A 115,343-nucleotide genomic window follows, 5' to 3' on the forward strand; every position below is an offset into this window, starting at 1 on the left:
ATTTCTAACACGCAGATTCGTTTCGGATTCAGTTTTCAGGAATCAATTTCCTGTGCGGATTTACATGGCTACCATTAATTTGGAGAGATACCCAAGTGGCTATAAGGGGACCCTCTGCTAAGGGGTTAGACTGCGTAAGCGGTGCGAGGGTTCGAATCCCTCTCTCTCCGCCATTATAAATCCAATACTTGTAGTGTGGCGGCGTAGCTCAGCTGGCTAGAGCGTACGGTTCATACCCGTGAGGTCGGGGGTTCGATCCCCTCTGCCGCTACCATACATACCCGGAGGCTTAGCTCAGCTGGGAGAGCATCTGCCTTACAAGCAGAGGGTCGGGGGTTCGAACCCCTCAGCCTCCACCATTTTTATGTTCGAATTGTATTGCCTTACACCGTGCCGGTGTAGCTCAACTGGTAGAGCAACTGACTTGTAATCAGTAGGTTGGGGGTTCAAGTCCTCTCGCCGGCACCATTTTTAAGAGCAAATTGTGGAACCGTGGTGTAGTTGGCCTAACATGCCTGCCTGTCACGCAGGAGATCGCGGGTTCGAATCCCGTCGGTTCCGCCATTTTCAATGGCATAAGGGATGAGAATTCCCTGGGTTTGTTGAAGCATAGGCATCGTAAGGAATACTTCGCAATCTCGTAACGGAGTGAAGAGTATCCCGCCCTGTTCCGCCATTTTTTTGTTTTTAGGTTTGTTTATGGCTCGGTAGCTCAGTCGGTAGAGCAAAGGACTGAAAATCCTTGTGTCGGGGGTTCGATTCCCTCCCGCGCCACCATCATGGAGGCTTAGCGAAGTGGCCAAACGCATCAGACTGTAAATCTGCTCACGTACGTGTTCGGTGGTTCGAATCCATCAGCCTCCATCCCTTTTTAGGAGCCATTAGCTCAGTTGGTAGAGCACCTGACTTTTAATCAGGGTGTCGAAGGTTCGAGTCCTTCATGGCTCATCTTAAGTCAAACGGTCATCACTTTAGGGTGGTGGCCTTTTTTGTATTTTGATTCATGATACAAGTATGCTCGTAAGCGCAAATTCCGCATTTTACAGCAAAATATGATAAAATAAGCGAAAAAAGCAAAAGTGGTGGAGAATGGTGATGATGGATAGTGAGGGTTTGCGTCAAAAATTGGAGCAACTTACCGGAAAGAGGACCGGAATCAAGCAGCTGGGGAGACAGCATTCCGCTTCACTTTTTGGCATAAGTACGGATAAGGATCAGGAACTGCCGGTCATTCATGAGGGTTATCTCTGGATTCCCCTATATGAGAATGATGGCCGTGTTACAGCAGTGTGGGTGGAGACAGAGGGGCTGTCGTCGCTGGAGCTGGAGCTGGTGAATTATGCCGGACGCAATTTTGCGGTAGCGCTGAAGGCAACCGGGTTCAAGGAAGAAGGGGAGATGGAGGCGCGGCAGCTTAGCGGCTGGCTGAATGCCCAACTGGAGCAGGAGAAGGACGATGCGGAGATCCCGGATGAAATCTCGCTGAAGGGCCGGCTGTTCGGAGATATGATTCCGTTCATGCTGGTAAGCGAGAATGTTCATAATCCGCAGATGACGTATCGCTCCTTAATGAAGCTGCTGCGCAGTTATTTCGAGAATGATGTATTGCTGGTTCCCCTGCAGGATAAGGAATGGTTAATTTTAGCCCGTAAGGAACTCCTCACAGGCGGAGATGATAAAGAGGATGAGGAAGAGAGTGCTGAGGATTTGCTGTCACAGACTTCTATGGGGCTGCATGAACTGATTGCCAGCGAGTGGGTTGGCGTCTTCCATCTGGCCGTCTCTCCAGCCATTATCCCGGTTAAAGGTCTGACAGGAGCAGTCGCCTTGCTGCGGGAGACCATTATTCTTGGCCGTATCTTCCAGGTAGGTGATTATATTCATCTGCCGTGGGAGCTGCACATGGAGCGGCTGGTTAACAGTATTCCGGATGACCGGCGGAGACAGCTGCTGGGCCAGATCGGTGATTACACGGCGGTACTGGCGGATAAGGAAATGCTGCTGACGCTGGAGAGTTTTTTTGAAATGGACTGCAATGTCAGTGAAACCGCCAAGAAGCTGTACATTCACCGCAACACGCTGCTCTACAGGCTGGACAAGATTAAACAGGAGACGGGGGCCGATGTCCGCAGCTTTGGGGATGCCGCTATTGTGAAGCTTGCCATGTTATTGTATAAAGTGACGAAAAGAAAATAGGTTTTTTGTGAACCTTGCAAATAGCCATGAGGCCGGCTCTGGGGTAAGATAAGTGTACAAGAAAGCGTTTGATTTTCTAATCCAATACTAGACTCGAGGGGGAAATACAATGGCAGGCGTACGTTTAGAGCATATTTTCAAAAAATACCCGGGTTCCGATAAAGCAACAGTAATCGATATCAATCTTGATATTAAAGATAAGGAATTCCTCGTACTGGTTGGTCCTTCCGGTTGCGGTAAATCCACAACCCTGCGTATGATCGCTGGTCTGGAAGAAATCTCTGAAGGTAAAATGTACATTGGTGACCGTGTAGTGAATGACGTTGCTCCTAAAGACCGTGATATCGCGATGGTATTCCAATCCTACGCCTTGTACCCGCACATGAGTGTATATCAGAACATGGCTTTCGGTCTGAAATTGCGCAAAGTGAAGAAAGAAGAAATCGACAAGAAAGTGCGCGAAGCAGCGAAAATCCTGGATATCGAGCACTTGCTGGAACGCAAACCTAAGGCACTGTCCGGTGGTCAACGTCAACGTGTCGCTCTCGGCCGCGCAATCGTCCGTGATCCACAAGTCTTCTTGATGGATGAGCCTCTTTCCAACTTGGATGCTAAACTTCGTGGTCAAATGCGTGCTGAAATCACTAAGCTGGTGAAACGCCTTGAAACTACTTGTATTTATGTAACGCATGACCAGACAGAAGCAATGACGATGGGTGACCGTATCGTAGTTATGTACGATGGTATCATCCAGCAGGCGGCTTCCCCTGAAGAACTGTACAATGAGCCTACGAACCTGTTCGTAGCCGGATTTATCGGTTCCCCTACCATGAACTTTATCAACGGTACTCTTTCCGAAGTGAACGGCGCTGTCCGTTTCCGTGCAGAGAACCTTGATGTTGAAGTTCCAGGCGGCAAAGCTACAATCCTGCGTAACAAAGGCTTCATCGGTAAAGATGTAATCATGGGCGTTCGTCCAGAAGACATTCATGAAGAGCCAGTGTTCCTGGAAGCTTCTCCTAACACAATCTTCACTTCGATGGTTGATGTTACGGAAAACCTTGGTCATGAAATGCTCCTCTACTTGAGCGGTCTTGGCAATAACACTGTAATTGCACGTGTAGATGGACGTTCCACTACCCGTGAAGGCAGTAAGCCTAGATTGGCCATCGACATGAACAAAGTCCACATCTTCGACAAAGAATCCGAACTTAACGTTCTGCTGGGATAAGATCTCTGCAGGGTGAACATAGTTTATAATGAAGAAAGCCGCCTGGTTAGGCGGCTTTTTCTTGTAATGATCATGGTGGAATGGAACGATAACCGCTGGGGTTAAGATTGCATTCACTGGCATAATCCATTAAGATAGCAGGAGAATTACCTGTAGCTGGAATGGATAAAGATGTAACCGGTATGCGGGGAAGCGGCATAAGCCGCGGGTGACGAAAGGACGGACACATATATGGCTAAGAAGGTAAAAGTATCGGAATTGGTGCAGCATTTTCAATTAGAGGTAGTATCCGGACATGAAGGTCTGAAAAGACCGATCACAGTGGATGATTTGAACCGTCCCGGGCTGGAAATGGCCGGTTATTTCGAATATTATCCGGAAGAACGTGTGCAGCTACTAGGCAAAACAGAGCTGGCTTTCTTCTCTATGCTCTCAGAGGAAGAACGGAAAAGCCGGGTACGCGGTATCTGTAACGACAATACCCCGTGTATCGTCATTACTCGTGCGTTGGATGTACCTCAGGAGCTTGTAGACATCAGTAACGAGAAGGGACTTCCTGTGCTCCGCAGCTCCATGGCGACCACGATTTTCTCAAGCAGACTGACCAGCTTCCTTGAGGGCAGACTGGCACCGACTGCAACAATTCACGGTGTTCTCTGTGATGTGTATGGGGTAGGGATGCTGATTACAGGCACCAGCGGCATTGGTAAAAGTGAAACCGCACTGGAACTCGTTAAACGCGGTCATCGCCTGATTGCCGATGATGCGGTAGAAATCCGCCAGACCTCGGATAATCAGCTTCATGGTACCGCACCGGAATTAATCCGTCACTTGCTGGAGATCCGCGGTGTCGGGATTATTAATGTTATGACGCTCTTTGGAGCAGGCGCTATCCGTAATCACAAGCGGATTACTCTGGTGGTCAGACTGGAAGCCTGGCAGCAGGACAAGCAGTATGACCGACTGGGACTGGATGAGGAGACGACACGGATTATTGATACCGATGTGCCGCTGGTTACCATCCCTGTCCGTCCGGGACGTAACCTCGCTGTCATTATCGAGGTGGCTGCGATGAATTACCGGCTCAAGCAAATGGGCTTTAATGCCGCGCTGCAATTTACGAATAAACTTACCGCCACCATCTCAGAAGATATGGATGATCTCGATTAGGAGTGTGAGAGCATGTTTTATTCACTAGCGATTGACCCGATTGTCTTCTCGATTGGATCACTGCCGGTTCACTGGTATGGCCTGATTCTGGGTCTTGGTGCGCTTACCGGGCTTTTCCTATGTATTCAAGAAGGCAAACGCTTCAACATTCCTCAGGAGTTCTTCATGGATATGTTGCTGTTGGGCTTGCCATCGGCTATTATTGGGGCGCGGCTATACTTCGTAGCCTTCAAGTGGGAAGACTATAAGGATAACCTGCTCGATATCTTCAAGGTCTGGAATGGCGGTATTGCGATTTATGGCGCCCTGATCGGCGCGATTATCTGCGGGATTATTTATTTCCGCTATAAAGGCTATCCGTTCTGGCGCATCGTGGATATCTGTGCTCCCGGACTGCTTGCAGGCCAGATGATCGGACGGTGGGGTAATTTCATCAACCAGGAAGCCTATGGCGGTGTGGTAGAGGAATCGTTCCTGCGGGATAAGCTGCATTTGCCGGACTTTATCGTTAATCAAATGTACATAGGGGATGCTTTTCACCATCCGACCTTCCTGTACGAATCACTCTGGAGTCTGCTGGGCATTCTGCTCCTCATGGTGCTGCGCCGCCAGAAGTTCGTCCGTGCCGGAGAAATCTTCATGTCCTACTTCATCTGGTACTCCATCGGCCGCTTCTTCATTGAAGCTCTGCGTACGGACAGTCTTGCCTTTGACGGCAGCAGCGGTGTGGCAGCCTTCATTAACGGGCTGTGGAGTCCAATGAAGTGGATGGGTTTCGAGCAAGGCTATCTTGACCCGGCTTACGGGAATATCCGTATCTCTCAGCTGCTCGCGCTGCTCATTATTGTGGCCGCCATTGCACTGATTATTGTACGGCGGGTAAGCGGACAGCCGAAGGCTCATTACCTGGACCCGATCATTAGCACCAAACCGGCAGCAGCGGATGCGGTAGTTCCAGAGAGTGCTGTGAATACGCCTCAGAAGCCTTCTCAGCCAGTTCAGCCGGTGGAAGATCCCTCTAAAGATAAGGAAACAAAGGAGTAATACAATCAATGATAGAATGCGTGTTATTTGATCTGGACGGAACGATTGTGAATACGAATGAGCTGATCATCAATTCGTTCATGCATGCGCTGAAGGAGAATAACCTGCCGGCGCTTACCCGGGAACAGATGATTCCGCATATGGGAACTACGCTGCATCACCAGCTAAGCGCGTTCTCGGGCCTGGAGGATATCGGCGTGCTGGAACGGTCCTACCGTTCTTACAACAATGCACATCATGACGAGTTGGTTCATGCTTTTCCCCATGTGAACGAGACGATGGAAGAACTGCTGCGCCGGGGAATCCGCATGGGGGTAGTAACCACGAAGATCCGGCCTTCCACACTCAGAACACTGGAGAAATTCGATCTGCTGAAATATATGGAGACGATTGTTACGGTGAATGATGTGACTCATCCGAAGCCGCATCCGGAGCCGGTGCTCACGGCAGTGGCCAATCTGGGTGTTGATCCAGCCAAGACACTGATGGTGGGGGATAGTGCTGTCGATATTCAGTCTGCCAAGGCAGCAGGTGTGCGTGTAGCAGGAGTGGCCTGGTCGCTTAAGGGTGAGGCTGTGCTGCGCACCTATGAACCGGATTACATCATCCAGGAGATGAAGGACTTGTACTCAATTGTGGAGCAGGAGACTATGCAGCCGTGAGAAAGATAACCCGTTATCCCGTGGAGGGGCATAATTCGCTCTGGCATATTTATCGCACGGTCAGCCCGTGGAAGGGTGTGCGCAACTTTATTTTTATCCAGATTGCCCGTTATTGCCCGATTTTGCCGCTCAAGAACTGGATTTACCGCCGGGTGCTCGGGATGAAGATAGGTAAGCATACTGCGTTTGGACTTATGGCGATGGTGGATGTATTTTTTCCGGAGAAGATCTCTATCGGGGAGAACACGGTTATCGGCTATAACACTACGATCCTGGCTCATGAGTATCTCATCAAGGAGTATCGGCTGGGTGAAGTTATGATCGGCGAGAATGTAATGATTGGGGCTAACACGACTATTCTCCCTGGGGTTACGATTGGGGATGGGGCTACGGTTGCGGCGGGATCGGTGGTTCACAAAGATGTTGCTGCCGGTTCGTTCGTCGGGGGGAATCCGCTCCGCGAGCTGCGTAAACAGGAGGAATCATAATGGCTCAAAAGGAAAGAATTCCACAGCTTGATATTTTTCGGGCAATCGCTATTTTTGCGGTGATCGCCATTCATGCCACTTCACGCACGTTGGCTGAGACACTGGGCACTTCCATGTTCCCTCCGTTTCTGTTTATTAACAAGTTCAGCCAGTTTGCGGTGCCTTCCTTTATATTCTTAAGCGGGTTCGTCCTGTTCTACAATTATATTGACCGTCCGCTGGGCGGGAAGGTACTGGCCAAATTCTACAGCCGCAGACTGATCTATATTATTGTGCCTTATCTTGTGTTTACGGTGCTGTATTTTGGACTGAAAATGACGGCCGGTCATACCTGGGGGATGCCTCTTCAGGAGATGGGCGGGAAGTTCTTCAAGTATCTATGGACGGGTACGGCGTATACACATCTCTACTATATCATCATCATTATCCAGTTCTATCTGCTGTTCCCGCTGATACTCTGGTGTCTGCAGAAAGTCCGGCATCTCGCGGCCTGGGCACCAGTAATCGGGCTTGCGTTACAGTGGGGCTTCGTGCTGCTTAACAAATATATGGTGAACCACGGGTATTGGAAGCTGTCCAAGGGTAGTCTGGCCATTACGTATTTCTCGTATTTCCTGTTAGGTGCGGCGATTGCGATCTACTACAGCTCCTTGAAAAAGTGGCTGGTTCCCTCCCGCGAAGGCTGGCGTTCCGGTAAAGGGACAAGCTGGGTGGTACTATGGCTCTTATGGGCGGCTGCCGGAGCTTACCATGTGGTCTTGTGGTATAACAACTATACGAAGAAAACAGTAATCAACAGTCTATGGTACGAAGGGTTCTCGAACCTGCATGCCTTGCTCTCTTGTCTGGTACTGTTCCAGCTGTCCTTCCTGCTGTACGGGGCAGGACGCAGCTTGCTGAGCAGACTGCTGCTCTCGGCCGGGGCGTGCTCCTTCGGTATCTATCTGCTCCATCCGCTGTTGCTGTTCATGTACCGGAAGCTGCCGTTCCACGGCGGATCGCTGGCCTATACGGCGGCAATAGCGGGCGGCTGGCTGGTGGCCCTCCTGGGCTCCTGGCTAGTGGTTGCGCTTGCCTTCCGTTATGTGAAGCCGGCCTGGATGGTGTTCGGCTCTGCACCGCAGAAGCCGGCAGCAGCGCCAAAGGCGACAGTGTAGACTTAGGCTTAGTTCATATATTGAAAGCGCCGGCTGGCCGCATCTGCGGCTGTCCGGCGCTTTGCTGTAATCAGGCGGTTCTGGAAAGCACGTTAGCCGGGCTGTTCCCCCGCCTGCTCGCGCTGGAAGTCGGCGATAGCCTGATACTGATCCTCCAGACTGCGAGATACCGAGATGAAGATGGGCAGCAGCTGTTTGTAGGCTTTGGCGTGGGCAGTAACCGGCTCATGCCGGTGAGTGGAGCCAATCATGCTGAAGACAGCATCCAAGGAATCGATCCGCCCGATGGCGTATAATCCCAGTACAACAGCGCCGAGGCAAGAGCTCTCGAAGCTCTCAGGGACGACTACCTCCTGATCGAAAATATCCGCCATCATCTGCCGCCAGAGCGCCGAACGGGCGAAGCCGCCGGTAGCCAGGATTCTAACGGGCTCGCCGATACATTCCTCCATGGCCAGCAATACGGTGTACATATTGAAGATGACACCTTCCAGCACCGCACGGATCATATGCTCCTTACGGTGATTCATGCTTAACCCGAAGAAGGAGCCGCGGGCATCAGGATTCCACAGCGGTGCGCGTTCTCCGGTCAGATACGGATGGAAGAGCAGTCCGTTGCTGCCGGGCGGCACCTGCTCGGCGATCCGGGTTAATACTTCGTAGGGATCAATGCCCAGGCGCTTCGCCGTCTCTACTTCAGAAGCGGCGAACTCATCACGCACCCAGCGGAAGAGCATCCCACCGTTATTCACGGGGCCGCCAATCACCCAATGCTTGTCTGTCAGGGCGTAGCAGAAGATCCGTCCTTTGGGGTCGGTCAGCGGATGGTCAACTACAGTACGGATGGCACCGCTTGTGCCTATCGTTGCAGCGATTACCCCCGGCTCCATTGCTCCTACGCCCAGGTTGGACAGAACGCCGTCACTGGCGCCTACTACAAACGGAGTGTCCGTGAGCAGACCGAGCTTTCCGGTAAGCTCCGGAAGCAGTCCCTGCAGGATATGGGTGGTCGGGATCGGACGGGATAGCCGCTCCGGAGTAACACCGGCAATCCGGAGCGCCTCCTCGTCCCAGTCGAGCTTCTCCAGATTGAACATGCCGGTGGCAGAGGCGATGGAATGGTCAATCACATATTCTCCGAACAACCGGAAGAAAATATATTCTTTGATGGAGATGAACTTGTAGGTCTGCCGGAACAGCTCGGGCTGCTCCTCGCCTAGCCACATCAGCTTGGTGATTGGAGACATAGGGTGTATAGGCGTTCCTGTCCGCAGGTAGAGCTCATGTCCATTCAATTCATCCTTCAACCGCCGGGCATAGCGGCTGCTCCGGTTATCAGCCCAGGTGATACAGGCGGTCAGTGGCTTACCCGCAGGATCTACAGCGATGACGCTATGCATAGCGGAGCTGAACGAGACCAGCAGAATGGATTCAGGTGTTGCAAGGCTCTCCTGCATGACCGCTGCTATGGTATGAATCACGGCTTCCAGAATCTGCTCCGGGTCTTGTTCTGCAACAGAGGGGGAGGGCTGATGCAGTGGATAGCCCTGATTGCTCTGAGCGACAATTGTTCCGTTCTTCTCAAAGAGGACAGCCTTCGTGCTGGTGGTTCCAATATCAACGCCAATCATATAGGATGTACTCAAGCCGTCAGTCCTTCTTTCTGCTTCTGAATTAGATACCGGGAATACTTCATGGAGGAAATAAAGTACAATCATATTAACTTATTATATTCGCCGCTTATCCCGGTGGCAAAAGGAACTCTGGAATTCAAGCGAATTGTTGACGCAAAAGGATGGTCCGTGATACGATATTGCCACTACTTTACTTTGCTACCACTTTACCATGATAAAGTATTTGATAATACCCTTTAACATATCCGATGAGGTGAACAATGAAGATGGCCAAACCAAAGGGATTTGAAAAGCCTGCCGGCGTAAGAGATTATCTCCCGCGTGCAGTAACGAAGCTGCGCAAGATCGAGAAGGATGTACTTCACTGTATGAGCCGCTGGGGCTACCGGCAGATGATTACACCTACTCTTGAATATTACGATACTGTCGGTGTAGCCAGCTCTACATCTGATCAGAAGCTGTATAAATTGCTGAATAACCGTGGGCAGGCGCTGGTGCTGCGTTCAGAAATGACGGCACCTGTAGCCCGTGTGGTCTCCTCTCTATTGAAGGATGAGCCGCTGCCGCTGCGTTTGTCCTACCATGCCAACGTCTTCCGGGCCATTGAAGAAGAGGCCGGGCGGGAGGCGGAATTCTTTCAGACCGGTGTAGAGCTTGTCGGTGATGATTCGCCGGAGGCTGACGCGGAGGTAGTCGCGCTGGCAATTGCTTCACTGCAGGCGGCGGGCGTAAAGTCTTTTAAAATAGCAATTGGACATGTGGGCTTCCTCGACGGTCTCTTCCAGGAGGCGGTATCCGGCTTGCCGCAGGCTCAGGAGGAGCTGAAGAGCCATCTGCTCAGCCGCGATTATGTAGCCTTCCGCGAGACGCTGCGGCGTCTTGAGCTATCCACTGCCCAGAAGCAGGAGCTGGACGGACTGCTGCGGCTGCGCGGCGGGAAGGAGATCTGCGGACAGGCGCTGGAGCTGAGCAACCATCCGGTGGCGCGCGCGTCGATCGAGCATCTGTGCAAGGTCTGGGAGGTGCTGGTTGCTTACGGTGTCTCCGAGCATGTGCTGATTGATCTGACGATGATCGGTGATTTCTCTTACTATACAGGCATGACCTTCGAGGGATATGCTTCCGAGCTGGGCTTCCCGGTATGCAGCGGCGGCCGGTATGACAACCTGCTGCAGCAATTCGGGCGTCCGATTCCCTCCACCGGCTTCTCCCTGAAGACCAACCGTATTCTGGATGGAGTCTCCGGGCTGCTGGAAGAGGAAGAACTGCCGATTCTGGTCCAGTACGATGCACTGCGGCGCCAGGAGGGTCTGGCCGAGGCTGCGAGGCTGCGCTCGGAAGGGCATGCTGTGGTTACACGGCTGGCAACAGGCCCGGAGGAGCTGAAGACCGTGAAGCGGCTGGATGCAGATACTATTCAGGCAGAGGGCGAGCTGTACGGTGAGATCTACACGTTCGTGTCGTTTGTCAGCGAGCATGGGTGAGCGGAGCTGCTGCAGGTGGTTTTGAAATGATGAGTACACACGAAACGGGGGCGGGTATTGATGGCACAGATTCTTAAGGTAGCCATGCCGAAAGGCCGGATTTACAATAAAGCGGCAGAGCTGTTCCGCCAGGCGGGACTGCCGATTCCTCCGGACGGAGAAGAGTCGCGCAAGCTGGTGATTTCATTGCCGGAGGCCGGAATGGAGTTCATTCTGGCCAAGCCGGTGGATGTGCCCACTTATGTAGAGTATGGAGTGGCGGATATCGGTATTGTCGGCAAGGATGTGCTGCTGGAGGAGAGCCGCGATGTGTACGAGCTGCTGGATCTCGGGATCGCCCGCTGCCGGATGTCGATTATCGGGCTTCCGAACTGGCAGCCGGGCATTCAGCAGCGGGTAGCTACCAAGTACCCGAACGTGGCTTCGCGGTATTTCCGTGAGCAAGGCCAGCAGGTGGAGGTTGTGAAGCTGAACGGCTCCATCGAGCTGGCACCGCTGATCGGGCTGGCTGACCGGATTGTGGATATGGTAGAGACCGGCCAGACGCTGAAGGATAACGGTCTGGTGGAGATGACGAGCATCTTCGAGATCACCAGCCGCCTGGTGGCGAACCGGGTAAGCTACCGGATGAAGAATGAGGAGATTCAACAGCTGTGCGACCGGCTGCAGGCTGTTATTGCAGAACCGGGGTTGCAGGTAAAATAATATAAGCAAAACTATAAGCTCAAGGGGGAAGCGGCGGTGAAGATCCAGTCCAGTAAGGAATTTAAACTGCAGCGTGAGGTGGAATACGGCACGCCGGAGCAGAACAAGGCCGTACGTGAAATCGTGGCCGATATCAAGCGGGAAGGCGACGCGGCGTTGCTCCGTTATACGGAGCGCTTCGACGGCGCTGTACTGACGCCAGCGCAGCTGCGCGTAACGCCGGAGGAGCTTGAGGCCGCCTACGGCCGGGTAGAGGAGTCCTTCGTGACGGCGATTCGCGCAGCAGCCGTGAATATCCGTGCGTTCCATGCGCGGCAGAAACGCAATTCCTGGATGGATCTGCAGCCGGACGGCACGATCCTCGGCCAGATCATCCGCCCGCTGAAGCGCGTGGGCGTCTATGTTCCCGGCGGCAAGGCGGCCTATCCGTCCTCGGTGCTGATGAACGTGATTCCGGCACAGATCGCCGGGGTGCCGGAGATCGTGATGGTGACGCCGCCTTCGACGGGCGGCTCTGAAGGTATTGATCCTTATATTCTCGTGGCCGCCGCTGAAGCGGGCGTACACGAGATCTACCGCGTAGGCGGCGCGCAGGCCATCGCCGCCCTCGCCTTCGGCACGGAATCGATCGTGCCGGTCGACAAGATCTGCGGGCCAGGGAACATCTACGTGGCCCTGGCCAAGCGCGAGGTCTACGGCGCTGTCGACATCGACAGCATCGCCGGACCGAGCGAGATCGTCGTGCTCGCCGACGATACCGCTGAGGCCGCCTACATCGCGGCCGACCTGCTCTCGCAGGCCGAGCACGACGAGATGGCGTCGGCGATCCTCGTGACGCCGTCGCAGCGTCTCGCGGAGGCGGTGGCTGCCGAGGTTGAGCGGCAGCTGAAGGCATTGCCGCGCGAGCAAATCGCGCGGGCCTCGGTCGAGAACTACGGCGCGATTATCGTCGTAGACTCGCTTGAGGAGGGCATCTCCGTAGTGAACCGGCTGGCGCCGGAGCATCTGGAGATTGTTGTGAACGACCCGATGGGGCTGACCGGCGCAATTGAGAACGCCGGAGCGATCTTCCTCGGGCCGTACAGCTCGGAGCCGGTCGGCGACTACTTCGCCGGACCGAACCATATTATACCGACGAATGGCACAGCGCGGTTCTCCTCGCCTGTAGATGTGGACGACTTCATCAAGAAGTCCAGCCTGATCTATTACAGCAAGGAAGCGCTGCTGCGCGACGGGGCGGCGATTATGGAGCTTGCCCGGCGTGAAGGGCTGGAAGGCCATGCACGCGCCATCGAAATCCGGCTTACGAACGAAGCGAAAGGTGGAGACACAAATGGAGAACAATAACAACGAACTGGCGCTGCGTAAGGCCGGACTTAGCCGTACAACCAATGAAACGGACATCAAGCTAACCTTTGCCGTGGACGGCAGCGGGGTCTCCGAACTGGAGACCGATGTGCCGTTCCTGAATCATATGCTGGATCTGTTCACGAAGCATGGACAGTTTGACCTCTCTGTACAGGCACGGGGAGATATCGAGATCGATGATCACCATACGGTGGAGGATATCGGTATCTGTCTCGGACAGGCTCTGCGTGAAGCACTTGGCGATAAAAAAGGCATCAAGCGGTACGCCAGTGTCTTCGTCCCTATGGATGAGGCGCTTGCCCAGGTAGTGATCGATATCAGTAACCGGCCGCATTTCGAATACCGGGCAGCGTATCCTTCCCAGCAGGTAGGCAGCTTCTCTACAGAGCTGGTACATGAATTCCTGTGGAAGTTCGCACTGGAGGCGAGAATTACGCTGCATGTCATCGTTCATTACGGCTCCAATACCCATCACATGATTGAAGCGATATTCAAGGCGCTGGGACGGGCACTGGATGAGGCGACCCTGGTAGATCCCCGGGTGAAGGGCGTGCCTTCAACGAAGGGAGTGCTGTAGGATGGCCGTTGCAATCGTCGATTACGGCATGGGCAACCTGCACAGTGTCAGCAAGGCCGTAGAGCGGCTGGGGTATACGAGTCTTGTAACCTCGGATGCCGCCGAGATCCTGGCGGCAGACAGTGTCATTCTGCCGGGAGTCGGTGCCTTTGGCGATGCGATGGAGCACTTACGGGAGAGCGGAATGGATGATGTCGTCCGGGCCGCAGCGTCAGCGGGCCAGCCGGTGCTGGGCATCTGCCTCGGAATGCAGCTGCTGCTGCGCAGCAGCGAGGAGCATGGCGAGCATAAGGGGCTGGGGCTTCTGCCCGGCGCAGTGGTGCGCTTCGCCCCCCGGGACGGCTACAAGGTGCCGCATATGGGCTGGAACAGGCTGAGCTTCCGCCAGCCGGAGAGTCCGCTGCTGGCCGGCCTGACGGAGGGGCATGTGTACTTCGTGCACTCCTATCATGCACTCGCGGCGGACAGCGATCTGCTGGCCGTCACAGACTATGGACATCCGGTAACGGCTATTGTGGGCCGCGGCAATGTCTACGGTATGCAGTTCCACCCGGAGAAGAGCGGGGAGCTTGGCGTCAAGCTGCTGGGTAATTTCCTGAGGCTCCAGGCACAGCAGGCTTAGCCTGCCTGAATCACTAATTTGCAATGAAAGCGGGGAGTATTCATGTCTTCTTTTATCCTATATCCGGCGATTGATATCCGGGACGGCAAGTGTGTCCGGCTGCAGCAGGGTGATTATGCCCAAGAGACGATCTATAACGACAGTCCGGTAGAGGTAGCTAAGTCATGGGAAGAGCAGGGCGGGCAGTATATCCATCTGGTGGATCTGGACGGAGCCAAAGCAGGCTGCCCCGTGAATGATGCCATCATTGGAACTATTGCTAAGCATGCGAATGTTCCTGTACAGGTCGGCGGAGGTCTCCGTACTCTTGCCGATGTCGAGAAGCTGCTGGGCCTTGGCGTTAGCCGGGTGATTATCGGAACGGCAGCCATTAATGATCAGGCTTTTACAGAAGCGGTTCTTGCCAAATACGGTGACAAAGTTGCCATCGGCATCGATGCCCGCAACGGCTATGTGGCTACGCACGGCTGGCTTAATACATCTGAGGTCCGCGCGGAAGATCTGGCCAGAGAGCTGGCCGCCAAAGGTGCCGAGACCTTCATCTATACCGATATCTCCCGTGACGGGATGATGCAGGGGCCGAACGTGGAAGGCATTCTCTCTATGGCTAAAGCAAGCGGCCGCAGCGTAATCGCTTCCGGCGGCGTGACCAGCCTTAATGATCTGCAGCGCCTGAACGTACATAGCGGCAGCGGAATCGGCGGGGCGATTGTGGGCAAGGCGCTGTATACCGGCAATATTAATCTGGGTGAAGCGCTGCAGACCCTGGGCCAATCCTCCGGATTGCGGTAAGTCTATACTAAGGAGGGGTCTTGGCATGTTGGCGAAACGGATTATTCCCTGTCTGGATGTGAAGGACGGGCGTGTGGTAAAAGGCGTGAATTTTGTGAATCTGCGCGATGCCGGAGATCCGGTGGAGCTTGCGGCGCTGTACGACCGCGAGGGAGCGGATGAGCTGGTATTCCTCGATATTTCCGCTTCTGTGGAAGGCAGGGCGACCATGATTGAAGTGGTGCGGCAGACGGCGGGTGAGATTGCTATTCCCTTCACGGTGGGCGGGGGCATCTCGACCCCTGATGATATGAAGCGGATTCTGCGTGCCGGAGCGGACAAGATCGGGATTAACACGGCCGCTGTAAATAACCCCAGGCTGATTCTGGAAGGAGCCCGTCACTTCGGCTCCCAGTGCATTGTAGTGGCGATGGATGCCAAATATAATGAGGCTTGGGGCGAATGGGAAGTGTATACGCACGGCGGACGTACGCCCACCGGTATCCGGGCCTTGAACTGGGCCAAGGAAGCGGAGCGGCTGGGGGCCGGCGAGATTCTGCTTACAAGTATGGACGCGGACGGGACCAAGGACGGCTTCGACCTGAAGCTGACGGCGGCAGTAAGTGACCTGCTGAGTATACCTGTGATTGCTTCCGGCGGGGCCGGGAGAATTGAGCATTTCTATGATGTATTTACGGAAGGCCGGGCAGATGCCGGACTTGCGGCAACCATTTTTCACTATAAAGAGATTGCTATTCATGATCTGAAGGCTGATCTGAAGCAAAGAGGAGTAGAGATCCGATGAGCGAGGACAAGAAGGATATCGCACTAAGCCAGCAGGAGGCAGTGTCCGGCATCCGCTGGAATGAATCCGGCCTGCTGCCTGCAGTCATTCAGGATGCGCGCACCCTGGAGGTATTAATGTTCGCCTATATGAATCCTGAGTCGCTGCAGCGCTCACTTGCGAGCGGCCAGACCTGGTTCTGGAGCCGTTCACGCAGCGAGCTGTGGCATAAGGGGGGGACGTCCGGCAATACGCAGGCGATCACCTCGATCCATTACGACTGTGACAGCGATACGCTGCTGGTGAAGGTAGTGCCGGAGGGTCCGGCCTGCCATACCGGGGAGAACAGCTGCTTCTTCCGCGAGATTCCGCTCGATTCACCGGCAACCGTAACTGACACTGCCGGGACTGCCGTGAACGCTGCTGAAGCAGAGAGCGGCCGGTTTGCGGTACTCGGGGAGCTGGAGCGTGTGATTGCCGAGCGTGAGGTGAACCGTCCTGAGGGGGCGTATACGACCTATCTGTTCGACAAGGGCGTGGACAAGATCCTGAAGAAGGTCGGTGAGGAAGCCTCCGAGACGATCATTGCCGCCAAAAACAAAGATAATGCCGAGCTGCGCCTGGAGGTCAGCGATCTGATCTATCACCTACTGGTGCTGCTGCAGGAGCGCAAGCTTCCGCTGGATGAGATTCTGGAAGAGCTGAGCGCCCGCCATGAACGCCCGCGGCGGGATTAGGAGGAACTTTCTGCATGCACATCGATTATCATACCCATCATGAACGCTGTGGACATGCGGTCGGAAAGCTGGAGGAGTATGTGCAGCGGGGCATCGCTCTGGGACTTGAGCAGCTTGGGCTGTCGGATCATCTGCCGCTGATCCATGTCGACCCGGACCACTACTATCCCGAGATGGCTATGCCTCTTGCGGAGCTTCCGCGATATGTGGAGGAATGCCTTACGCTGAAGGAGCGCTACCGGGGCACGATTGAGCTGCGGGTCGGGCTGGAGGCGGATTATATTGAGGGATATGAGGAGCAGATCCGCGAGCTTTTGGCACCCTATCCGTGGGATTATCTAATTGGCTCGGTGCATTTCCTGGGAGAATGGGATATTACCGACCACCGGCAGACCCATGGCTGGGAAGGCCAGGATGTCATGGCGGTATACCGCCGCTATTATGATGCTGTACAGAAGTCGGCGTTAACAGGATTATATGATATTATAGGACATATGGACGTCATCAAAAGGTTCGGTTACGGACCCCGGACGCCGGAGGACCTGGCGGAGGCTAAGAAGCTTGAGCTGGATACGCTGAAGGTCATTGCCCGCAGCGGCATCGCGATGGAGCTGAACGCTTCCGGGCTGTTCAAGCCGTGCGCCGAGATGTTCCCGGCAGAGCATGTGCTTGTTCAGGCGCTTGAGCTGGGCATTCCGCTCACGGTTGGCTCTGATGCGCATGATCCCATGAAGCTGGGAGACGGCTTAACAGAGGCCCGGGACATGCTCTGGCGCACCGGCTTCCGCGAACTGGCCGTCTTTGAAGGACGCCGCCGTACATCTGTTTCGTTCAACGTATAAATTTATAATCCCAGGAGGGTACTATGCATCATCAATTACGGATTTTTTCCGGTTCGTCGAATCCGAAGCTTGCCGCTGATATTGCGGAGCGCCTTGGTGCGCCGCTTGGCCAGATTAAGCTGACCCGTTTCAAAAGCGGCGAGATTTATGTGCATTATGAAGAGAGCATCCGGAACTGCGACGTATTTTTGGTGCAATCCCTGGCTCATCCGATTAACGAGCTGTTTGTAGAGCTGCTGGTCATGATTGATGCCGCCAAGCGCGCATCGGCCAGAACGGTGAACATTATCGTTCCCTATTACGGGTACGCCCGGCAGGAGCGTAAGTCCGCACCACGTGAGCCGATCTCGGCCAAAATGGTCGCCGATGTGCTGACCACCGCCGGTGCAACGCGCGTAATTACGATTGATCTGCATGCCGCAGCCATACAGGGATTCTTCAATATTCCGGTCGATCATCTGACGGCGCTTGATCTGATTAGCGGTTATCTGAAGGTGAAGGGGCTTACCGATCTGGTCGTGGTCTCCCCGGATGCGGGACGAGCGTCCATGGCGGAGAAGCTGGCCAGCCGGCTGGATTCGCCGTTCGCCATCATGATTAAGAAGCGTCCGGCGCATAATGAATCGGTGATTACGCATGTCATTGGTGATGTGGAAGGCAGGACGCCAATCATTATAGAGGATCTTATAGATACCGGAACCACGATCGTCAATGTGGTGGAGGGCCTGAAGGAGCGGGGCGCCCGGAACAGTATCGTCTGTGCTACGCACGGACTGTTCTCCGGGGATGCGCTTGAGCGGATGGATCATCCCAATATCGACGAGATTGTCATTACCGATTCGATTGCCCTGCCGGACGAGCATTCCAGCAGATTCGCAGTGCTCTCGGTAGCTCCCATGCTGGCTGAGGCCACGCGTATTATCATCGAGGGCGGTTCCATAGATAAGCTGTTCAGAGACGCGGGGATTTAACTCCCGCGTCTTTTTTTGAGCTTTTCCCTCCCGTTAGCTCTCTCTCTGAGACTTGAGAATCTCGTTGCCACATGTGGTATACTGTGTGAAGAAGACAGCCGAGACCATAAATGGAAACGAACAGGTAAGGCTAGGGAAGCTGAAACAAGGGAGGTGCCTTGCTTCCATGATAGAGAGAACTTCAGAGAATACCGCGGAGCACAGTAATGTCATTCCGGTCACTCTGGATGCCAATTTTTTCTTTGAAAGAGCCGTTCGGTCGCTGGACCGCTTTCAATATGATAAGGCATTAAGAAATTTTCGCAAAGCTGTTGAATATGAGCCGGATAATCCGGTGAATCATTGCAATATGGCGGGTATATTATCTGAGATGGGCAATTATACCGCATCTAACGAGATTCTTATCCATGTTCTGGAGAAAATCGACCCCGCTATGACAGAATGCCATTTCTACATGGCTAATAACTTCGCCAATATGGAAAGCTTTGAAGAGGCGGAGCGCTCGCTGGTCACTTACTTGGAAGAGGATGCTAACGGCGAGTTCATGACCGAATCCGAAGAGCTGATGGAGCTGCTGCAATATGAGCTGAACCGGCCTGCTCCGCTGGTGCGTATCCGCAGCCGTGAGGGAGTCGTAGAGCATGACCGGGCGCGGAGTCTGCTGGAGGAGGGGAAGTTCCCTCAGGCTGTAGAGCTGCTGGAGGAGATCACTGCGGGTACCCCGGATTTTTTGGCTGCGCATAATAATCTGGCACTAGCTCATTTCTATATGGGCCGGTTCGCCAAGGCGAAGGAATGTCTGAATGAGGTGCTGAAGCAAGACCCCGGCAATCTGCACGCTCTGTGCAATATGGCCATCTTCCTGCAGTATGCAGGAGATAAGGAACAGCTTGAAACGCTGCTCGGTATGCTTGAAGCAACGGTGCCGTTCCATCAGGAGCATGTATTCAAAATGGCTACAACCATGGGTATCCTGGGCCGGCACGCTGCCGCTTACAGCCATTTCCGCCGTCTGCTGAAGGACGAGGAGGTCGCCGGAGACGCCGGGCTGTATCATTACTGTGCCGCGGCGGCAAGCAATAGCGGAAAACATGATGAGGCGCTGCGCTGCTGGAGACAGGCAGCCAAGCTGGACCCTGCTTCCGCTGTCCCGGCGTTCTTCCTGTCCCAGCTCCAGCAGGCCCGGGCAGAAGGACACCCTATGCCTGCTGTCAGCTATAACTATCAGCTGCCCTTCCAGGAGCAGCTGAAGCAGTGGAAGGGCAATACAGGCAGATTCACTGAAGAAGTGCGGAATAATCCGCTGCTGCGCGCCTCGTTCTTCTGGGCGCTGCGCTACGGCGATTCCGCTACGAAGCTTCAGGTGACCGAGGCTCTCCGCTGGATTGAGGACGAGGAGATGTCCGAGGTACTGCGCGGAGTTCTGGAGCAGGAGCCGCTGCAGGAGGACCGCCTGCAGGAGGCGGCATTGTTCAGCCTTCAGCGGCTGATCGGGGAGAACCTGAATGAAGCCGGCGGCTCGCCCGGCGAAGAGCAGGAGCCTGCGGCTGCTCCCGGACCCAAGGGGATGCTGCCCGGAACCGGCGGCTTATCGCCGTCCACTACCCGTATTTGAAGCAATTGCTGTTGTAAGAACACCTACTTGTAAGGAGGCCAATGTAATGTACAAAACGATTGTAATCGGAACAGGCCCGGCCGGGCTGACAGCCGCGATTTATCTGGCGCGTGCGAACCTGAGCCCGCTGGTCATTGAAGGCTTGCAGCCGGGGGGACAACTGACAACGACGACAGAAGTGGAGAACTTTCCAGGCTTCCCTGAAGGGATTCTGGGTCCGGACCTGATGGACAATATGCGCAAGCAGGCGGAACGCTTCGGCGCTGAATTCAAGAATGGCTGGGTGGAGTCGGTGGACTTCTCACAGCGTCCGTTCAAGGTAACAGTGGACGGAATGGGTGTATTGGAAGCGGAGTCGGTTATTATTTCAACCGGGGCCTCTGCAAGATATCTGGGCATTCCGGGCGAGCAGGAGAATGTGGGACGCGGGGTCAGCACCTGTGCGACCTGTGACGGCTTCTTTTTCCGTAATAAAAAGATTGTCGTCGTCGGCGGCGGAGACTCCGCCATGGAGGAAGCCAGCTTCCTGACCCGCTTTGCATCCAGCGTAACGCTGGTTCACCGCCGTCCCGAGCTGCGGGCCTCGAAGATCATGCAGGACCGGGCGCGTGACAACAGCAAGGTAACCTGGGCCTTGAACCGCACACCGGTTGAAGTAACGGTAGGAGAGACCGGAGTGAAGGGCCTTACGGTGCTTAACAATGAGACAGGTCTGACAGAATTGGTGGAGGCAGACGGCGTGTTCGTAGCGATTGGACACACACCGAACACAGCCTTCTTGGGCGGGCAGATCAATACGGATGAGAATGGCTATATTGTGGTCAACCCGGGTACCACCGAGACCAACATCCCGGGTGTATTCGCCTGTGGCGATGTACAGGATACCCGTTACCGTCAAGCGATATCGGCAGCGGGAACCGGTTGTATGGCCGCTATGGATGCCGAGAAGTTCCTGGAAGGCACGATGGTGCACGACTGGAGCGAATCGCTAGACAAATAACGGGTTTACAAGAATTACCCATACAGGTAAAATGTATTTAATTAGATAAGATACCCACTAGGGGAGCCTGAATAGGCTGAGACGGGAAAATTGAATTTCCGGACCCTTGAACCTGATCTGGATCATACCAGCGTAGGAAAGTGGAGTCGGACCTTTTTTGAATACAGTCTTATTTGGCTGTTCCTTTAATAAAGCCGCTCCAGGTGGAGCGGCTTTTTGACTTGCAGGAATCTATAGATTCTTCAGCTCAATCTGCTGCGTGACCTCTTATCTGATGAGTGTACAGAGCGAAGAGGAGGAGATTGAAATGAAAGGAATGGGTAAAAACGAAGAGGTGGATCTTTCGGGATTCCCCGCAAGCCGTAAAGTGTATGTGGAGGGCTCACGCCCGGATATCCGGGTTCCGATGCGGGAGATCAGCCTCAGCAGAACCGAAGGCGTTGCCGGGGAAGAGGAAAATGCTCCGCTGCGTGTCTATGACACAAGCGGTATGTACACGGATGCCGCGGAGGAGATGGACATTCGGAGGGGGCTGCCGCCGCACCGTTCAAGCTGGATCGCGGAGCGTGGCGATTCGGAGGAGTACACCGGAAGAGCCGTCCGGCCGGAGGATAACGGAATCCGCAGAGAAGGGGCTGCCGCAGAAGCTTATCCAGGACTGTGCAGGAATCCGAGGCGGGCCTATGCAGGCGGCAATGTGACCCAGTTGCATTATGCAAGGCAAGGGATCATCACACCGGAAATGGAGTATATTGCGATCCGGGAGAATATCCGGCCGGAGTTCGTTAGGGATGAGGTGGCTGCGGGCCGTGCTATTATTCCGGCCAATATCAATCACCCGGAGAGTGAGCCGATGATTATCGGCCGTAACTTCCTGGTGAAGATCAATGCCAACATCGGAAATTCGGCGGTCACTTCTTCTATTGAAGAGGAGGTGGAGAAGATGCGGTGGGCGACCCGCTGGGGGGCTGATACCATCATGGATCTCTCCACCGGCTCTAAGATCCATACCACCCGGGAGTGGATTATCCGCAATTCTCCTGTGCCGGTCGGGACAGTGCCCATATACCAGGCGCTGGAGAAGGTGAACGGTATAGCTGAGGATTTAACCTGGGAGCTCTATCGCGACACGCTGATTGAGCAGGCGGAGCAGGGGGTGGATTACTTCACCATTCATGCCGGGGTGCTGCGGCGCTATATTCCGCTCACTGCCCGGAGAATGACAGGCATTGTATCCCGGGGCGGATCGATTATGGCTGCCTGGTGCCTGGCCCATCAGCAGGAGAACTTCCTGTACACACACTTCGAAGACATCTGTGAGATTATGAAGACGTATGATGTGGCCTTCTCGCTGGGGGATGGCCTGCGTCCCGGCTCTATCGCTGATGCCAATGACGAAGCTCAGTTCGCCGAGCTGGAGACGCTGGGAGAGCTGACGGCGCTTGCCTGGAAGCACGATGTTCAGGTTATGGTAGAAGGTCCGGGCCATGTGCCAATGCACAAGATCAAGGAGAATATGGACAAGCAGCTTGAGATTTGCCACGAAGCCCCTTTCTACACCCTCGGTCCGCTAACTACGGATATTGCACCCGGCTATGATCACATCACGTCGGCCATCGGGGCAGCGATAATCGGGGGGCTTGGAACGGCAATGCTGTGTTACGTTACACCTAAGGAGCATTTAGGCCTGCCTGACAAGAATGATGTGCGCGAAGGAGTCATTACCTACAAAATTGCTGCACATGCCGCAGACCTCGCCAAGGGACATCCGGGTGCGCAGGACCGGGACAACGCGCTGTCCAAGGCGCGGTTCGAGTTCCGCTGGCGCGACCAGTTTCATCTCTCCCTGGACCCGGAAAGGGCGCAGGCGTATCATGATGAGACCCTGCCTGCGGAGGGGGCAAAGCAGGCGCATTTCTGCTCGATGTGCGGCCCTAAATTCTGCAGCATGCGGATTTCGCATGATATCCGGAATTCCCATAGATGGAGCCAATCACTGTAACTTAGCTGCATGACCTAATCTATATGTAGGTACGTTGTTCATGGCCGAGAGGCCGTGATTACAGCGTAAACGTATTATTCTGAGGCTATCCCCACAAGCTGAATGGCTGGCGGGGATAGTCTTTTTGTAGTTAGTGATTACAATCACAATTCACCTCTGTACCCTATGCTAAGCTGGTGTTGAGAAGAATTCTCATTAGTGAGGTGTGCAAAAGGATGAGCAAAGCGTTGAAGCTGGATGAATCGGTCTTTGAGCTGGTAACCAGGCACCCGGAAATTGTTGAGATCATGGTGGAACTGGGTTTTCGTGATATTGCGAAGCCTGGAATGCTGCAGACTGCAGGACGATTTATGACCCTCTCCAAAGGAATGAAATTAAAGAAAATAGAGCTGGAAACCGTTCGGCTGGCCTTTCAGCAGCATGGTTTCGAGATTATAGAATAGAAGGAGAGATTGTGATGAGCGAACTGATTAATAACCGCGAGGTCGATATTCCGGAACAGACACGCCGCCAGGCTATGCTGAGAGAGATCATCAAGGAGCTGCATGCGGGCAAAAGCGTGGAGGAGGTTAAGGCGCGTTTTGAAGAAGCGGTAGGCGATGTTACGGTGGAGGAAATCTCCGCCATGGAGCACTCTCTGATGACCGAGGAAGGCATTCCGGTAGAGGAAGTACAGCGCCTCTGCTCCGTGCATACGGCAATCTTCAAGGGCTCGATTGAACAGATCCACCGTTCTTCTAAGCCTGAGGAGCAGCCCGGTCATCCCGTGCATACGTTCAAGCTGGAGAACCGGGAGATCGAACGTCTGGTCAACTTCCGGCTGGAGCTGCATGCGGATAAGTTCAAGAAGAACGCCAGCGATGAGATTATCTATAAGCTGCTGGAGGACCTGAGTCTGCTGCTGGATCTCGACAAGCACTACAGCCGCAAGGAGAATCTGCTTTTCCCTTACCTGGAGAAGTACGGCATATACGGTCCTACGAAGGTAATGTGGGGAGTGGATGACGGAATCCGCAATATGATCAAGGAAGCCAAGAAGGCGCTTAGCGCCTATAACGGAGACAGCGGGCAGATTACAGCCGCACTGGAGGAGATCATTAAGGAAGTCAATGAGATGATCTTCAAGGAAGAGAATATTCTGCTCCCGATGGCGCTTGATAAGCTGACTGAGGATGAGTGGGTCAAAATCGCCCGCGAAAGCGATGAAATCGGCTTCTGCCTGACTGCGCCCGACCAGGAATGGATACCGGAACGTGCAGCGGAGCCTGAGGGTGCTGATGTTCCGGCGGAAGAAGGGGAAGGCCTGTCCCCGCAGGGCTTCATCCGGTTCGAGACCGGGCTGCTGTCGCTACACCAGCTCGAGACGCTGATGAATCATCTGCCGGTGGATCTGACCTTTATCGACGAGAACGATGTCGTCCGCTACTTCTCGCATGGCAAGGAACGGATCTTCGCCCGGACGAAGGCCGTTATCGGCCGCACCGTACAGAACTGCCATCCGCCGCAAAGTGTGCATGTTGTTGAGAAGCTGCTGGCTGATTTCAAAGCCGGAGTGAAGGATGCCGAAGATTTCTGGATTAACATCAAGGATAAATTCATCTATATCCGTTATTTCGCCGTGCGGGATGCAGGAGGCCGTTATATGGGGACGCTGGAATTCACCCAGAATATCGCACCGATCCGTGCCCTTGAGGGCCAGAAGCGGATTTTGTCCGAATAGCATTAAGGTATCTGGCACCCTACAATAGAAGAGAATGAACGGACTTTCTTGCCTGCCTGGTGAGAAAGTCTTTTTGTTAACAAATAAGAACTGAAGTCCATTGCCCCGGGTGTATCGCCTTTCCTTGACCGCAGGGGAGGGTTCTATTATAGTGGGTACGTAGGATTAACTATTTTAGCATAGAAAAAGGTGGCTTGTAACATGTCTGAACATATCTACGTTGGCGTGGATTTAGGTGGTACCACGATTAAGGTTGGAATCTGTAATGCCGAGGGAAGCCTGCTGCACACTTACGAAGGTCCGACAGGGACTGCGGATGGCGTCGATGCTGTCATCGATAATATCGAGAAGTATGTACGCCAGATTGTGGAGGACTCTCCGTACTCCTGGGACCAGCTGGCTGGTGTCGGTGCGGGACTGGCCGGATTTACGAATATTCGTGAAGGTATCATCATCCTTGCGCCCAACATAGGATTTAGAGATGTGCCGATCCGCTCCATTCTGGAGGGTCGCCTGAACAAGCCAGTCAAAATAGACAATGATGCCAACGTGGCTGCACTGGGCGAAGCCTGGAGCGGTGCAGGGCGCGGCATAGAGAACTGTGTCTGCTATACGCTCGGTACGGGTGTCGGCGGCGGTATTATCATTAATGGTAAGGTGTATCAGGGATTTGCCGGTCTGGCCGGCGAGCTTGGACATATCTCCGTGGTGCCCGATCTGGAAGCGATCCAGTGCGGCTGCGGGAACATGGGCTGTTTGGAAACCGTTTCCTCAGCGACAGGCATTATCCGTATGGCGAACGATGCTGTAGCACGCGGGGACCGGACCTCCTTGTCCACCGTTGAAAAAATCGCTGCGAAGGAAGTATTCGATGCCGCCAAGGCAGGCGATGAAGCTGCGCTGCGGATTGTGAACCGGGCGGCCTTCTACCTGGGCAAATCAATGGCCTCCGTTGCAGCGGTCCTGAACCCTGAAGTATTCATCGTCGGCGGCGGAGTCTCCAAGGCAGGCGATATTCTGTTCGATGAAGTCCGCCGGGTATTCGCCAAGCTGGCGCCTGCCCCTCTGCAGACCGGTGTTACGATTGTACCTGCAGCGCTTGGCAATGACGCCGGTATTATTGGTGCGGCAGGCCTGCTGCTGCGTTCTTAAAAGACCGGAATTATTCATATACTAATCATAGGGAGGGATGCTGTAATGACCGACCTCGAGCAAACCCTGCCCGCCCATGCCACCCTGATTATCATTACAGGCATGTCGGGTGCGGGCAAGACGATTGCCGTGCAGAGCCTGGAGGATCTGGGGTTCTTCTGCGTGGATAATCTTCCGCCTGTACTAATCCCGAAATTCGCTGAGCTGATTGAGCAGTCCAAGGGTAAAATCGCCAAGGTGGCGCTGGTCATCGACCTTCGGGGGCGGGAATTCTTCACCGCCCTGTCGGAGTCTCTGGCCTACATCAAGGACGAGTCAACGATCGGGTGTGAGATCCTTTTCCTGGACGCCACAGATTCAGTGCTTGTACAGCGTTACAAGGAGAGCCGCAGGCATCATCCGCTTGCTCCGAAGGGCATGCCGCTGGACGGCATCCGCATGGAGCGCCAGATGCTGGAGGAGCTGAAGAATTCAGCTACCCTGTGTCTGGATACCAGCAGCATGAAGCCGGTTCAGCTCAAAGAAAAAATAGTGTCACGCTTCTCCCACCTCGGGAAAAGCACCCTCTCGGTTAACATTACTTCGTTTGGATTCAAGTATGGGATTCCGATTGATGCTGACCTGGTGTTCGACGTCCGCTTCCTGCCTAATCCGCACTATGTGGATCAGCTGCGGCCCAAGACAGGCCAAGACAACGAGGTGTACGACTACGTAATGAAATGGCCTGAAACGCAAGAATTCCTGACCAAGCTGCTGGATATGCTTCAATTCCTTATTCCGCAATACCGCAAGGAAGGCAAATCCCAGATTATTATCGGCATCGGCTGTACGGGCGGCAAACACCGTTCGGTAGCCATCGCCGAATACCTGGGCAAAATGCTGGGGGTTAGCGAGACGGAAGCGGTGGCAGTCAGCCATCGGGACTCCGAACGCGACCGGCATTGATGAGAGAAGGGATGAATAGTGGCTGAAGAACAAGGACAGCGTCCAAAGATCGTCGTGATGGGTGGCGGGACCGGACTCTCGGTGATGCTCCGGGGGCTGAAGGAGAAGCCGCTGGATATCACGGCGATCGTAACTGTCGCAGATGACGGGGGAAGCTCCGGGATTCTGCGCAGTGAGCTGCAGATGCCGCCGCCCGGGGATATCCGCAACGTACTTACGGCTATGGCTGACGTTGAGCCTCTGATGGCACAGATTATGAAGTACCGCTTCAGCAGCGGAGAAGGCTTAGCCGGGCATAGCCTGGGCAATCTGATTCTGGCTGCACTGACTGACATCTCCGGGGACTTCGTTACAGCAGTCCGGGAGCTTAGCCGGCTGTTCGCCGTTCGCGGCCGGGTGCTGCCTGCGGCCGGAGAGGCGGTAATCCTGCACGCCGAGATGGCGGATGGAACGCTGATTACCGGTGAATCCAAAATCCCGGAGGCGGGAGGCGTCATCAAGCGCGTATTTCTGGAGCCGGTGGATGTGGAGCCGCTGCCGGAGGCGCTGGAGGCTATCCGCAACGCAGATGCTATTCTGCTCGGTCCGGGCAGTCTGTATACCAGTATTCTGCCGAATCTGCTGGTGCCGAAGCTGGCAGAAGCCGTGGTAGCTTCCGAGGCCATTAAGATTTTTGTATGCAATGTAATGACCCAGCCGGGTGAGACGGATAATTACACGGTTAATGACCATCTACAGGCCGTATATGACCATATCGGGCTGCATCTGTTCGATTATGTGATCGTCAATGACGGGGAGATCCCGGAGCAGGTGCAGATCAAATACGCCGAGAAGGGTGCCCGTCCGGTACAGCTTGACCGTGAGGCCGTGGACGGCAACGGGTATAAGGTGATTGCTGACAAGCTGGTATTATTTAAAACCTATTTGCGGCATGATACAGATAAGCTCAGTCACCATATTTTCCAGCTGGTGAAGGATTGGATTGACAGAAAGAGTTAAATGAAAGAGGTGAGCCCCTTGTCTTTTGCGGCCCTTACCAAAAAAGAGCTGACGATGGTCGAGAGCCAGCCCTGCTGCGAGAAAGCGGAAATGTCAGCGCTGATCCGAATGAATGGTTCGGTGCAGCTTTCGAGCAAAAAGGTGGTTCTCGACATTTCGACGGAGAACGCCGCGATTGCAAGGCGGGTATATTCTTTGCTTAAGAAATATTACCAGGTCCATATCGAGCTACTCGTGCGTAAAAAAATGCGTTTGAAGAAGAATAACGTCTATATTGTAAGAATCCCGAACCAGGTCCAGGAGATCCTGAAGGATCTGCGGATTGTCTCTGAGGGCTTTATTTTCACGGACGGGATTGATGAGGAGATTGTTGGCAAGAACTGCTGCAAGCGTGCCTATCTGCGCGGGGCCTTCATGGCCGGCGGTTCGGTCAATAACCCGGAGGGCTCTTCGTACCACTTGGAAATCGCTTCCATGTATGAGGAGCACTGCAAGGCGCTCGTTGAGCTAGCTGGTGAATTTCACCTGAATGCCCGCTGCATAGAACGCAAAAAAGGCTTCATCCTATACATCAAGGAAGGCGAGAAGATCATCGAGTTCCTCAGTCTGATCGGCGCCCATCAGGCGCTGTTCAAATTCGAGGATGTGCGGATCATGCGCGATATGCGCAACTCGGTCAACCGGATTGTGAACTGCGAAACGGCCAATCTGAACAAGACGATCAGTGCGGCGGTACGCCAGATTGAGAACATCAAGCTGCTGCAGCGCGAGGTGGGTCTGGAAAGCTTGCCGGATAAGCTGCGGGAGGTGGCCGAGATCAGACTGGCGCACCCGGATATTAACCTCAAGGAAGTCGGGGATATGCTGGGCGGCACGGTCAGTAAATCGGGTGTGAACCACCGTTTGCGCAAAATTGATGAGCTGGCGGACAAGGTCCGCGGCGGCTGATTATTTTTTTTCTAGTGCGGTATGCGTTATAATGATATAATATTATAAAATTAATGTGAAATTTTTGGGCAGATCTCAAATAGGGGGTAAGCGTTTCATGACAAAGCACCCGGTAGTTGTTCGGTTGAAGACGGGGCTCCATGCTCGGCCGGCAGCATTGTTTGTGCAAGAAGCTAATAAGTTTTCGTCGGAGATTTTCGTGGAAAAAGACGATAAAAAAGTGAACGCCAAGAGTATCATGGGCATTATGAGCCTTGCGATCAGTTCCGGTACGGAGATTCATATCAGCGCAGACGGTGCAGATGCGGAACAGGCTGTAACCGCTTTGACCAGTCTGGTAAGCAAGGAAGAGCTCGAGAATCAATAAATGCTACATGGTCTAACCAAAAGCCCTTAGGGGCTTTTTTTCATATCAGCTTTAGAGGATAAGGAGAGGTATGCGGATGCAGATTCAAGACGGTGAAGTATCATTAGTTGAGCCTGCTGAGGCGCTCAGAGAGCCGTATTTAGCCTTTTATGAGGAGTGGAAGGCCAGCGGGGAGCCGTTTGTGCCCTGGGTAACAGAGATGGACCCGGCTGACTTTGGCGGTATGATTCAGACTCTTCACGGGTATGCTCGTGGTACAGATATACCGGACGGCTGGGTGAGCAGTTCAACCTTCTGGCTGGTGACCACGGACAAACGGGTAGTGGGGGCTGTGAACATCAGGCACCGGCTGACCGAAAGGTTGCTCCATTCTGGCGGGCATATCGGTTACGGCATCGTCCCTTCTGCACGCAGACAAGGCTATGCCAGTGAGCTATGAAGCAGGCTCTCCTGAAGGCCGCTGAACTGGGTATCGAGCAGGCACTCGTAGTCTGTGACTCCGTCAACACCGCATCGGAACGGACAATCCGCAGGAATGGCGGTATCGAGGATAGCGAATATATAGAGGAGGACGGAAATGTCATCCGCCGGTTCTGGATCGGGACGGGGAACAAATAAAAAATAAATATCGTACATCGCTCATGCAACTTTTACCATGCTGTCCCGTCTAGAGGGTAATAACACTTAAACGAATCGAAAGGGGATGGCAAGCATGAGAAAATGGGGTAAATCGATTGGATCAGTTCTGCTGGCAGCTAGCTTGATGATTGGAGGAATGGGGTTGAGCGGAGTGCTAAAGGGTCCTGAAAAGGCTTACGCCGACGAAGTACAGAAGAATGTGGTGAACGTGGTAGGCAAAGGCGAGCTGTCGATCAAACCGGATATCGCGTATCTCTCCATCGGCGTAACGACAACTGCCGAAACTGCGCAGGAAGCACAGAAAGGCACAGCCGCGAAGGTCTCCAAGCTGACCGCTTTGTTCAAGACCACTTGGGGCATTGCAGACAAAGACATTCAGAGCACCCAGTTCAACGTACAGCCTAACTACACTTACAGCGAGAAGGACGGCCAGAAGGTAAAAGGCTATAACGCCCAGCACACGCTAGAGGTCTCTTACCGGGATCTGACAAAGGTTGGACAATTGCTGGACGCTGCCTCTGCGGCTGGAGCGAACAACATCGGCAATGTGCGGTTTGCCATTGAAGATCCATCGGCCTTTGAAGCACAGGTAATCGAGAAGGCTATGCAGAATGCAGATGTCAAAGCAGCGGCTATTGCCAAAGCAGCCAAGCGCGGACTGGGTCAGGTAGTCACTGTCATTCAGAGCGATGACGGGAATCATCCGGTGGTCTACGCTGAAGCAGCCTCCATGCAAAAGATGTCCATGGATAACAATGCTGGCAGCTCCGTTGAGCCCGGGCAGGTTAAGGTCACTACCCAATTGAGTGTAACGTATGAACTGAAATAAACGTTTCGCAAGAGGCGCTTGCTCTGCTGTTATAAGCAGGGCAGGCGCTTTTTATAAAAATATAAGAATTTATATGTTTTACATGATAAATTATCCTTCTATTTCTCGCTGAAACGGTACCGTCCTTTAAAAGGACGGCAAAGCCGTTTCCACTTGTCATATAAATGTATATATATGCACATAGCCGCTATCGAAAGCTCTCAATTTGTTTAAATTGAGGTAACAGGATCTTTAGATAATCACGGCAAACCTTAAGAAACTGTAAAGCGGATTGTAACAACCCCCGCTCGCTCTTTTACTATAATAGGAACAGTGATACAGAGGAACACACATCATGACTAATCATACCACCAGGTGGAAGGGGAAATAACAATGAATTCGAACTCTAAGAAATACATCAGCAAATGGGGTGCAGGAATGCTCGCCGCAGGAATCCTGTTGGGAGGAACAGGAATAATCCATGCAGGCATCACTGAGGCCGCTCCGGCAGCCGCTCAGGTCAAAGCCAAATCCTCATCTGTAGTGCTGAAGGTTAACGGGAAAAGTACAGCCCAGACGGGCCTGCTCCAGGAAGGAAAGGTATGGGTGCCGGTAACCTTCCTGCGCGATGCGCTGGGGATGCCGCTCTCTTATGATAAAGCGGGGAAGACGTACACCATCGGGACAGGAACTGCTCAGACAAGGCTGACGATCAATGATTATGGCATTTCTGTTATGGTGAACAATTATTATGTCGGTGAAGGCAAGCAACTGAATAACCGGCTGTATGTTTCGTCTGAGCTGCTTAGCGATTACTTGGGCTACAAAGTAGACGGGGGCGCAGCAGCAGGACGGCTGAATGTTATGAAGAAAGTGCAGAATGCGGTAACCATCAAAACAGTGAGCTATGTGAAGGATCATAAGGATGCGCCTATCCGGCTGGATTATCCGCAGGTCAGCGGCCTGGCAAGTGCAGAAGCAGAGAAGGCAATCAATGATACGATTAAGCAGACCGTTCTGAACTATGCGAAGGATGCTGAAGATCAAATCTCCAAGCGGTCGAAGGATGACCGGCCGTATGAATTCGAAGGCGGTTATGTGGTCACGTATAACCAGGATGGCGTGCTCAGCCTAATCACCAATCAATACGGGTATACCGGCGGTGCCCATGGGATGACTTACCGCAATGCGTTCACCTTCTCGCTCAAAGACGGGAAACGTCTGTTGCTGGGCGATCTGTTCGGTGCCAACCCTAATTACAAGAAACAGCTCAATGCCAAGCTGGCCACCGAGATCAAAGCTAACGGAGGATATCTGGGCGGGTTCAATGGACTGAATACCGAGAAGTACTTCTATCTGAAAGATGGCAAAGCGGTGCTCTTCTTCCAGTTATACGAATACACGGCATATGCCGAGGGCTTCCCGGAATTCAACTTCAGCTTCAAGGAACTCCTGCCGGATGGAAGCAGTCCGTTCGCGGCGCTGAAATAATAAAATAATTATCCAGATGCCCTTGCATCTTCTCCGGGAGACGCAGGGGCATTCTTCATGTGCGCGGCCTAATCAGCCTGCCCTGCCGTTACCACTTCACCCGGATAGTCATAAGCTATAGAAGGCAAGCAGCTTATAACGGGGAGGGGAAGGTTATGGTCTATGCTTATACAGCGATCGGGGATTCACTTACAACCGGCTTCGGGGCGCTGCCCGGGAACGGCTTCGTCCCCGTCTACCGGCGGATGGCGGAAGGGAGGCTGGGTACACCAGTGGTGCCGGCGAATCTTGGCGTCAACGGTCTGACCACCGGGGGGCTGAAGCAACGGCTGAGGAGCTCGAATGTCTACCGGGCGGCGGTGAAGGATGCGCAGATCATTACGCTGTCCATTGGCGGCAACGACTTGATTAAGGCAGCCCGGGCAGCCGGGCCCCGGCCCGGTGAATTCCAGGGCTTACTGCAGCAGGCGCTTAGGGACTGCAAGCGTAACTACAGCGACATCATGGGTAGCCTGACACAGCTCAAAGCAGGTTCCCGCAGCCCCTACATCATCCGGATGGTAGGCCTGTATAATCCCTACCCACAGGTGAATGAAGCAACAGAGTGGGTGCGGGAGTTCAACCGCTATGCAGCAGGCTACAGCAGCAATAACGTAGGGTTTGCTTCGGTATACCATGAATTTGCCGGTAACGAGCGGGGGCTGCTGTTCCTGGACCATATTCACCCGAACGGCAGAGGCTACCGCGTAATTGCAGGCAAGCTGGATGCCCTTGGGTACGGGAGCTTAAGGTAGGCAGCAATGGCTGGGCATAAGAAAGAGGCTGTAACGGGACCGGACCGGTCTGTTACAGCCTCTTTGTGTATTCATTGGAGCAGGTACTTATACGCCTGTTGGCAGAGTCTTCTCAATTACCTTGTCCACGATACCGTATTCAGCAGCGTCTGCAGCGCTCATGAAGTAGTCGCGGTCAGTATCCTTCTCGATCTTCTCCAGCGGCTGGCCTGTACGCTCGGACAAGATGCGGTTCAGCTTCTCACGCAGCTTGATGATGCGGCGGGCGCGGATCTCAATATCCGAAGCCTGCCCCTGCGCACCGCCTAGCGGCTGGTGAATCATGATCTCGCTGTTCGGCAGGGCGAAGCGCTTGCCCTTGGCGCCGGCGTTCAGCAGGAACGCTCCCATGGAAGCGGCCATACCTACACAGATGGTGGACACATCCGGCTTAATGTATTGCATTGTATCGAAGATGGCCATACCCGCTGTGATGGAACCGCCTGGGCTGTTCACATACAGGTGAATATCCTTATCCGGGTCCTCGGCAGCCAGGAAGAGCATTTGTGCGATGATGGAATTGGCAACCACGTCATTAACCTCCGTTCCAAGGAAAATGATGCGGTCCTTCAGCAGGCGGGAATAGATGTCATAAGCGCGCTCACCGCGGTTGCTCTGTTCTACTACCATAGGAATATAACTCACGTGGAAAACCTCCTTGAAATTGGTGCTTCGAATGTGTTCATTTTTTACTGTTACCGTATTAACCACATGATAAACAAATTCAAACAAAAAGTCAAAGAAAGTCAAACTTACTTTCAAAAAAAAGAGCCCTCAAGCGGCTCATTGGTTAAATATAATATAATCGGAACTAAATTATGTACAAGCTTGAAAAAAATGGCGCGCCCGCCAAGAATCGAACTTGGATCTCAGGCTTCGGAGGCCTACGTCATATCCATTGGACCACGGGCGCAACAGAAATTATTATAATATACTTCTCGGATAAAAGCAATGCGTATTAGGCATCCTGCGCAAAAATAGTTTTCTCTGCCTCCATTAATAGAGCCGGAGATGCACCTCCTGCCAGCGGCCTTCCGGACAAGCCCATGTATAAGATGAAAGCGGGCTGAGAATTATAGTCTCGGAACACTTGCACTTGGCGTCAGTTTTGGGTAGAATATGGGTGGGACTTAAAAAGTTAACCCGGGACATTTTGAGACCACGAACAAGGGATAAGAGAAAGACGAAGTTGCAGGAGTGAAAGCATGCGTAATCTATTGGAAATCCAAAAGCAGCTTCTGCCTGATCTCATGGAAACCCTTAAGAGACGGTATACGATTCTACATCAGATCATGCTGTCCGATATTATTGGGCGCAGGACGTTAGCCGCATCGCTTGATATGACCGAGCGGGTGCTGCGCGCCGAGACGGATCTTCTGAAATCGCAGGGGCTCATTGAGATCGAGAGCGTCGGTATGCGCATTAGCGATGCCGGTCGCAGACTGCTTGACCTGCTGGAGCCGGTCGCCAAGAGCCTATTCGGCCTGGATGATCTGGAAGAGAAAATTCGTACAACGTACGGTCTCACCAAAGTAATTGTGGTACCTGGCGATTGTGAGACATCGCCGTTCACCAAGCGTGAGCTGGGGCGCGCAGGCTCCAAGGCACTGCTCAGCGTACTGCGGAGTGACGATACGATTGCCGTCACAGGCGGATCAACACTGGCCGAGATGGCCGATCAGCTGACCCCGCCGCTATCCCTTTCCTATAAGAACGCCTGGGTTGTTCCGGCGCGCGGAGGACTGGGAGAGAGCATGGAGATACAGGCCAACACCATTGCTTCAACCATGGCCAAACGGATTGGCGCCAATTACCGTCTGCTGCATGTGCCCGATCTGCTTAGCGGAGACGCATATGAGTCGCTTGCGCAGGACTCCAATATTGGAGAGATTGTACAAATTATCCGCAGATCGCGTATTATTGTACATGGAATAGGCGACGCCATTGAAATGACCCACCGCCGCAAGCTGGACTCCGGGACGATCTCAGAGATTCAGAGCGAGGGAGCCGTAGCCGAGTCCTTCGGATACTATTTCAATGAGAATGGCGAAGTGGTTCATACGATGCGGACCATGGGGCTGCGCCTGGAAGACATTATCCGTACAGAAGTCGTTATCGGTATTGCCGGCGGCAAACGCAAGGCGAAGGCCATTCATGCGATGCTGCGGTTCGGGCAAGAGGATATTCTCGTCATCGACGAGGCGGCGGCTGTTGAAATCGGCAAGGAAATCGACACACAGCTACAAAAGGCCCTATAGATTCCATTAAATGGGGCGCGCGCAAAGGGTTTATGCATTATACTTAACATTGTTGTCTTGACGAGCCTCACGGCTTGTCTTGAATAAATAAAACGAACTCTAGGAGGAACTATTCAATGAGTGTAAAAGTTGGTATTAACGGTTTTGGACGTATTGGACGCCTTGCATTCCGCCGTATTCAAAATGTAGAAGGTATCGAAGTGGTAGCAATCAATGACTTGACTGACGCTAAGATGCTTGCTCATTTGCTTAAATATGATACAACTCAAGGTAAATTCCAGGGAGACGTTGAAGTTCATGACGGATTCTTCAAAGTAAACGGTAAAGATGTTAAGGTTCTGGCGAACCGCAACCCTGAAGAACTTCCTTGGGGAGAGCTTGGCGTTGATATCGTTCTGGAATGTACTGGTTTCTTCACAACTAAAGAAGCCGCTGAGAAGCACCTTAAAGGCGGAGCTAAGAAAGTAGTTATTTCCGCTCCAGCTACAGGCGACATGAAAACTGTTGTGTACAACGTTAACGATGACATCCTTGACGGTTCCGAAACAGTAATCTCCGGCGCATCTTGCACAACGAACTGCCTGGCTCCAATGGCCAAAGTCCTGAACGACAAGTTCGGTATCATCGAAGGCCTGATGACTACGATCCACGCTTACACAGGTGACCAGAACACTCTTGATGCTCCACACGCAAAAGGCGACTTCAGACGCGCCCGCGCTGCTGCTGAGAACATCATCCCTAACACTACCGGTGCTGCTAAAGCCATCGGCCTGGTTATTCCAGAACTGAAGGGCAAACTTGACGGTGCAGCACAACGTGTGCCTGTAGCTACAGGTTCCCTGACTGAGCTGGTTACTGTTCTGGATAAGAGCGTAACTGTTGAAGAAATCAATGCAGCCATGAAGGAAGCTTCTGACCCAGAAACTTACGGCTACACTGAAGACGAAATCGTATCTTCCGACATCAAGGGTATGACTTTCGGTTCCCTGTTCGATGCAACTCAGACAAAAGTACTGACTGTTGGCGACAAACAGCTGGTTAAAACTGTTGCTTGGTATGACAATGAAATGTCCTACACTGCACAGCTGGTTCGTACTTTGGAGAAATTCGCTAAGCTTGCTAAATAAGACCGATTTCATATAAGAAGTACAATAGAGCGGAAACAAGGAAAGTCTGTTTCCGCTCTTTCTAAATGAACTGGATTCGCGTGAAATGGCTTTGTGAAGGAACCAATTTTGGGTGTGGAGGAAATGTTAATCATGAACAAAAAAAGTGTCCGTGATGTAGAAGTAAAAGGCAAACGCGTATTCGTGCGTGTAGATTTCAATGTGCCAGTGGAAGACGGCAAGATCACTGATGATACCCGTATCCGCGAAACCCTTCCAACAATTAAATACCTGATTGAGAACGGTGCAAAGGTCATTCTGGCCAGCCATATGGGCCGTCCTAAAGGCGAATTCGTCGATTCCATGCGGTTGACTTCCGCTGCAGTCCGTTTGTCTGAATTGCTCGGCAAACCGGTAGCCAAGGCTGATGAGGCCATTGGCGAAGCTGTAAAAGCAAAAATCGCTGAACTGAACGATGGCGATGTGCTTGTGCTTGAGAATGTCCGTTTCTACAAAGGCGAAGAGAAGAATGATCCTGAACTGGCTAAGCAGTTCGCTGAACTGGCTGACCTGTTCGTCAATGACGCATTCGGCGCAGCTCACCGTGCCCATGCTTCGACAGAAGGAATCGCTCACTTCCTGCCGGCAGTATCCGGTCTTCTGATGGAGAAGGAATTGTCCGTTCTCGGCAAGGCGCTTTCTAACCCGGAACGTCCTTTCACTGCCATCATCGGCGGTTCCAAGGTGAAAGACAAGATTGACGTTATCGACAACCTGCTGAATCTGGCTGACAATGTACTGATTGGCGGCGGCCTCTCCTACACGTTCACCAAGGCTCAAGGTTACGAAATCGGTAAATCCCTGGTAGACAACGACAAGATTGATGCAGCGCTTGGATTCATCGAGAAGGCCAAGAAGCTGGGCAAGAACTTCGTGCTTCCGGTTGACGTTGTAGTGGCTGACAAGTTCGGTGCAGATGCCAACACCAAGATTGTAGATGCAACCGAGATCCCTGCAGATTGGGAAGGTCTGGACATCGGTCCTAAGACCCGTGAAATCTATGCCGATATTATCAAAAACTCCAAGCTGGTTGTATGGAATGGACCGATGGGCGTATTTGAAATCGACATCTTCGCTGAAGGCACCAAGGCTGTGGCTCAGGCTTGTGCTACTACCGAAGGCTACACTGTTATTGGCGGCGGCGATTCCGCTGCGGCTGCTGAGAAATTCCACCTCGCAGACCAGATGGATCACATCTCCACTGGCGGCGGCGCATCGCTCGAGTTCATGGAAGGTAAGGCTCTTCCAGGTGTAGAAGCACTGAACGACAAGTAATACCGAAGAGGGAGGCAATACATCACTATGAGTAGAACACCTATTATTGCAGGCAACTGGAAAATGTTCAAAACCGTTCCGGAAGCCGAAGGCTTCATCGCTGAAATCAAAGGCCAGGCGGAAGTGGCAGGCGTAGAGACTGTAATCTGCGCGCCATTCACGAACCTGCCTGCACTGGTTGCAGCGGTACAAGGCACTACCATCAAAATTGGTGCACAGAACCTGCACTTCGAAGATAACGGCGCTTATACAGGTGAGATCAGCGGCGTAATGCTGAAGGATCTTGGTGTAGAGTACGTTATTATCGGCCACTCCGAACGCCGTGCTTATTTCGGTGAAACGGACGAAATCGTCAACAAGAAGATGCATGCGGCCTTCCGTCACGGCATTACTCCAATTGTCTGCGTAGGCGAAAAGCTGGAAGAGCGCGAAGCTGACCAGACTAAGGACGTATGCAAGGTGCAGACTGAAGCGGCATTTGCCGGTCTTAGCGCAGAGCAGGCAGCAAGCGTAGTTATCGCTTATGAGCCGATCTGGGCGATTGGTACAGGTAAATCCTCCACTTCCCAGGATGCTAACGAAGTTATTGCTTATATCCGTACCCTTGTTAAAGGCCTGTACGATGAAGCAACGGCTAATGCAGTCCGTATCCAATACGGCGGCAGTGTGAAGCCTGAGAATGTAACGGAGTACATGAGTCAAAGCGACATCGACGGCGCTCTCGTCGGCGGTGCCAGCCTGCAGCCTGCTTCCTTCGTTTCACTCGTTGAGGGGGCGAAGTAAGAATGTCAGCTCCAAGACCTGTAGCACTGATTATCATGGACGGCTTCGGACTGCGGAACACGGATGAAGGCAATGCTGTTGCCCAAGCCAACAAGCCGAATTACGACCGTTACCTGAAGCAATATCCGAATACTACGCTTACCGCTTGCGGTGAAGCTGTAGGTCTGCCGGAAGGCCAAATGGGTAACTCTGAAGTAGGGCACCTTAACATTGGTGCCGGCCGGATTGTATATCAAGACCTGACCCGTATCGACAAGTCGATCCGTGATGGAGAATTCTTCGATAACGAGACGCTGGTGGCTGCCGTAAGAAGCGCTAAGTCAACCGGCAAAAAGCTTCACCTCTATGCACTGGTGTCCGATGGCGGCGTACACAGCCACATTAATCACCTGTTCGCCATGCTCGATCTGGCCAAAAAAGAAGATCTGCATGAAGTCTATATTCATGCCTTCATGGATGGCCGTGACGTACCACCCGACAGTGGACAGAAGTTCATTCAGGATCTGGTCGCCAAGATTGAAGAGGTTGGCGTAGGTACGATTGCTACGGTATCCGGACGCTACTTCGCGATGGACCGTGACAAGCGCTGGGAACGTGTAGAGAAGGCTTACCGTGCAATGGTATATGGGGAAGGCCCTAAATATACCGATGCCCTTCAGGCCATCACTGCATCCTACCAGAATTCTGTGTTCGATGAATTCGTGGAGCCAAGTGTAATTGTGGACAGCCAAAACAACCCGGTAGCGACCGTGGAGAGCGGCGATTCCGTCATTTTCCTTAACTTCCGTCCTGACCGTGCGATTCAGCTGTCACAAGTGTTCACGAACTCGGATTTCCGCGGCTTCGACCGTGGTCCTAAGTTCCCGCAAGGCCTGCACTTCGTATGTCTGACTACCTTCAGTGAGACAGTTCAAGGCTTCGTGGCTTACTCCCCGAAGAATCTGGACAACACGCTCGGTGAAGTGCTGGTTCAGCAGAACAAGAAGCAGCTGCGTATTGCAGAGACCGAGAAGTATCCGCATGTGACCTTCTTCTTCAGCGGCGGACGCGATGAGGAGCTTCCGGGCGAGACCCGTATCCTGATCAACTCGCCGAAGGTGGCAACCTATGATATGAAGCCAGAGATGAGCGCTTACGAAGTGGCGGCGGCCTGCGTAGCGGAGATTGAGGCGGACAGACAGGATGCCATTATCCTGAACTTTGCTAACCCTGATATGGTAGGACACTCCGGCATGCTGGAGCCTACAATCAAGGCAGTCGAAGTAACGGACGAATGCGTAGGCAAGGTTGTGGATGCTGTAGTTGCCAAGGGCGGCGTTGCTATTATCATTGCCGACCACGGAAATGCTGATATGGTATTCGATGAGAACGGACGTCCGTTCACAGCCCATACCACCAACCCGGTACCGTTCATCGTTACCACTGAAGATGTAGTTCTGCGCGAAGCTGGTATTCTCGCAGATGTGGCACCGACAATCTTAGATCTGATGGGACTTCCGCAGCCTGCGGAAATGACCGGACAATCCATGATTGCCAGCCGCAAATAAGCAAGACATCTGTTTGTGTAAACCCAAAACCATTGTATAAAAGGAGATTAAACTTACATGACTATTATTTCTGATGTGTATGCACGCGAAGTCCTTGACTCCCGTGGTAACCCTACTGTAGAGGTTGACGTATATCTGGAGTCCGGCGCAAAAGGCCGCGCTATCGTTCCTTCCGGCGCTTCCACTGGCGCTCATGAAGCTGTAGAGCTTCGTGACGGCGACAAATCCCGTTACATGGGCAAAGGCGTTCTGAAAGCTGTTGAGAACGTAAACGAAATTATCGCTCCAGAAGTAATCGGTATGGACGCTCTTGACCAAGTGGGCATCGACAAGCTGATGATCACTCTGGACGGAACTCCTAACAAAGGCAAGCTGGGCGCTAACGCAATCCTGGCTGTATCCATGGCCGTAGCTCGCGCTGCTGCAACAGCTCTGGACATTCCTTTGTACGTATACCTGGGCGGATTCAACGCCAAGACTCTTCCAGTACCAATGATGAACATCATCAACGGTGGTGAGCATGCCGACAACAACATCGACGTTCAAGAGTTCATGGTTCTTCCAGTAGGCGCTCCAAGCTTCAAGGAAGCACTGCGTACTGGTGCAGAAATCTTCCACAACCTGAAATCCGTACTGCAATCCAAAGGCCTGAACACAGCTGTTGGCGACGAAGGCGGCTTCGCACCGAACCTGGGTTCCAATGAAGAAGCGATCACTACAATCATCGAAGCGATCGAAAAAGCCGGTTACAAACCAGGCGTTGACGTATTCCTTGGTATGGACGTTGCTTCCACTGAGTTCTACAAAGACGGTAAATACACACTTGCAGGCGAAGGTAAGTCTTACACTTCCGCTGAGTATGTTGACCTGCTGGCTTCATGGGTTGAGAAGTACCCAATCATCACTATCGAAGATGGTATGTCCGAAGATGACTGGGATGGCTGGAAATTGCTGACTGAAAAATTGGGCGATAAAGTCCAATTGGTTGGTGACGACCTGTTCGTTACGAACACTGAGCGTCTGGCAACAGGTATCGAAAAGGGTATCGGTAACTCCATCCTGGTTAAGGTTAACCAGATTGGTACACTGACTGAAACCTTCGATGCGATTGAAATGGCAAAACGTGCCGGCTACACAGCTGTAATCTCCCACCGTTCCGGTGAGTCCGAAGACAGCACTATCGCTGACATCGCTGTAGCAACCAACGCTGGCCAGATCAAGACTGGTGCTCCTTCCCGTACAGACCGTGTGGCTAAATACAACCAACTGCTTCGCATCGAAGACGAGCTGGGCGAATTGGCTCAATACAACGGCCTGAAATCCTTCTACAACCTCAAAAGATAATTTCTTTTGAATCTATAGATACAATGAGCCTGCCGGTTTCCGGCAGGCTTTTTTGATTCTGATATCCGCGATAGAGGGACAACATGAGATTTTCATAGTGTGATAGGGCGGGAATGCCGTCTGGAAGGTTGTATTCATTCTGTGGCTATGATAAAATAAAAATGCTGTTTATGAAACGGATATTCTAATTTAGCATAGATAGTGATGCTTGGACGTAGGAGGTGGAAGTGAATGGATATCTTTTTGAAAGTGGTGCTTCTGATTTTTGCCGTAGGTCTGATTGCGGTCGTTCTTCTGCAAAAAGGGAAAAGTGCAGGTCTTTCCGGTGCCATCTCCGGCGGTGCTGAGCATCTCTTCGGTAAAACAAAGGCGCGCGGTATGGAGCTTGTGCTGCAGCGTGTAACAGTTGGTCTGGCGGCAGGATTCTTCATCATGTCAATAGTTGTTGCCATTGTTGTTGAATAACTCGTCTACAGTAAGCCTTCGCTCTGTTCTGAATGGAATAGACGGGGGCTTTTTTGTATGCAGATTTAATATTGTGAACATCATAACAGGGATGCCCGGGATTAATTTCGTGTATACTAGGGTATGAAGTATATAAAGGTAAATTTTACTTGAAATGATTAGCTGTACAATAGGACAAGGCATACAGTATGCCAATGCATAGGAATGCAGCAGGAGGCTGAGGTAACGAACATGATAACACAGGAAATCTTACTTGATTTCATGCGGGAGACCGCTTATAAACCACTAACCTATGAAGAACTGGTAAGCCATTTCGCCACTCAGGATAGTGCCGATTTCAAAGCCTTTGAGGCTCTATTGATTGACCTGGAAAAGGACGGCCGGATCATATTGACCCGGGGTAGCCGTTATGGTGTGCCTGAGCGGATGGATTTGCTGCGCGGACGGCTGCAGGTTCATGCCAAGGGCTTTGCTTTTCTGATTCCCGATAACCGGGAGCACCCGGATGTGTATATCCACGCGAACGATCTGAAGGGTGCTATGAACGGCGATATCGTCTTGATCCGCATTACCTCTAAGAGCCCGTCCGGCGGGCGAATGGAAGGCGAAGTGGAACGGATTCTGATCAGAGGTGTGTCGCAGACGGTGGGTGTCTTCCAGAGCCTGGAGACCTATGGCTTCGTGCTGCCTGATGATAAGCGGATTAACCGGGATATTTTCATCCCAAGGGAGTCTTTCAAGGGTGCGGTTGACGGGGAAAAGGTGGTTGTCCGCATTGTGAGCTATCCGGAGGGCCGTGCTGCGGCTGAGGGTGAGATCATTGAGATCCTTGGCCATAAGGATGATCCGGGCGTGGATATTCTGTCGGTAATCCGTAAGCATCAGCTTCCGGAGGCTTTTCCGGCTGAGGTGATGACGGAAGCGGAGCAGGCGCCGGATTCGATCACAGATGAAGAGATTATCGAGCAGGGGCGGCGTGATTTGCGCGGGCTCAATATCGTAACGATTGACGGTGCGGATGCCAAGGATCTGGATGATGCGGTCAACGTTGAGCGTCTGGAGAATGGCCATTATAAGCTGGGCGTTCATATTGCTGACGTAGGCTATTATGTGCGTGAAGGCTCTGAGCTGGACAAGGAAGCCTATGACCGCGGATGCAGTGTGTACCTGGTGGACCGTGTCATTCCTATGCTTCCACACCGGCTGTCGAATGGTATCTGCAGCTTGAATCCGCAGGTTGACCGTCTGACGATGTCCTGTGAAATGGAGTTCGACGAGCAGATGAAGGTCGTGAACCACGATGTCTTCACCAGTGTCATCCGCACGAAGGAGAGAATGACCTACTCTGACGTACGGAAGATTGTCGAGGATGAAGATCCTGAGCTGCTGGAGCGTTATGCTCCGCTGATCGGGGATTTCCGCCTGATGAAGGAGCTGGCGATGAAGCTGCGGGGTGCCCGGATGCGGCGCGGTGCGGTGGATTTCGATTTTGAGGAGAGCAAGATTATTGTAGATGAGGCCGGTAAGGCTATCGATATTGTAAAACGTGAGCGCTCTGTAGCGGAGCAGATTATTGAAGAATTCATGCTGGTGGCTAATGAGACGGTGGCGGAGCACTTCCACTGGCTGAAGGTTCCCTTCCTGTACCGGATTCATGAGGACCCGGACCCGGAGAAGCTGCAGAACTTCATGGCTTTTGCGGCTAACTTCGGCTACCACGTGAAGGGCCGGGGGAATTCGGTTCACCCGCGTGCCCTGCAGGATCTGCTGGAGCAGATTCAGGGAACGAAGGAGCAGACGGTAATCAGCACGATGATGCTGCGCTCCATGAAGCAGGCGAAGTATGATGCCGAGAGCACCGGGCACTTCGGACTGGCAGCGGAGTTCTATTCCCACTTCACCTCACCGATCCGCCGTTATCCCGATCTGGTCATCCACCGTGTGATGCGTGAGGTGCTTGAGAATGGCGGAGCGCTGAGCGAGAAGCGCCACGAATATCTGGCCTCCCGGATGCCGGATATTGCCCAGCAGTCCTCGGAACGTGAGCGAGTGGCTGTTGAAGCCGAGCGCGATACCGAGCAACTGAAGAAAGCAGAGTTCATGCAGGACAAGGTTGGCGAGGAATTCGACGCCATGATCAGCAGCGTGACCAGCTTCGGGATGTTCATTGAGCTGGACAATACGGTCGAAGGTCTCATTCGCCTCAGTGCGCTGACAGACGACTACTACCACTTCGATGAAGCTCATATGGCGCTGATCGGCGAGCGTACCTCCAAGGTCTTCCGCATCGGCGATGAAGTGAAGATCCGGGTTGCCAAGGTTAACATGGATGACCACACCATCGACTTCGAGTTAGTTGATATGAAGCCGCGCGCGGCTGGAGACCACCGGAGCTATGGCGGCAAAGGCGGCCGTCCGGGCGCAGGTGGCACCGGCAAGCCGTTCGCCGGTAAAGCTGGAGGCGGCAAGGGCCGTGGCGGTAAAGGCAAGCCGGGCAGCGCTGCTGCCGGAGGCAAGAGTGGTGTTGCCAAGGGCAAGAACGGCGCCATCTTCGGTGCTGGCGGTAAGGGGAAGAGCGGCGGCGCCGGTGCCGCTGGTAAGAGCAAGAACGCTTCTCCCGCTGGCGGCGGTGAAGCGGCTGGTGGCTTCGGCACCGCTGCGGCAGGCGCCGGGAACGGGCCGCGCGCAGATGGAGCGGCGGCGTGGGACATCGCCGGCGCAGCAGGCAGCGGCCGCAAGCGCGGCCGCGGGCCGGAAGCGGCAGCGCGGCGCGGGCTTGCCGCCGCAGGCGCAGCGGGCGGCGGCAAGGCGGACCGCCGGGGCGAAGCCGGCGGTTCGGGCGCTCCGCGCGAGGGCGGCAGAGGCCGCGGCGCGGAGGCCGGTGGCGTTGCCGGGGGACGCGGCATCGCCTTCGGCTTTGGCTCGGGCAAGGGCGGCTACGGCGCGCCGGGCGGTGGCGGGTCTGAGCAGGCGGGCGGTGAGCTGCGCGGCGTAGACGCGAGCACACGGTTCCGCAGCCGCGAGGACCTGGGGGCCGACGGACGCGGCGCAGCGCCGGAGGGCAAGGGCCGCCGCAAGAAGAAGGGCGGCGTGTTCATTAGCCCCTCCGTGACGCCAGGCAGCGGGGAGTCTGCAGGCCAGGCCGGTGCTGACACTGGCGAGAAGAGCGGGCGCCGTAAGCGCAAGAAGAAACCTAAGGCGTAGGCTGAACGATATGAGCGCTGTTCCTTAAGGGGAACAGTGCTTTTTTTAATAAGAATCAAGCTTCACACGACCGCGGCATAGAGCGATCCTTCCTTGCGTTGGCAGCTCGGCTTTTGATACAATATAGACCTGGTGTCCGTGAAGGATTACCGGCAATTCGATTCAAGGAGTGACGCTCATGGGTAAAAAAGCAGACGGGAAAGTGCTCGCCCAGAACAAAAAAGCTTCCCATGACTATTTTATTGAGGACACCTACGAAGCTGGTTTGGTTCTTACAGGAACAGAGATCAAATCGCTGCGTAATGGCCGCGCCAACATAGGGGATGCGTTCGCTACGATCCGCAATGGCGAGATTCATATCCACAACATGCATATTAGTCCTTTTGAACAGGGAAACCGCGCCAATCCTACCGATCCTACGCGCACACGTAAGCTGCTTATGCATAAGGAGCAGATACACAAGCTGCTGGGCTCGTCCAAACGGGATGGCTTCACCATTGTGCCGCTTAAGATTTATGTGCGTAATGGCTATGCCAAGCTGCTGATTGGTCTGGGTAAAGGTAAGAAGGAATACGACAAACGGGATTCCGCCGCGAAGCGTGACGCACAGCGTGATATCCAGCGTGTACTGCGTGACAAGCAGAAGGTCGCCAGATAGACGGACTATGCACCTGCGTCGAAGTGGTTCCAGATTCAACCTTCAATTCCTTTAACCCACGTGTTAAAGTGTTGATAAATGTGCTATACTGGGTAAGTAGATTTTTTGCTTCTGAACAGCCATCTTAAGTCAGATCGCTGTGTACCGGATCAGCATTTGTGCTTGTGATTGATCCGTTCATCCGAAGCGCCCTTTCTAATGAGGGGCCGTTCTTGGATTCGACGGGGATAGTTCGAGCATGAGTAGCGAGTAGTGGGGACGCGTCCGCTTCATCAACGCTAAAGCCTATTAAACGGCAAACAACAAAACAACTACGCTTTCGCAGCCTAAGAAACTGTGTGCGTGCTTCTACTCTGCATCGTCCATGTGACAGGGCTAGGGGCTAACAAATAGTGGAATACGCTGTCTCATCTCCGCCTGGGGTGAGCTGAAGAAGATAATCAGGCTGACCCGAAGGGGACCCGGTTACGGGGGGCTTCTAGGGTGACATCAAAACTGTAACTACACTCGTAGAAGCTTATGTGCCGTTATCTTCGGACAGGGGTTCGACTCCCCTCGGCTCCATATGGAGTATGAGAGAGTACCTTAATTGGTACTCTTTTTTCATGTTTTCAGGAGATAATTAGGGGTGCATTGTGGTTGAAATGCTTGATAATACTGGGTTTGTGAGAAGTGCTGGCCATGAATAGCATGAGTCTCCTTATAATTAATCCACTAGAGCATTAAAATGAAAATTTTCTCAAGCCAAGTCCCTTTATGCGCTTTCCTTGTTAATAAAGCAGGAAATTTTACAAATATTGTAGAACTACAGATGTAGGCTGTGACAGCAGGAAACGGGGGAAAGGATATGATAGTTGAATGTCCATATTGTAATTCCAAAGTAGATGGCATTATAAAAGGTGAGCATGAAACGTATAAGGACTATGAAGAGAATCCGTCGAAGCGAGTACTTTTAGAATGTCCAGTTTGCAAGTGCTCATTGCTAGCTCGAACAGAACTTTGGCAAATAGGAAATGAAGAATATGAATGGAGTCATGCTGTTAGGTTATGGCCTGATCCTAAAAGAGAATGGTCTTGGGATTTGCCTGAAGCTGTAAGCTTTTCATTGGATGAGGCTGAAAAATGTTTTAAAGGCAGTGCATATTTAGCTTGTGCTGTTATGTGCGGAAGAGCGGTAGAAGCCATCTGTAAGGATTTTAATGCTAGCAGTTCAAATATCTTCGGAGGTCTTAAGGAACTATTAGAGCGTGAGATAATTGATAAGAGGATTTATGAATGGGGAAATGCTCTGCGAATTCATCGGAATATTGGAGCTCATGCTTCTGATGTGAAAATAAGTAAAATAGATGCTTCTGACCTCTTAGATTTTGCAATAGCAATATGTGATTATGTGTATGTACTAAGAAATAAGTTTGAGGACTTTATGAAGAGGAGAGCCATTGAGTGACTAAACATTAACTATGTAGGGTAGGGAATAGTAAGTGGTTTTTTTTAATTAATAATTATAGTTCATTCAAGGGGGGCTGATGTTACAAGGTCATTAGTAAAGGCGGCTACTTCGATAACAACTTGGATAAAGAAGTAATATTTGTGAAATTGAAAAGCTCGAAGAACTCAAACTTGACAGATCGCCTATTACTGAGGATTGGATACGATGTTTTTTATGATAACAAGACAAAGCATTTAAAAGTGTATGGATGGGGGGCGGTATAATATTGGGTATTCATGAAGGTTCTCAGGTTAAGGGATTTATATTCGAATATGAGTTGCTTAGAATGATGAGGTGTCATGGAAGTTTTAGCAATGTCCAGCATGAGGTTAATACTGAAAATGCAGATATAAAAGCAGATTTTAACGGGGAAACTTTGTTGATTGAATGCAAAGCAGCCTCAACTTTTTCTGAACGTAGACTTGATGAAGTGATTAAAAAATTACTGCATTATCAAAATCCTACTTTTAAGAAGAGAGTTCTGGCATTTCCAGGTGAGTTGACTGCAATGCAGATGGACAGGATTAGCGATCTTAAGTGGCTTGAAGTTTGGGATTTGAATAAAATTGCTGCGTTATTTACGCAACAATTAAGAATGATCGAGTCCTGTGAGCTTAAAGAGTTACTAATGTCTGTACACCTTAAAGATACCATTGAAGATGTGCTAATGCGGATTTTGAGGTCATGCGTTCCTGGAAAATCAAATTGGAGTTCGTATCAGAAGGTTTGTACATCTATATTTGAGCACCTATTTTGTCCAGACCTCGGCAAGCCAATTGTAGAGCATTCAGATACTGCTAAGGCAAATAGAAGAGACATAATCATGGCAAATTATTGCGAATCAGGATTTTGGAAGTTTATGGCCAATAGATACGGGGCAGATTTTATTGTAATTGACCCCAAGAACTACTCTGAAAAAATAACCAAAAACTGTGTACTACAAATGATTAACTACTTAAAAGCCTATGGTCCAGGAATGTTTGGAATTATTTCAACCAGAAAAGGGGCAAAAGAAGCTGCAATACACACTCAACGAGAAGTGTGGATGGCACAATCCAAATTAATTATATTTATTGATGATTCTGATTACGAGCAAATGTTGTTGCTGAAGAAGAATGGAAATAGTCCTGAAGAAGTTATTAAGCAACGGATTGAAGATTTTAGATTAGGTTTATAGTCCTCAACTACGTGTCGTAGTGTTGGGACGATCATCAAGTATAGATTTTTGAGAGAGCTTGAAAATATACATAATTCCGATGCCCTAGAAACATAAAGGGAACCGACAACAAGTTTTCATATAGAATAGAATTGGAATGTTTAAGGAGTCTTTTGTGAATACTTTTTGGAAGAATATAATATGATTCAGGAAACACTCTAATAATACTTTTTTTTTAATAATGATTGGCAGGGTTTATATTATGAAATTTAATTAATTGTTATGCTTTAAATTCTATGCCTTTGATGTTGTGCTCTAAACAACTATGGGTATAGAAATTATAAAAAGAGTTAAAATGATAAAGATATGCTATATTAAAACAAAGTTTATATGAAGCGGTGTGATAATAGATGGCCAAAGGGGCGCATCTCAAGAAGTTATTTCAAAGTGTTAAAGATGGAAATATGGACACATTTAAGCAAATCGCAGAAGCAATTATTGAAGATGAAAAGATTAAAAGTCATGCGCAATTGGCTGGGGAATTACAAAAAATATTAGATTCGCCTGGTTTTGAAGCAAAACCATTAAAACAAACAACAGTTAATCACTTTCATTTATTGCCTAAGGATAAAGATTCTAATAATTTGTTGCTTGAAATGAATCAATCTCAGACAAACTTTGATAATCTCGTTCTTAACGATTCAATTCTCCAATCACTCTATGAGTTAGTAAAAGAGTTTGAAGAAAGTGATGTCCTGTCGGCCTATGGTTTATCGAGTAAAAACAAATTTCTATTTTGTGGCCCCCCTGGATGTGGTAAAACGGTGACTGCAAAAGCTATCTCAGGTGAATTGAATATACCAATTTTATATACTAGATTCGATAGTGTGATTTCTTCGTATCTTGGAGAAACAGCCAGTAATCTAAGAAAAATCTTTGACTTTGCATCAAGTGGTAATTGGATTTTATTTTTTGATGAATTTGATGCTATTGCCAAAAAACGTGATTCAATAGATGAACATGGTGAGTTAAAGAGAGTAGTAAATACCTTTTTACAGTTGCTAGATAGTTTTCAAGGAGACAGTATAATAATAGCTGCTACTAATCACCAATCGTTATTAGACCCAGCCATATGGAGACGTTTTGATGATGTATTGTTGTTTCCTTTGCCTAATGAGTCTCAAATTAAGGATTTGTTAAATCGGAATTTAAATCGTTATCCGCATGCAAGAATAGATACTGATCAACTTTCAAAGATGTTAATTGGTTTTTCGCATGCTGATATTGAACGTATCTGTGTCACCTCTATAAAGAAGGCAATTATTATGCGATATAATCAATTATCAGAATCACTTATATTAGAGGAGATTGAAAAATACAAAAGTAGGTATGAAATATACAACGCATTAATGTAAAGAGATGCGGAATTTTTCCGCATCTCCTTTCATTTTAAACACGTGTTCTTGTTTGTGAACGTTGTCTGTTTTGAATTCTTGTTTGTATTGAATTATAAATATTAACTTCTTGATTGCTGTGTTCTATAGATACAACAACTGCAAAAGGTTGAAACCCCTCCTCCTGGAGCCATTTCTTTGTACACTTTACTACCAAATAATAAGTGTCTCCATAAACACGTTGTGCCTTTGCATTATTAATTAGCTTATGTGTACTTTTCAAAAGTGTGCCCCTAGCAGTAGAAGCTATGGCAGGATCCATCTTACATTTACATCCCTTTTTGTCCTCGGGTAGAGTGCTTTTTTCAAATTCATCATCGTCAGGCTTACAGGTGTATTTTGTAACATCATCTAAATCAAGTCCACGATATAAGCCAAATGACATTTTAACCCCCATATAGTCTATTCTTGAATCCCTACATGGAGGATTATATGCTAAAGAAATATTTATTTTACAAGCACCTTTAGAAGAATATACTTCATCTGGAATGGGTATCTCGAAGATATTTATCTTTCCGATCCCTATGTCACCTTCATGATACATAGTTACAAGGTTATCGTATGATCGAGTTAAATATTTTTCTCTAATATCCCCATATCCATTTATACGCTGCTGAAGTTCTTTGATTTGTGCAGGTTTTGAACTAGAGTATTTTTGTTCAATATATTCATTGCTTAAAGTAGAACAATCAGATGAATTGATGAGTAAGGCTCGTAAGAGATTTCCTTTTGCAGTGGGGATTTCTTTTTTTATCTTCCCTAAAAGATGGCTAATATAAGGAGCAGCAAAACTAGTTCCATGACGTACTTCAAACCAGGAACCATTGTTAAAGAGACTGGAAGATAACACTCCAAGAGATGAATCTTGAGAGTTAATCTTCTTAGTCAACGTATTAAAAACATAGGTACCACCATTAGCTGTAGACTCGGGTTTTATCGATTTATTGTATCCGTGGCCTGTTCTTGAAAATGGGGAGATTATTCCCTTTTCGCCTACGGGAATCGTCCGTAAACCGTTTCCACCAACATTATGAATTTTTGAACCTATAGTAAGTGAGCTTACTGATATACCAGGGGGAATTATTGCTGCATCTTGATCATTCAATAAATAATCAACATAATTGTTCATCACAGTGGCACCATCATTGATAGGATAATAGTTGCCGCTAGATACAACTGTAGCTATATTAAATTTATAGTTTAAATAATCTAAAGAAAAACTCCATGCATCCATCTTACTATTTTGTTGATAGGGAAAACGATCATCTCCTAATGATAAATTGAATATCTTACAATTAAATTCGTCAGATGCAAAGTACTCTATAGCTTCTTGAACTACTGAAACAAGTATTTTTTCATCTGGGAATTTATTGTGTTGGTCAGTTACTCTTCCATTTAATAAGCGTATCTCTGGCTCAAGAGGTTTAGAGGAATTTAATGCTTCGTATACATCTCCGTAAAGAACAATTCCTGCTACCATGGTGCCGTGACCATTCTCATCGAATGGTGTTGTAATTCCACCAAATGCTTCAGACTCGTACACCGTGTCTTGTAGTAGCGGATGAGTAGGTAGTATTCCACTATCGATAACAGCAACAAAAGGAGTATCTAGGCCAGGTTTTTTAATCTTCGGAATTGTTGCAATATCAATATTTTGAAATTTTCCCTGTTCATAAATGGATTGTTGGGGTAAGTCGGCATAATATACGTTTTTATGCTCCAATAATGTTCTAATTAGCGCGCCTTTAATTGAAATTTTAATAAGCATCAAGCAGGACATAATAACATCATCAATTACCCGAGATTCTAAGGATTTCAAATAATCCTTAAAAGAAATCATTTTCTGATGAAGGGATTTTATGTCATCGGAATCCGCATATAATTGGACATCTAGTGTGTATTCTGCCATATTGTCAACTACCATAGCCTTTAACAATGGTCCTGTTTTTTCTTCTGGAGTTTGAAAAACAAATTCCTCAAGGTTAGCAAATTCAGAATAATTCATAACTCTTTTGGTTGCTAGTTTCTCAGCTATAAAATCGGATAAGTGAGAGTTGAAAACTATAGGATTTTCAACTTGTACAATAGCTTCTTTTTTATTTGGTTCAGCAAGGAGGATAAGACCTATTTTACTGTAGTTAACTGGCTTGTCGTTATCTTTAATTACTCTGAAAATGAAGTCTTCACCAAACTTCTTTGTTTTATTATATTCGTTTTGTTGCTGACTAAAATTAGTTCTTAATTTAGCACCATGTAATTTTGGAATAATAATACGGTCAGGGCGTTTATCTTGTCGGCCTTGACTGTTAAAGTCAATATTTTCTTTAACTAAACTAAGATGATTATGATTATTCACAGGGATCACTCTCATTTACCATTATTTTTTATATATACAAAATACGACAATTGGTTACAAAGTCCTTCAGAACATACGTTTCAATGTACTGGTAGTACTATCTATTTTGTGACTGTTGCAAGTTTTAATGATGTATAAGGTAAATGGCGTCGGAAAGTGTAACATTCATATCGTGATCAATTGCTGGTTGCAAAGATATCTGAAGAACTTTTATATGTATTAGCTGACAAAATGTTTTGACAGTCAATTCATGGTATGGGAATATTGGTATATCTAATTCCAGTAAATCGTTACTTTTGTCGGCCGAGCTTCGCATTAGTATTCAGGGTGAAAATCCACCATCTTGAGCTGTAGGCAATCAGAGTGGTACATAATTTTCGTAATATGAAAATGAGCAGTGGATAGCATAGTTGGAAGGAAAGACCTTTCGTATATCTGGACTTGATATTGACTGGGAAACTATCAAACTCAATGCTGAACAGGACTATGGGGGAAGAGTATGAATAAAGTTGAAAAAAAACTCGAAATACCAATCAACAATTCCGTACTAGATGAGTATCTAAAAAATGAGTTTCAGAAGAAAAAGCAATTAGAGGTTATTCATGAATATATTGATGACTTTGATGTTTACAAATTTAGCTTTGTAGACAGGATTAAAGAAGCTGAAGCTCGGATTAATGTTGATGTCTATATTTTAAGCAATGGTAGCATGAAACAGTTGCATAAAATGATTATTTATTCTCATGATGAAATGATAAATTCGTACGATCTAGATCATTACTTTTTAAGCGAATTGTATTATCCTATTACAATCAACGATTATGGTGATAAAAAAGCTAAATATACAGTGAGACTGTACTATTCAATCATCCATGATATAGGTTTTAAAGGTGAGTATGTAATAACATGGGGAGGAAAAGTCAAATTTAAGCCTTTGTTTAATGAAAAACAAAAAAATACAATAGCTGAGAGAATAATATGCATTGATGTTGAGGTAGAGGCTAGCTCACTCAGTCAAGCCCGTTCAAAAGCATACAATATTGCCAGAGATTTCACATCCTTTTTATCCGTATTAATTGATACAGGTTTTTATGTGTTTGATTCTAAATTTGCTCATTACACACGAAAAAGCAATAATGGTCTAATAGGTGAGTTTCAAAGAGAATCATTTTATGATAGTGAGTTGGATATACGTGTAATGGATAATATGAATGGTCTGAGACATAGGTTAGACTATCAAGCAGTTGAAGTGCCCTCCTATTTTAATGTAGGTTTTGTAGATGATAATTTTAATTTTAATTCAACAATGATTCTCAATAATGATAAAGTAATGAATGAAAATCTAGAAAAAACCTTTTTAAACTATAGAATAACTAATCCTACTATTGATATGCGAGAGTATTATTCTGAAGATATTGATGAAACGGCTTGTTATGGTTTAGCTTTAAAAATTCCGAAGAATATTCGTCAATTTTATAAGTCTTTGGACAGATTAAAAGTTGAGGATATCAATAAATATGAAGCTTTTAAGAATTCATGTAGACTATATAATCTTTCTCATACTGCTGGGGGAAAAGAAGCAACACTTATGATTTCATACATGGTATCCTCAGTAGAAGCATTAACTAAATGTGAAAATGAGAAACTGTCTTTCAGTTCGTTCATGATGAAATATTTAAATGAAGACTATGATAAAAAATTGTGTGACTTCTTATATGGAAATGTAAGGTCAGGGCATTTTCATTCAGGCGAGTTTTTCTTTCAAGAATTTGCTCTTAGTTTAGATGTAACTTTTCAAAATGAATACTTCAATTTAAGAGATAAGTTTGTTAAATCCAGGAACATATTGAGAAAAGCAATAATTAATTGGATAAGAGTTCATGTTCTAAAAACATTAGAATTATGAGTAGCGAGTAGTGGGGACGCGTCCGCTTCATCAACGCTAAAGCCTATTAAACGGCAAACAACAAAACAACTACGCTTTCGCAGCTTAATAACCTGTGTGCGTGCTTCTACCCTGCATCGCCCATGTGACAGGGATAGGGGCTAACAAGTAGTGGGATACGCTGTCTGGTCTCCTCCTGGGGTCAGCAGAAGAAGATAATCAGGCTGACCCGAAGAGGACCCGGTTACGGGGGGCTTCTAGGGTGACATCAAAACTGTAACTACACTCGTAGAAGCTTATGTGCCGTTATCTTCGGACAGGGGTTCGACTCCCCTCTGCTCCATATGGAGTATCAGTAAAGACACCTTAATCAGTGTCTTTTTTCGTTTCCCTTTAAGATTAAGTTCACTTGAAAATTGCTATAATAATAACGAATGTAGCTGATAGCGAAACGTATGTCTTCTGCGGGAAGACCGGACAGGAATATCCTTAATCAACGATATTGAAGTTCATTTCCTGGAGGTGCTGAAGATGAATGAACCGGGTTTGAAAAAGGCGATGGATACTTTGCAGTATTTGAGTCAGGATTCAGAGGCCAGACGGTTGTATGAAGCTAGACAGAAATATCTGCATGATGAAGCGTCGATGCTGGGTAGTGCGGAAATGGCAGGTATAAAGAAGGTGGCTAAGAACATGCTTGACCTGAATCTAGACATATCGATTATTGTAAAGGCCACTGGGTTAACGGAGCAGGAGATCAATGCTTTGAGGAAGTAAAAAATGTGGGAGCATCCAATGTGAGGGTGCTCCCTTTTTTTGTTACTAACGATGCCTTCCTTTATTAGGGGTGACGATTGATTTATTCGGGGGATTGCGGGAATTTCAAAAGTGGAATATTATTACCTTATGATTAATGTATTGGCTTACTAATTAATGTTTATATTAATTTAATTGGAGTGGATGTATTATGTATCCCCATCATCAAGCTGCCATTGATGCCATCACCAACAAGCTTAAAGCCAGACCCGACGTACAAGGGGTCATCATCGGGGGTTCCGTAGCGCATGGTTTTGCTGGCGAAACCTCTGATATCGACATTATGATCGTCCTTTCTGAAGAGGATTACAAGAAAGCTTGTTCTATCCATAATCTTGGGTATTTCGAAACGGAATCCTGTTCTTATGAAGGCGGTTACGTGGACGGGAAGGTTGTATCCGCTTCCTACATCAAGCAAGTGGCCGAATCCGGCAGCGATCCTGCTAAGTTCGCATTCCAGGATGCGTTCGTCACCTATTCCAATATTGAGGGGTTGGAACAGTTGGTCCAAGACGCTCCCCGATATCCGGTGGAGAAAAAGGCAGAGAACATGCAGAAGTTCTATGCACAATTCGAAACCTGGAAATGGTATTATTACGAAGGACTGAAACGCAACAATCGTTTATTAATCGACTACTGTTTGACCCACTATGCCTTTTTCGCAGGTAGGCTGATTTTGGTACACAACGAAACGCTGTTCCCTTCTTATAAGTGGTTCTTAAAGGTTCTGGAAGGGGTAGAAAAGAAGCCGGAGAATTTGTTGGCGGACATCCATCGGGTACTGGAAGAACGAACGCCGGAAGCTGTCGAGAATCTGTACGAGAGTATTGTGGAATTTAATAACTGGTATCAGGCAGAGCATCATTGGACGGTTCAGTTCATGATGGATAGCCAGCTGAACTGGATGGACGGACCGGTTCCGGTTCTCGATTTATAAACTGTTCCGCTAACGGAGTAAAGCAGAAGACACCTCGTCAGGTGTCTTTTTTCATTACTGTGGATGTATTAATTTCCTAGTACATAAGAAGCCGTCTCCCGTGCATGGTTAAGAGGGAAATGATGACCATAGGGAACAACATCAATCTTACCAAGCTGTACTGGAGCAGAATAGCGCCGATCTTGATCGCCCCAAATAATATGAAGATTAGACCCCGGTACTTTGGTGAAATCACCCCGATAGTTTTTCGACAGGAAACTGTTGAGCTGAAGAGTTGTATTTAGAATTCTAGGCGAAGTAAAGCTGCTGCGTACTTTGGCAATATAATGTTTCGGAATGCTCTCTATATTTTCAAACAGACCATTACCAATTAAATAACGTTCTAATGAATTAGCCGTTGCTAATTTCAATGCCCATTTGTTCAACAATTGAGGAGCATTAAACGATTTGTGATTTTTCTTCGTAACAGGTGGCTGAAGTAAAGTAATAGTATTCTTCGTATCCAAGTACTCTCGCGCTAACGCTTCCAGCAGAATAACCGCTCCGAAGGAATGGCCAATCCAATGTGCGCCATGGGCAGTTTTTCCTGATAACTCCTTCACTACGTTCAAATAGAGATCGAGAAGATGTGTCTCCCGCTTAAAAGGGGAACGTCCTAAACCTGGAAGATCCGGAATCCATACAGGTTGACCCGTTTGTTCATGAAGCTCTAGACCTAAAGGAAATAAATCCTCCCCATCACTCAACAAACCGTGGAATAAAATAAATGGCCTACCCTCTCCTTGTATCTGATGAATCACAGTGTTTCCGATTAAGGTTCGTTCAAATACATGATTATGCTGGTTATTTGGGTACATCAAGCGATAATCCAAATCTGCTACTACGGCCGGGAAAAAATTCATGACACTCGTCTTAGTAAACCAATCGGCTCCCATGACTTTTTTCGGTAAATCATTTGAAATCGTTCTGTTAGTAATAAAATTTAGTCCATCCGATGGAATTTGTGTGATTTTACTGATCCCGCTGTTCATAAGTGCTTTCATGAAGCGAAGGGGGACAGAAATCTTAGGTGCGGCCATATTCATACTTTCTGACATCACCCCTAATAACTCATCTATATCCGGATCAAGCGGTTTGTCTGGAACAAGGGTATAGGTTCGAATAGACGACGGCTCCAGCTTAACAACCTGAACCATAAACTTCGCCAGCGCATCGTTTGAAATCAGCGGTAATTTATACCCTTTGCCTCCAGGTATAACTGGCATCAGCCCTCTGCGCATACTCTCCACAAGCAAGCCTAAGCCGGCTACCTGCTCCGTACTCCCTGTTGTGCTGCTGCCGACTACGGTTGGCGGATTAATCACAGAGAGCGGATAGCCTACTGCGGATGCCTGCTGGCGAATATACAGATCTGCTAAAAACTTTGTTCTTTCATAAGGGTTTTTTATTTTCAAATAGTTGTGCCCTTCTTGAAACACATCAATCGCAACCTTGCTGTTATGATCATCAAAGGGGGTCATATATCCAACGATATGAATAAATTGCTGCAACCCCTTCAATTGGTGGATACATTTAGCGAATTCATTGATATGCTTAGCGCCGTTTAAAAATACAGAGGTTGCTTCCTGCGTTGTCGCTTGAATATCCATTTGTCCGCCTGCGTGAATAATAACATCCGTGTTAAGTACCTTCTCCTTATATTCATCACTTAGACCTAAATCTGGTTTCGTCAAATCACCTTCAATAAAGTGCATGGCTGCCCCGTTGAGAAACCCTTTTTCCTGAAAAACACGTGTTGCTTTGCTCTTCGACCTCACTAGTAGAAAAATCATAACCTCCTCTTTAAGAAGCTCCTCCACGAGTTGCCTCCCGATAAAGCCTGTTCCACCTGTTAAAAATATCGTCCTCATATCATCTGTTCTCCTTTTTAGTACTGTTTGGTACTAATTTTGTGTAAAAAAAATGCTTCTTATCGAAGCAAGTTGAAAAAGTGGCTGGCTGTTCTCGTGATCACCGTTGCATCCTTCAATGTCTCTGCAAGAAACAGCGCTCCTTCAAGATTCGTTATAAAAAGTGCTGCTACCTCGTCAATATGAATCGTTTCTCTAAACTCGCCTTTTTCTGCTCCTTGTTGTAGTAATAGAGAGATTTTCATTTGTAATCCTGTGAAAAAGAGACCTATTTTTTCCTTGATGTGCGTAGCTTGTGCCGGAGTTTGAATATAAAGTGTAATAAACGGACAGCTCCCCTTATACTCTCTGGACTGAACTCCCTCCGTTAAATGCTTTAAAAACATCTGGACACGATCTTCAACGGATAACTGGTTCTGAGAAAGGATTTGATCCATTGCCCGCTCATACGTTTCAATCCAATAATCAACGACCCCTGCTAACAATTCTTCCTTATCCGCGAAGTGATAATACACATTAGATTTGGACACTTTGCTTACACGTACTAATTCATCCATGCTGGTATAAGCAAATCCCTTTTCTAAAAATAAGGCTGCCGCGACTTCAAGCACACGTTTTTGGTTCATGATTTTTGCCTTTGTCATGAGTAGAACAATACAGTACTAAATGGAGCGTTGCAAGTATTTTTATTTTTGCATAACACCTATTTATCCTCTATAATTGTAGGCTACTATGCACCCAGTCAGGAGGAAATGATGAATTTTATACAAGAGCACCTAGCAGGATATGGAATGAGCGAGCAGATGGTTGTGTATCTCTCGAACATCATTATGGTTTTATGTATTGCTTTACTCTCTATAGTGGCTAATCTTGTTGCCAAAAAAATCGTACTGAAGATCATCATCCATATCATTCATAACAACCGGTATACGTGGGATAATATCTTTTTGGAGAAAAAAGTATTTCACAAGCTGTCGCATCTCGCTCCGGCCTTTATCATTTATTACGCCGCGCCTATTTTTCCGCTGTATCAGTCTTTCATTGTAAAGTTCGCCTTAGCTTATATGATTATTGTAACGATCACGGTGTTTAATGCCCTGCTTGATGCCATCGATGCTATTTATCGTACGTATGAAGTGTCCAAGATGAGGCCGATCAGAGGCTACATTCAGGTTGCGAAGATTATATTGTATATTATTGGTGCGATTGTGGTGATTTCTAACCTCATGGGTCAGAATCCGCTGATTCTGCTTAGTGGACTGGGCGCTTTATCCGCTGTTCTGATGCTAGTGTTCAAAGATTCGATATTGGGCCTCGTGGCAGGTATTCAATTATCTTCTAACGATATGGTTCGTGTAGGCGACTGGATTGAAATGCCTAAATATAATGCCGACGGCAATGTAATTGATATTACGCTGAATACGGTAAAGGTGATGAATTTCGATAAAACCATTACCATGCTTCCGAGCTATGCCCTGATCTCAGACTCTTTTAAAAATTGGCGGGGGATGGAAGCCTCCGGGGGCAGAAGAATTAAACGAAGTGTCTGTATTGATACAAGCAGCATATGTTTTTGTACCAAAGAAATGATTGAGGAGTTCCAAAAGGTTCACTATCTTAGCGATTATGTCCTGACAAGATTAGATGAAATTAACGCCTATAATACGGAACATCATATCAATATGGAGAGTAAAGTGAATGGAAGACAGCTAACGAATATCGGGGTATTCCGGGAATATGTCCAAGAATATCTGCGCAATCATCCCAAAATTCATAAGGATATGACGCTCATTGTCAGGCAGTTAGCACCAGGAGACAGCGGACTGCCTTTAGAAATTTATGCGTTCAGCAATGAGACCACCTGGGGTGTGTATGAGTCCGTCCAGTCGGATATCTTTGATCACATTTTTGCGATTATCCCTCTGTTTGGACTTCGCGTTTTCCAGAACCCGACGGGCCAGGATATTGTTAATTTAAAAGAAAGTAGGGAATATTCGGCGGGATATTGAGGTGTGATTATATGGAATCAAAAAAGGCCCTTTGGGGTCTTTTTTTATGTGAAATTATATTGATTGCAGTTGTTTATATGGTGTTACCTATACTCATAATATTAATAATGAAAGCATCGTAAAATCCCAAAGTATGCCATAGAGCTTCTTAAAGATCCCATATATGGTATACGTATGCAAATCCTAGCGCAGGAAAAGAAAAAGGGTAAGCAGTCAAAAGAGGAGCGAGCTAAGGAAATTGCTCTAGAACTGATGGATCTTCAACTGAAATTTAAAGGTAAAACGTTTAAGGAAGCATTTGCAGACTACAATGGTGATGAAATGGATGATCCAACGGATTACCATCGGTGGTTAGACCTCGAAGAGGAATTAGCTGAAATTATGAAGCTCAGCGGAGGTGCAAATGACGCAAAGTAAGATTGAGCAATTAGCTCTCAAAAAACTCTTACCCGCGAATCTTTTTAGTATTACAGCTCAATTCGGTCATTTGCTTGAGACTTATCCTAATGTTCCAGGGAATTCAGGTATCTATGGTAATTACACGAGAAATACAAATAAGTTAGATGTGCTTTTTCCTTTAAAATAACATCCTGTACACGGCATTACTGGTTAATATTACATATCATTGTTAACTCCAAATGAGGAAGAGATTCTGAATAAATACAAGAAAATCATTGAGAAGCAATTTGGCGACAGAGGAGAGGTTCTGCGCTACCCCGTTATTAAGAAGGCGATTAAGGACTTCAGTAAGGTATCCGCCAACAAGGAGCAGATTGCTGAAATTATGGTGTTCACGGTGGAGTGCGGGGTGGACTTCACCCGGGCTTACGGAGACATCGATGAGCGGTTCTATCTGACGGTGTCCAGTATTTATAGACAAGCGTTGGAATACATTATGAAGAATGATTTGGAGGAAAAATTCGTCGACCGTAGCAGAAGGTTGGCGGAACGTAGTCAGGGCATTGGCTGGGGCTTTGGAGATGCCATGGTCGAATTCTATTATCACTATTTAGGGCACATGGAGGAAGAAGAAGAGACAGAGGATTAGACTGTGCGAGCTAGGGCGGAGGCCCTGCATTGTTTTCCAATATAAAGAATGAAGAAGCCTCCCTGTAGTGTATAATAAAGCAAATTAAAGCCCCTGTCCCGGGATCGGAACGGACAGAAGCTGAGGAGGATTCGTTGTGGCCAGCATCAGACAGAGAATTGTTCCGCATCTATGGTATGACAAGGAGGCGGCAGAAGCCGCCCGCTTTTACGCTACTGTGTTTCCGGAGTCCAAGGTTACGAGTGTGAACACGATTCATGATACGCCCTCCGGCGATGCGGGTCAGGTCTCTTTTGAGGTCTGGGGGCAGCCGTTCATGGCGATCAGCGGAGGTCCTTATTTCAAGCTGAATCCGGCTGTCTCCTTCTTTGTTAATTTCGATCCATCCCGCGACCAGGATGCAGCAGAGAGATTAGATGAGGTGTGGGATAAGTTAGCGGAAGGCGGCACCGCCTTGATGCCGCTCGGCAAGTATCCATTCAGTGAACGGTACGGCTGGATTCAGGATAAGTTCGGAGTGTCCTGGCAGCTGATTCTAACGAACCCGGCAGGGGAGGAGCGGCCTGCGATTATTCCTTCCTTGTTGTTCGTGGGGGATCAATGCGGGAAGGCGGAGGAGGCGATGTCCTTCTATCTGTCGGTATTTAAGGACTCGCGCCAAGGGCTTCTTACCCGCTACCCGGCAGGCTCTGCACCGGATCAGGAAGGAACGATTATGTTCGCGGACTTCATGCTGGAGAATCTGTGGTTCACGGTCATGGACAGTGCGCATAATCATCAGTTCAGCTTCAATGAAGCGGTCTCCTTCATGGTATCCTGCGATTCTCAGGAAGAGATTGACTACTACTGGGACAAGCTGTCCGCAGTTCCTGAAGCCGAGCAATGCGGCTGGCTGAAGGATGCCTTCGGTATCTCCTGGCAGATTATTCCTTCGGAGATGAATGAGATGATGAAGAAGGGCACACCGGAGCAGCTGGCGCGTGTGACGAAGGCTTTTCTGCAGATGAAGAAGTTCGAGCTTGCGGAGCTGCGTAAGGCCTATAAGGGAGAATAAGAGCGGCAACCTGCTGGAATACCAACACAAGCGATAAGGACCTAATCCTTATCGCTTCTTTGCGCGCAAATATAAGAATGTATAGGTTTCACTTGCCTCACACCTTCCCCCCGCCATCCCCCGCCCGGTACTTCTTGCGGTACTGGGCCGGGGTCATGCCGTACACCTTTTTGAAGCTGGAATAGAAGGTGTTCAGGGACGAGAAGCCGAAATGCTGCACGATGGGCTCGATCGGCGAGTCGGAGGCAATGAGCTCCTGGCAGATGAACGTCAGCCGCTTCTCGGATATTTTGTCGGTGATGGACTGGGTGGTCTCTGCTTTGTACAGACTGCGGAAATAATTGACCGACAAGCCCAGGTGATCGGCCAGCATGGTGGCCGACAGATTCGGGTCGGTGAGATGACTCTCGATGAACTGGTCCACCTGTCCGATCAGGGCGATATTCTTGGATTGGCTGCGGGCGGCCGCAATGTCTTCGAGTGTTCGGGTAATCAAGGCCTCCATCCACGGCATGACGTTATCCATTGTTTCCTGCCGAATGATCTGTTTCTCGATGGACGTCAGTCCCCACGAGCTGGGCAGCGGCTGGGAGGAATGCTCCTGGATGAGCCGGCGGATGTCCATGAACAAGGTAATCAGAGACATTTTACATTCAAAATAAGGCAGTTCCCGCAGCTTCACAACCGCTGAGCGTAAGACCTCCAGAATGACGGCGGCGTCCCCCTTGAGTATGGCCTGGGCGATCTGCCGCTCCTGGCTCACAGGCAAATGATATAATTCCCCGGGTGCAGCGGGCAGCCATTCCTTCACAATGAGCGACCGGTGTCCGAACCGGAACCTCTCCTGCGTCAGATCATACGTCTCCAGATACACCTCATGCATGTCGGTTAAGCCAGGCAACGTCCGGCCCCAGGCAATGGTAGTTCCTACGGACAAATACTGCTGAATTAACTGCCCTGCCACTTGCAGCTCCTTCGCGAATTCCTCTGACAAGGGAGCCGATAAGACTACAGCCACGTGGTCGTCTCCCATATCTACGGTCTGCAGCTTGTGCCTGGACGATTGCAGCGACTCCTGAATGATATTGGACATAGCGAACCGGAGCAGGCGCCGGTCCTTCTCCGGGTACACTCCCGAGAATTCCGCGAAGTGGTCGATCCGGAAGATGGCTACGGACAACTCATCGCTTGGCAGATCAATCCCCCATTCTACGAATTGAGCGCGGATCTCCGTTGCCGAATGGTAAGTCTCCCCGAGGAAATCCCTTAAGAACCGCTCTCTGCCCAGAAATTTATTATGCCGCCATTGCTCGGTAAGCTCGTGAATCTGATTATGCTGCGAGGTAAAAACGCTCGATAAGTATTCGAGTTCATTGGCGTTCGCCTCAAGGCCGGGCTTCTCCGCCTGATGCTGCCGCATGACCCGGCTGATCAGCTCCTGAATGGGCGAGTACACCCGTTTGGAGATTAGAATAATCACCGCCAGGGAGGCCGCGAACAAGACGAGGAACAGGATCAGACTGGTGTCGCGCAGGACCGTGATTTTATTCAGAATGGCGGACTTCGGGATCATCTCAATGAAGGTCCAATCCTGGATACCCTTAACGGAGGAGTCGGCATAGACCACTAGCTTCTCCCCCTGATCCCGTGGCTGAAATAGCTTCCAGCCGCTGGCTCCCTTCATTCCGTGGCTTCTGAGCTCGGCAATCTGCTGCGGATTCATTGGCGTGCTGCTAAAAATCGTCTCGTCCCGGTCATTCAGCACGGTGATCGACCGGCTGGCGAAGTTTGAATTATTCTGCAGCAGGGTCATGAGATTATGGGTATCCACATTCATGACGAACGCGGAGATAGAGCTGCCTTTTTCATAAAATCTGACAATGGTCATCACTTCTTTGGGGGTGTTCCCGGTAAGAGGGAGAGACAAGGTTCGCGGAATGAGCACGCTGTGGTTCGCTGTTTCCGGGTCACGTAAGCGCTTAATAATATCCTGATCGTAAAAAGCGGCGGTATCATTTAACCCAAGTCTGGAGTCAATGACCGTATTCGTATAATCGTTAATCAGGTAGACCGAATCAATGGAGGGGTTGGCGTTCTTAATGTCCGTCAATTGGCTCCATACCTCATAGGTCTCGAAATCGCTGTAATGGTCCGAAAGGGCATACACCTTAAGCGCGCTGTCATTACTGGAGGAGAAGCTGAAATCAAGCGCCCATTCCATCAGCCGTGACGTATTCCGGGCCCCGTTCACGAGGAGGGATTCCGAATGATCGCCGATTTCCTCCAGCAGTGTCTTGGAAGATTGCCCATAGAGCAGTACGAAGGATACGCCTAAGACCAGAACGTTCGCACTGACAAAGTAAAAAATAAGCTTCATGTAGGTAGGGTGCCGCTTCAGCGAGGCGAAGAACGGTTGTCTGAATTTCATGGCTCTGGAACCTCCGTAATCATAACTGTCCGGCTCATTATAAGTAGATTTATTATAGCACACCGGGTATTTTCGTCTGCCGAATCGTTTGTTTTCGGAAGAGTGTTGTTTTTGGGAAGGCGGTAAATCTGCACTTGCGGGAAGGATTGGCGTTTCTCGGAATTGCTCAGGACTCAAGGGCTTGATAAGGTGAGCGCATAGATAACGGACGCTCTTGGGGCGATGACCGGTCTTGAGGAAGGGGGGATGTACAAATGAACTACCCGCTTAGCGCAGGTAAACGTTCAAAATGGAGGCATATCACGCAGAATCCTTTTCTGTATGTGATGGCTGTACCGGGGCTGTTGTTTTTCCTCGTGTTCAGTTACTTTCCTATATACGGGATTATGATTGCCTTCAAAGATTATGATTTTGCCAAGGGGATCACAGGGAGTGACTGGGTAGGGTTTAAAAATTTCGATTACTTTTTTACATCAGATGACTTCTGGACAATTCTGCGGAACACACTGCTACTCAACGTGCTGTTTATTGTGTTCACGACAGCGGCGGCCGTTCTGATTGCGCTCATGTTCAATGAGATCCGCAATAAGTATTTCAAACGGATATCGCAATCGCTTATTTTCCTGCCTTATTTCATGTCCTGGATTGTGATCGGGATGATTGTCCAATCCTTATTCGGCGGGGAAGAGCCTATGATTAATGTCTGGCTGCAAAATATCGGCATGGAGCCGGTCAACTGGATGTTTGAGTCAAGTCTCTGGCCTTATATTCTGACGGTGATCCGGGTGTGGCAAGGGGCCGGTTATCTCTCGATTATTTTCCTGGCCGCCATTACGGGCATATCGGAGGATCTATATGAGGCAGCCCGCATCGACGGGGCTTCTAAACTGCAGATTGTGACGCGTATTACGCTGCCGCTGCTGGTTCCGACGATCATGATCATGACGCTGCTGGCCGTGGGCAAAATTTTCAACGGGGACTTTGCGATGATCTATGCCATCATTGGAGACAACTCGATGCTGTATCCGACTACCGACGTCATTGATACCTTTGTCTTCCGCTCCATGCGGCAGCTGCACGATTTTGGCATGTCTTCGGCAGTGGGCCTGTTCCAGTCCATTATGGGTCTGATTTTCGTCATTGCTGCCAACTGGGTAACCCGCAGGGTATCCAAAGAATCTGCTTTATTCTAGGAGAGGTACTATGATACAGAAACATAGCGCAGCGGACCGCACCTTTACGGCATTCGCCCATACGTTCATTTTGCTGTTTACTTTATTTTGTCTGTTCCCTTTTCTGCTGATGATTGCCGGTTCCTTTACGGATGAGGAGGAGCTGATAGCACACGGATATACCTTATTCCCGCAAAAATTATCGCTGGCCGCCTATAAGGCGGTTTTGCAATCAGATGTATTGTTCAACGGCTATGGGGTTACCCTGTTCATCACGGTTGTCGGGGCCTTAAGCGCCCTGTGCATTTCCGCCATGCTCGGCTATTCACTGGCGAATAAACGGAATGTTCTGCAAACGCCCTTTCTGTTTTTTTGCTACTTGCCGATGCTCTTCTCGGGAGGGATCATTCCGTTCTATATTGTTGTCAGCCAGTGGCTGCATTTGCAGAATACGATCTGGGTGCTCATACTGACGATGTTATGCCAGCCATTCCTCGTCTTCCTGCTGGTCAGCTTCTTCCGCACCATTCCTGAGGAGCTGGAGGAAGCCGCCAGAATCGACGGAGCGAATGAGATGAGAGTGTTCTTCCAGATTATGATTCCGATCTCCAAGCCGATTCTGGCTTCTGTCGGCCTCTTCTATGCGCTGAGCTTCTGGAATGACTGGTTCATGGGACTGATGTTCATCGATAATGAGAAGTTATTCCCTCTGCAATTAATCCTGCGCCGGATGGTCTCCAATATGGAAGCGGCCAGGAACCTGATCCCTTCCGGTGCTGCGATTTCGGTCACTCCACCGACGTACGGGGTGCGGATGGCGACGACGGTACTGACCATCGGCCCGATTGTGCTGCTGTATCCGATGCTTCAGAAATATTTTGTCAAAGGTCTAACGGTTGGTGCTGTAAAAGGGTAAGCCATTCAGATTGTCCATAGATACAGGAGGGTAACGAGATGAGGTTAAAAAAATGGTTCGGCACGGCAACAACAGCGGTATTGGTGTCGTCACTGGTGCTGGCAGGCTGCGGGGGAAATGCGAAGAATGAAGGCAATACGGCGAATTCTACGAATTCCCCGTCCAGTTCAGAGGGTGCAGCGCCTGCTTCCAAGGAAGTTGTGACGCTGAAGGCTTATTTCCCAGGAGATAAACCTGCGGGGTTCGATGCTGTGCTGCAGGCGGTCAACGACAAGCTGAAAAAAGATAATATCGGAGCCGCCCTGAATATCAACTTCATGCCTTGGACCGACTACGGGAATGCGGTATCCGTGAAGATGTCTGCTGGGGAAGAGTTCGATATGTATCTTGATGCCCCTTGGCTGTCCATGAACCAGATGATCGAGAGTAAATCGTTAACGGAGCTGGATGCGGCAGTGGCTGCACGGCCCGAGCTGAAGTCGTCCATTCCGGAGGAAATGTGGGAGTATAACAAATTCGGCGGCAAAATTATGGGGATTCCGCTCGGCACCACCCAAGGCCAGCTGTATGGCGTACTGATCCGTAAGGATTTACGCGAGAAATACGGGCTTCCTGAGCTGAAAACCCTCGACGATCTGGAGAAATTCCTGTACGCGGTCAAGGAAAATGAGAAAGACATTAAGCCTTTTGTCATTAACGGAATTAAGGCCGATAAGCTGCCATTCATCCTGAGTAACTCCGCGAATCTGGCGCAGGATGAAGTACTGGAGATTGGGGTCAACATGTTCTCGTATTCGATTAAGGATAAGAAGGTCATTGGCCAATGGGAGAGCCCGACAATTGCCGATGCTTATGATCGCGTTACCAAATACTATAAGGATGGAATTATCTCCAAAAATATTGCCCAGGAGCAAAATGCCGAGACGCTGTTCAAGCAAGGTAAATATGCGGCGACCTACTATGCAGCCGATGGGGTCGAAGGGCTGAAATACTCGGAAATGCTGAAGGACGGCAGCGACAAGCTGGAGATTTTCATACCGAACGGGGAGCAGGCTAAGCCTTATACGGCTTATCAGCAATGGAACTTCCTGTGTATCCCGACGACCTCCAAGCATTCCGATGTCACTATGGATGTAGCGAACTGGCTGTCGATTAAGGAAAACCATGATCTGATGGAATACGGCATTCAAGGAAAGGACTGGGAGCCTGTCGGCGATTCGAGCTATAAGGCGCTGTCCGGCTATACCTTCCCTGGTTATGTGCTGACCTGGCGGCCGACGCTGAATCGTACACCTGACACCATGATGCAAGATGACAAGAAGTGGTTCGACTTCTCGACCAAGACGTCCAATTTTACGCTTAGTCCAATCGCAGGCTTCAACTTCAACGCTGAGAAGGTGAAGACGGAATATGCCAAAATCACTCCGCTGCACGATTCGATCTTCCTGCCGCTAAGCCAAGGCCTGATCCCTGCGGCAGAAGGAAAGAAAACGATGGAGGATAAGATGGCAAGTCTCGGCGGGCAAAAAGTAATCGATGAAATCCAGGCCCAGATTGATGCCGTTACTTCCGGGAAATAACCGTACTTCAAACACAGAAAGAGGTCAATCCAATGAAAATAACACGCAGCGCGCACAATCCGCTGATTGAAGCCGTGGATGTTGTCCCCTCCCGTCCCGATTTCCAGGTACTGGGTGCGTTCAATGCAGGCGTGGCGCAGCTACAGGATGAGACGATCCTCTTGCTGCGCGTTGCTGAAGCGCCAATACCGGACCGGGCGGACGAGGTGCTTGTTCCCCGGTTGAATGAAGCAGGGACGGAGGTGCAGGTAGAACGATACGACAAGAACGATCCGGCTTATGATTTCTCCGACTCGCGCTTCGTCGCCAAGGACGGGCAGACGGTGATGCTCACCTCCCTATCCCATCTCCGGGTAGCGCGAAGCCAAGATGGCGTTCATTTCGAGGTTGAGCCGCAGCCGGCCCTGTTCCCGGAGCATCCCTTGGAAGCATGGGGGATTGAAGATCCGCGTGTGACCCAGATTGGGGACACCTATTACATCACTTACAGCGCAGCCTCTGCGCGCGGTGTCGGCGTTGGGCTGGCGGAGACCCGTGACTTTCAGACCTTCACACGGCGGGGGATTATGCTGCCTCCCGAGAATAAGGATGTCATGATTTTCCCCGAGAAAATTGGCGGCAAATACTACGCTCTGCATCGCCCAGTGCCGAAGTCATTCGGCGCGCCCGAGATGTGGATTGCGGAATCGCCCGATCTCGACCACTGGGGGAACCACCGCTTCCTGATGGGACTCGGCGAGCAGGGCTGGGACTCGGCCCGCATGGGCGGCGGGGCAGTTCCGATCCGCACACCGCAGGGCTGGCTGGCGCTGTATCATGGCGCGGACAGCAGCCACCGCTATTGTATGGGGGCGGTGCTGCTGGATCTGGAGGACCCGTCCCGGGTCATTGCGAGATCGCGTGTCCCCGTGCTGGAGCCGGAAGCTTCCTATGAGGTGAACGGATTCTTCGGCAAGGTCGTGTTCTCCTGCGGCGCGCTGCTGCTGGACCAGACGGTCCGTATGTATTACGGCGCGGCGGACGAAGTGATGGCTGTAGCGGACATCCCGCTTCAGGATATATTAGATACTCTTGTGTAAGGGTAGGGAGGCAGTGTGAACTGCCTTCCTTAATCCCTAGTTTAGAAAGCGCTAACAAAAATCTGCTAGATAGACAAAGGAGCGTGTACATGACTGGTAACGTGCAAAGCAGGATCAAGAGATGGATCTGTCTCGTGATGGTTGGTTTGATGATCTCGACCCTCGGGTTCCAATATCCTGTATCGGCGGCGGATAGCTCGTCGCAGGAGCTGGCTGAAATGAAGCTGATGAAGCAGCGGGCGGTGGATTTCTATATCTCCAAAGACATCATCAATGACGGAACCAACGGCCGGGTCGAATGGACTTTTAAATCACAGGCCGGAACCTACTTATCGAGTCAAAAAGCGAATGGAAGCTGGAGCGATGTAGATTATGCCAATACCACCTCCAGCGCCAACGGCAGAGCCTGGTCGCCTTACCTTGCGCTGGACCGGATGCAATCCATGGCTCAGGCATTCGCAGACCCGAAGGGGCCTTACTATCATGATGAAGCCATGTTAGCTGGTATTCAGAAAGCGCTGGATCACTGGTTCACGGTCAAGCCGACCTCCACCAACTGGTGGGAGACCGGCATCGGCAAGCAGCTGCGGCTTAGCAAAATCGCGCTGCTGTGTGAAGGCTATCTGACTGCGGAGCAGGCTGCTAATATTGTCGGCACATTAGACAGCAGTCCGAATACGATCGATGGGGCGAACTCCTCCTGGTACAACCAGAATTATATGATCCGTGGCTTATTGCTTGAGGATGCCCAGAATGTCCGTAGCGCCGTAGAGGCGTTTAACGTGCTCTCGGCTGTGACGGTGACGCTGACGGGAATTCAGTCCGACATGTCCTTTTTCATGCATGGGAAGACGAATTATACCACGGGCTACGGCAGAAGCTTCGCCAGAGATATGTCCTTCTGGGCCTATGTGGTCTCGGGCACAAGCTTCGCCTACAGCCAGGCGGCCATTGACTCGTTGTCCTCTTATGTGCTGGATGGAACCAGGTATCTGGTGAGAGGCGATGTTGCCGATCTGGGGATGGGGATGAATGGGCCAGAGTGGCCGGATTATGAGAGCTCTGCGCTGACCTTCTATGAAGATCCGCTAGAGTGGATGCAGGCAGCCAACCCGAAGCGGGCGGATGAGTTCGCTGTTTTCTTGAATAATATCCGGGGTATTGGCACGCTCTCAGGCAATGGACTGGATGCGAACAATATGACGCAGTGGCAGACTCTCGTCTCCTCTCATATGCGGAAGGATTACGGAATCACGGTCAAGATGTCCTCCAGCACGGTCAAGGGCGGCGAATGGAGAACCATTAACCCAAGCGGATATAACCTGCTCTACTGGACTCCGCAAGGTGCTACTGCAATCCAGAGAACCGGAGATGAGTACAGAACCGTGTACCCGCTGATGGACTGGGCTCATGTTCCGGGAACAACAGCTCCCTATGTACTCACGAAGGAGAAGGATTTCAACAACCCGAAGACATTTGTGGGCGGTGTGACCAATGAGCGTTACGGTGCCACGGCGTTTGATTTCAATAAGCTGAATACCAGCGGGAAAAAGGGCTACTTTTTCTTCGATGATGAAATGGTAGCGCTGGGCGCAGGCATCACTTCGACGAATGCTGCACCGGTCCATACCACGCTGAACCAGAGTCTGGCAGTAGGCGATGTGCTCGTTGACGGCAAAGCCGTTGCAGACGCAACGTCGCAGGTGAACGGACGCTGGGCCTATAACGATCATACCGGTTATGTGTTCCCGGATAAGACGGACTTCCAGGTGAAGCAGGAGACGAAGACCGGGAAATGGAGCGATGTGGTTACTGGCAGTGCACCAGAACCGATCACGAAGCCGGTGTTCTCAATGTGGCTGGATCATGGCGTGAAACCGGTCAATGCGTCCTATCAATACATCGTATTGCCGGGTAAAACCGCCGGGGAGGTTGGCAGCTACGCGGAAGCAAGTCCTATCCAAATTCTGTCGAATACACCGTCCGTACAGGCGGTCCGGCACCGTTCGCTTGGCATTGCGGAAATGCTGTTCTATCAGCCGGGTACAGTCACGCTAAGAGAAGGACTGACCGTCACCGTGGATAAACCGTCGATGGTGATCGTGGATGAATCCGCGGACCCTGTCCGCATCTCGGTGGCGAATCCCGAAACGCCGGGAATTACCGTCAACGTAACGCTGAACCGGAACGGAGAACAGACCACAACCACGTACAGACTCGGTAAAGATACGTTCACCGGGCGGAGTATGACGCTGAGCGAGGGAGCTTCTATCGATGATAGAGGGTATGATCTGGCTTACAGTAAAGGTACGGTTGCTTCGTCCAGCGTGGGCAAGCAATTTGCGTCGGGTGCTACGGATCTGTACAGAACCTCCAGTTGGAGTTCGAATGCATCAGACGATGAATGGATTTATGTGGATCTGCAGGATCAATATATGATCAATAAGGTTAGACTGCATTGGGAGAAGGCTTACGGCAGAAGCTATAAAATTCAAGTATCCGATGATGCGGCCACCTGGAAGGACGTTTATGCGACCTCCATGGGGGATGGCGGCATCGATGACATTGCCTTCGGTAAGACCAGCGCAAGGTTCGTCCGGATGCTGGGCGTTCAGCAGGGAACCGGAGACGGTTACTCGCTTGCTGAATTTAACGTGTATGAAGCGGTTGCCCCCAACCTTGCGGAAGGACAGACGGCGGTGGCAAGTTCGTCCAAAGCCGCCGATGTATCAGTGGGGAATGCGGTAGACGGCTCATTGACGACCCGCTGGGGGTCCAACTATGCCGATCCGCAGTGGATTTATGTCGATCTTGGCTCCATTCAGCCGATTGCTAAGGTCATGCTGCACTGGGAAAGTTCGTATGGGAAGGAATACCGGATTGAAGTCTCCGATACAATGGAGGACTGGAAGACGGTATACAGTACGTCCAGTGGGGACGGGGATATCGACGAGATCTCTATCGATCCAGTGAATGCCAGATACGTCCGGATGTATGGAACTCAGAGAGCGAGCAAATACGGATATTCGCTCTGGGAATTCAAAGTGTTCGGACCAGAGACTGAAGCCCGTGTTCCCGCCCGGGTTGAGCTTGCGGCAGCGCCATCTTCGGTGGTGCCTGGAGGCAAAGTATCCGTTACGGGGGCCGTCTATGAGGGTGGAAATCTTCCGGTTCCCGGTGTGGAGGTTGAACTTACAGCTGCCGATGGAAGCCTGGAGGCTGCAAAAGTAACTACAGATGTGTACGGCCGGTTCAGTACGGTCTTTACCGCACCGTCCGTTCCCGGAGAGGTATCCATCTCAGCCGTTCTGCCGGCAAGCCCATCCGTGACAGGGGCAATCACCGTGTCTGTAGAAAAAGAGGCTGTGCCTACAACAGCCCGGATTGAACTTGAGGCCTCGCCGTCCTCCGTATCCGCTGGAGGCAAAGTGTCCGTTACGGGAACCGTCTATGACGGTGAAGAGCTTCCGTTAGCGGGCGCTGCGGTAAGTCTCATGGCAGCCTCAGGCAGCTTCGAACCTGCCCTTGCTGTAACGGATGAGAACGGCCGGTTCAGCACGGTCTATACGGCACCGTCCGCAGCCGGAGATGTGGTCATTACGGCTGTACTGATTGACAATCCTTCCGTGACGAATACGGTAACCGTTTCTGTAAGCAAAGCCCTGCCAGTCCCTGTTCTGATTGAACTTCAGACGGCAGCGTCTGCCGTGAATACCGGGGATGATGTATCCATCACGGGAATCGTATCAGGTAGCGACAATCTTCCGGCTTCCGGCCTGGAGGTTGAACTCGCTGCTTCCTCGGGCAGCCTGGAGCCTGCTCATGCTGTAACGGACGCAAACGGCCGGTTCAGCGCGGTCTTTACGGCACCATCCACACCTGGAGAAGTGACGATTACGGCATTCTTGAGCGCTTATCCGTCCATTACGGGAAGAATTAACGTATCGGTCAATGAGCGTTCGGGCAGCGGAAACGGCGGCGATCCCGGAGGCGAAGCGCCAGTGACTCCGTCAGTACCAGTAGTACCGCCGGTTATTGTTGGAACACCGAATAAGCCGGACGAGGGCACACCTGCACCGGCAACTCCGGTGCCCGGTCCATCCCTCACCGATATTGCCGGACATTGGGCCGAAGCTAGTATCCTTGAAGCTGTTAAGCAGGGCATCATTACAGGCTATCCGAACGGCTCGTTCCAGCCGAACCGTAACGTGACCCGTGCTGAATTCACGGTCATGCTGGCGAAGGCGCTGAAGCTTCAGAACATAGAAGCAGCGTTGTCCTTCAAGGACAGTGACCGTATTGGTTCGTGGGCCAAGACAGCCGTTGCGCAGGCAGCAGCCCTGGGAATTATTCAGGGCGATAACAACAGCAACTTCCGCCCGGATGCGCCTATGACCAGAGCGGAAATGGCTGTCATGCTGGCGAGAGCATTGCATCTCGCTCCTGTTGGCCGCTCAGCAGGATTCACGGATGACCGCGACATCCCCGCCTGGGCGGTTGGAGCAGCGGCCGAGATGAAGAAGTTAGGACTGATGCAAGGTAAGGGCAACAACAGCTTCTTCCCGAAGGATGCCGCAACGCGGGCAGAGACGGTTACAGTCCTGCTGCGGATGCTGGAAGCTAAGTAAGTATAGCCAACCTTTCATCGATATACGTTAGAACACAGCAAAGCAGCGATTCTCCTGTTAATAGGGAATCGCTGTTTTGTATTTTTGGGCAAAATATAAGAATGTATATGTTTCACGCTATACATTATCCTTCTATTTCCCGCTGAAACGGTAGTCCTTTAACAGGACGGCAAAGCCGTTTCCACTTGTGTAAACGGCTATGATCATAAGGAGATCAATGACAACCAGTACACTTATGCTATAATTTAATAAAGTGTTTTTGTGCTTAGAGAAAATTGGATAAAGGATGCATTGACCAACCATGTATGAGAATCAGACTTCTATGCACCACAAGCTCTTTATTATCGGAGCAGGTGCTGCCGGACTAATGGCCGCTGTTACTGCGAGTGATATGGGGATCGATACTGCCATTCTGGAGAGTAACGACCGGATTGGCAAGAAGATCTTAATGACCGGCGATGGCCGCTGCAACATTACGAATGAATCCACTGTGACAGATACGGATGAAGCAGCCGCTTTATCGCGCAAGTATCACAGTAATCAACCCGAATTTCCGCTTGCGGTAGTGCAGCAATATGGCGTCGGCCAGACGATTGATTTTTTCTCCTTTCTTGGGCTCCCGCTTACAAGACTCAAGGGGGGCTTGATGTATCCGATGTCGCTGCAGGCAGCGGCGGTACTTGATATTTTCCAGCTGGCGCTAGAGGATCGGAATGTTCCCGTATACCTTAAGAATAAAGTGGTGGATGTTACTGCTTCGGCAGATCATCCTCGCTTCACGATAAAATGCCTAACCGAGACAGAGGAAGAGGTTGTGTATACTAGCGACTATCTGCTTCTGTCTACGGGTGGCAACACCGGTCCGAATGCAGGCAAAGAACCTCCGGGTTATACCCTTGCCGAACGTCTGGGGCACACCCTGATTGAGCCTTTTCCGGCCATCGTGCAGTTGAAGCTGCAATATCCGAATATGAGGGCACTGTCCAGTATCAAATCTCAGGGACAAGCTCATATCATTGTAAAGGGTAAAGTCATCGGCAGTGAACAGGGTGAGCTGGCCTTCACAGACTATGGTATTACCGGTCCGCCCATTCTCCAGCTAAGCAGGAAGGCTGCCTATCATCTGGCAAGAGGAGAACAGGTGAAATTATCGGTGGATCTGACGCCGGGCCGCACAGAGGAAGAGTTAATTGATTTTTTAGAAAAGCTCTGGGAGACCTTTGGGCACCGGACCGTGGCGGATTCCCTCGTGGGTATCTTCAACAAGAAGCTTGTTACGGTCCTGCTTAAGGAGACGGGCTTAGATCAACAGCCACAGCTTCTTTGCCAGAATCTGCCGCCCAAAACTAAAGAGAACTTTTATCGGCTCTTGAAGCGTTGGGAATTTAAAGTGACGGATACCAATGGCTTTACGAATGCGCAGGTGACCGCCGGCGGGATTGATACGTCGGAACTCACCCGGGGAACGCTGGAATCCAGGCTTGTGCCTGGGCTGTATTTAGCCGGCGAAGTGATGGATGTGGACGGAGACTTCGGCGGATATAACCTGCAATGGGCCTGGAGTTCCGGATATGTGGCCGCCATGGCGATAGCTAAGTCCATTCAATAAATTTATTAGGAAAAGGGATGCATCAATTAACATGTATAAGGATCAGACTTCTAGGCACCACGAGCTGTTCATTATCGGTGGGGGTGCTGCAGGTCTAATGGCTGCAGTTACAGCGAGGGATCAAGGTATTGATACAGCCATTATTGAAAGTAATGACCGGCTCGGGAAAAAAATAATCACGACGGGTAACGGGCGTTGCAACATTACGAACCAATCCACCGCCACAGGTACGGATGAAGCGGCCGCTTTATCCGTCAAGTATCACAGCAATCAGGCAGGCTTCCCAATACATGTACTGCGGCAATTCGGTGTCCGCCAGACAATCGATTTTTTCTCCTCGCTCGGGCTTCCTTTTATGAGCTTAGAGAACGGCCGGATGTATCCGATGTCGCTGCAGGCGGCTTCGGTGCCGGGGGTGTTTAAGCTGGCACTGGAGGACCGGAATGTTCCCGTCTATTATAAACATAAAGTGCTCGATGTGACCGTCTCGGCGGGACATCCGCGGTTCGCGATAACCTGCCAGACGGATACAGAGGAACAGGTTGTGTATACCAGCAACTATCTTTTTCTATGTACCGGAGGCCTTACCGCTCCCAAAACCGGAACAGACGGCTCCGGTTATACGCTTGTCCAGCGTCTGGGACACACCATGATCCACCCGGTGCCAGGCATTGTACAATTGAAGCTGGATTACCCGTATTTGAAGGAGCTGTCGGGCATCAAATTTGAGGGAGAGGCCCATGTTATCGTAAAGAATGAAGTCATCCGCACGGAGTCTGGCGAGATTCTTTTTACGGACTATGGTATCTCGGGCCCGCCTATACTTCAGCTAAGCAGAAAGGCTGCGTATAATCTCGGCATCGGAGAATCCGTGACCCTGTCGGTGGATTTGATGCCGGAACGCACGGAGGAAGAGTTAATTGATTTCCTGGAGATCCACTGGGGGATCTTCGGACACCGGACAGTTGCCGATTCCTTCGTGGGCATCGTCAGCAAGAAGCTGATTCCCGTGCTGCTGAAGGAGGCTGGAATTGATCAACAGCTGCATCTGCTGTGTCAGGATCTATCCTGGAAAACCAAGAAAATATTCTATAAATTATTGAAGCGTTGGGAATTTAAAATCACCGATACCAACAGCTTCACGAACGCCCAAACCACTGCCGGTGGCATCGATACTACGGAGCTAGTTGAAGGAACGCTGGAATCTAAGCTGGTGCCCGGGCTCTATTTAGCCGGTGAGGTGATGGATGTGGACGGCGATTGCGGCGGCTATAACCTGCAATGGGCCTGGAGCTCCGGATATGTCGCTGCGATGGCGCTTGCTGACCGGCGTGCCCGGACCACGTAAGAGGCTAGATCGTTGCTGGCTCGTGGCGGGGGAACCAAACAAGACCATCTGGAAAGATGGTCTTTTCCATATCATTTCTAAAGGGATAAATAAAAATGAATGGTGGGGTCAATGTGACGAAGGATCAATCGAAGGTGACCCGTTATTTCCACGAGATTGGGCGAATGGGAAATAGCTTGCCTGAACAGGTTCGGCCTCAGGTCTTGGAGGCGTTCTTCGATGTGTTTGAAGAGGATCTGGACATTCTTGAAGATCTAAGGGATCGTTGATAGGACTAGATTTAGATGAATGAGTTCAACTAAGTCAAGGAGGCCTTATTATATGAGCAGAGCAGCAGAGCAGCTCTTGGACGACGGCCCTGTAATCCGCAAAGAAAAAATGATAGCTGCAAAAATGATTCGTATCTATTGCAAGAAAAAACATCATGAACAAGAGCTCTGTGAGGAATGCCGGAACTTAAATGAGTATGTTATGAAAAGACTCTCCTCTTGCAAATTCGGTGAAGAGAAACCCGCTTGTGCGAAGTGTCCGATTCATTGTTATAAACCGGTCTACCGCCAAAAAATAAAGGGGGTTATGCGTTTCTCGGGACCCTGGATGTTGTTGTATCATCCATTAGAGTCCATAAAGCATATCCCCATACCGGAGAAGATAAAAAGACCGCTGTCCCGATAGTTGGCAGCAGCGAAGTACATGGAGCGTTCTTGCTTCTACGGCTGCCTGTTAACGGGGTGTTTCCGTATTATCATTAGAAGAGTGGGGGACTGGTTAGAATGGAAAGGAGGGCCAGCGTTTGTCCGGGAACGAGATGAGGGAGTTAGAGGACTAGGATGAGGCTGATATATAAATAAAAAACCCAACTCTGCTAACGAAGCGGAGAAGGGTTTTTTCAGGATATAGTCGGCTCTACTAACGAAGCGGAGAAGACTGTATCCATCCGTATTATTTCTGTGTATTCATGATATTATGTATGTGTACGAAAGTCAAGTCACACGTAATCATCTTGGTTATTTAGGATGTGTACAATGATCTATAATATCTACTTCGATGAAGCAAATAAAATTGACCAGCCGGGAAAAGCAAATTCATATTACGGTGCATATGGCGGAAGTGAGCAGACAATGTCAGAAATAAGGCATTCCGTACAACGTATTTATAATGAGCTTGGAACTAAGAGCGAACTCCATTTCAGGGAGTACAACCATGACCAGTACTTAAAGAAATATTTTAAGGCTCTCCATTATATTATTAATCAGGATATTAATATTAATATTCTGATTGTTAGCAACACAGAAGCGCATAGTATAGCTAGACAACTGAACCTGACAATGATGGAGCTTCGAAATCTTTTTTATATCAAAATTCCGGAGAGGCTATTCTATGGAGTAACCCGGCACTTGCATGGTCAGGTGGATGTTAATATTAAAATTGATCGTAACGATGAATACGACGCTCTTGGACTTCCTGCAAAAATTAAAGAACAGATGAACGCACATTCAGTTTATCGGAGCAAACGGTACAAAATTTTAACTGTTGAGTCCGAAGAGTCCCATGAGTCTATTCCCCTGCAAATTATTGATACATTCATGGGAATTGTAGTGTTTTTGATGGAAAAAAGCTACATGGCAGTTTCAAACACAACTCTGATAAAGAGTGATTTAGTGTATCGTTTTTTATTAGAGGGTGATAATATCGAGCGATTTATGAAACAGATTAAGCTCTATTCATGGAACGGCAATGAGAACTTGTCTGAATTGTCTGTAGGTAATTACGTATCTCAATTTATGGTACATAAAACTCGTTATGATGTTTCAGAAATAGCCAAGCTTCAGGCGGTTATGTTAAGGAACCCTAATCTATCTGCAATGGAATACCGTAAGCTAATGGAGTATCCTAACACGTTAGCACGTATGTTGTTGGGGTATAAGGATGAGGTTGAAGGTAGGGGAAGGAATTACTCATTAAGATAGCAGCATTGAACGTGCCAAGGAACAGGATGGCCCTGCGCCTTGGCTTGTCGTGGTTACACATTCCCCTGCCCCAGCCACTCCCGCTTCAAAATCGCAAATTGCTGGGTATTCTCGTACTTCGGGGTTCCGTCTTCGTTCTTGGTGAAGGAGATGAATTCCATGAAGCAGCCTTCTCTGCGCATACCCAGCTTCTCGCAGAGCTTCTGCGATCTGGAGTTGTCGTCCTCGACGTAGGCGTAGATGCGTCTGGCTTCCTGCTCCAGGAAAAGATAGCGCAGCAGCGCGCGGGCGCTTTCGCTGGCATAGCCGACGCCTTCGTAGGCCGGATTGAAATGCCAGCCCACGCTGTAGGTATCCGGCTCTTCTTTCATGCAGAACAGATCGCCAATGAGGGCCCCGGTCTCCTTCAGGATGACGGCCAGATGGGAGTCATCCTGACTCCGTTCGCTGGCGGTGGCGATGGCTTCGTCTAACGTGGAGAGGCGTTCGCTCAGGAAACAGTTCACCCGCGGATTCGCCAAATATTCCAGCATCCCTGGTGCATCTGTCTCCCGGAAGTTTCTGATGATTAAGCGGTCGGTAGTAAATTTTTGCATGATGATCCTCCCTAAATTAAGTGAGCGTGTTATTTACCGGCAAGCGGATGTGAACGGAATACCTGCCGCCATTGCTTGTGAATGTGATTTCGCCCTTATGCTGGCTGATGATTTTGTGGCAGGTCTTGAGGCCGATTCCGGTGCTATGCACCTCATGGGCCTCCTTTTTTATAACATTCGTGATATCTATCAACAGCCAGCGGTCTTCGATTCTATACGCAATCGTTACGGCCGCAGACGTATCGGCATACTTCGTAATGTTGGAGAAAAGGTTGTCGAATACCCGCCTGAAGGAGATCAGGTGAAGCTCCACGCGGAAAGGGACAGGGGAGGGCTCCCATGCTACCCGGAAGCCGTGATTCTCCAGCAACATCGACTGCTCATCGATTAACTGATCCATGAGCTGAATCCCATCGTAGGACTCGAACTCCAGATCATTCTCCTCTGTGTTATACACGGTGAAGTACTCGAATAGCTTGTCGGACAGATGCTTGATCTGATAGGCTTTTTCCCTGCTGCTGTGAATGTATTTCGCTAACGCGGCCTGATCCTGATATTTCTTGTATTCGATGATGTCCAGGTAGCCGACCAATGCGGTGAGCGGTGTACGCAAATCGTGGGACATGGCGGTGACCAGCTCGCTGTTGGCGACTCTGGCCTGCTCCTCGCTCTCCAGGCGCTCGATGAACGATTTCCTCATCTCATTGATGCTCTGGGCCAGAGACGATAGCTCATCCTTCCCCTTCAGCGTAATCGGATAGTCCAGATTCCCGCCCTCCAGAATCTTAATCTCTTTCTCCAGCACGCCAATATAAGAGGTCTTCTTGTTGATGAAGAACAGGACCAGGACAATGAAGAATAAGAACGACAGAATCACACCCAGAATCGTAATGAGGTTGTAATACTTGTATTCAAAAAAATACTCCATATAGACCTGAGCAGTCGTATCCGCAAAGGTAACCGTGGAATATTGGGATTTGCTGAAAATGTTAGGGTCGGGCAGAAACCTCGTATTCTCGGTCTTGATGGTGTACCCGTCTGTAGAGTAGAGAAATTGGTTGTCCTTATAGAGATAGAGATTTACGTATTTGGTTTTCCTGACCCATTCAGCTATTTTTGCGTCATCCTTAAGCGACAGATGCTGCCCGGAGATATATTCCTCAAGTGCCGGAAGGGCTTGCTCTTCTTGCTTGTTAATGAACGAGCTTCTGGTCCGGTAATGCTCCAGCAGATCTTCGCCTGTGGACTGCAGCAGCAAGAACAGTGCCGCTGAAGCCAGGAACGAACCGATCAGGCATAGGATTAATTTGAGTTTCAGCCTGCTCCACCGCAGCTTGTTATTCAATCCGGTACCCCTTTCCCCAGACGGTTTTGATGAACTTGGGATTCTGCGGGTCCTTCTCCAGCTTCATCCGCAGATTGCGGATATGAACCATCACCGTATTGTTACAGCTGTAGAAATAAGGCTCGCCCCATACACTCTCATACAGATTCTGTGCCGAGAAAATCTTATTGCGGTTGCCGGCCATCAGCGCCAGCAGCTTGTACTCAATTTCGGTTAGGGTCAGCTCCTTCTCATTCATTCTTACCTCGTTGACGGTAGTATTCACGCTTAGCCCGTTGAAGGTAATCACATCTGAGGGGGCAGAGGTATCCTCCTTGCCTTTGTATACATAATACCGCCTAAGCAAGGCCTTCACCCGGGACACCAATTCGGTGTAGGAGAAGGGCTTGGACAGGTAGTCGTCACTTCCGGCCGAGAAGGCCAAGGTTTTATCAGAATCTTGAGTCTTAGCTGTAAGAAATAGGATAGGCGCGCTGGTCATCTCACGTATCTCCACGCAGGCCTTAATTCCCGACTTCCGGGGCATCATCATGTCCAGAATGATCAGGTCAATGGTATCGTCTACTTTATTCACGGCATCTTCCCCGTCAACAGCCTCAACGACATGGTATTGCTCACTCTCCAGCAGCACCCGGACAATCTCACGGATCTCGTGGTTGTCGTCGGCTATAAGTATGGTCTTCGCAGGATTCATCATCCATCCCCCTCCCTTCCTGAGCTCTCACTGTGCTTCCATTATAGATTGTAGATAGCTCTTAAACCACAGGCGGCCAGGCTACTTAAGAATTCTTAAGGAAGTTCATGCCCGGATCTTAAGAATATTCACCTAAGCTGGAGATATTATAAGCCAGTGAAGAGAGGGATTCGTAAATGGATTGGTTATTACACAAAAAGCGGGTCAGCAAGGTTCTCCTCGCTTGCGTAGGCCTTGTGACAATTATAGTATTCATCAGATACCTGCCGGAGCTTCTGCGGCTGACGATGTCGCTGGACGGCTTCCGTGATTATATCCTCTCTACGGGGAAATTAGGCCCGGTTATGCTGGTGCTCTTCCAGATTCTCCAGACGGTAATCGCCCCGATACCGGGGGAGGTCGTTCAAATTGCCGGGGGATACATCTATGGGACAACTCTAGGGGTGGTCTTCGTGACTGGGGGAATGCTGCTGGGGGCGATGATCGCCTTCTACTTCACCAGATTCCTGGGCGGGTCTTTCATTGATAGCTTGCTTCAGAGGGACAAGTTCAAGTGGATGCGAGGGATGATGGATAATAACAAATTCTCGATTTTCCTGTTCATTATCTTCATTATTCCCGGACTTCCCAAGGATATGTTCATCTATGCAGCGGGATTGACGACGATGAAGCCCTTAAGATTCTTTACGATCCTGCTCATCGCCAGATTTCCGTGGCTGCTGGCCTCCGTAAGCATTGGGGCTAATATCTACGATAAGAATTATGGACCCACTATCGTCATCTCCGCGATCTCTGTTCTGGCCTTTATCTTCGGATTAATCTATAAAGACAAACTGATTGACAAATTATCTTCCTTCAAAGGTGGTAAAAGCGGGCTGTAGCCGCAACTGTTGGAATGTTGTCTGTATCTTGGACATAGAGTGGAACTACAGGAGGCGTTGCATATGTTAATTCAGCTTAGTGTTGCTTTTGCTGCGGCCGCTTTTATTGCTCTGGCGGTGTTCTTGATTCTTACACTGCGCAAGGGAATGACCACGCTCGGGGAGACCAATAAGACGCTGGGCGAGGTGAGAAATGCCATACATGGATTGACGGGAGAAGCGACTCAGCTCATTCACACGGCGAATCAGGTCACCCGGGATGTGAAAGGGAAGATCAAGACCATCGATCCGATCTTTGAATCTGCGCACAATGTAGGGGAAGTTATTCAGACGGTGACCGAGACCTTCAAGAAGAACGCTACCGACATCGGCCAGAGCTTGAACCCAGAGCCGGAGAAGGCTGCGGTCAAAAGTAAAAGCGGCCAGATCCGCGTCAATACGAAGTTTCAGTGACCTTTGTGTCATCGATAAGAAGCGTCAGTTCAAGGCACCCCGGGCGGGTGTCTTTTTGTATGCAGTTATCATTTCGCTGCAAAATAATCATTTTCTCATAATAGTGCATAATTAGAGGTGATATGAGCAAATGATTGTTTCAGCACTAATTCGGCTTCTGATATGCTCGGGGTATCCGACAGGTTCATTTCCGTCTACTTCAAGGGTTCGGATCACCCGGTACAAGAGGAGGGCAGACACCGAAATTCCACAGGTTATTGCAAGCGGTTACAAATGTATTCTGCAACAAATTTAAATCGGGAGGCAAATCAATGAATAGAATCGTTGCGAAGGTAACCAGTATAGTATTGTTGTTTTCTCTTGGACTCACTCTGTTATTCAGCGGGTGGGGAACGGCGGTGGTACACGCTGCAGGACTTACGGTAACAGGCAGTGGAGGCGGAAATGAAGCTGCCTACGTGGAGTGGTCACCTGTCAGTAATGCATCCGGCTATAAGGTATTCGTCAAAGCGGCAAGCGCTGCAGATTCCCAGTATCAGCAGCTTCATAATGAGCTGATCCGCAAGTATGGCTCTTACTGGAGAGCAGATGCCGTAGGCCTTGCGGCCGGAAGCTATGTTATGAAGGTGGAAGCCGTGCTGTCAGGCGGGGGAACGGCAAGTGCAGTGACAGGTACGCTGGCCGCCGCGCCGTATGACCGGTCCGGGTTTGCTTTTGCAGCCCAATCTCCATATGGTACAGGCTCCGGCGCTTATACTGACAATGGAACGCTGAAGAGCGGGGCGCAGGTGCTGTATGTCACCTCTCAAAATGCACAGACTGTAACGCTTCCCGTAGTCAGCAGCTCGGGTACGGTGCAGACGGGGGTAGGTCTTGGCGGCATTCTCTCGCTCCGGCAAAAAGGCTATGACACCACCCCGCTCGCAATCCGGCTTATCGGCAAAGTGACGGCTGCTGATCTGAGCGGACAGCTCAATAGCGGCGGTTATCTGGAGGTGAAGGGGAAAAGCAATTATACCGCAATGAATCTGACAATTGAAGGGATCGGCACAGATGCGTATGCCTATGGCTGGGGGCTGCTGCTCAGATATGCAGGGAATGTAGAGGTTAGGAATCTCGGCCTGATGCTCTTCCCGGATGATGGCATTTCCATGGATACAGGCAACGCGAATGTATGGGTGCATAATAATGATATTTTCTACGGATCAGCGGGCAGCGATGCGGACCAAGCCAAGGGCGATGGCTCCACGGACCTCAAGAAAGGCTCCACCTATATCACCATTTCGTACAACCACTACTTCGATTCCGGCAAAGCAGCTCTGGTCGGACTTAGCGAATCCGCAGAGTTCTTCGTCACCTTCCACCACAACTGGTTCGATCATTCCGACTCGCGTCACCCGCGGATCAGAGTAGCCTCGGTCCATGTGTATAATAACTTCTATGACGGCGTGTCAAAATATGGTGTGGGTGTAACTACCGGCGCTTCGGCCTTCGTGGAAGGAAATGTGTTCAGGAATACCAAGAACCCGATGCTAAGCTCCCTGCAAGGCACAGATGCTCTGGGCGAAGGCACGTTCTCCGGGGAGAACGGCGGGATGATCAAAGCCTTCAATAATAGTGTGGTTGGGGCGGCAAGTCTGATCTATGCGAACTCCGGTGCAGGAACGGCACCGGCGAATGCGACTTCATCGGATGCATATCTCGCCTCATCCAGAAGCGAAGCCGTTCCCGGCTCGTACAAAGCACTTGTCGGTGGAACAGCATATAACAACTTCGATACGTTAGTCGATACAGGTGTTAGCGCAGCAGCTGTCGATAACGTAAGCGCAGTAGAGCAGAAAGTTACAGCGGGAGCAGGACGCCAGGGCGGCGGTGACTTTAGCTGGAGCTTCAATAACGCTGTAGATGACACCGCCTATGCCCTCAACGCACCATTAATGTCAGCCATCCGCAGCTACACCTCGGGGCTGGTATCTGTGGGAGGCAACGCTAATCCGGGAGGCCCATCGCCGACTCCGGCAGCAACGCCTGTGCCAACGGTAACTCCGGTACCGACAGCGACTCCAGTGCCAACAGCGACTCCGGTGCCGACAACAACTCCCGCGCCGACAGCAGGGCCAACGTCAACGCCTGCTCCGGGAGCGGCGGTTCACAATTTTACAGCGTCCGGGACTTCGAGCAGCTTCTTTACCATTCAAGGCAATCTCTCCACCAGCAAGGGAACGGTCTCCTATAACGGACTGACCTTAACGCAATGTCTGAAGATCGAGAGCGCCACCCGCATCCAGTTCACCGCAGCCAAGGCTTCAACGCTAACGCTGATATTCAACTCAGAGGGGTCGAAGATTAAAGTCGATGGGACAAGCTATCCCATAACGAACGGTGTGGCCACCGTCTCCCTTGCAGCGGGTGCGCATACGATTACGAAGGATAGTACGGCTAATTTGTATTATTTGGTGGTGGAATAATATAACTACCAACCCCATTATCGCTTGGCGATGGCATCATTGGAAGTGATGGATTGTGTCATGATTCATGAAATGTACCATATTAACCACATGAATCATGACCGTTCTTTCTGGCGGCGTATTGGTAATATAGTGCTGGATCAGGAATAAGATACTTGAACACCGTATTGTGTGAAAAAGTGAGTGACTGCATCCATGTCCATGCGGTGATCGAACAAGTGCTCAGGATAATAAATGCCTGGAGCCATCGGCTCATCCGTAGACATCATCAGCAGTAAATTTTCGGCCTGCACCGCAGCGCCAAGCGCAGTCATATGGGTCTGACCGAGTGGATCGGAGACAGTCATCCTGCGTTCCACTACGTTACCCTTCGCATCCATGCCTTTCAACAGAATCACCAGGTGATGAGCACTCCCGGTTCCCGGATTGTACAATAATTTCCGTCTGAAAGGCTTGAATCGATCCCCACTAATCATCTTCCATATTCCGGTTTTGACCAGTCCTGCGAGTGCATAAGTGGAAACCTTATGATCGAAGGAGATGCGAAAGCTGGCAGAATCGATATGATGGGTACGAGGCAAGGTGACATGATCAGGAGTATCCAGTCTGTAACAGTGCGTCGCGTATCCATTTGGAAACTGTATTTTAACCGGGTCAGTCATGGGATAGACAAGCCGGCTCGTATTGGATTGAGTGATATGAAAAGGAATGCTCATCCGGTCCATGAAGGCTGCTGAATCCGGGCCGGCCTTATCCCGCAGGGAGTACAAGGCATGGATGTTAACTTCAACGTTCTGAAGCGATTTCGAGAGCATCATTGCAAACAGGGAGGCCGTTCCCGCCATCCATCCGGAAGAGAGAATCACGGGGGCATGAAGCTCTTCCTGATCTATTGTGCGGATCGCTTGCTGAAACACTTCTGTCCAGCGTGTGACATCAATGAGTGGAATTTTTCTTCGTACTGCTGCAACCAGTAGTCGGTCATCCAGATCGTTCACCGCATTAATGATTAAAGTTATATTTTCTCCTGCGTGAATCAGCGGATCGACTGCCTGGGTATCAACAACAACCGTGTGCACCCGGTCCGATGGGAAAGGGGCTGCTTTGCCAGCAGAACGACCGCCAAGCACTAACTCCAGATCAGGGTGCCTGTCATGCAAAATGCGGGCAATCTGTACCCCTACAGCACCATAGCCTCCAGCGATGAGAACCTTTTTTCTATTCATTTGTTAACCTCCGTTTATAGGTTTATGTACTTATATGTTTAAACTATTGAACATAATACTGTGAAGAAAAGGAATGCGGTTCACCAGCGCGGCGTGCGCTAGCTCTGACATTCCACTTCTACGAGATGAACGAGCTGTTTGAGCAATTCGATAGCATCGTTGAACTCCAGTTTGTAATACATCTCAGTCCCTTTTTTCTGAACCGACAGCAGCCCGGATTGGCGCAATATTTTCAGGTGATGAGAGACTGTAGGGCGTGACATGGGAACATGCTCTGCAATCTGTGATACGTTCATGCTGTCTCGGTCAATGAGCAGCGATATGATTCGCTGGCGAACGGGATCTCCCAGACCTTGAAGATAAGGGCTTAGATTCTCGAAAATATCAATGACTTGTTGATTACCTATCGACTCGCTCATGGCTCACTCCGTTATAATGTTTAATTGTTTAAACGTATTATAGCCTTACATGCCACCAAAATCAAATTTAATATTCATGCCATATGAAAATAGCTGTTCCGCTTGTACAATAATCTTCATATCAATCGTTCTCTTTACTATCAACCAAATCAATAATCTCCCGTATATCCTGAATATTTAAAGCCTCTGCAATTCTAATGATATGGCTAAAATTAATACTTTCTCGTTTTCCATTGGCCAGTTCGCTTAATGCAGCATGGCGGACATGCGATAGTCTAGACAACTCCCGCATCGAAATCTTATGCTTTTTAGCTAAATCAGCTATGTTTACCACTATTCTTTTTCCCATAGTAATCCCTCACTCATCCTGAATATTTTATTGACTTTACGTATAAGCGTATCGCATAACTGCCTTTTATTCGGTACGCTTATGCGTAAGACGAGCATTTTCAGTTCGAATTTTTTTTGTATATTAGAAAGGAGGCCCCAATGCCGAATATTCTTGAATCGCTATATCATGGCAGTTTATTCCCCGGTGAAGATATGATCTCCAAAGACCCTCATTACCGCCCGCTTAACAAGCAGATTACTGAATCTCTTGAGGCTTGGAGGCAGAAACTGTCCTCGGGCGAGTTCGAGGAACTGGAGTCTTTATTGGAACTGTATTCCCAAGTGCAGGGAATGGATATGACGGCTGCATTTGTGTCCGGGTTCAAGGCCGGAACGATGATGATGATTGAAGTGCTGGCTGATGAGCACCATGTTTAAATGATAACGACCTATCGAAAGACCTCACTCTTCCATCTCCCCATACCTTCCCACCGCCATCTCCGCCGACTTCAGCATACGCTGCTTCAGCTGCTCGCCCTCAGTGATCTTCACGCGCAGGCCCAGGAAGCGGATGCGGGAGAGCAGGAACTCGCTGTCGTCTCTCATGTAGTGGACGGTGATGCGGTAGATCCCGGTAGCTTCATCAAAGGCCACGGACTTATCGAAGCAGGAGAACGTGGACAAGATCCGTGACAGCTCGGCATTGTAGACAGGGATGACCTGAATACAGGCGGATTCTCTCAGACCGTCTAGGAGACGGGCGATCCGGGCCTTGAGGCCTTCTATACGGTGGGCGGGGATGGGAGCGGGATCGGCAGACACGATGTTCCGCAGCTTCGTGGACATGAGTGAGCGCTGCCGGGTGCTATACCACTGTAAGTACCACTCCCGCTTATACATATTGTACTCCAGCTTGTGGGGGAAGCCGGACGGGTCGGTCCGTTCCCCGCCATGCTTGATCGCATACGTGAGCTGAATTCCCTGATTCTGCATGATGATGCGGCGCAGGGGGCGGAGCAGCGGATGATAGACCTGGCGCTCCTTGCTGCGGGCCTTCTCGATGATGATCTCTCCTACTTCAATAGAAGCTTCAAGCTCCAGCAGGGAGTTCAGTTTACGTAAGATTTCTGTTGAAAAAGCTTCAGCCGCCGCCGGATGCCCCAGCATCGTCTTCAGCCAGGAACGCTCCTGTGAGGTTAGCGCCAGGGAGCCGGCCTCTTCCAGGCGGGAGATGATCTGGAAGTTGAATATTTTCTCAAAGGGATTCATAGTAGCTCTTAATCTCCTTCCATTCCTCCATGAACTGCTTGCGCAGCCAGCGGGGCTCCAGAATCTCGCAGCTGGAGCCGAAGCTCCGCAGCCACGGCTTGATCTCAAAGATCTCGTTCACTGTAATCTCGTACAGGAAGGTCGTATCGGACTCCTCCGTAATGGTTCCCCACTGCCCCTGCGCCTCGACCCGCTCCCGGATGAAGTTGGCGCCGGACCGGCTGGGGTTATAGAATCTGACGGCGACCTTCACCGCACGGTTGGTATCCGTCACCCAGCTATACTCCAGCTGAGCCTCCAATTGCTGAAGTCTCTGCGCAAACTCCTCTTCTTCTACAGGCTCGCCCTCCTCAACCTGGGTCAGGCCGTCCATCCGTAATTTCTTAATCCCGGTCCGGCTGTGATAGCCGATCAGATACCAGCGCCCATACTGATGATCGTAGACGACACGCAGCGGAAGCAGACTGTCTGTAATCCCTGCCGATTCCCGCTCGAAGAGGGGATTGGTGTTCTGGGAGGTGTAGTTCATGCCTTTTTTGGGCGACAGATAGAGGAATTTGATTCTCCGGCGCTGCTGAATCGCCCCGAAGATCGTATAGAGATGAGCCTCATCCAGAATCCGTGAATGGTAATGGTATTTGTACCGGTGGGTCTCCGTGGCTTCGGGGAGAATGTCCCTTATCCGCAGTGCCTTCTTCAAGGTGTCACGCAGGAGGTAACCCTGGACAGACGGAATCTGCGTATTGGCAATGACATCTACATAATCGAACAGGTCGAGCAGCTCGTCATCCGTAAGCTGGTCCAGCAGTTCGTTGGCTGCCTTGTACCGGTAGGGACGCTTCTCATTCACCCTTACAATCACGCCGACCTCCTCCAGGTATTTCAGGTCTCCCCGGATGGTCTTCTCGTCCGGCAGCGGTGAATCGGCGGGCATCTGGTCACAACAGCCGTCATGCAGTTCCTTGGCCGTCAGTTCCTCACTCTGAAGTGCGGTTAACAGCAACGTCAGCCGGATGCTCTCCGTCTCCTTCAGCGATTTCGCCCGGAACAGGAACAGGAGCAGCGGATCGGCCGATTCATAGTAATTGTAGCGGAGCCATTCGGACAGCTCGGTGCCTTGTTCTGTAGTCAGATCCTGCTGCAGGACGGTCACCATTTCCTTGAGATTGCGCAGCGTTTTGTCATAGGTATGTACGGAAATGCCGAGCCGCTCGGCGAATTGCTGCCTGCTGTAAGCTCCCCCGGCTAGTGACAGCATACGGAGAAACTGGATTTCTTTATCGAAGCTTTCCTTGGCCATATGTATACCTCCAGCCTGTAGCGCATTCATGAGTTGTAATAGTTAATACCTCTATTAAGCACCAGAGTTGCATGAAATGGAAGATTTTTGTCTGCCGCCATACTTTCACCCTGTTCCTCCTTGGCAAAATGAGGGAAGATAAGGCCAGCGAAACCGACTTGGAACGGAGGGACGGCATGAACCCTATAAATACGCTCATCCATGAGCAATTGAAGCAGATTGAACAAGAGGAGCAAGTGACGATCCTCTATGCCTGTGAGTCAGGCAGCCGCGCGTGGGGATTTCCCTCACAGGACAGTGATTACGATGTGCGGTTCATCTATGTGCATCGGCCGGAGTGGTATTTATCCATATGGGATGCACGAGATGTCATAGAGCGTCCTATTAACAATATGCTGGATTTTAGCGGCTGGGATCTGCGCAAAGCCCTCAAGCTGTTCCACAAATCCAACCCGCCGCTGCTGGAGTGGCTGCAATCCCCGATCCAGTATGCTGAGAAGTTCAGCGTGGCGGAGCAGCTTAGGGGGATTTCACCGTATACCTTTTCGCCGAAATCCTGTATGTACCATTACCTGAACATGGCCAAAGGCAACTACCGGGATTACCTGCAAGGGGAGCAGGTCAATATCAAAAAGTATTTCTATGTGCTGCGCCCGGTGCTGGCCTGTGAGTGGATTCACCGGTACGGTGAGATGCCGCCGATGGCATTCGATGTGCTGGTAGAACGGTTGATCCCGCAGGACGGCCCGTTGTGGCCGGTTGTGCAGCAACTGCTGGTCCGGAAGCGGTCAGGTGAGGAGCTGGACCTGGAGCCGCGGCTGAGTGTGATTAACGAGTATCTGGAGGAGCAGCTGCAAGGGCTGGAGAAGACAGCGGCGGCATACCTCAGTGCCAAGACGGACAATCGGGACCGGGAGCTTGATGCTCTGTTCCGGGAGGCCTTGCAGGAAGTATGGGGGTTGAATTTGTAGAGGAGGCACACAATCATGGCTATTGTACAACTGAGATCAACGAACCCGCAGCTAAGCTTCATCATCCGCAAGAATCCGCAGAGCGGTATGCAGCTTCGCCCGGTCCGCCAGGGGATCGCTTACGGCTGGTATTCGGATGAAGCTACTTATAATGTGTATTTCAAGGATGCTGACAATGAGGTCTCCTATAAAAAGAACGATGGCGAGAGCTTCGAGTACCTCAATGTCTCCCGCTACAACACCCCGTTATTCCCGCTGAATGCGGTGAATGAGTTCTTCTCTACCCCGTTCAAGGCGCGGGATGAGCGGGATGCGGAGGGGTTTGAGCACTCTTTTACCATCCAGATGATTCATGCCCAGCGGTTGCATTACATCCGGTTCTTCGAGCAGCATCTGAAGGACTATACGTTCACCCTGGAGCATCAGGCGCATAAGAGCTATTCTCTAACCATTACTACGCGCAAAAGCCTCTACCACCTCCTGCATGTGGTCAGTGTGCTGTCCTTATTCTTATCGATCTTCGGGGATGAATATATCGATATCTCGGACCGGATTCTGGACAAGTATATCCGCAGTCTGAACGTGATGGACGCCCCTTTCTATATCCGCAGCCTGTTCGCCCGGAATCTCCTGAAGACCCGGGAGCAGTTCAAGCGGTACAAGGCGGCGGTCGAGCAAACGGAGCTGTATCCGATCGGTCTGGAATATGGCAGTACGGCGATGCAGCGGCGGACGTTCATCTCAGGTGTGCTTCCGTTCGATAAGCCCATTCTGGATATCGGCTGCGGAGAAGGCTTCTACGCCATTCCGTATGCCGGGAAGATTGACTGCGCTTATTATGCGGTGGACATCAACGAGGAGCTGCTGGAGGTCGTGAACCGGAAGGCAAAGGCCAAGGAGCTCGATAACATCGTCACCTTCCGCTCGCTGGAGCATTTCCTGGAGCTGTACAACGGAGAGCAGGTGGATATCATACTGACTGAGGTTGTGGAGCATATGAGTGAGACGGAAGCGGCTGCGCTGATCCGGCAGATCATCCGCCATGTTGATTTCGGGCAGCTGATTGTGACTACGCCGAATGCGGATTTCAATCCTTACTATCAGCTGGAGGGCTTCCGGCATGAGGATCACAAGTGGGAAAAGGGTCAGGCGGCGTTCGAAGAGTGGCTGACTGCCACACTTCAAGGGCTGGGCGTAGAAGCCGAGTTCTCGCTCGTGGGTGACCGGGTAGGCGACATTCGTACCACACAGAGCGCGATTGTGCGCAGACAGGAGGGTTAGACCATGGACATTCAGACGAAGGTACACACGATATTCATGCTGGTGGGAGCGACGGAGTGCGGGAAGTCTACTTTTGCCAAAGAAGTTCTGATCCCGCAGCTCAGGCTTGAGGACAGCACTACAGGTCTGCGCACGAATGTGCAGTATCTCTCTTCAGACCTGATCCGTCAGGAGCTCTTGGGCTATGACTACGATAAATACGACCAGGTCATGCTGGAGGCCAGCTCGCATACGTTCGCGCTGTTGTTCGAGCGGCTGAAGCGGGTCACCTCCTGGCCGATTAATGCAGAGTTTGTCATTATGGATACGATTGGTCTCGCCGAGGATTACCGCAGCAAGGTGCGGGCGATTGCTCAGGAGAACCAGTATAATCTGGAGGTCATTTTGTTCGATTACCGCAAACGGGAGGATTATTATGCCTCGGAGCGCTCGAAGAAGCTGATATCGGGTCACCTGAACCGGCTGCGCCGGGAAGTGCTGCCGGTGCTGTCCCGCGAGGGCTACCATAGCATTCATAAGGTGCGGGCGAAGGATTTTCTGCTGGAAGGTGTTGAAGGTACAGAAGGTACGGGGGAAAAGCGGCCGAACCCGGAGTACCGGGTGTACATTCAGGACTGGGAGGCGTATGCCGCTGCTGTGCTTCCGCAGGAGCAGGAATACATTGTAGTCGGAGACGTACATGAATGTGTTCAAGAGCTGCAAGGCCTGCTGCGCAGCTACGGCTACCGGATTGAAGAAGGGAAGCTAAGCGCTACGGATAAGCTGAAGAATACGCGGATCATCCTGGCGGGCGACTGGATCGATAAGGGCAAGCAGACCCGGGAGATCATCCAGTTCCTGTATAACAATCAGGAGCATTTCCTGTTCGTAATGGGCAACCATGAGAATTTCGTCTACAAGTACCTGCGGGGGGAGATCAAGGGGACTGAGCCGGAGCTGCTGAGAAGTTATTTTGACTCCACTCAGGTGTTACAGGAGGATGAGGAGCTGTTCCGTCAATTCTCCGTGCTGGTGGAGCGTGCGAAGCCGTTTTACCGTTATATCGGGATGCACGGCCCTTCCTTCTATGTGACTCATGCCCCTTGCCGCAATAAGTATGTCGGGAAGCTGGATACGAATTCGCTGCGCCATCAGCGCAACTTCCGGCTGGACCGTGAGTCTGCGTACGAGCAGCAGCTCGGCTTCCTGAAGGAGGAGGCGGAGGGGAACCATCCGTTCCATCTGTTCGGACATATTGCCGCCAAACAGACGTTCCGCATCAAGAACAAGCTTCATCTCGACACAGGAGCCGTGCATGGGAACGGGCTAACTTCTGTCCATATAACCTTCAAGCCGTTCTACAAAAGCCATAAATCCCAGCAGCCTCTATTACAGGAGGAGTTGCCGGTTCTCTTCCGCGAGGAGCACAAGGTCTCCCTGCAGGAGCTGGATACGGAGTCCATGCGAAGACTGCACTATTCCTCGCAGAATAAGGTCAACTTCATCTCCGGGACGATGTCGCCGGCGGATAAAGACGAAGCAACGGGCGAGCTGGAGTCGCTGCGCAAGGGATTGGATTATTTTGCCGGACGCGGGGTGTACGAGGTGGTCCTTCAGCCCAAGTACATGGGATCGCGCTGCACGGTGTATCTGTACCGGGACGTAGAGCATTGCTATGCGGTTAGCCGTAACGGTTATAAGGTCAAAGCTGTCGATCTGACGCCGGTTTACGAAGGGCTGCTGGAGCGGTTCGGAACGTATATGGCGGAGCAAGGCATCCGTGTGCTGCTGCTGGACGGGGAGCTTTTGCCTTGGAAGGCGCTAGGGGAAGGGCTGATTGAACGCCAGTTCCAGCCGATTGGGCGGGCACTGGAGAGCGAGCTTGCGTTCCTGAGGGAGCACGGGTTCGAGGAATCGCTCGGTGAGCTGATCCGGGAATATGAAGCCAGCGGGTTCGAGCAGGACCAGCATCATCTGACCAAAGAAGCGCTTAACACCAGCTACGGAGCTCATGTATACCAGACGTATAAGCATGTCCGCAGCATCCGGGACTCTTACGTGGGGCTTGACCAGCGGGATGAAGCTTACCGGGTGTATAAGCAGCAGCTGGAGCTGTATGCCGGGGATGCGGAGCTGGACTATAAGCCGTTTGCCATCTTGAAGGAAGTGCTGGAGAGTGGGGAGGAACGGGTGCCTGAAGGGGCGACCTCGGAGCAATACCGCTTCCTGAATGATGATGAGATTCTGGTGCTGGATCTGAAGGACCCGGAAGCGTACCGCAGCGCAGAGGCGTTCTTCGCCACAATTACCGTAGAGCAGCAGATGGAAGGCATCGTCATCAAGCCGGAGCAAGAGCAACCGGGAGTGGTCCCTTACCTGAAGGTCCGCAATCCGGGGTACCTGTCCATTATTTACGGCTACGACTACAGATTCCCGCACAAGTATTCCAAGCTGATGAAGCAGAAGAATATCGCACCTAAGCTGCGTACTTCCCTGGCCGAGCATCGGCTGGGTAAGCAGCTGCTGGAGATTAAGCTGGAGGATATTTCGGCGGACAACAGCACCTACAAGCAGATTGCCGCGAACCTGTTGTTCGAGGTGACGAAGGAGAAGGAGATCGATCCGAGGTTATAAAAGATAGTCAGGCAGGCTGCCGGGAAGCTCCCGGCAGTCTTGTTCGCGTACCTGTTTAGCCGCAGAAGGAGCTAAAATGAAATAAAACGCCAGATTCCTGCAAGAAAACGCAGATTGATGGTCAAGATGCTTTTAGGATAATAATATGGGTGTTGAGAGGAGGCAGTGACAGTTGGAGATTAGATTTGAAGCAGACCCAGGTATGGATCGGGGATCGGCCAAGGTCGTTACGCATCCGGCGGAACAGGTGCAATGGAAGAATCTTGAGACAGCGATTCAGGCGGCAGAGAAGCGGATCACAGTCATCAATGCCAGCAATAACCGCCAGGTCTCCCTGGAGACGAGCAAGGTTGCGGTCATCGAAGCGGAAGACCGGATGTGCAGTGTGCGGCTCATTACCGGAGAGATGTATCTGCTCAATACAAGGCTGAAGTTCGCGATGGAAGCGCTGGATACGCCCGGGTTCATCAAGATCAATAACCAGACTATTATCAATACCCGTTACATCAAAGAATTCTCGGCAACCGCCAATGCACGGGTGGAAGTCCTGCTGACAGATAATAATTCCTACACTGTTAGCCGTTACTATATCAATGATTTTAGGAGGAATTATCATGGCTAATCAGATCAAGCAAGGATTCTTTCAGGTATTTACCCTTACGTCGCTCTGGGTCACGCTGCTGTTAACGGTGTTCTTCAGGGATCAGCCGGTGGAGATGTTGTATCTGTGGCGTCTGGCGGGTATCGCCGCTATCGCTGCCGTAGTCTTCGGGGTGATGTATAATGTGCTGTGGAATCACTTTACGCTGAAGCCGCTGTGGAATATTCTGATCGGTTCGCTTCTCAGTATTGCCGGCGGAATGGGCATGGTATGGCTGTTCTCTGTCGAAATGTTCGGGATTATCAGCGCCTGGTGGCCAGGAATGCTGCTGTTATCCGTGATTCTGCATACGGTGGCGTTCTACTTCTATGCCAGAGCGAACAGCAGGAAGTCGGCAGAGGAATTGAATAAGATTTTGAAGTAGCATGATATGAAAAGAAGGAGAGCGCCCGGCGGGTCTGCTCTCCTTCTTCGTATATACTCTATGCCGTTCCTTGGACCGGCGTAAGGCTAACCCATCACAACCAGTACATCGTTCTCTGCCGCCATCCGGGACACAGGAATCAGGTTGCCCTGGATTTCTTCGCCATTGATGACGATACGGGAGACGCCCTTCTGGACGCCGTTCTTGTTCTCCACCTGGATGTTCAGCTTCTTCCCGCGGAACTCGCGCACCATGGAGAAGTCGGTCCAATCCGAAGGGACACACGGATCCAGACGGAGGCCGTCCTTCTGCGGCTGAACGCCCATAATGCCCTCTGCCAGTGAGACCATGACGGTGGAGGCCGTGCCGGTCAGCCAGTGGACATGGGCCCGGCCCTGATACGGGCTGTCCTTGGACTCCACGAATTGGCCGTGGACGTAAGGCTCCAGCTTGCGGACCTCCGCATTGTCGTTCATGGTGGCCGGACTGCAGTTCAGGAAGTACTCGAACGCGCGTTCACCATTGCCGATCATCGTCTCCGCCAGGATAAGCCAGCCCTGTGGCTGGCTGAAGATGCCGCCGTTCTCCTTGGTCGAAGCGTTGAACAACGCCATGAGTGCTACCGGCAAGCCGTATTTGCGGAATGGCGGGTAGAACAGCATCGTGCCGTAATCGGTCCGCAGATTGTCATAGACCTTGTCCATGGCGAGTTTGGCCTGTTCCGGGCGGGCCGCGCCGCTGAGCACCGACCAGCTCTGCGGATTGAGCCAGATCCGGCCCTCATCGTTCTCCCACGAGCCGATGGTATAGTTGTCCTCGGTGAAGCCGCGGACGAACTGGTCGTTCTCCCAGGCATACTTCTGGATATTACCGTCCAGCTCCTCCAGCAGACCTTGCGCCCATGCGGCATCCTCCGGCTTGTTCTTGTTCTCCGCGATGCCCATGAAAACCTTGAAGCCCATGTACAGCTGGAAGGCCACGAACAGTGATTCACCCTTGGCGCCGAGCCGCAGGCAATCGTTCCAGTCGGCATGAAGTCCAACCGGCATGCCGTGGGCACCCATCCGGTCGAGACTGAATTGAAGCGCCTGCCGCAGATGCGCATACACCGTTGCTTCGCCTTGATCTGAATAAGGAATGACCTCATCCGTGAAGTCCCAGTTCCCGCTCTCATTCAGGTACTTGATAACCGTCGGGAACAGCCACAGGGCATCGTCGGCCCGGTAGTGGGGATGTCCCGTCTCCCGTACATATTCAGGGTCGTCCGGTGTTCCTTCATGACCCGGATTATGGTCGAATTTCACCAACGGCAGCCCGCCGCCGTTGGATACCTGGGCAGAGATCATCAGCCGCAGGCGTTCAAGAGCCATCTCATGGTCCAGATGGATAATGCCCTGGATGTCCTGCACCGTATCCCGGTAGCCGAGCCCGTTGCGCAGGCCGGAGTACTGGAAGGAGGCAGCACGCGACCAGATGAAGGTAATGAAGCACTGGTAAGCATTCCACGTGTTGATCATATGGTTCAGATTGCTGCTTGGGGTCTGCACCTGGAAGCGGTTAAGCTTGCTGTGCCAGAAGGTCTTCAGCTCTTCAAGCTCCCGGTCTACCACGGACAAATCCTGGTAGTGGCTAAGAATGCCGGAGGCTCCCTCTTCATCATATTGTCCCAGCAGGAAGGCGACTTCCTTCTCTTCTCCCGGCTGCAGCTCCACATTGAGCTGCAGGGCACCGCAGGCATTGGTATTATAGTTCAGCGAATTGGAGCATTGACCGTTCTCCACGGAGAGCGGATTCCCGTAGCTGCGGTAATCTCCAAGGAACGTATCGCGGTCCCCGTCATAACCGGCCACCTCTGCTCCGGCCGCACCGAAGAATCTCCAGGTTTGCTCTCCCGCGATGTTTTCATTGATGACTTGAAGAATTTTATCGTGCTTGAAGTAGGTCCGGGAAATAAACAACGTGTATTGCAGGTTCACGGTATCTTGCTCATAGTTGTTGTCATTGGTGAATTCGGCGAAGCCGAAGAGGGCCAGCTTGCGAGCCGCAGTGCCGTCATTGCGGATCTTCATGCGCCATACTTCATAGGTCTTGTTCAGCGGTACGTAGTATAAGGACTCGGTATGAATGTTGTCATAATCTGAGACGATGTTCGTGTAACCGGTTCCATGATGGCAGACGGACTTGTATTGCTCCAGATCCTTGCCTACCGGCTGCCAGGAGCCGGACCAATAATCCCCGTTCTCCAGGTCTTTGACATAAATGTAGCGCCCAGGCTCGTCCTTGGAGTTGAAGTGATAGCGGATATGCCGTCCGTTGGCCCCGGATTTCACGAAGCTGTAGCCCCCGGCGTTACCTGAGATAATCGCACCGTATTCCGGCGAACCGAGATAGTTGGCCCAAGGAGCAGGCGTATTCGGCTTCGTAATCAGGTACTCTTTGTTCTTGTCGTCAAAATGACCGTATTGCATAACCATTCCTCCTCATAATAGATGACAGGCAGGGCTATGAACGCGCGTTCATAAATGACCGAAGAATCCCGCCCAATTCCATTATAAGACAGTTGCGGTCTGACAATATACCCTATATTTGAGAAAAAAACAAACAGTAAAGTCTTTTTATAGCAGTTTCCTATATTTGAATGGGCACGTGGCCTTGTTAAGATCAAAAGGAAGGTCTATGTGAGTGCAGCCGGATGGCTGGAGGTATAAGGAGGAGTGCACGATGAGTGTAAAGCAATGGTCTGAAGATACGATATCCTACGATTTAAATGGTGAATGGACTATCCGGAGAGCAGAGCCCGAGGAGTGGGGAGTATATTGCTCCGTCTATTATAACATGGAGTATAACGGTTTTTTTAGAGAGGAAAGCTATGCGAATCCGCGCAGGAATGCCTTTTGGATATACAAGGGGGAGAGTAGAATCGGCGGAGTTCGGATGTCACCGAATGTGATCTACCATCTCTTTGTAATCCCTCCGTTTAACGATTCATTCGGAATATTGAAGCAGCTTAAAAAGTTGTTGATTCAGTGGTCTGACCGGAAGGAACCGATACGGACCTATGAGGTTCTGCCGGATCAGGTTCACCTATACGCGCGGGCAGGCTTCTGGCCGGATGAATTCAGATGCCGCTGGATGCAGCGGCCTACAGAACTATTCCAAGTGGACTGGGAGGATGATCTGCGGATTGAAAGTCCCGAAGTAGAGGAGAATGAGGCCGGGGACAAGCGGTTTATTCTCACAGAAGAGATTGCCCGTTGTGACTTCGAGAGCTTTAGAGAGGGCTTGGATGCAACCCGGCGGAAGCAAACGGTTATGAAAGATTTCCTGCCTACTGATCCTAGTTACTCTAATGAGAAATTAACACAGGCCTCCACGCTGGTATTCGATAAGGCGACGGGACAGCTCATTGCCAATTGCCGGCTGTGTCTCCAGGATGATGTGGCCGCAGTCTATAGCATTGGCGTTAATCCGGCCTATCGTGGGAGAAGACTGGCTACACGTATGCTGCAAAGAGCCCTTACCACTCTGAAGGGGACTTATCCGCTGCTGAGATTGTATGTAATGGAGGGAAATGATGCGGAATCTGTGTACTATAATCTCGGGTTTAAGCCCGGGGTGCAGGAGGTTCAGAAGATGTATATCCCGGTGAATTAACGGAAATAAGCGATCCGCAGGATCAACCAGGGCACCCTTAGGGTGTCTTTTTTAACTTTTCAAATGAACCGCAACATAAGGTTGGGAGGAGATTCGCAATTATGCAATGATATTTGTCACAAAAAAGGGGATTTGTAGAGTTAATGTAGAGGACTGTCGGATAGTATTAGAAACTAAGAGATTATTATACACAACCTGTCGGTATCCCGTTAGTACGATTTGGTGAACGCCTGCATAGGAAGGGAGGAATTTACAGGTAACAGGCAAGCGGTCTATGAACAATAGGAAGTGTCGGCTGATCCCATAAAAGTCCCATTAGATGAGGAGTACACAAAAAGATGACAATATCGAAGAAATGGAACAAAGGATGGTCCCGAAGTCTGGCCGCCTCTTTGTCGATTGCGCTGGTCACCGCCAACTTTGCGGTGCTTGGGCCAGTGGCTCATGCGGCAGTCGCGGAGAATGACGGTACGGAACAAATTTTTACTTCGGAGAAGTACCGGAGTTTCACCAATCCGGATAGCGGAGCTGTTAACCTAACCTTCCCGGAGCTATTTATCACTGCAGATTCCGGTGAAATGATGGACGGGGCTACGGTTGTAATCAATGGTTATAAGTCAGGTGACAAGATTACATTCGCCACATCCGGCACTGGAATTACAGTTGCCACCAGCGGGGGCAACGGAGCCTACATCTTAAAAGGCAATGCGCCGGTTGAAATCTACCAGCAGATACTGGAGAATGCCCAGTTTACGATGACCTCGCCGGGTGAACGCAGCCTGACCTTCGGTCTGGGGCCTGTGCTCGCTTTTAATAAAAATGGACATTTCTATGAGTATGTGACACAAAACAGCATCAAATGGACGGATGCCCGAGTGAAGGCCGAGGAGCGGACCTACTATGGACGCAAAGGGTATCTAGCGACAATTACTGACCCGGCTGAGAACGCTTTTATTGCGGAAAAGGCTCAAGGGATTGGCTGGATCGGCGGGAAGGACGTAGCCCGTACAGAAACCAACGGACGGGCCAATACACGTGTCTTCACCTTGCAGAACAATAAATATAACGGTTATGGTGATTGGCGCTGGGTAACCGGACCTGAAGGAAAGCTGCAGTACGAAGGCAAATCCGGACTTCCTTTCTATAAGGGTTACAATGCTAGTGGTGGGAGGAATGATTCTGCCACAGTGACGGATCTTACTTATGGGATTGGTACTAACCATATCATGCATAACAACTGGGATGCAGGAGAGCCGAATGACTCTACCTACGAACATGTAGTGCATATTTTTGCAAGTGGAAAATGGAACGATTATCCGATTGATAACATCGTGAATGCTTACCTCGTTGAATACGGCGGTATGGAAGGCGATGCCAACTCCAGCATCAGTACTACCATAACACTGGTGGACAAAACCCCGCTGAAGCAGGACAACGAGACAGCAGAGGGCTATCTTGGTCTTGAGCCGCAGGAATATACAAAGGCCTCTCTGGCGGTTCTCAAGACTGCAACGGATGCTGCCAACGCTGTCCTTGAAGATGAGCATGCGTCTCCTGAAGAAGTTGAGGCCGCCCGTAAGGGTCTGGAGGATGCCATTGCCGGACTGGTGAAGCAGCCGCCAGTGGCTGATAGCGCAAGCTATACCGAGGGCAGCAACAACCAGGTATCTATTAAGTTTGACAAGCCTATCAAGTTCAATGCGGATGATACCGATACTACGGATGACTTCAGAGTGACATTGGACGGAAGACTGGTCGATGTTACGCATGCTGTAGTGTCTGATCAAGATCCTAGTGTCATTATTCTGACCCTGGCCAGTCCGCTGTCCAATGATCCTGTGGTTCGAATCGAATATGATGCCGCAGAGTCGGCAATCCAGGCTCAGACACCCGGGAAAGAGCCAGTGTCCGACTTTACGCTCATTGCTAACGGACCGTTCGGTGATTCCTTGGAAATTCAGACGCCTGCTAAGGGAACAGAGGTATATGGAGCAGACTTCCCGCTCCCGGTAACCGGACAAGCTGCACTCGATTCGGTGGTTACGGCTGCTGTGTATAAAGTGGATGTCCACCCGAATGCGCATCTGTTCGACCTTGAGGTAGGGATTACCGTAACCGATGATGTCTATAAGTGGGACACCAAGCTGCCGGGTCCGCTGGCACCGGGCTCCTACCATGTGGCGGTGACTTCGACCAAGACATTCGGCGATGAAGTAAGAACAGAAACGAAGCTGGTGCCGTTCACGGTACCGCAGCTGGAATTGACCCATGTGGCGGTAAACGAAGGCCAGCCGGATCACGCGGTATTGACGTTCAACCAGCCTGTAGGCTCTGCGTTGACTGATGCTGATCTCACCGGACTGACCATTGATGGCCGGAAGGTTATTGCTGTGAAGTCCGTACAGGGCGACAAAGTGGAAGTCGTTCTGGAGGAAGCGCTTGGTCCTGATGATGCGCTGATCGTAGGGTACGATCCCGCTGCCGGTAATGTTACGGCTGAAGGCAACGTTCTGAACGAATTGAAGCCGATCCAGGCCGGCGAGCAGTCAGGCATCACGAAGAATAACAATGTGATTCCGCTTCAGCTCGTTGCTGCTTATCCCGAAGCGGGGCAGCTCAAGCTGGTGTTCAATAAGCCGATCAACGATCTGACCGATCTGGCCGGATTCACTTACGGCGGCGTGCCGCTTCAGGCACCTTTTGAGATTAACGGCAATGAACTGATCGTTTCAATTCCCGCTGATCATAACGGTGGCATGTTGAGCTACGATCCAGAGCTTGGCAATGTTACGGAGAACGGCAACAAGAATAACCCGCTTACGGGATTGCAGCCGGGCATTGACCTAGGCGGGGATGGCAAATATATCGCCGACGGCGGCAAGCTGCCGGAGAACGGTCTGGGATTAACGGCAGGGGATAAGCCGGTATCGCTGAGTCCAGCCTTCCAGCCGGATGTACCAAGCGGCTATCAGGCGACCGTGCCTAATGAGACGGGGACTATTGCGCTGAATCTTGCCCCGGCAGGAGATAACGATACGCTGCGCAAGGTTAGCTTGAACGGTGTAGAGGTTCCTGACGGAGACTGGAGCAAGCTGCCGCTTCAGGAAGGGCTGAACATCATCCAGGTAGATATTGTGGATGCGAAGCGTCCGGGCGTTAAGCTGGGGCAATACCAAATTCAGGTTATCCGCGCAAGCGGGAAGCTCGTATCGCTTGATCCTTCGAGCGGCACACTGCAGCCTGAGTTCAAGCCTGAAACTGCAAGCTATGATGTATCCGTAGCGAACAGTGTATATGAAATGTCATTTAAGCCGGTTACACTTGATCCTGGTGCTGTGGTAACACTCAGTATTGCCGGTGAAGCTCCGGTAGAGGTTACAAACGGTCAATGGAGCAAAGCGCTCCCTCTAAAAGTAGGCAAGAATGAAGTTCTGGTTACCGTCAAGGATTCCGCAGGCGGAACGAATACGTATACAATGATCATTACCAGACAAGAGCCTGTATCTTCAGGCGGAGGCGGAGGTTCCGCTCCGGCTCCAGCAGCTCCTGAAACATCCAAGACCGAAGTGATTCAGGTGGATGTGGCCATCGGCGGAGCCAATGCAGCTGGCATCACGAAAGTGCCTGTACAGCGTACCACTCAGAGCAATGGCATGATCACTGATCTGGTCCGCTTCACCAAGGATAAGGCTGAAGAAGCGGTGAAGATGGCGAAAGAGACGGGACAAAGCATTGCCCGTGTAGTCATCCCGGATGCGGCGGACAATGTCAGCGAAGTGAATGTCCAGATTCCGGCGGAAACCGCCAAATTGCTGAAAGAGAACGGCATTGTACTGGAAATCTATACGGAGAATGCAATTGTGCGTGTTCCGAATGAATCGCTGGAAGGCATCGGACAAGACTTCTATTTCCGGCTGGTGCCGGTGAGAAGTGCAGCAGAGCGGAGTGAAATCGAGAAGAGAGCCACGCTTGAAGCTGTGGTCCGCGAAGTGGCGAAGAACAACAAAATCGAAGTGGTCGCCAGACCGATGACCATTGAGACGAATCTGTCCAGCAGGGCGGTAACCCTGATCCTGCCGCTAAGAGATGTGAAGCTGCCTGCGAATGAAGCGGCGCGTAATGCATTCCTCGCACAGCTCGGTATTTTCATTGAACATACCGACGGTACGAAAGAGGTTGTCAAAGGCAAAGCGGTTACCTATAAAGAGGGACTGCTTGGACTGGAATTCTCGGTAAGCAAATTCAGTACCTTTACGATTATTAACTTCAATAATCAGTCGCCTGCTACACATGTATCCTATATCGTTGGCTTCCCGGATGGTCAATTCAAGCCGGACGAACGGGTAACGCGCTCGCAGATGGCGCTCATGATTGCCCGGAATCTGGGCTATGATGCTAGTGCGGCTGTAGGCACTCCTCCCTTCCCGGATGTAGCTGTCCGCCATTATGCGGCAGCAGCCATTGCCTTTGTGAATGCACAGGGCGTGATGAAGGGTGATCCGGCCGGGAAATTCCGGGGCAATGCACCGATTACGAGAGCAGAGATGGCTGCTGCTGCAGCCAACTACCTGAAGCTTGCCGTACCGGCAGACGGAAAATCGGGCTTCAGCGATACCACTGGACATTGGGCCCAGGCGGTAATTGAAGCCAATGTGTCGGCAGGCCTGCTCAAGGGCTACCCGGACGGAAGCTTCAAGCCGAATGCTTACCTGACCCGGGCGGAAGCTGTAGTCATTGTTAATCAGATGTTTGACCGCGGCCCGCTCCATGGAGCAGATGCTGTGAAATTCCCGGATGTCTCCAAGAATCATTGGGCCTACCTGGACATCCAGGAGGCTGTCATCGACCATCAGTACCGGATCGACAGTGAACAGAAGGAACAACGGGTTACAGAATAAATGGATAGGGGTTGGAGGAGAGATCATTTCTCCTCCAGCCCCTAAATCATTAAATTTGAAGTATAATGGTTATAAAACCGTACCGATTTCCAGTTGCGAAGGAGATCCGAATGAGAGCAATCCTGATTGACGATGAAGAATTGGCACTAAAGGCTTTGGAACGCCAATTGCATGCGCTTGGTTGTTTCGAGATTATCGGCAAATATACCGATCCGCTGCAAGGGCAGCAAAAGGTAGAGGAGACCGAGACCGATATTGTGTTTCTCGATATTCATTTACCGGAGCTGAGCGGGATTGAGCTGGCGGAAAGGCTGCTGGAACGGAGACCCGATCTGCAGGTTGTATTCGTAACGGCATATGATAATTATGCGATCAAGGCTTTTGAGCTGAATGCCCTGGATTATTTGCTTAAGCCGATTCATACGGACCGTCTGAAGCTTACAGTTCGGAGATTGAATGCTCAGCAGAAGCCTGGCCTGGCAGCCCGGGCAGCGTCAGCGCAGACAAGCTGGAGAATGCTGATGCTCGATGCCTTCCGGATCTACGAAGGGAGTCAGGAGCTTCCGTCACTGCAATGGAGAACGGCGAAGGCGCAGGAAATCTTCTTTTACCTGCTGCATCATCGCGGCAAAGTGGTCAGTAAAGCCACTCTGATTGAATTGCTGTGGGCTGATTTTGATCCGAACAGGGCCTATCCGCAGTTATATACGGCTGTGTATCATATCCGCAAAATGCTGGAGCCCTTCAGCAGAGAACGGATTCTCCTGCAAAATACGGCGGACGGCTATCTGCTCAAGCTGAATGGAATCTGCCTGGACGTTGATGAGTTTGACCGCTTTATCCAAGCGGGGTTAGAGCTCTCGAATGACACACTGCCCGAATACGAACGAATCCTGAAGCTGTTCAAGAGCGAATATCTGGAGGGGTACGATTATGTGTGGGCGGAGCTTGAGCGGCAGAGATTCCAGCTGCAGTGGATTCGGCTGAAGCTGAATCTGGTCCGCTGGTATATGGGGAATGCAGAATATGAACAGGCCTTCAAGCACATTGAACAGGTCTGCACCCGCTATCCGTTAGAGGAGCAGGCGCAATTATTGTACATGCAAATATCGGATAGAATGGGCTTTCATTTTCTGGTGCAAAGACAGTATGTATTGCTGGAAACGGTCATGGAAGCAGAGGTTGCGGAGAAACCGAGCCGGGAGATTGTCAAATGGTATAGGGATTGGGATAACAAGCGTCAAAAAGGGTGAATCCGTGGATTCATCCTTTTTGCCCTATCTAAATTATGATATATTTAATCTTGAATGAACTTGTTCTGCAAAGATCCGACGAAGGAGCACCCCATGACCCAATTTGTCTACAAGCAGATTATTGCTGACCTCAAAACGAAGATCTTTGCCGGGCAGTACGCCGATATGAAGCTGCCGGATGAGCGCAGTCTCAGCGAGGCGTATCAGGTTAGCCGCAGTACCATTAAGCGTGCGCTGATGAAGATGGAGAGCTCGGGCATTATTTTCAAGAAACGCGGCTCCGGCACCTTCATCAATCCGTTATATATAAAGAACGATTCGATCTTCAATTACGAAGGCTCTAATCTGGGGGTGTCGGATAACTTCCAGATGCACGGGAAGAAGCCGGAGATCAAGGTGCTGAGCTTCGAGGTCATCCGGCCCACGGAGGAGCTTCAACGGGATTTGTTCCTGATGCCCCATGATTTCGTGTATAAGATCGTGCGTCTGCGCCTGTTTGAAGGTGCGCCTTTCATGATTGAGACGGGATATATTCCGATCAAAATTGTGCAAAATCTCGACCAGACGATTATTGAGGGGTCGATTTTTCATTATCTGGAGGAGTCGCGCAATCTGGCGGTGACCAAATCCTTTTTGTCTATTTTTGCCGAGCCTTCACTGCTGAATGATCAGGAGCTGCTCCATCTTAAGGAGAATGAACCCGTAGGGATTATGGAGGGGATCTTTTTCCTGGATAACGGCACGCCGTTCGAATTCTCGCATATGCGCTTCCATTATGAGTATCTAAAGTTTAACACTTTCGTATCTGTGCATTAACGGATGGACGGTGTAAATAGCATAACTGAGGTATAGCAGGCCGGGAGGAATCCCGGTCTTTTTAGCGTTTTTTTATCATGACAAATTAATCCATAATTATAAAAATAAACATCTTTTTGTGCGTGGTTTGCAGAGGAATTCATACTATGTTCAAAATTTCACAATATTGGACCGTATTAATTTCTAAAAAGATTGAATTTCTGAAATGCCGATGTATGATGTAAATGTAGAAGTGATACATTCAATTTACAAAGAAAAAGATTAGGGAGTGGAAGACATGGGATTAACAATCGAACAGGTGGATTATTCCTCGAAAACGTATCTGGCAAAGCTTGACGCTTACTGGCGTGCAACGAACTACATCTCCGTAGGCCAGCTTTATTTGAAGGATAACCCGTTGTTAAGAGAACCGTTGAAGGATGCAGACGTCAAAGTGAAGCCGATCGGACACTGGGGCACGATCCCTGGGCAGAACTTTATCTATGCGCACCTGAACCGCGTAATCACTAAATATGATCTCAACATGTTCTATATTGAAGGCCCGGGCCATGGCGGTCAGGTGATGGTATCGAACTCTTATCTGGACGGAACCTACACCGAAATCTACCCGCAGATCACTCAGGACATCCCTGGTCTGAAAAAGCTGTTCAAGCAGTTCTCCTTCCCTGGCGGTGTTGCCTCCCATGCAGCTCCTGAAACACCCGGATCGATTCATGAAGGCGGCGAGCTGGGTTACTCCCTGTCGCACAGCGTGGGTTCGATTCTGGATAACCCTGACCTGATCTCCGCTGTAGTTGTAGGTGACGGCGAAGCAGAGACCGGTCCTCTGGCCGCTTCCTGGCTGTCCAACCGGTTCATCAACCCGATTACAGACGGTGCTGTGTTACCGATTCTGCATTTGAACGGCTTCAAGATCAGCAACCCGACCATCCTCTCCCGGATGAGCAGAGAAGAATTGACCGCCTATTTTGCCGGCAACGGCTGGGAGGCATTCTTCGTAGAAGGCGAGAACCCGGATCTGATGCACCCGGAAATGGCTAAGGTGCTGGATACAATCGTAGAGAGAATTGCCGCCATTCAGAAGAACGCCCGTGAAAATAACGATACTACACGCCCTGTATGGCCGATGCTGGTCTTCCGCTCCCCTAAAGGCTGGACCGGTCCGAAATCGTGGGATGGCGTACCGAACGAAGGCTCCTTCCGTGCCCATCAGGTGCCGATTCCGGTCGATCAGAAGAACATGAAGCATGCTCCGGCATTGCTTGAATGGCTGAACAGCTACAGACCTGAAGAACTGTTCGATGAGAATGGCCGTCTGAACGCAGATCTGGCTGAAATTCTGCCAACCGGCGACAGACGTATGGGGATGAACCCTGTAACGAATGCCGGCAAGCTGATTAAAGACCTGCACAAGCCGAACTTCCGCAACTATACTCTCGATAATTCCGCCCCAGGCCAAGTAATTGCACAGGATATGGCCGTACTGGGCAAATACCTGAAAGAGGTTGTAACCCTCAACGAAGAGAACCGCAACTTCCGTATTTTCGGACCGGATGAGACTATGTCTAACCGTCTGGGACCAGTATTCGAAGTGACCAAGCGTCAATGGATGGATGCCATTCAGGAACCGCAGGATGAATTCCTCGCTCCCTATGGCCGTGTCATTGACTCCCAGCTGTCGGAGCATCAGGCAGAGGGGATTCTGGAAGGGTATGTACTGACTGGCCGCCACGGATTCTTCGCCAGTTATGAAGCCTTCCTGCGCGTGGTCGATTCGATGATCACCCAGCACTTCAAGTGGCTGCGCAAGGCTACAGATCAGACCTGGAGAGAAGACATTCCTTCCCTGAACGTGATCGCTACATCGACAGTGTTCCAGCAGGACCATAACGGCTATACCCACCAGGATCCGGGTCTGCTCGGCCATCTGGCTGACAAGAAGCCTGAATTCATCCGTGAGTATCTGCCGTCCGATGCGAACAGCTTGCTGGCTGTGTTCGACAAGATCCTGAATGACCGCCAGAAGATCAACCTGATCGTATCCTCCAAGCATCCGCGTCCGCAGTGGTTCTCGGCTGACGAAGCTCAGGAGCTGGTGGACAAAGGCCTTAAGATCATTGACTGGGCCAGCACCGACAAAGGCGAAGAGCCGGATCTCGTTATCGCTTCTTCGGGTACCGAACCAACTATGGAAGCCTTGGCTGCCATCTCGATCCTGCATGAGAAGCTGCCTGAGTTGAAAATCCGTTACATTAACGTAGTCGATCTGCTGAAGCTGAGAAGCCAGAAGCTCGATCCGCGCGGCTTGTCTGACGAAGAGTTTGATCAATTTTTCACAAAGGATAAACCGGTCATCTTCGCCTTCCACGGCTATGAAGGCCTTATCAAAGACCTGTTCTTCGACCGCCACAACCACAACCTGCATGTGCACGGCTACCGCGAGAATGGCGATATCACTACACCGTTCGATATGCGTGTACTGAACCAGATGGACCGCTTCGATCTTACGAAGGAAGCTGTGCTGAGCCTGCCGGAAGCAAACAAATACCAGGCTATCGCTGACGAGATGGACGCCATGGTGCAGAAGCATCACGCGTACATCCGTGAAGAAGGCATCGACCTTCCAGAGGTTGAGAGCTGGGTATGGAAGGCTCTGAACTAAGCTCTAGATGATCGTGTTATTTCATTAATAATATAGTAGGCTTCAATTAAGGAGCGCTCCGGTAGTCATGTTGATGGCTGCGGAGCGCTCTTTTTGTCCAATGATTGGAGCTGGATTATGGTCTCCGGGACCTCCGGTTGCAATGCCTTCTTCCGCTGCGCCGCGGTGAGTACAGGCACCCCGTTGCTGCCGTTCATCTCCACCATGTGCTTCCAGTATCGCTTCGGCATCTTCGAGGAACGCAGCCGGTCATTGCGGCGCTCCTTGATGCCGATGGCATGATAGAAGCCGGTCCATAAGCGGCGGTAAGATTCCTCCGTCTCATCCGGCTCAGGCGGGGTCCAACCGTTTAAAGGCACGATGGCCTCACGCCCGGGCTCATGAATCAGCGCAGCCCCATGGGTCTGATCGTAGATCATGAAGCTCTCCCCCTGGAACCGGTCACAGAAATGCTCCTGGATTACAGGCAGCACATAGCCCTGCGGTTCAATGACTGCGGCCATGACCGGGCCGTATACGGAGAAGCGAACGAAGCCCGTATACAGATGCGCTTCATGCCGGAGCTGCTGGACAGCCTTCATCAGCGTGTTAACGGTGTCATCCGCCAGCATATTCATCACCTTGCGGCCATGCCGGAAGCCGAGATACAGGAAGTTCAGCAGCAGCATTTCCTTCTCGGGAGCGCAGCTCCAGAAGCCCAGACGCACCAGCTCCTCGGCTTCGCGGCTGATCCGCAGCGGCAGGGACTTCAGTACCCGTGCGGCCTTGTCTTTGTCGGTCTCAATCCATTTCGCTTCCAGCAGCAGGCCTATTTCCCCGCCTTCAGCATGAATCGCCAGCGGTATCTCCTTCCAGGCATAGCTCTCAAATACACAGCACAGCAGACCCTCGAAGCTTCCGTCATAGGTGTACGCCAGTGCGGACGGCTTGAACATCAGGCCTTCGCCCCCTTGTTGAAGCTGTTCCAGTCCCCGGCGGCGGGCAAGGTGGAGAGGTTAAAGTCGTCGAACAGCGTGAGCTGCTCCACCTGCGGCTGCTGGAGAGCGAGCTGCTCCCCGGACATGAGTGAGCGAAGCAGCGTATGCTCGCTTACCTTCAGCCCCTCCAGCGGCTTATCCTTACAGGTGATGAAGAACTGGGCACGCTTGAGGACCACTCCCAGCTTCTTCAGCGCATGGAAATCGAGCGATCCGGCCCGTCTGGCCTTCACGATCCGCTGTGCGCTTCTAACGCCGATGCCGGGTACACGCAGCAGCATTTCGTACGGGGCGCGGTTGATCTCAACGGGGAATTGCTCCCGGTGGTTAACGGCCCAGCTGCATTTGGGGTCCAGCAGCGGGTTGAAGTTCGGCACGGCCTCATCCAATAATTCATTCGCCTTGAAGCCGTAGAAGCGCAGGAGCCAATCGGCTTGATAGAGCCGGTGTTCCCGCAGCAGAGGCGGCTTGGTGTCTAGAGCGGGCAGGAGGGAATCCTCTATTACAGGGGTATAGGCCGAGAAAAATACACGCTTGAGTGCGTATTTGCGGTATAAGCCCTCCGTCAGATTAAGGATCTGGTAATCGGTATCCGGCGTTGCCCCCACGATCATCTGGGTGCTCTGTCCAGCCGGAGCGAAGCGGGGTGCGTGATTATACCGGACGATATCGGAGCGGTTCTCCTTAATCCGGTTTGTGATCAGCCCCATCGGCTTCAGGATGGACACCTTGCTTTTATCGGGGGCGAGCCGTCCGAGACTCTCCTGCGAGGGCAGTTCAATGTTGACGCTCATGCGGTCGGCAAGCAGCCCAAGTCTGGACAGCAGGGCATCGTCTGCTCCGGGGATGGCTTTTACATGAATATAACCGTTGAAATGATAGACATTGCGCAGCAGCTCAAGCGCTGAGATCAGCTGTTCGGTGGTGTAGTCCGGATTGCGCATAATGCCTGAGCTAAGAAATAGTCCTTCTATATAATTGCGGCGGTAGAATTGCATGGTGATATCTGCGATCTCTTCGGGGGTGAAGGCAGCCCGGCGGATGGGGTTGGACTTGCGGTTGATGCAGTACGCACAATCATATACACAGCCGTTGGTCATTAACACCTTCAGCAGCGAAATACAGCGGCCGTCCGCCGCGAAGCTGTGGCAGATGCCCATCGCGGAGGTGTTGCCGAGCGCCCCGGCCTGGCCCTTGCGGTCGGAACCGCTTGAAGTGCACGCTACATCGTATTTGGCGGAAGCGGTCAGAATCTCTAGTTTCTCCATTACATCCACGGTCTCAATCCCCCTCATATGTGAGCATTATATACCGAACATACGTTCTTGTCAAAGGTATCCCCCCCTTCTTGGCCGCGTGTAAAATGTATGCGCATTCCGTCTTGTGCTATAATAGAAACTGATGGTTCATGGAATGAGGAATCATACGGTTATTGAAATCCGGGTTAGGAGTGTTGCTGAAGTGAGAGGATATAACATATGGCGGCCCATCATGCTGATTGCGGTTGCGCTGCTGACAAGACAGTTAGTGACAAGTATTTGCCTTATGTTCGGCATGTCGCAGGAATCGGCAGGCAGTGTAGCCATGCTGGGCATGATCGTTGCAGCTCTTATTATGTACAACCGCATGATGAAGGGCCGCCGCCGCAGATAAAATCAATAGAAGATCCGGCCGTATCTCTTCAGGCGGAGCGGATTGCATAGGAACAGGCTTGAGAGACGCCCGCACAGGTGTCTTTTTTATTAGAGGTGTCTTTTTAGCTAAAAAAATTTATGCAGACAGATGTGCATCCCGGTGATCCGGCAAGCGGTGCTTGAATAATCTGGCTGGAGCTTATATTCTTAGAAGGATATGCTATATGATGGACCATACAGATTCAAGGCAACGTATATTCCCTGCAGGGAGGGCGTTATCTATAGAATCAACCCACAGCATGGGAAATGAACATACAGGAGGAAACCAATTGAGTACACAGAACATTGGAGTGCCGTTAGAGGGTTTTGCAGAATTTAGCCGGACGGTAGCCGCAGAGGGTGCGGTACTGCTTAAGAATGAGGGACAGGTGCTTCCGCTGGGTAACGGTGAGAGCGTCGCTGTTTTTGGCAGAATACAGGTGAACTATTACCGCAGCGGTACAGGATCGGGCGGTAGCGTTCACGTTGCATATACGACGAATCTGCTGGATGGACTACGCAGCAAGAAGAACATTAGCGTGAATGAAGAGCTGGCTGCAGCCTACGAGGCTTGGATCGGGCTTAATCCGTTCGATGACGGCGGCAAGGTATGGGCTGCGGAGCCGTGGAACCAGAAGGAAATGCCGCTTACGGACGAGCTGGTGAAACAGGCAAGAAGCCAGTCAGCCAAAGCGGTTGTTGTCATTGGACGTACGGCGGGCGAGGATCAGGATAATGCCGATACCGCAGGCAGCTACCGGCTGACGGAAGATGAGAAGGCGATGCTTGTCTCGGTTACGGCTCATTTTGAACAGACGATTGTGGTGCTCAACGTATCCAACATTATTGATATGAGCTGGGTAAATGACGCCGCTTATGTGAACCCTATCTCTGCAGTGATCTATTCCTGGCATGGCGGCATGGAGGGCGGCCACGCGATCGCCGATGTTCTGGCCGGCGAGGTTACGCCAAGCGGCAAGCTGACGGACACCATCGCTTATTCCATTGAGGATTACCCGTCGACCCGCAACTACGGCAATGAGTTCAAGAACCTGTACGAGGAAGATATCTATGTGGGCTACCGTTATTTCGAGACCTTCTGTCCCGATAAGGTTCAGTATGAATTCGGCTACGGGATCTCTTACACGACCTTCAAGCTGGAGCCGGAGGAAGCGAAGCTGGTGAACCAGGCGGGCGAGCCGCAGATTGAAATCGGCGTCACCGTAACGAATACGGGAGCAGTATATGCCGGTAAAGAAGTAGTGCAGGTGTATGTTGAAGCGCCGCAAGGACAGTTGGGTCAACCGGCCAAAGCGCTGGCAGCCTTCGCTAAGACTAAGCTGCTGGAGCCTGGCGAGTCTCAGCGCCTTACTGTAAGCTTCCCGCTCCATTCCATGGCTTCCTATGATGACGCCGGAGTGACCGGGCACGCTTCCGCTTATGTGCTGGAAGCCGGAACCTACCGCTTCTATGCAGGAACCAGCGTCAAAGCCGTATCAGCAGTGCTTCTGGATGGACAAGAAGGCTATGTGTTGGATGAGCTTAAGGTCGTGGAACAGCTGCAAGAGGCTATGGCGCCTACCGAGAGCTTCATGCGGATGAAGCCGGGTGCCCGCAAGGCAGACGGTTCGTATGAGCTTGTCTCCTCTGAAGTACCCACACGCAAGGTGGATCTGGCGGAGCGGATTGAACGCAATCTGCCGCAGACGCTTCCGCAGACCGGCAATCAGGGATATACCCTGAGAGATGTCCATGACGGAAAAGTTAGCATGAGCACTTTCATTGCCCAGCTAAGCGACCAAGATTTGGCGGCGATTGTCCGGGGCGAAGGAATGAGCAGCCCGCTGGTAACTCCGGGTACAGCATCGGCGTTCGGGGGCGTGAGCGACAGTCTGTTCAGCTACGGCATTCCGGTTGCAGCTACAGCGGACGGCCCTTCCGGCATCCGTATGGACAGTGGAGCTAAGGCAACACAGGTATCAATTGGAACCCTGCTGGCCGCTACATGGAATGCGGAGCTGGTGGAAGAACTGTATGTTATGGAAGGCCAGGAATTATTGCGCAACCAGGTGGATGCGCTGCTGGGACCGGGGCTGAATATCCGGCGCAGCCCGCTGAACGGGCGTAACTTCGAATATTTCTCCGAAGATCCGCTGATCTCAGGAATCTTCGCTGCCGCATGTACACGCGGAATTATGAAGGGCGGCTCTAATGCGACGCTGAAGCATTTTGCCTGCAACAACCAGGAGAAGCACCGCAGTAAGGTCGATGCTGTCGTATCGGAACGCGCGCTGCGTGAGATCTACCTGAAGGGCTTCGAAATCGCAGTTAAGCAGGGCGGAGCCAATTCGATCATGACCTCCTACAACCCGGTGAACGGGCATTGGGCGGCTTCCAACTATGACCTCAACACCACGCTGCTCCGCGGCGAATGGGGCTTCCAGGGGATCGTCATGACCGACTGGTGGGCGATCATGAACGATGTGGTGAACGGAGGGCCGGCAGACCGTAAGAATATGAACTGGATGGTCCGCGCCCAGAACGATCTGTACATGGTCGTTAGTAATTATGGGGCAGAGGTTAATGCTTACGATGACAATACAATTGCATCTCTGGAGAACGGCACGCTTACCCGCGGGGAGCTTCAGCGCTGCGCGATCAATATCTGTGAGTTCATCATGAAGGCGCCGGTATTCTCCAGAAAGCATGAGATTATTGAAGCGGTCGATACGTTCAAGGCTGATCCGGCTATCGGGGCTGAGCAGGTGCAGGTGCAGGTGCTCAGCGAGAACGCTCAGGTAACCCCTGCTGTGTCCGGGCCGACCTACATTCAGGCTGACGAGGCGGGCCAGTACCGCATTATTGTCAGCATCATGTCTCCTGAGCCTGAGCTTGCGCAGAGCGCCTGCAACCTGACCCTGAATGGACAAGCGGTAACCACCATTCAGACGAACGGAACGGAAGGCCGGTGGATCCGGCAGAAGCTGGTCAAGGTTGAGCTGGAAGCCGGCCGGTATGAGCTGAAGCTGGACTTCGTCAAGCCCGGCCTGCAGGTTGAATGGATTGAATTCAAACAGGTATAGCATCAGGATCATTTATAGCATGAGCAGCAAGGCACCCTCCGGGGTGTCTTTTTTTGCAAATATTGAATTTACATGATCCGCCTGATTCCGCATACCCGCAGGGCCGCCGAATAAAATAGAGATAAAACGGCTACTATGAAGGGATGGCAGGAACGTATGCAAATACATGTAGTGCAGCCGGGCCAGACGCTGTATGGCATTGCGCAGGCCTACGGAGTAAGCACTGATACGATAACTGAGGCGAATCAGCTCTCTGCGCCGGGAAGCCTGGTGGCCGGGCAGGCGCTGGTAATCCCGATTGCCGGGCAGTATTATTGGGTGCAGCCGGGCGACAGCTTCTACAGCATCGCCAAGCGGTTCGGCCTGAAGGCAAGCGAGCTGGCGGAGGTGAACGGGCTGACACTGAATCAGCCGCTGCAGGTTGGGCTCCGTCTGTACCTTCCCCCTGGACCGAGGCGGCAGGCGGAAGTGAACGCGTATGTGGAGCCCCGGGGGGAGAGTGTCTCCCAGCCGCTGCAGAATGCTGCGCGTGAGGCTGCTCCTGAGCTGACGTATCTCGCACCGTTCAGCTTCCGGATCAAGCGGGACGGAACGCTGGTCCCGCCGCCCCTGGACGGCCTCGCCTCCATTGCCGCAGAGCAACAGGTGACGCTGATGATGGTCGTGACGAATCTGGAGGATGCCCAGTTCAGCTCGGAGCTCGGGCGCATTATTCTGAATGATCAGGAGGTTCAGGACCGGCTGCTTGAGAACATCATTGCGGAAGCGAAGCGGCTGAACTTCCGGGATATCCACTTTGATCTGGAGTTTCTCCGGCCGGAGGACCGTGAAGCGTACAATACTTTTCTGCGGAAAGCGGCAGAGGTCATTCATAAGGAGGGCTTCCTGCTGTCCACCGCCCTTGCCCCCAAGACCAGCGCGTCACAGGTTGGGGCCTGGTATACGGCGCA

Annotated in this window: 93 protein-coding genes, 9 tRNA genes, 2 other RNA genes, 3 pseudogenes and 1 riboswitch (1 of these 108 running past the window's edge); of the genes and pseudogenes, 89 read left to right on the forward strand and 18 right to left on the reverse strand. The window is 50.8% G+C overall.

Translation table 11 applies throughout. The annotated features are described in order from the left end of the window. Window positions 1–81: 81 nt before the first annotated feature. The 15 genes from NST26_RS00005 to NST26_RS00075 all read left to right on the forward strand — a co-directional run bounded on the left by NST26_RS00005 (window position 82) and on the right by NST26_RS00075 (window position 7,948). Window positions 82–173: transfer RNA gene (locus tag NST26_RS00005), tRNA-Ser, on the forward strand. A gap of 24 nt (window positions 174–197) precedes the next feature. Beyond that, a tRNA-Met gene (locus NST26_RS00010) sits at window positions 198–274 on the forward strand. Between the two features lie 9 nt (window positions 275–283). Continuing rightward, a tRNA-Val gene (locus NST26_RS00015) sits at window positions 284–359 on the forward strand. A 33-nt stretch (window positions 360–392) separates the two neighbouring features. Continuing rightward, window positions 393–468: transfer RNA gene (locus NST26_RS00020), tRNA-Thr, on the forward strand. A gap of 18 nt (window positions 469–486) precedes the next feature. Further along, a tRNA-Asp gene (locus tag NST26_RS00025) sits at window positions 487–564 on the forward strand. Between the two features lie 137 nt (window positions 565–701). Further along, a tRNA-Phe gene (locus tag NST26_RS00030) sits at window positions 702–777 on the forward strand. Window positions 778–781: 4 nt separating this feature from the next. Further along, window positions 782–864: transfer RNA gene (locus tag NST26_RS00035), tRNA-Tyr, on the forward strand. Window positions 865–875: 11 nt separating this feature from the next. After that, window positions 876–948, forward strand: a tRNA-Lys gene (locus tag NST26_RS00040). Window positions 949–1,113: 165 nt separating this feature from the next. Beyond that, window positions 1,114–2,196, forward strand: a complete 1,083-nt coding sequence (locus tag NST26_RS00045) for a PucR family transcriptional regulator (RefSeq protein WP_340956867.1) — start codon at window positions 1,114–1,116, stop codon at window positions 2,194–2,196. Between the two features lie 109 nt (window positions 2,197–2,305). Next, a complete protein-coding gene (locus tag NST26_RS00050; RefSeq protein ID WP_036726231.1) occupies window positions 2,306–3,427 on the forward strand; it encodes an ABC transporter ATP-binding protein in 1,122 nt (373 codons plus the stop codon). A gap of 231 nt (window positions 3,428–3,658) precedes the next feature. Beyond that, a complete protein-coding gene (gene hprK, locus NST26_RS00055; protein ID WP_036726232.1) occupies window positions 3,659–4,597 on the forward strand; it encodes an HPr(Ser) kinase/phosphatase in 939 nt (312 codons plus the stop codon). Window positions 4,598–4,609: 12 nt separating this feature from the next. Then, window positions 4,610–5,641: a prolipoprotein diacylglyceryl transferase gene (gene lgt, locus NST26_RS00060; RefSeq protein ID WP_036726233.1), complete on the forward strand. Its 1,032-nt coding sequence runs from the start codon at window positions 4,610–4,612 to the stop codon at window positions 5,639–5,641. Between the two features lie 8 nt (window positions 5,642–5,649). Further along, on the forward strand, window positions 5,650–6,303 hold the full coding sequence (gene ppaX, locus NST26_RS00065; protein WP_036726235.1) for a pyrophosphatase PpaX: 654 nt from the start codon (window positions 5,650–5,652) through the stop codon (window positions 6,301–6,303). Continuing rightward, window positions 6,300–6,791, forward strand: coding sequence for an acyltransferase (locus tag NST26_RS00070; protein WP_076077035.1), 492 nt, complete (start codon window positions 6,300–6,302; stop codon window positions 6,789–6,791). The genes ppaX and NST26_RS00070 overlap by 4 nt, the downstream gene beginning before the upstream one ends. Then, window positions 6,791–7,948 (forward strand): acyltransferase, encoded by a 1,158-nt coding sequence (locus tag NST26_RS00075; RefSeq protein WP_036726238.1) that lies wholly within the window; start codon window positions 6,791–6,793, stop codon window positions 7,946–7,948. Before NST26_RS00070 ends, NST26_RS00075 begins: the two co-directional genes overlap by 1 nt. A 92-nt stretch (window positions 7,949–8,040) precedes the next feature. On the opposite strand, the gene gntK is transcribed toward NST26_RS00075, so the two are convergent. After that, on the reverse strand, window positions 8,041–9,579 hold the full coding sequence (gntK, locus tag NST26_RS00080) for a gluconokinase (RefSeq protein ID WP_445323357.1): 1,539 nt from the start codon (window positions 9,577–9,579) through the stop codon (window positions 8,041–8,043). A 269-nt stretch (window positions 9,580–9,848) separates the two neighbouring features. On the opposite strand from gntK, the gene NST26_RS00085 reads away from it, so the two are divergent. The 24 genes and pseudogenes from NST26_RS00085 (at window position 9,849) to NST26_RS00200 (ending at window position 32,923) form a co-directional block, all read left to right on the forward strand. Beyond that, on the forward strand, window positions 9,849–11,066 hold the full coding sequence (locus NST26_RS00085; RefSeq protein WP_340956864.1) for an ATP phosphoribosyltransferase regulatory subunit: 1,218 nt from the start codon (window positions 9,849–9,851) through the stop codon (window positions 11,064–11,066). Window positions 11,067–11,126: 60 nt separating this feature from the next. Then, on the forward strand, window positions 11,127–11,771 hold the full coding sequence (gene hisG / locus NST26_RS00090; RefSeq protein WP_036726240.1) for an ATP phosphoribosyltransferase: 645 nt from the start codon (window positions 11,127–11,129) through the stop codon (window positions 11,769–11,771). A 36-nt stretch (window positions 11,772–11,807) separates the two neighbouring features. Further along, the gene (hisD, locus tag NST26_RS00095) at window positions 11,808–13,118 is read left to right on the forward strand and encodes a histidinol dehydrogenase (RefSeq protein WP_340956862.1); all 1,311 of its coding nucleotides are present in this window, start codon (window positions 11,808–11,810) and stop codon (window positions 13,116–13,118) included. After that, a complete protein-coding gene (gene hisB, locus NST26_RS00100) occupies window positions 13,105–13,716 on the forward strand; it encodes an imidazoleglycerol-phosphate dehydratase HisB (RefSeq protein ID WP_340956860.1) in 612 nt (203 codons plus the stop codon). Before hisD ends, hisB begins: the two co-directional genes overlap by 14 nt. Before the next feature lies 1 nt (window position 13,717). Beyond that, a complete protein-coding gene (gene hisH, locus NST26_RS00105) occupies window positions 13,718–14,338 on the forward strand; it encodes an imidazole glycerol phosphate synthase subunit HisH (RefSeq protein ID WP_340956858.1) in 621 nt (206 codons plus the stop codon). A 42-nt stretch (window positions 14,339–14,380) separates the two neighbouring features. Continuing rightward, window positions 14,381–15,130: a 1-(5-phosphoribosyl)-5-[(5-phosphoribosylamino)methylideneamino]imidazole-4-carboxamide isomerase gene (gene hisA / locus NST26_RS00110; protein WP_339252779.1), complete on the forward strand. Its 750-nt coding sequence runs from the start codon at window positions 14,381–14,383 to the stop codon at window positions 15,128–15,130. Between the two features lie 25 nt (window positions 15,131–15,155). Next, complete coding sequence (gene hisF, locus NST26_RS00115; RefSeq protein WP_340956855.1) at window positions 15,156–15,914, forward strand: imidazole glycerol phosphate synthase subunit HisF; 759 nt, start codon at window positions 15,156–15,158, stop codon at window positions 15,912–15,914. After that, window positions 15,911–16,630, forward strand: a complete 720-nt coding sequence (gene hisIE, locus NST26_RS00120) for a bifunctional phosphoribosyl-AMP cyclohydrolase/phosphoribosyl-ATP diphosphatase HisIE (RefSeq protein ID WP_340956854.1) — start codon at window positions 15,911–15,913, stop codon at window positions 16,628–16,630. Before hisF ends, hisIE begins: the two co-directional genes overlap by 4 nt. Before the next feature lie 14 nt (window positions 16,631–16,644). Continuing rightward, complete coding sequence (hisJ, locus tag NST26_RS00125) at window positions 16,645–17,472, forward strand: histidinol-phosphatase HisJ (RefSeq protein WP_340956853.1); 828 nt, start codon at window positions 16,645–16,647, stop codon at window positions 17,470–17,472. 23 nt (window positions 17,473–17,495) lie between these two features. Beyond that, window positions 17,496–18,443: a ribose-phosphate diphosphokinase gene (locus NST26_RS00130; RefSeq protein WP_036726251.1), complete on the forward strand. Its 948-nt coding sequence runs from the start codon at window positions 17,496–17,498 to the stop codon at window positions 18,441–18,443. Between the two features lie 166 nt (window positions 18,444–18,609). Beyond that, window positions 18,610–20,058: a tetratricopeptide repeat protein gene (locus NST26_RS00135; protein WP_339252785.1), complete on the forward strand. Its 1,449-nt coding sequence runs from the start codon at window positions 18,610–18,612 to the stop codon at window positions 20,056–20,058. Between the two features lie 46 nt (window positions 20,059–20,104). Further along, window positions 20,105–21,058 (forward strand): thioredoxin-disulfide reductase, encoded by a 954-nt coding sequence (trxB, locus tag NST26_RS00140; RefSeq protein ID WP_036726252.1) that lies wholly within the window; start codon window positions 20,105–20,107, stop codon window positions 21,056–21,058. 49 nt (window positions 21,059–21,107) lie between these two features. Beyond that, window positions 21,108–21,214: riboswitch (TPP riboswitch) on the forward strand. A gap of 151 nt (window positions 21,215–21,365) precedes the next feature. Beyond that, window positions 21,366–23,060 (forward strand): phosphomethylpyrimidine synthase ThiC, encoded by a 1,695-nt coding sequence (gene thiC, locus NST26_RS00145; RefSeq protein WP_445323304.1) that lies wholly within the window; start codon window positions 21,366–21,368, stop codon window positions 23,058–23,060. 215 nt (window positions 23,061–23,275) lie between these two features. Continuing rightward, the gene (locus tag NST26_RS00150; RefSeq protein WP_036690062.1) at window positions 23,276–23,503 is read left to right on the forward strand and encodes a DUF1858 domain-containing protein; all 228 of its coding nucleotides are present in this window, start codon (window positions 23,276–23,278) and stop codon (window positions 23,501–23,503) included. Between the two features lie 14 nt (window positions 23,504–23,517). Beyond that, window positions 23,518–24,780 (forward strand): DUF438 domain-containing protein, encoded by a 1,263-nt coding sequence (locus tag NST26_RS00155; protein ID WP_340956850.1) that lies wholly within the window; start codon window positions 23,518–23,520, stop codon window positions 24,778–24,780. A gap of 201 nt (window positions 24,781–24,981) precedes the next feature. After that, window positions 24,982–25,932 (forward strand): ROK family glucokinase, encoded by a 951-nt coding sequence (locus NST26_RS00160; RefSeq protein ID WP_036690067.1) that lies wholly within the window; start codon window positions 24,982–24,984, stop codon window positions 25,930–25,932. A gap of 45 nt (window positions 25,933–25,977) precedes the next feature. Beyond that, complete coding sequence (rapZ, locus tag NST26_RS00165) at window positions 25,978–26,877, forward strand: RNase adapter RapZ (protein WP_036690069.1); 900 nt, start codon at window positions 25,978–25,980, stop codon at window positions 26,875–26,877. A gap of 57 nt (window positions 26,878–26,934) precedes the next feature. Continuing rightward, window positions 26,935–27,876: a gluconeogenesis factor YvcK family protein gene (locus tag NST26_RS00170; protein WP_200869550.1), complete on the forward strand. Its 942-nt coding sequence runs from the start codon at window positions 26,935–26,937 to the stop codon at window positions 27,874–27,876. Between the two features lie 18 nt (window positions 27,877–27,894). Beyond that, window positions 27,895–28,824 (forward strand): DNA-binding protein WhiA, encoded by a 930-nt coding sequence (gene whiA, locus NST26_RS00175; RefSeq protein WP_036726258.1) that lies wholly within the window; start codon window positions 27,895–27,897, stop codon window positions 28,822–28,824. Window positions 28,825–28,921: 97 nt separating this feature from the next. Beyond that, window positions 28,922–29,191, forward strand: a complete 270-nt coding sequence (locus tag NST26_RS00180) for an HPr family phosphocarrier protein (RefSeq protein WP_036690075.1) — start codon at window positions 28,922–28,924, stop codon at window positions 29,189–29,191. A 76-nt stretch (window positions 29,192–29,267) separates the two neighbouring features. Beyond that, window positions 29,268–29,809: pseudogene (locus NST26_RS00185) on the forward strand (GNAT family N-acetyltransferase). 94 nt (window positions 29,810–29,903) lie between these two features. After that, on the forward strand, window positions 29,904–30,659 hold the full coding sequence (locus NST26_RS00190) for an SIMPL domain-containing protein (RefSeq protein WP_339312226.1): 756 nt from the start codon (window positions 29,904–29,906) through the stop codon (window positions 30,657–30,659). Window positions 30,660–31,031: 372 nt separating this feature from the next. After that, complete coding sequence (locus tag NST26_RS00195) at window positions 31,032–32,129, forward strand: PdaC/SigV domain-containing protein (RefSeq protein WP_340956847.1); 1,098 nt, start codon at window positions 31,032–31,034, stop codon at window positions 32,127–32,129. A gap of 155 nt (window positions 32,130–32,284) precedes the next feature. Next, window positions 32,285–32,923, forward strand: coding sequence for a GDSL-type esterase/lipase family protein (locus NST26_RS00200; protein WP_036726263.1), 639 nt, complete (start codon window positions 32,285–32,287; stop codon window positions 32,921–32,923). 87 nt (window positions 32,924–33,010) lie between these two features. Here NST26_RS00200 and clpP read toward each other — a convergent pair whose 3' ends face one another. Both clpP and NST26_RS00210 read right to left on the reverse strand, forming a co-directional pair. After that, window positions 33,011–33,607: an ATP-dependent Clp endopeptidase proteolytic subunit ClpP gene (gene clpP, locus NST26_RS00205; RefSeq protein ID WP_036690083.1), complete on the reverse strand. Its 597-nt coding sequence runs from the start codon at window positions 33,605–33,607 to the stop codon at window positions 33,011–33,013. Window positions 33,608–33,800: 193 nt separating this feature from the next. Beyond that, window positions 33,801–33,875 (reverse strand) — tRNA-Arg (locus tag NST26_RS00210). A 292-nt stretch (window positions 33,876–34,167) separates the two neighbouring features. Here NST26_RS00210 and NST26_RS00215 point away from each other — a divergent pair. The 13 genes from NST26_RS00215 (at window position 34,168) to NST26_RS00275 (ending at window position 49,722) form a co-directional block, all read left to right on the forward strand. Beyond that, window positions 34,168–35,220, forward strand: a complete 1,053-nt coding sequence (locus NST26_RS00215) for a sugar-binding transcriptional regulator (RefSeq protein ID WP_036726264.1) — start codon at window positions 34,168–34,170, stop codon at window positions 35,218–35,220. A gap of 116 nt (window positions 35,221–35,336) precedes the next feature. After that, a complete protein-coding gene (gap, locus tag NST26_RS00220) occupies window positions 35,337–36,347 on the forward strand; it encodes a type I glyceraldehyde-3-phosphate dehydrogenase (protein WP_036690087.1) in 1,011 nt (336 codons plus the stop codon). A 132-nt stretch (window positions 36,348–36,479) separates the two neighbouring features. Continuing rightward, complete coding sequence (locus NST26_RS00225; protein WP_036726266.1) at window positions 36,480–37,661, forward strand: phosphoglycerate kinase; 1,182 nt, start codon at window positions 36,480–36,482, stop codon at window positions 37,659–37,661. A gap of 27 nt (window positions 37,662–37,688) precedes the next feature. Further along, on the forward strand, window positions 37,689–38,444 hold the full coding sequence (tpiA, locus tag NST26_RS00230; RefSeq protein ID WP_036726267.1) for a triose-phosphate isomerase: 756 nt from the start codon (window positions 37,689–37,691) through the stop codon (window positions 38,442–38,444). Window positions 38,445–38,446: 2 nt separating this feature from the next. Continuing rightward, window positions 38,447–39,991, forward strand: a complete 1,545-nt coding sequence (gene gpmI / locus NST26_RS00235) for a 2,3-bisphosphoglycerate-independent phosphoglycerate mutase (RefSeq protein ID WP_036726269.1) — start codon at window positions 38,447–38,449, stop codon at window positions 39,989–39,991. A gap of 57 nt (window positions 39,992–40,048) precedes the next feature. Then, window positions 40,049–41,335 (forward strand): phosphopyruvate hydratase, encoded by a 1,287-nt coding sequence (gene eno, locus NST26_RS00240; protein WP_036726271.1) that lies wholly within the window; start codon window positions 40,049–40,051, stop codon window positions 41,333–41,335. 231 nt (window positions 41,336–41,566) lie between these two features. Then, the gene (secG, locus tag NST26_RS00245) at window positions 41,567–41,800 is read left to right on the forward strand and encodes a preprotein translocase subunit SecG (protein ID WP_036690096.1); all 234 of its coding nucleotides are present in this window, start codon (window positions 41,567–41,569) and stop codon (window positions 41,798–41,800) included. Between the two features lie 231 nt (window positions 41,801–42,031). After that, on the forward strand, window positions 42,032–45,004 hold the full coding sequence (gene rnr / locus NST26_RS00250) for a ribonuclease R (protein ID WP_340956844.1): 2,973 nt from the start codon (window positions 42,032–42,034) through the stop codon (window positions 45,002–45,004). A 178-nt stretch (window positions 45,005–45,182) separates the two neighbouring features. Continuing rightward, the gene (smpB, locus tag NST26_RS00255; RefSeq protein WP_036690100.1) at window positions 45,183–45,662 is read left to right on the forward strand and encodes an SsrA-binding protein SmpB; all 480 of its coding nucleotides are present in this window, start codon (window positions 45,183–45,185) and stop codon (window positions 45,660–45,662) included. A 202-nt stretch (window positions 45,663–45,864) separates the two neighbouring features. Next, window positions 45,865–46,229: a transfer-messenger RNA gene (ssrA, locus tag NST26_RS00260) on the forward strand. Between the two features lie 280 nt (window positions 46,230–46,509). Then, window positions 46,510–47,109 carry a DUF4145 domain-containing protein gene (locus tag NST26_RS00265; RefSeq protein WP_340956840.1) on the forward strand — a complete coding sequence of 200 codons (600 nt, stop codon included), beginning with the start codon at window positions 46,510–46,512 and terminating at the stop codon, window positions 47,107–47,109. 268 nt (window positions 47,110–47,377) lie between these two features. Beyond that, window positions 47,378–48,328, forward strand: coding sequence for a hypothetical protein (locus NST26_RS00270; RefSeq protein ID WP_340956839.1), 951 nt, complete (start codon window positions 47,378–47,380; stop codon window positions 48,326–48,328). A 389-nt stretch (window positions 48,329–48,717) separates the two neighbouring features. After that, a complete protein-coding gene (locus NST26_RS00275; protein ID WP_339252808.1) occupies window positions 48,718–49,722 on the forward strand; it encodes an AAA family ATPase in 1,005 nt (334 codons plus the stop codon). Window positions 49,723–49,756: 34 nt separating this feature from the next. Here the strand turns inward: NST26_RS00275 and NST26_RS00280 are convergent, their stop codons facing one another. Further along, window positions 49,757–52,117 carry a S8 family peptidase gene (locus NST26_RS00280; RefSeq protein ID WP_339252810.1) on the reverse strand — a complete coding sequence of 787 codons (2,361 nt, stop codon included), beginning with the start codon at window positions 52,115–52,117 and terminating at the stop codon, window positions 49,757–49,759. Window positions 52,118–52,616: 499 nt separating this feature from the next. Between NST26_RS00280 and NST26_RS00285 the strand changes: the two genes are divergently transcribed. The 4 genes and pseudogenes from NST26_RS00285 to NST26_RS00300 all read left to right on the forward strand — a co-directional run bounded on the left by NST26_RS00285 (window position 52,617) and on the right by NST26_RS00300 (window position 55,755). Beyond that, window positions 52,617–54,023, forward strand: coding sequence for a hypothetical protein (locus NST26_RS00285; RefSeq protein WP_339252812.1), 1,407 nt, complete (start codon window positions 52,617–52,619; stop codon window positions 54,021–54,023). After that, window positions 54,000–54,348: a transfer-messenger RNA gene (gene ssrA / locus NST26_RS00290) on the forward strand. Before NST26_RS00285 ends, ssrA (NST26_RS00290) begins: the two co-directional genes overlap by 24 nt. Before the next feature lie 104 nt (window positions 54,349–54,452). Further along, window positions 54,453–54,779 (forward strand): annotated as a pseudogene (locus NST26_RS00295) (Rpn family recombination-promoting nuclease/putative transposase); the annotation flags it as partial. A 190-nt stretch (window positions 54,780–54,969) separates the two neighbouring features. Further along, entirely contained in the window at window positions 54,970–55,755 is a 786-nt protein-coding gene (locus tag NST26_RS00300; RefSeq protein ID WP_340978207.1) for a nucleotidyltransferase domain-containing protein, read from the forward strand. Between the two features lie 68 nt (window positions 55,756–55,823). Here NST26_RS00300 and NST26_RS00305 read toward each other — a convergent pair whose 3' ends face one another. Together NST26_RS00305 and NST26_RS00310 are read right to left on the reverse strand one after the other, a co-directional pair. Beyond that, window positions 55,824–57,665, reverse strand: a complete 1,842-nt coding sequence (locus NST26_RS00305; RefSeq protein ID WP_340978208.1) for an alpha/beta fold hydrolase — start codon at window positions 57,663–57,665, stop codon at window positions 55,824–55,826. 59 nt (window positions 57,666–57,724) lie between these two features. Then, window positions 57,725–58,291 (reverse strand): TetR/AcrR family transcriptional regulator, encoded by a 567-nt coding sequence (locus NST26_RS00310; RefSeq protein WP_340956830.1) that lies wholly within the window; start codon window positions 58,289–58,291, stop codon window positions 57,725–57,727. Window positions 58,292–58,420: 129 nt separating this feature from the next. On the opposite strand from NST26_RS00310, the gene NST26_RS00315 reads away from it, so the two are divergent. The 5 genes from NST26_RS00315 to NST26_RS00335 all read left to right on the forward strand — a co-directional run bounded on the left by NST26_RS00315 (window position 58,421) and on the right by NST26_RS00335 (window position 61,776). Continuing rightward, window positions 58,421–59,674 carry a mechanosensitive ion channel family protein gene (locus tag NST26_RS00315; RefSeq protein ID WP_339315022.1) on the forward strand — a complete coding sequence of 418 codons (1,254 nt, stop codon included), beginning with the start codon at window positions 58,421–58,423 and terminating at the stop codon, window positions 59,672–59,674. Between the two features lie 174 nt (window positions 59,675–59,848). Continuing rightward, on the forward strand, window positions 59,849–60,091 hold the full coding sequence (locus NST26_RS00320) for a hypothetical protein (RefSeq protein WP_340978210.1): 243 nt from the start codon (window positions 59,849–59,851) through the stop codon (window positions 60,089–60,091). Then, a complete protein-coding gene (locus NST26_RS00325; protein ID WP_340978212.1) occupies window positions 60,078–60,260 on the forward strand; it encodes a hypothetical protein in 183 nt (60 codons plus the stop codon). Before NST26_RS00320 ends, NST26_RS00325 begins: the two co-directional genes overlap by 14 nt. Window positions 60,261–60,299: 39 nt before the next feature. Beyond that, window positions 60,300–60,722: a DUF6155 family protein gene (locus NST26_RS00330; protein WP_340978213.1), complete on the forward strand. Its 423-nt coding sequence runs from the start codon at window positions 60,300–60,302 to the stop codon at window positions 60,720–60,722. A 136-nt stretch (window positions 60,723–60,858) separates the two neighbouring features. Further along, window positions 60,859–61,776, forward strand: a complete 918-nt coding sequence (locus tag NST26_RS00335; RefSeq protein WP_340978214.1) for a VOC family protein — start codon at window positions 60,859–60,861, stop codon at window positions 61,774–61,776. A gap of 97 nt (window positions 61,777–61,873) precedes the next feature. Here the strand turns inward: NST26_RS00335 and NST26_RS00340 are convergent, their stop codons facing one another. Then, window positions 61,874–64,204, reverse strand: a complete 2,331-nt coding sequence (locus NST26_RS00340; protein WP_339252822.1) for a helix-turn-helix domain-containing protein — start codon at window positions 64,202–64,204, stop codon at window positions 61,874–61,876. A gap of 254 nt (window positions 64,205–64,458) precedes the next feature. Here NST26_RS00340 and NST26_RS00345 point away from each other — a divergent pair, with 254 nt between their 5' ends. The 10 genes from NST26_RS00345 (at window position 64,459) to NST26_RS00390 (ending at window position 78,506) form a co-directional block, all read left to right on the forward strand. Beyond that, window positions 64,459–65,397 (forward strand): ABC transporter permease, encoded by a 939-nt coding sequence (locus NST26_RS00345; protein WP_340978215.1) that lies wholly within the window; start codon window positions 64,459–64,461, stop codon window positions 65,395–65,397. A gap of 10 nt (window positions 65,398–65,407) precedes the next feature. Beyond that, window positions 65,408–66,292 (forward strand): carbohydrate ABC transporter permease, encoded by an 885-nt coding sequence (locus tag NST26_RS00350; RefSeq protein ID WP_209878628.1) that lies wholly within the window; start codon window positions 65,408–65,410, stop codon window positions 66,290–66,292. A 38-nt stretch (window positions 66,293–66,330) separates the two neighbouring features. Then, window positions 66,331–67,872 (forward strand): DUF3502 domain-containing protein, encoded by a 1,542-nt coding sequence (locus NST26_RS00355; protein WP_340978216.1) that lies wholly within the window; start codon window positions 66,331–66,333, stop codon window positions 67,870–67,872. A gap of 32 nt (window positions 67,873–67,904) precedes the next feature. Continuing rightward, window positions 67,905–68,951 (forward strand): glycoside hydrolase family 130 protein, encoded by a 1,047-nt coding sequence (locus NST26_RS00360; RefSeq protein WP_340978217.1) that lies wholly within the window; start codon window positions 67,905–67,907, stop codon window positions 68,949–68,951. An 89-nt stretch (window positions 68,952–69,040) separates the two neighbouring features. Next, a complete protein-coding gene (locus NST26_RS00365; RefSeq protein ID WP_340978218.1) occupies window positions 69,041–73,579 on the forward strand; it encodes a polysaccharide lyase family 8 super-sandwich domain-containing protein in 4,539 nt (1,512 codons plus the stop codon). A 301-nt stretch (window positions 73,580–73,880) separates the two neighbouring features. Then, window positions 73,881–75,188, forward strand: coding sequence for an aminoacetone oxidase family FAD-binding enzyme (locus tag NST26_RS00370; protein WP_340978219.1), 1,308 nt, complete (start codon window positions 73,881–73,883; stop codon window positions 75,186–75,188). Between the two features lie 31 nt (window positions 75,189–75,219). After that, window positions 75,220–76,536 carry a BaiN/RdsA family NAD(P)/FAD-dependent oxidoreductase gene (locus NST26_RS00375; RefSeq protein ID WP_340978220.1) on the forward strand — a complete coding sequence of 439 codons (1,317 nt, stop codon included), beginning with the start codon at window positions 75,220–75,222 and terminating at the stop codon, window positions 76,534–76,536. A 113-nt stretch (window positions 76,537–76,649) separates the two neighbouring features. Then, a complete protein-coding gene (locus tag NST26_RS00380) occupies window positions 76,650–76,805 on the forward strand; it encodes a hypothetical protein (protein ID WP_340978221.1) in 156 nt (51 codons plus the stop codon). A 52-nt stretch (window positions 76,806–76,857) separates the two neighbouring features. Beyond that, window positions 76,858–77,211, forward strand: a complete 354-nt coding sequence (locus NST26_RS00385; RefSeq protein ID WP_340956808.1) for a nitrous oxide-stimulated promoter family protein — start codon at window positions 76,858–76,860, stop codon at window positions 77,209–77,211. A gap of 350 nt (window positions 77,212–77,561) precedes the next feature. Further along, on the forward strand, window positions 77,562–78,506 hold the full coding sequence (locus NST26_RS00390) for a DUF3800 domain-containing protein (RefSeq protein ID WP_340978223.1): 945 nt from the start codon (window positions 77,562–77,564) through the stop codon (window positions 78,504–78,506). A 53-nt stretch (window positions 78,507–78,559) separates the two neighbouring features. Here the strand turns inward: NST26_RS00390 and NST26_RS00395 are convergent, their stop codons facing one another. The 3 genes from NST26_RS00395 to NST26_RS00405 are packed head-to-tail and all read right to left on the reverse strand — an operon-like array spanning window position 78,560 to window position 81,144. Continuing rightward, window positions 78,560–79,102, reverse strand: coding sequence for a GNAT family N-acetyltransferase (locus NST26_RS00395; protein WP_340978224.1), 543 nt, complete (start codon window positions 79,100–79,102; stop codon window positions 78,560–78,562). Window positions 79,103–79,118: 16 nt separating this feature from the next. Further along, complete coding sequence (locus tag NST26_RS00400) at window positions 79,119–80,447, reverse strand: HAMP domain-containing sensor histidine kinase (RefSeq protein ID WP_339252847.1); 1,329 nt, start codon at window positions 80,445–80,447, stop codon at window positions 79,119–79,121. Next, on the reverse strand, window positions 80,440–81,144 hold the full coding sequence (locus tag NST26_RS00405) for a response regulator transcription factor (protein ID WP_281068278.1): 705 nt from the start codon (window positions 81,142–81,144) through the stop codon (window positions 80,440–80,442). The genes NST26_RS00400 and NST26_RS00405 overlap by 8 nt, the downstream gene beginning before the upstream one ends. A 173-nt stretch (window positions 81,145–81,317) precedes the next feature. Between NST26_RS00405 and NST26_RS00410 the strand changes: the two genes are divergently transcribed. The 4 genes and pseudogenes from NST26_RS00410 to NST26_RS00425 all read left to right on the forward strand — a co-directional run. Further along, window positions 81,318–82,022, forward strand: a complete 705-nt coding sequence (locus tag NST26_RS00410) for a TVP38/TMEM64 family protein (RefSeq protein WP_339252851.1) — start codon at window positions 81,318–81,320, stop codon at window positions 82,020–82,022. Window positions 82,023–82,085: 63 nt separating this feature from the next. After that, complete coding sequence (locus tag NST26_RS00415) at window positions 82,086–82,475, forward strand: DUF948 domain-containing protein (protein WP_051478088.1); 390 nt, start codon at window positions 82,086–82,088, stop codon at window positions 82,473–82,475. A gap of 311 nt (window positions 82,476–82,786) precedes the next feature. After that, window positions 82,787–84,943 carry a pectate lyase family protein gene (locus NST26_RS00420; protein ID WP_340978226.1) on the forward strand — a complete coding sequence of 719 codons (2,157 nt, stop codon included), beginning with the start codon at window positions 82,787–82,789 and terminating at the stop codon, window positions 84,941–84,943. Between the two features lie 15 nt (window positions 84,944–84,958). After that, window positions 84,959–85,093 (forward strand): annotated as a pseudogene (locus NST26_RS00425) (M48 metallopeptidase family protein); the annotation flags it as partial. Here the strand turns inward: NST26_RS00425 and NST26_RS00430 are convergent. The 3 genes from NST26_RS00430 to NST26_RS00440 all read right to left on the reverse strand — a co-directional run bounded on the left by NST26_RS00430 (window position 85,084) and on the right by NST26_RS00440 (window position 86,937). Continuing rightward, the gene (locus NST26_RS00430; RefSeq protein ID WP_036726308.1) at window positions 85,084–86,169 is read right to left on the reverse strand and encodes a saccharopine dehydrogenase; all 1,086 of its coding nucleotides are present in this window, start codon (window positions 86,167–86,169) and stop codon (window positions 85,084–85,086) included. The pseudogene NST26_RS00425 and the gene NST26_RS00430 sit on opposite strands and share 10 nt — an antisense overlap. Window positions 86,170–86,267: 98 nt before the next feature. Further along, window positions 86,268–86,588, reverse strand: a complete 321-nt coding sequence (locus NST26_RS00435; protein WP_036691332.1) for an ArsR/SmtB family transcription factor — start codon at window positions 86,586–86,588, stop codon at window positions 86,268–86,270. A 121-nt stretch (window positions 86,589–86,709) separates the two neighbouring features. Continuing rightward, entirely contained in the window at window positions 86,710–86,937 is a 228-nt protein-coding gene (locus tag NST26_RS00440; protein WP_036726310.1) for a helix-turn-helix domain-containing protein, read from the reverse strand. A gap of 140 nt (window positions 86,938–87,077) precedes the next feature. Here NST26_RS00440 and NST26_RS00445 point away from each other — a divergent pair, with 140 nt between their 5' ends. After that, the gene (locus NST26_RS00445; RefSeq protein WP_036726312.1) at window positions 87,078–87,356 is read left to right on the forward strand and encodes a DUF6809 family protein; all 279 of its coding nucleotides are present in this window, start codon (window positions 87,078–87,080) and stop codon (window positions 87,354–87,356) included. Window positions 87,357–87,380: 24 nt separating this feature from the next. Here NST26_RS00445 and NST26_RS00450 read toward each other — a convergent pair whose 3' ends face one another. Then, window positions 87,381–88,187, reverse strand: a complete 807-nt coding sequence (locus NST26_RS00450) for a WYL domain-containing protein (RefSeq protein WP_340978228.1) — start codon at window positions 88,185–88,187, stop codon at window positions 87,381–87,383. Continuing rightward, a complete protein-coding gene (locus tag NST26_RS00455; protein ID WP_340978229.1) occupies window positions 88,174–89,487 on the reverse strand; it encodes a helix-turn-helix transcriptional regulator in 1,314 nt (437 codons plus the stop codon). The genes NST26_RS00450 and NST26_RS00455 overlap by 14 nt, the downstream gene beginning before the upstream one ends. 176 nt (window positions 89,488–89,663) lie before the next feature. On the opposite strand from NST26_RS00455, the gene NST26_RS00460 reads away from it, so the two are divergent. From NST26_RS00460 to NST26_RS00480, 5 genes are all read left to right on the forward strand, one after another. Beyond that, a complete protein-coding gene (locus NST26_RS00460) occupies window positions 89,664–90,458 on the forward strand; it encodes a nucleotidyltransferase domain-containing protein (RefSeq protein WP_340978230.1) in 795 nt (264 codons plus the stop codon). Between the two features lie 15 nt (window positions 90,459–90,473). After that, the gene (locus NST26_RS00465) at window positions 90,474–91,739 is read left to right on the forward strand and encodes a class I SAM-dependent methyltransferase (RefSeq protein WP_340956785.1); all 1,266 of its coding nucleotides are present in this window, start codon (window positions 90,474–90,476) and stop codon (window positions 91,737–91,739) included. Window positions 91,740–91,742: 3 nt separating this feature from the next. After that, window positions 91,743–94,352, forward strand: coding sequence for a metallophosphoesterase (locus NST26_RS00470; protein ID WP_340956783.1), 2,610 nt, complete (start codon window positions 91,743–91,745; stop codon window positions 94,350–94,352). A gap of 172 nt (window positions 94,353–94,524) precedes the next feature. Beyond that, window positions 94,525–94,974 (forward strand): LytTR family DNA-binding domain-containing protein, encoded by a 450-nt coding sequence (locus NST26_RS00475; RefSeq protein ID WP_340956781.1) that lies wholly within the window; start codon window positions 94,525–94,527, stop codon window positions 94,972–94,974. Beyond that, entirely contained in the window at window positions 94,967–95,377 is a 411-nt protein-coding gene (locus NST26_RS00480; RefSeq protein ID WP_036726322.1) for a hypothetical protein, read from the forward strand. The genes NST26_RS00475 and NST26_RS00480 overlap by 8 nt, the downstream gene beginning before the upstream one ends. 86 nt (window positions 95,378–95,463) lie before the next feature. Here the strand turns inward: NST26_RS00480 and NST26_RS00485 are convergent, their stop codons facing one another. Beyond that, entirely contained in the window at window positions 95,464–97,845 is a 2,382-nt protein-coding gene (locus NST26_RS00485) for a GH36-type glycosyl hydrolase domain-containing protein (protein WP_340956777.1), read from the reverse strand. Between the two features lie 253 nt (window positions 97,846–98,098). On the opposite strand from NST26_RS00485, the gene NST26_RS00490 reads away from it, so the two are divergent. The 5 genes from NST26_RS00490 (at window position 98,099) to NST26_RS00510 (ending at window position 108,660) form a co-directional block, all read left to right on the forward strand. Then, a complete protein-coding gene (locus tag NST26_RS00490; protein ID WP_036726325.1) occupies window positions 98,099–99,031 on the forward strand; it encodes a GNAT family N-acetyltransferase in 933 nt (310 codons plus the stop codon). A gap of 338 nt (window positions 99,032–99,369) precedes the next feature. Then, on the forward strand, window positions 99,370–103,929 hold the full coding sequence (locus NST26_RS00495) for an S-layer homology domain-containing protein (protein WP_340956774.1): 4,560 nt from the start codon (window positions 99,370–99,372) through the stop codon (window positions 103,927–103,929). Window positions 103,930–104,039: 110 nt separating this feature from the next. Further along, window positions 104,040–105,182, forward strand: a complete 1,143-nt coding sequence (locus NST26_RS00500) for a response regulator (RefSeq protein ID WP_340956772.1) — start codon at window positions 104,040–104,042, stop codon at window positions 105,180–105,182. A 93-nt stretch (window positions 105,183–105,275) separates the two neighbouring features. Continuing rightward, the gene (locus NST26_RS00505) at window positions 105,276–105,998 is read left to right on the forward strand and encodes a GntR family transcriptional regulator (RefSeq protein WP_339252879.1); all 723 of its coding nucleotides are present in this window, start codon (window positions 105,276–105,278) and stop codon (window positions 105,996–105,998) included. Window positions 105,999–106,275: 277 nt separating this feature from the next. After that, window positions 106,276–108,660 (forward strand): phosphoketolase family protein, encoded by a 2,385-nt coding sequence (locus tag NST26_RS00510; protein WP_340956767.1) that lies wholly within the window; start codon window positions 106,276–106,278, stop codon window positions 108,658–108,660. Window positions 108,661–108,725: 65 nt separating this feature from the next. On the opposite strand, the gene NST26_RS00515 is transcribed toward NST26_RS00510, so the two are convergent. Further along, window positions 108,726–109,595, reverse strand: coding sequence for a TIGR03915 family putative DNA repair protein (locus NST26_RS00515; RefSeq protein WP_340956766.1), 870 nt, complete (start codon window positions 109,593–109,595; stop codon window positions 108,726–108,728). Next, complete coding sequence (locus NST26_RS00520) at window positions 109,595–110,905, reverse strand: putative DNA modification/repair radical SAM protein (protein WP_340958173.1); 1,311 nt, start codon at window positions 110,903–110,905, stop codon at window positions 109,595–109,597. The genes NST26_RS00515 and NST26_RS00520 overlap by 1 nt, the downstream gene beginning before the upstream one ends. A gap of 193 nt (window positions 110,906–111,098) precedes the next feature. Between NST26_RS00520 and NST26_RS00525 the strand changes: the two genes are divergently transcribed. From NST26_RS00525 to NST26_RS00535, 3 genes are all read left to right on the forward strand, one after another. After that, window positions 111,099–111,290: a hypothetical protein gene (locus NST26_RS00525; RefSeq protein ID WP_036726332.1), complete on the forward strand. Its 192-nt coding sequence runs from the start codon at window positions 111,099–111,101 to the stop codon at window positions 111,288–111,290. A 280-nt stretch (window positions 111,291–111,570) separates the two neighbouring features. Then, a complete protein-coding gene (locus tag NST26_RS00530; RefSeq protein ID WP_445323305.1) occupies window positions 111,571–114,393 on the forward strand; it encodes a glycoside hydrolase family 3 C-terminal domain-containing protein in 2,823 nt (940 codons plus the stop codon). A 156-nt stretch (window positions 114,394–114,549) separates the two neighbouring features. Continuing rightward, window positions 114,550–115,343 carry the 5' portion of a glycoside hydrolase family 18 protein gene (locus NST26_RS00535; RefSeq protein WP_036726365.1) on the forward strand. Its footprint extends 493 nt past the window's final position, so 794 of the gene's 1,287 nt are visible here — the first part of the coding sequence; its start codon is at window positions 114,550–114,552; the stop codon falls past the right edge of the window.

This window comes from Paenibacillus sp. FSL R7-0128 (genome assembly GCF_038002245.1).
Lineage (GTDB): Bacteria > Bacillota > Bacilli > Paenibacillales > Paenibacillaceae > Paenibacillus_AQ > Paenibacillus_AQ silagei.

What these genes read in the sequence shown, in the direction of transcription:
- NST26_RS00415 (WP_051478088.1), top strand. Translation starts at nt 82,086, where the DNA reads ATGTTAATTCAGCTTAGTGTTGCTTTTGCTGCGGCCGCTTTTATTGCT.
- NST26_RS00300 (WP_340978207.1), top strand. Translation starts at nt 54,970, where the DNA reads ATGTATCCCCATCATCAAGCTGCCATTGATGCCATCACCAACAAGCTT.
- NST26_RS00180 (WP_036690075.1), top strand. Translation starts at nt 28,922, where the DNA reads ATGACAAAGCACCCGGTAGTTGTTCGGTTGAAGACGGGGCTCCATGCT.
- NST26_RS00470 (WP_340956783.1), top strand. Translation starts at nt 91,743, where the DNA reads ATGGACATTCAGACGAAGGTACACACGATATTCATGCTGGTGGGAGCG.
- NST26_RS00085 (WP_340956864.1), top strand. Translation starts at nt 9,849, where the DNA reads ATGGCCAAACCAAAGGGATTTGAAAAGCCTGCCGGCGTAAGAGATTAT.
- smpB (WP_036690100.1), top strand. Translation starts at nt 45,183, where the DNA reads ATGGGTAAAAAAGCAGACGGGAAAGTGCTCGCCCAGAACAAAAAAGCT.
- NST26_RS00075 (WP_036726238.1), top strand. Translation starts at nt 6,791, where the DNA reads ATGGCTCAAAAGGAAAGAATTCCACAGCTTGATATTTTTCGGGCAATC.
- NST26_RS00355 (WP_340978216.1), top strand. Translation starts at nt 66,331, where the DNA reads ATGAGGTTAAAAAAATGGTTCGGCACGGCAACAACAGCGGTATTGGTG.
- thiC (WP_445323304.1), top strand. Translation starts at nt 21,366, where the DNA reads ATGAAAGGAATGGGTAAAAACGAAGAGGTGGATCTTTCGGGATTCCCC.
- NST26_RS00480 (WP_036726322.1), top strand. Translation starts at nt 94,967, where the DNA reads ATGGCTAATCAGATCAAGCAAGGATTCTTTCAGGTATTTACCCTTACG.
- NST26_RS00420 (WP_340978226.1), top strand. Translation starts at nt 82,787, where the DNA reads ATGAATAGAATCGTTGCGAAGGTAACCAGTATAGTATTGTTGTTTTCT.
- NST26_RS00305 (WP_340978208.1), bottom strand. Translation starts at nt 57,665, where the DNA reads ATGAGGACGATATTTTTAACAGGTGGAACAGGCTTTATCGGGAGGCAA.
- gap (WP_036690087.1), top strand. Translation starts at nt 35,337, where the DNA reads ATGAGTGTAAAAGTTGGTATTAACGGTTTTGGACGTATTGGACGCCTT.
- NST26_RS00375 (WP_340978220.1), top strand. Translation starts at nt 75,220, where the DNA reads ATGTATAAGGATCAGACTTCTAGGCACCACGAGCTGTTCATTATCGGT.
- NST26_RS00365 (WP_340978218.1), top strand. Translation starts at nt 69,041, where the DNA reads ATGACTGGTAACGTGCAAAGCAGGATCAAGAGATGGATCTGTCTCGTG.
- eno (WP_036726271.1), top strand. Translation starts at nt 40,049, where the DNA reads ATGACTATTATTTCTGATGTGTATGCACGCGAAGTCCTTGACTCCCGT.
- NST26_RS00385 (WP_340956808.1), top strand. Translation starts at nt 76,858, where the DNA reads ATGAGCAGAGCAGCAGAGCAGCTCTTGGACGACGGCCCTGTAATCCGC.
- NST26_RS00275 (WP_339252808.1), top strand. Translation starts at nt 48,718, where the DNA reads ATGGCCAAAGGGGCGCATCTCAAGAAGTTATTTCAAAGTGTTAAAGAT.
- gpmI (WP_036726269.1), top strand. Translation starts at nt 38,447, where the DNA reads ATGTCAGCTCCAAGACCTGTAGCACTGATTATCATGGACGGCTTCGGA.
- NST26_RS00505 (WP_339252879.1), top strand. Translation starts at nt 105,276, where the DNA reads ATGACCCAATTTGTCTACAAGCAGATTATTGCTGACCTCAAAACGAAG.
- ppaX (WP_036726235.1), top strand. Translation starts at nt 5,650, where the DNA reads ATGATAGAATGCGTGTTATTTGATCTGGACGGAACGATTGTGAATACG.
- tpiA (WP_036726267.1), top strand. Translation starts at nt 37,689, where the DNA reads ATGAGTAGAACACCTATTATTGCAGGCAACTGGAAAATGTTCAAAACC.
- NST26_RS00440 (WP_036726310.1), bottom strand. Translation starts at nt 86,937, where the DNA reads ATGGGAAAAAGAATAGTGGTAAACATAGCTGATTTAGCTAAAAAGCAT.
- NST26_RS00350 (WP_209878628.1), top strand. Translation starts at nt 65,408, where the DNA reads ATGATACAGAAACATAGCGCAGCGGACCGCACCTTTACGGCATTCGCC.
- NST26_RS00225 (WP_036726266.1), top strand. Translation starts at nt 36,480, where the DNA reads ATGAACAAAAAAAGTGTCCGTGATGTAGAAGTAAAAGGCAAACGCGTA.
- rnr (WP_340956844.1), top strand. Translation starts at nt 42,032, where the DNA reads ATGATAACACAGGAAATCTTACTTGATTTCATGCGGGAGACCGCTTAT.
- NST26_RS00215 (WP_036726264.1), top strand. Translation starts at nt 34,168, where the DNA reads ATGCGTAATCTATTGGAAATCCAAAAGCAGCTTCTGCCTGATCTCATG.
- lgt (WP_036726233.1), top strand. Translation starts at nt 4,610, where the DNA reads ATGTTTTATTCACTAGCGATTGACCCGATTGTCTTCTCGATTGGATCA.
- NST26_RS00170 (WP_200869550.1), top strand. Translation starts at nt 26,935, where the DNA reads ATGGGTGGCGGGACCGGACTCTCGGTGATGCTCCGGGGGCTGAAGGAG.
- NST26_RS00310 (WP_340956830.1), bottom strand. Translation starts at nt 58,291, where the DNA reads ATGAACCAAAAACGTGTGCTTGAAGTCGCGGCAGCCTTATTTTTAGAA.
- gntK (WP_445323357.1), bottom strand. Translation starts at nt 9,579, where the DNA reads ATGATTGGCGTTGATATTGGAACCACCAGCACGAAGGCTGTCCTCTTT.
- NST26_RS00340 (WP_339252822.1), bottom strand. Translation starts at nt 64,204, where the DNA reads ATGAAATTCAGACAACCGTTCTTCGCCTCGCTGAAGCGGCACCCTACC.
- NST26_RS00490 (WP_036726325.1), top strand. Translation starts at nt 98,099, where the DNA reads ATGAGTGTAAAGCAATGGTCTGAAGATACGATATCCTACGATTTAAAT.
- NST26_RS00050 (WP_036726231.1), top strand. Translation starts at nt 2,306, where the DNA reads ATGGCAGGCGTACGTTTAGAGCATATTTTCAAAAAATACCCGGGTTCC.
- NST26_RS00520 (WP_340958173.1), bottom strand. Translation starts at nt 110,905, where the DNA reads ATGGAGAAACTAGAGATTCTGACCGCTTCCGCCAAATACGATGTAGCG.
- NST26_RS00500 (WP_340956772.1), top strand. Translation starts at nt 104,040, where the DNA reads ATGAGAGCAATCCTGATTGACGATGAAGAATTGGCACTAAAGGCTTTG.
- NST26_RS00445 (WP_036726312.1), top strand. Translation starts at nt 87,078, where the DNA reads ATGCCGAATATTCTTGAATCGCTATATCATGGCAGTTTATTCCCCGGT.
- NST26_RS00510 (WP_340956767.1), top strand. Translation starts at nt 106,276, where the DNA reads ATGGGATTAACAATCGAACAGGTGGATTATTCCTCGAAAACGTATCTG.
- hisIE (WP_340956854.1), top strand. Translation starts at nt 15,911, where the DNA reads ATGAGCGAGGACAAGAAGGATATCGCACTAAGCCAGCAGGAGGCAGTG.
- hisH (WP_340956858.1), top strand. Translation starts at nt 13,718, where the DNA reads ATGGCCGTTGCAATCGTCGATTACGGCATGGGCAACCTGCACAGTGTC.
- hisB (WP_340956860.1), top strand. Translation starts at nt 13,105, where the DNA reads ATGGAGAACAATAACAACGAACTGGCGCTGCGTAAGGCCGGACTTAGC.
- NST26_RS00195 (WP_340956847.1), top strand. Translation starts at nt 31,032, where the DNA reads ATGAATTCGAACTCTAAGAAATACATCAGCAAATGGGGTGCAGGAATG.
- NST26_RS00455 (WP_340978229.1), bottom strand. Translation starts at nt 89,487, where the DNA reads ATGGCCAAGGAAAGCTTCGATAAAGAAATCCAGTTTCTCCGTATGCTG.
- NST26_RS00150 (WP_036690062.1), top strand. Translation starts at nt 23,276, where the DNA reads ATGAGCAAAGCGTTGAAGCTGGATGAATCGGTCTTTGAGCTGGTAACC.
- NST26_RS00370 (WP_340978219.1), top strand. Translation starts at nt 73,881, where the DNA reads ATGTATGAGAATCAGACTTCTATGCACCACAAGCTCTTTATTATCGGA.
- NST26_RS00315 (WP_339315022.1), top strand. Translation starts at nt 58,421, where the DNA reads ATGAATTTTATACAAGAGCACCTAGCAGGATATGGAATGAGCGAGCAG.
- NST26_RS00200 (WP_036726263.1), top strand. Translation starts at nt 32,285, where the DNA reads ATGGTCTATGCTTATACAGCGATCGGGGATTCACTTACAACCGGCTTC.
- NST26_RS00465 (WP_340956785.1), top strand. Translation starts at nt 90,474, where the DNA reads ATGGCTATTGTACAACTGAGATCAACGAACCCGCAGCTAAGCTTCATC.
- NST26_RS00515 (WP_340956766.1), bottom strand. Translation starts at nt 109,595, where the DNA reads ATGTTCAAGCCGTCCGCACTGGCGTACACCTATGACGGAAGCTTCGAG.
- NST26_RS00390 (WP_340978223.1), top strand. Translation starts at nt 77,562, where the DNA reads ATGATCTATAATATCTACTTCGATGAAGCAAATAAAATTGACCAGCCG.
- NST26_RS00450 (WP_340978228.1), bottom strand. Translation starts at nt 88,187, where the DNA reads ATGAATCCCTTTGAGAAAATATTCAACTTCCAGATCATCTCCCGCCTG.
- hisA (WP_339252779.1), top strand. Translation starts at nt 14,381, where the DNA reads ATGTCTTCTTTTATCCTATATCCGGCGATTGATATCCGGGACGGCAAG.
- hisJ (WP_340956853.1), top strand. Translation starts at nt 16,645, where the DNA reads ATGCACATCGATTATCATACCCATCATGAACGCTGTGGACATGCGGTC.
- NST26_RS00325 (WP_340978212.1), top strand. Translation starts at nt 60,078, where the DNA reads ATGACGCAAAGTAAGATTGAGCAATTAGCTCTCAAAAAACTCTTACCC.
- NST26_RS00155 (WP_340956850.1), top strand. Translation starts at nt 23,518, where the DNA reads ATGAGCGAACTGATTAATAACCGCGAGGTCGATATTCCGGAACAGACA.
- NST26_RS00530 (WP_445323305.1), top strand. Translation starts at nt 111,571, where the DNA reads ATGGGAAATGAACATACAGGAGGAAACCAATTGAGTACACAGAACATT.
- NST26_RS00135 (WP_339252785.1), top strand. Translation starts at nt 18,610, where the DNA reads ATGATAGAGAGAACTTCAGAGAATACCGCGGAGCACAGTAATGTCATT.
- NST26_RS00345 (WP_340978215.1), top strand. Translation starts at nt 64,459, where the DNA reads ATGAACTACCCGCTTAGCGCAGGTAAACGTTCAAAATGGAGGCATATC.
- NST26_RS00495 (WP_340956774.1), top strand. Translation starts at nt 99,370, where the DNA reads ATGACAATATCGAAGAAATGGAACAAAGGATGGTCCCGAAGTCTGGCC.
- NST26_RS00160 (WP_036690067.1), top strand. Translation starts at nt 24,982, where the DNA reads ATGTCTGAACATATCTACGTTGGCGTGGATTTAGGTGGTACCACGATT.
- NST26_RS00265 (WP_340956840.1), top strand. Translation starts at nt 46,510, where the DNA reads ATGATAGTTGAATGTCCATATTGTAATTCCAAAGTAGATGGCATTATA.
- hisF (WP_340956855.1), top strand. Translation starts at nt 15,156, where the DNA reads ATGTTGGCGAAACGGATTATTCCCTGTCTGGATGTGAAGGACGGGCGT.
- secG (WP_036690096.1), top strand. Translation starts at nt 41,567, where the DNA reads ATGGATATCTTTTTGAAAGTGGTGCTTCTGATTTTTGCCGTAGGTCTG.
- NST26_RS00360 (WP_340978217.1), top strand. Translation starts at nt 67,905, where the DNA reads ATGAAAATAACACGCAGCGCGCACAATCCGCTGATTGAAGCCGTGGAT.
- NST26_RS00435 (WP_036691332.1), bottom strand. Translation starts at nt 86,588, where the DNA reads ATGAGCGAGTCGATAGGTAATCAACAAGTCATTGATATTTTCGAGAAT.
- hprK (WP_036726232.1), top strand. Translation starts at nt 3,659, where the DNA reads ATGGCTAAGAAGGTAAAAGTATCGGAATTGGTGCAGCATTTTCAATTA.
- trxB (WP_036726252.1), top strand. Translation starts at nt 20,105, where the DNA reads ATGTACAAAACGATTGTAATCGGAACAGGCCCGGCCGGGCTGACAGCC.
- NST26_RS00405 (WP_281068278.1), bottom strand. Translation starts at nt 81,144, where the DNA reads ATGATGAATCCTGCGAAGACCATACTTATAGCCGACGACAACCACGAG.
- NST26_RS00460 (WP_340978230.1), top strand. Translation starts at nt 89,664, where the DNA reads ATGAACCCTATAAATACGCTCATCCATGAGCAATTGAAGCAGATTGAA.
- hisG (WP_036726240.1), top strand. Translation starts at nt 11,127, where the DNA reads ATGGCACAGATTCTTAAGGTAGCCATGCCGAAAGGCCGGATTTACAAT.
- NST26_RS00285 (WP_339252812.1), top strand. Translation starts at nt 52,617, where the DNA reads ATGAATAAAGTTGAAAAAAAACTCGAAATACCAATCAACAATTCCGTA.
- rapZ (WP_036690069.1), top strand. Translation starts at nt 25,978, where the DNA reads ATGACCGACCTCGAGCAAACCCTGCCCGCCCATGCCACCCTGATTATC.
- NST26_RS00485 (WP_340956777.1), bottom strand. Translation starts at nt 97,845, where the DNA reads ATGCAATACGGTCATTTTGACGACAAGAACAAAGAGTACCTGATTACG.
- NST26_RS00395 (WP_340978224.1), bottom strand. Translation starts at nt 79,102, where the DNA reads ATGCAAAAATTTACTACCGACCGCTTAATCATCAGAAACTTCCGGGAG.
- NST26_RS00130 (WP_036726251.1), top strand. Translation starts at nt 17,496, where the DNA reads ATGCATCATCAATTACGGATTTTTTCCGGTTCGTCGAATCCGAAGCTT.
- NST26_RS00410 (WP_339252851.1), top strand. Translation starts at nt 81,318, where the DNA reads ATGGATTGGTTATTACACAAAAAGCGGGTCAGCAAGGTTCTCCTCGCT.
- NST26_RS00320 (WP_340978210.1), top strand. Translation starts at nt 59,849, where the DNA reads ATGCAAATCCTAGCGCAGGAAAAGAAAAAGGGTAAGCAGTCAAAAGAG.
- NST26_RS00430 (WP_036726308.1), bottom strand. Translation starts at nt 86,169, where the DNA reads ATGAATAGAAAAAAGGTTCTCATCGCTGGAGGCTATGGTGCTGTAGGG.
- NST26_RS00190 (WP_339312226.1), top strand. Translation starts at nt 29,904, where the DNA reads ATGAGAAAATGGGGTAAATCGATTGGATCAGTTCTGCTGGCAGCTAGC.